Raw genomic sequence first — 115,343 nt, 5'->3', positions numbered from 1 at the left:
GAGTTGTATTTTTTGCAATTGCATCTAAGAGAAGAGGTAACCATTGTTGGTCGGATTTTGTAAAATTTCCTAAAACGTGCTGATGCACAAGTCCTTTTGAACCAGGGTGTCCAATACCTAAGCGAACACGACAATAGTCAGTGCCACAATGTGCATCAATAGATTTTATACCGTTATGTCCATTATGTCCTCCACCATGTTTTACACGCACTTTTCCAGCTGGTAAATCAAGTTCATCGTAAATAACAATGAAGTTTTTTGAATTTAATTTATAAAATCGCAAGGCCTCACCAATGGCTTGGCCAGACAGATTCATAAAAGTTTGAGGTTTGATAAGAAAAGTTTTTTCACCATTTATGAGACCATTAGAAATTTCCGCTTGAAATTTTTTTGACCATGGAGAAAAAGAAAAAAACTGATGAATGGCATCCACCGCCATAAAACCAATATTATGGCGGTTATTTTGGTATTGTACACCAGGATTGCCAAGACCAGCAATGAGCCACATATGCGCCTTTTATGTAAAATATGAGAGGGAATATACATATCCCATAATAAGGCGGGAAAAGTTCCCGCCTGCTTCAGTTTACGAAGTTTCGGTGTTTTCTTCATCTTCCTCTTGTTGAGGCGTTTCATCACTGACATCCATATCAGCAGGCGCTGCAATGGTTGCAATGGTAAAATCTCGATCTTGGATGACTGGAATAACATCTTTGGGTAATTGTACCGCTGAAATATGGATAGAATCCCCAATCGCATATTGGGAAAGATCAATTTCAATTGCTTCAGGGATAGCATTTGCAGGAGCTGTACATTCAATTTCGTGACGAACAATATTAAGAACGCCGCCCTTTTTAATTCCAGGGGCTATATCTTCATTGAGGAAGTGGACAGGAATATTCACTTCTACAACAGATTTTTCTGAAATACGTAAAAAATCTACATGCAAGGGAAAATCACGAACAGGATCCAATTGGTAATCTTTTGGAAGAACCATGATTTTTTGCTTGCCAATAGTAATTGTTGCAACAGTGGTACGAAAGCCACCCGCATGAATTTTATAGAAAATTTCTTTATAAGGAACAGTTATTGCCAAGGGGGGTTTTTTGTCACCATAAATGACAGCTGGAATAAGACCGTTACGGCGAAGTTCACGGGAGGACCCCTTACCAACCCGCTCGCGTATTTCGGCCTTAAGAGTGTAGCTTTTACTCATAATTTAAGTCCTTTTGCATAATTGGAGATTCATAAAAAACAACAACAGTTTTTGTATGAATATGAAGATACACGCTGATAAGCAGTGATTGCTCCATTCTGCGTTGCCTCCAAGGGTGTCTACGCAGAAGTCTGTTCTATAATTCAAACTCTTTATAGATGCAAGAGTTGTGGGAAAAATCGATGATTTCTACCGTTAAAAAAGAGGAAATGTTACAAGTATATGCGTATGGAGAATCAACCAATACTAGCCGATATGTTCAAAATCGAAGATTGGAGATGTTATGAAGGTTGAGATCGCCTTGGGTGAGATATTAGAAGGGCGTGCTTTGCATAAAGCAATGCCAGCAGTTGTTGATTTGGAAGAATTATTGGCAACACGTCTTCTCGTGCAAGGAAATTCTGGTTCAGGAAAATCACATCTTCTTCGCCGTCTTCTTGAGCAAAGTGCATCATGGGTGCAGCAATGTGTGATTGATCCAGAGGGTGATTTTGTTACTTTGGCCGATAAATTTGGACATGTCATTGTGGAGGCTCAACATAGTGAACAAGAACTTATACGGATTGCGCATCGAATTCGCCAACATCGGGTTTCTGTAATTTTTAATCTTGAAGGTTTAGATACTGAACAGCAGATGCGTGCCGTTGGCGCTTTTCTTGGTGCTCTGTTTGATATAGAGCGTGACTATTGGTATCCTATGCTTGTTGTTGTTGATGAAGCACAGTTATTTGCTCCAGCAGCTGCAGGAGAGGTTTCTGATGAAGCACGTAAAATTTCGCTTAGTGCTATGACCAATCTTATGTGTCGAGGGCGTAAACGTGGTCTTGCTGGTGTTATTGCTACACAGCGTTTAGCAAAGCTTGCAAAAAACGTTGCTGCTGAAGCTTCAAACTTTTTAATGGGACGGACTTTCTTAGATATTGATATGGTACGCGCTGCTGATCTTTTGGGAATGGAGCGTCGCCAAGCCGAAATGTTTAGAGATCTTGAACGAGGAAGTTTTATTGCTTTAGGTCCTGCTTTATCACGACGTTTTATACCTATTATGATTGGTCCTGTTGAAACATTGGCACGCTCTTCCAGCCCCAAATTAATGCCTCTTCCAACAGAGCGGGCTGATGTTAAAGAACTTGTTTTTACTGCTTCACCAGAAGAAATTTTAACACCATTAAAACAATCTCGAGAGCCTGTAAAAGAAAAGTCAATGCATGAAATACTAGAAGAGGCAGTACACAAAAAACAAAAATTGTTAGAGGAAGAAGCAAGCTTATTTCCAGAACTTTCTGATGTGAATCGTGATACACAGGCAGAACGTGTTATTCGTGAAATTATTGATGATCCAGAGGCATTTTATCGTTCAACAGCAGTGCTTTATCAAGATTTTTTGGTTCGTTGCCGTATTCATGGTATCGCACAAGCTCCTTTTAATCTTTCGCAATTTCGACGTAAGTTGGCTATTGCACAGGCTTCTATTGATGAAGAGGTTGCTGTTAGTGATAATTGGCAACATATTTTGCAGATATCAGAAAATTTAGAAGATGATGTGCAAGGTGTCTTTTTAAATATAGCACAGGCTGCAATCACCGGAAAACCGTGTCCATCGGATATTTTTTTGGCACGCCTTTATGGAACCCATTCTTTAAGTCGTGCACGTCGACTTCTCACTTACTTTGAAGAGCGTGGTCTTATTGTTATCCGTACACATTTTAGCGGTCAACGCATTATCGCTTTTCCTGATCTTGGTGTGGAAACAGCGCCAGGAGATCCTAAGGAAGCCATTTAACCAAATAAGCTGGAAACGGATTGTTCTGCTGCTGTTCTTGCAATCGCTTCTCCAATGAGGTCTGCAATGGGCAAAACGCGGATATTATGCGTGTTTTCAATGATTTTTGTTGGCATAATGGAATCTGTAATAACCAATTCTTTCATTTCTGAGTTGCTAATGCGTTCAATAGCATTTCCAGAAAGAACGCCATGTGTGATATAAGCTGTAACGCTATTTGCGCCATGTTTAAGCAGAGCACTTGCTGCATTGCATAATGTTCCACCTGAATCAACAATATCATCGAGCAAAAGACAATCTTTTCCAGAGACATCACCAATGATATTCATGACTTCTGATTCTCCTGGGCGTTCACGACGTTTATCAACAATAGCAAGTAAACTATTTAAGCGTTTAGCGAGTGAGCGTGCACGTACTACACCACCAACATCAGGTGAAACAACAATAACATTTTCAAGAGAATAATGCACCTTGACATCGCGAGAAATAACAGGCACTGCGTAGAGATTATCTGTAGGGATATCGAAAAAACCTTGGATTTGTCCTGCATGAAGGTCTAGCGTTAGAACGCGATGGGCTCCTGCTTCAGTAATCAGGTTGGCAACAAGTTTGGCAGAAATAGGAGTACGTGGACCTGGTTTGCGGTCTTGTCGGGCATAACCAAAATAAGGGATGACAGCTGTAATACGACGTGCTGAAGAACGTCGTAGGGCATCAATCATAATAAGTAATTCCATCAAATGGTCATTTGCTGGATAAGATGTGGATTGCAAAACAAATACATCTTGTCCGCGGACATTTTCACGTAATTCTACGAAAATTTCTTGATCAGCAAAGCGTTTCACTGTCGCTTTTCCTAAGGGAATATTTAAATAATTTGTAACATCTTCGGCAAGGCGTGGATTAGAATTGCCACAAAAAAGTTTCATAGGAGAACCTCTGAATAATTACGGTAAAACATGGTACGGTTTTAACTTTTTGTTGCGAGATTGCAAGAAAACAATGATAAGAGCATTATAATTTTATGTCTTATGATTAAAGAGCTATGTGTTTTATTTTTTCTTTTTCCAAAATTTTATTGCTTTTAGAGCAAAGCTTTTTGATCATGAAATAAAGAAATAACTATCTTGATTAAACTTTTTTCTTCCTCTCTAAAACAATGTGGATATGGTTGTTTGTATACAAGGAATGAAGTGGCGCTCATGTTAAAAAATTGTTTTAAATTTAGCCATTACAGGAAAATTTTGGAGATAAGAACAGTTAGCTCCTTTGTACTTTGTTTGTTTAAAAAATATTTTTTATAAAAAGCACGGTGTTTGCGTTTTTTGTTTCATCATGAGCAAAAATTTTCTTCTACAGCTTTACTATACTCTTTAGACGACAAAAGATTCATTTCGTCAACATAATAGCAGACAATTGTCGTCCATCATCCGGTTCATTTCGGAGTGTTGCACGTCGATAGGAGAAAAAACGCTGTTCATCTTTGTAGGTGCAAAGTTCCACACAAGAAGCACGAACTCCTGCTTCTTTGAGTTGATTGATAATGAATGCCCACAGGTTAAAGTGAAAGTGATTGACTTTATCTGTTTTTAAAAAATATTTTTGAAATTTGCTCTGGCAATCGATAAATTGATCATAAAATTCGTTTGTAACTTCATAGTGGCAAGGGCCAATACAAGGACCAAGAACTGCCGTTATTGATTGTCTTTTGGCGCCTTGCTCTTCCATAACAGTAATGGTTTTTTCTATAATTCCCTTTAAGCTTCCTTTCCAACCAGCATGAACAGCGGCGATGATACCAGCTTGTGGATCAGCCAATAAAACTGGTCCGCAATCTGCTGTAAGAATGCCTATGACAAGTCCTGGTGTGGTGGTAATGAGAGCATCAGCTTTGGGAATTTCATCAGTAAAAGCTTGATTTACTACGACAACTTCACAGGAGTGTATTTGCTTGACAGTGATTAAATTTTGGACCTCAACACTAAAGTAATCGGCGATCAAAAGGTAACTTTGTGTGATATGTGCAGATTGATCATTTGAACTTTGTCCAATATGAAGGCTTGGAAAGAGGCTTTTTGAAATACCGCATTGACGTGTGAAAAAACCATGTTTTATCCCGTGTATGTGTAAGGCAGAAAGCTCTTTTGCAAGGATGGGGGCAGAGATAGAGTTCATCAAAATTCCTCGTAAAGATGGTTGTTTCCAAAGAGAGAATGGTGTGTGAAATATGCATCTTTGTCAATATTTATGGGTATCAAAATCTGGGAGGTAGTGGTATATTTTGATCACTCACATGTAGAACTTTAAACAGTTTACCCATTTGATCTGGACTGGTTAGTCGTTCAACATCTTGGAAGATTTTGTTTTGTAGTTTAATATTTTTGTTTATTCTAAGCTGTTTTGCACGTTCTAGTAGCCCCATTTTAAAAAGGAAATCTCCCTGTTCAAAAATTTCGGCAAAACATCCTTCTTCAAGGGCTATTTTTTTTAAAAAGAAGAAACCAACATGGGATGTTAAATCATGTTTACCGGGAGCGTCAAATATATTGCGGAATTGATGTTTTGAGAGTGCTTGTAATGTATCGCCAAAGGCAAGATCTTGAGCACCATAATCAATAAGCAAAGCAGAACCTTTTACTTGGATTAAGTGGTTAGTAAGTTGTAGCATCAATTGATGTCGTGAAGGGGCATGTTCAAAAATTGTTCCGTCAGGGACTTTAGAAGCGTAGGATTGTAAGCACGAAGAGGGAAAATCATATGGAACAGCAATAAATGTGAGGTTGCCATTTTGATTGACTGTGATACGCCGTTCTCTCCATTCTCCATTGATTTTAATATATTGATTGATGGGCAGTGCATCAAAAAATTCATTGGCAATTAAAAAAAGAGGGCTGAAAGGGATATGATCTAAATTTTCAATATGATGGATTTGTTTTTGATAAGAAGAGAGCCGTTTTTGTTGTTCTGTGGCAAGAGTCTTGCTTATCTCAAGGAGAAAAATTTCAGCAGCGTTAAAGGCTTTTGTGGATAATCTTTGAATAGTACGCAAAATATCATCCATTAAAGTTCCCCGTCCTGGACCCATTTCAGCGAGAATAAACGGTGTAGGACAACCATGCGCTTCCCAGTTAATAAGCGTCCAAATACCAATCATTTCTCCAAATAATTGGCTTATTTCAGGTGCTGTAATAAAATCACCATGACGTCCAAAGGGGGTTTGGGTTTGGTAGTAGCCAAATTGGGAATCTGTGAGAGCTAATGTCATATATTGGCTAACAGTAATGGGGCCATTATTTGCAATAATCTTTTTAATTTTTTCTTTGAGAGTTGCCATTATTCTGTAGATTGGTGTTTGAAGGCTTGCAGAAGGAGATACCCCCCTACAAAAAGCATGGGAAGAGATAAAGCCATACCATAGGTAAATCCAGTGGAATGAAAAAGAGTAGAAAACCATTCAGGATCTTCTTGAGGAGCACGGTAAATCTCTGAAATGCTGCGCGCTATTGCATAGCCTATAATAAATGTTCCAGATACAATGCCAGAGCGTTTTAATGCTTTGAAAGCAAAAATAATAAGAGATAAGATAAAAAAGAGAAGAAATCCTTCCATAAATGCTTCGTAAAGTTGACTTGGATGGCGCGGGAGGTAGTGAGGATCTTTGAAAAAGCAAACAGCCCAAGGTACACTCGTAATATTTCCCCATAACTCTTGGTTAATAAAGTTGCATATTCTTACGATGCCGATACCAATAGGAGCACCTGCAGCAATGATATCAAACATTGCACGTATCTTGATGTTGTTTTTACGGGCAAAGCAGATCATTGCAATGATGATTCCAATGAGACCACCGTGAAAGGACATCCCTCCATCCCATACCGCAATGATATTGCTTGGATGGTTAAAATAATAAATAGGATCCCATACGAGAACTTGTCCTAAGCGGCCACCAACAACGACAGCAACAACAGACCAGATGACAAAATCTCCGATCTTTTCTTTATCCATAGGTGGGCAGTTTGCAGACCACAGAGATTGCTTTTGTAATAATTTTTGCGCATACCACCAAGCAAAAAGAATACCGACAACATAACCAAGCCCGTACCAATGAAGAGCTATGGGGCCTAAGCGTACAATGACAGGATCAAGAAAAGAGGGAAAAGCAATGGCTGGACAGACAAGATTGTTCATAAGTTACTTTTTACATTTATGCGATTATTTAATGGATTAGAAATGACAGATGAATACACAATGGTCAAGTTTGCAAAGTGGGATCAAGTTAAGAGAAGCTAAGTTTCCACTGCTAAAATAATGAGAGTATATGAAGTATAAAGAGGCTTCAGAAAATCTGTATGATTAGATTAAATCTATAGGGTAAAAGGAACAAATATAGTATTTAAGTGTTATGAAAATACGCTATAGTATGTACGTCATATAAAATTTAAGGAATAAGATTATGCGGAATGGATCAAATCGTATTTTTGATGAATTGGCAAAATTAGCAACTGATGCTGCAGATGTTGTGCAAGGTATACGACGTGAGGCTGGAACTGCTTTTCGTGTGCAAGCTGAAAAGATAGCCAATAAACTTGATCTTGTTTCACGTGATGAGTTTGAAACCTTTAAGGAAATGGTGCTAAAAGTGCATGCCGATAATGCTGATTTAAAAAAACGCCTTGATGATTTGGAGAAAAAGCAGACACAAAAAAAATAAAAGCGTTTTTATAAAAAATATCCCCAATTTTTCAATTTAGCGTATCAAATTGAAAAATGCTTAATATTGAGTCTGTTAGAATAGAGTGTTTGTTTTTTTTAGTGTTTTCTTGTAATAAAACACATTTTTTTGATGTAGGGGGGCTGGTGTTGCGAAATTCTATCAATACACTGAAAATATCTGTCGATTCGTTTTATGATGATCAGATGTATTCCCGTGAGAAACTATGATGAAGCTCAAGGGATTTGTGTATTATCAGTGTTTTTAATGTGTATTTGTTTGGTGTAAAGACTTTGATTGTAGCAAAAGTTGTTACAGTTAAGGTGCTTCGTGTTCTTTTGATGATGTTTTTAATGATTCTTGAGGGTTAATGATGAGAGTTGCATTTTGCACCGCAGAAAGAGAAGAGCATCCTGTCGATTTTATCGAACAGATTGCCTGTAAATATGATTGGACATTTGAACGAGATGCACAAGATGAAATTTGTGTGTGTGTGGAAGGAAAGTGGACAAACTATCGTCTTGCTTTTTCATGGATAGAAGAACAGGAAGCCCTTCATTTAGCTTGTGAATTTGATCTTGCTATCGAGAGTGCTCGAACAGCCGAAATGCATCGTTTATTATTGGCAATTAATGAAAAGCTATTGTTAGGGCATTTTGATTATTGGCAAGAGAATAATCTGGTTATTTACCGGCAAGGACTTTTGTTGGCTGGTGGAGTACATCCTTCTCATGTACAGGTTGAAGCATTGTTGATACATGCCCTTAAGGTCTGTGAAAGTTATTATGTTGCATTTCAAATGGTTGCGTGGTCTGGGCAAAGTGCTATCAAGGCGCTACAATATACTTTGTTTGAAACTGTAGGAAATGCTTAAATCATCAAATGTGTTGCATATTTTTCTAAAGGGAAATCTGTAAAATATTCCTTATAGGGAGGATATCGATAGTAGCATGTAGTCCTCCTCAAGGGCTATCATTTAATTGAGTGTTGCCCTATAGCTATGTGCGATATCTTCTACAATAGAAAGTCCAAGACCGGTTCTCCTTACATCTTGATTTCGTGTTTTATCAAGTCTACAAGACGGTTTAAAGATTTCTCTACGCATATCTTTATGAATGCTAGGTTCGTTATCATCTGTGGTCGTGAAAGATTCTTGTTGAGATTTAGCAGTGAGTTTAATGGTATTAGCATGACAAAATACATTTGATACAAGATTATTTACCAAACGGGTAAAAGTATGGGGACGCGCTTATATTTCTGTTGAATCTTCAACCGTGTAGTAAAATTGGCATTTGTGAAGATGGGTATCGGCTGCAAATTTTTTGAAGGTTTGATCATTGTTTGTCTATTCAATGAAAAATTTATAACTTATTTCTCGTGCGGTTTGCAGCCATATAGGGAGTGCTGGATTTTTTCAATTTCATGACGTAGATGGTTGATTTGTGCATCAATGGCACGTTCGCTTGTATTGTCTTCATTTCTTGCAAATTTATAGCGTGAAATAGTATCTTCCACATTTTTAGCAAAAAGAATCATCACTTTTTGTTCTTTATCGGTTCATTTAATAACGTCTCTTTCTTTTCTGAGTTCACATCGTGAAATTGAAAATATATAAGGCCCGAAAATAATCTGCTCGATTTTGGGTTGGTTTAGTGGAATATCATGTCGTCAAATGGCGTTGATGCGAAGGAGAAGTTCACGAAAATCAAATGGTTTTGCTACATAATTATCTGTACCCGCTTTCAGTTCATCAATGCGATGATTTGTTGCTGATAAGGTCCGTAAGCATAAGAATGGAACATCATTTGTTTGGCGGAATGAATGGGTGAGGGTGATGCCGCTTTCACTCAACATCGTAACATCTACTATTAAAAGATAATTTTGCAAGCTATCGTCTTGCTTGAGGGTATTGGATTTAACTGAAATATGAAATCCCTTGTTAAGGAAAAATTGAAATAAAAGATTGCGAATATGGGTGCCATCATCAATCACGAGAAGGTGAGGTGCATTGTCATAAAAAACTTGAATGTGATTGGTGATTTTTTAAAACCTTACCAAAAATTACATTTTTACAAAATTCAAATTTACATAAGTTGCATAAAGCTGTCGAGCAGGCTATCTTACTTCGTAAGTAAGAAAATGCTTCTTCTAAGCTGGGAAACATTTTACTTTGAAAAAAGGCTATCATGCGTAATTTTAGTACACATATTATTCCGGTGACACCGTTTCGACAAAACTGTACTTTGCTTTTTGATGATGAACAAAAAGTAGGTGTTTTGGTTGATCCGGGTGGTGATTGGCCTAAAATTCAAGACGTTATCCAGAAGATGGGGATTGTCATTGAAGCTATTTGGATAACACATGGGCATTTTGATCATGTAGGAGCTGCAATGCAGGCAAAAGAAGTCCTTGATGTTAAAATTATTGGTTCACATCGCGATGATAAACCTCTGATGGATGCAGCGCAAGAAAGTGCAAAAAATTACGGTATCACGGATGCACGCCCTTGTATTCCTGATCAATGGTTAAAAGATGGAGATAGTCTTCATTTTGCTGGACATGTTTTTAATGTTTTTCATACACCAGGACATTCTCCTGGCCATGTGATTTATTTTAATGAAAAACAACGGTTTGCTTTGTTAGGGGATGTTCTCTTTCGTGGTTCTATTGGACGTACGGACTTTCCTTTTTGTTCTCATGAGAAATTGATGAACTCACTTCGAGAAAAAGTACTGCCTTTAGGCGATGATGTTCGCTTTATCTGTGGGCATGGATTAGGAAGTTCTTTAGGATATGAGCGCCAGTGGAATCCTTTTCTTCAAGAAAGTAACAACTAACCGAAAAAACATTTCAAGATATTTTTTCGGTTAGTTAAAAGTTCTCTAGGAAGTATCATGACATCAGTTTAATGGAGCATAACAAAAGTGATTTAAGCCGTCATACCCTCTAAAAGTACCTGTTTTAGAGTTGAATGAGCGGTATTTTTTTTTGCAATATTGAAGCCAATCATGTGTCCATGGTTCATGGAGTGGTTGATATGTTGTTTTTGACTGCATCTCATAAATGACCTGCTTTTGTGGAACCTGTTGATACATAACTTGGCCTTGTGGCACAGCTTGATAAACAACTTGTGGTTGTTGTTTTGGCTGTTTAAAAATATTGCCCAAAATTGCACCTGCAGCAAGACCTATAATGCCGGCCGTTAAAGTATCTCCAAAGATGTTAGGCGTTATATACTCATGTATATGACGATGTGTTGTCTTTTTACGTTCTACATAACTATGTGTTTTACGTTCAATATGGTAATGCGTTTGTTCCCGTCTTGTATGTTCAACATGATGGTGAGGATGATGATGAGAAGTATGAATGCGGTGGTGATGCTTCTCCAAAGACGGATACGTGCTAAAAGTGCGAGGATGGAAGTTTGCATCCATTCTTTTTCTCATATCCTCTATTTGGCTGTCCATGTTCCTTCTCATTTCACGCATTCTTTTTGTAAGATTGTCACCATAACTGAATTGCATATCTGCAAACGCTGTTTCTAATGGTGTTAAAATGGTTGCTATCGATACTGCAGATAACACCGTTAACTTGATTACTTTTTTCATAGAGACGCTCCTTATGTAAATTCGCATTTTTTATACTTTACATGGGCTAAACTGAATGTAAGCTGAACAATCTTTTACTTTAGTTTAATAGAATGAATAAAAAGCCATTTTGTTGAGTATAAACTGTAAGAATTTAGAATAAAATTTTGTCAAAATTTTATTCTAAAAACTATACTCGGATTAAACAAAATTATAGCTTGTATTAAGATTTACCTATATTGAGTATAGTAATAAAATATTACATAAAATAAGTTTTTTATTGTTTACTTTCTTAATAATACTTAAAGTATAAGCTACACAAGTATGAACAAGGGAGATTAGGCTAGTAATCATGGGGTTCTACTCTTATAATATAAGTCTTATTTTTGTTAACTTGTTTCATAAGAATAGTGTTTTTGCTTCATTGGAGTCGTATTGATTATGAACATCTCCAATTTATGGAATGGTGCTTTTGTTGGTTATTTTGTGAAGATTTGTAGAGTAGCAAGATTTTTTTAATAGTTTAAAATTTTTGGGTTATTAAGGAGATGGAATTTTTTACTTTTTTGCTTTTCTGTTAGAAGCGTTTTTATGGGGACTTCTTTTACTTTTTTGCTTTTTCAAAATATTGGTTTCTGTGGTTAGATTTTTGTGATCAAGATTTGATTGTATCACGGATTCATAAACAGATTGTTTGGTAGGATTTGATAAGGGATCATTTGTAATCGTGAGTTCTATTTCTTGGAGTTTTTTTATTTCATCACGAAGGCGCGCTGCTTCTTCAAAATGGAGATCAGCTGCCGCTTCATGCATTGCTTTTTCGAGACATTGAATATGAGATGCTAAATTATGGCCACCTATATTATTTGTAGTAATAAAATCAGGAATATCTGTAGGTGTATAGTGGTTTTTATCTCCTGAATTAAGAATATCATCAATATTTTTTTTGATACTTTTGGGTGTAATCTTGTGTTCTTTATTATAAGTGATTTGTTTTTGTCGACGTCTTTGTGTTTCCTGTAGGGCGCGTTCTATGGAACCAGTAAGCGTATCAGCATAAAGAATAACGCGTCCATCTACGTTGCGTGCAGCACGTCCGATTGTTTGTATAAGTGAAGTTTCAGAGCGTAAAAAACCTTCTTTGTCAGCATCTAGAATAGCAACAAAACCGCATTCTGGAATATCTAAACCTTCTCGCAATAAATTGATACCGATGAGTACATCAAATACACCAAGTCTAAGATCGCGAAGAATTTCGATACGTTCTAATGTATCAATGTCAGAATGCATATAGCGTACGCGAATAGCCTGTTCGTGGAGATATTCTGTTAAATCTTCAGCCATACGCTTGGTTAGAACTGTCACCAATGTACGATATCCTTTTTGAATTGTTTTACGAATTTCATTTACAACGTCATCGACTTGTGCGCGCGCTGGACGAACTTCCGTTTCTGGATCCACAAGTCCTGTTGGCCGAATAATTTGTTCAGAAAAAATTCCATGAGATTGTTCTATTTCCCAACGACCAGGTGTTGCAGAAACAGCAATAGTTTGTGGACGCATAGCATCCCATTCTTCAAAGCGTAAAGGGCGATTATCCATGCAGGAGGGAAGGCGAAATCCATATTCAGCAAGGGTTGCTTTCCTTCGAAAATCGCCCCGATACATGCCACCAATTTGAGGAATAGTGACGTGGCTTTCATCTATAAAAACAAGAGCATTGTTGGGAATATATTCGAATAAGGTGGGCGGTGGTTCTCCAGGTTTTCGTCCTGTTAAATAGCGTGAATAATTTTCAATTCCGGCACATGAACCGGTTGTTTCTAACATTTCTAAATCAAAAATTGTACGTTGCTCTAAACGTTGTGCTTCTAAAAGACGTCCAGCTTTGTTTAATTCATCGAGACGTTGAACGAGTTCTCTTTTGATTGATTTTATTGCTTGATTTAATGTTGGTCGTGGAGTGACATAGTGTGAATTGGCATAAATTTTAATCGATGGAAGGGTATCGGTTTTTTGTCCTGTGAGAGGATCAAACTCTGTAATTGTTTCCACTTCATCGCCAAAGAGTGAAAGTCGCCAAGCGCGGTCTTCAAGATGAGCAGGGAAGATTTCAATTGTATCACCTCTAACACGAAAAGAACCACGAATGAAGTTAATATCTTGTCGATAATAGTGTTGAGAAACTAAATCCGCCAAGAATTTTCGTTGATTAAGTTTGTCTCCTTTTTTTATTTGTAAAGTCATGGCTGTATAGGTTTCTACAGATCCAATGCCATAGATGCAGGATACAGAGGCAACGATAATAACGTCATCACGTTCAAGTACAGCACGTGTTGCAGCGTGACGCATACGGTCTATTTGTTCATTAATAGAAGATTCTTTTTCAATATAAGTGTCAGAGCGTGCAACATAGGCTTCCGGTTGATAGTAGTCGTAATAAGAAACAAAATATTCGACGGCATTATGAGGAAAAAAATTTTTAAATTCTCCATAAAGCTGTGCTGCAAGCGTTTTATTTGGTGCTAGAATTAGAGCAGGACGCTGTGTTTGTTCAATGATTTTTGCCATTGTATAGGTTTTTCCTGAACCGGTAACACCTAAAAGAACTTGCGTCTGTTCATTCTTTTCAATTCCTTCAACGAGCGCTTTTATGGCTTTAGGTTGATCTCCTGCAGGCTCAAAGGATGTTTCAATTTGAAAAGGAATACCACCCTCAGACTTTTCAGGACGAATAGGACGATGTGGTGTCCATAATTCTCCATTTTTAAAAAGAGGATTCCCTGAAGCAATGAGTGCAGAAAGTGCTTCTACTGTTGCTGTGACACCATTTTTCATGATTGCATCCTTTGATAGAAAAGTACTTGTCGATTTTAAAGGAAACGCTATATTTTACAATCACATATGATAACGATTAAATGTTCTCAAGCTCTTTTATTTTAAATTACTGGGTTTGTATAAGCTTTAGCTATTACTTAAATTTTTTATATTTGCGTAACTTGTAAAAGTATTTTTTAAGTGTTGCACCTATAGTATTTATATTCATTATTTTGTTTATACTATGATATTCTTCAATAGGTATTTATTTTATTTTTGCAAAAAGCTATAATATTTATTACAACTATGGAAAATCATGACATATATTGTTATGTTTTATTGAAAGCAGAGTGTATGTACGATAAAGGTCATCTCCATCTTTAAATGAAAGGTAACGAGATGATACCCAGCCTATTTGGGCATTATATCTGATGTGACACCAGTTTCCTTCACAGTTTTTAACAAATACAAATTCTCCTGCGGGTATTAAACCACGAAGTGCGTATTGTGTGCTTGGCCCTGTTCTAAAATTAAGATTCCTTATAACAATGGCATCTGCGGCCTTTGATAGTGTTGTGGCGAGAAAGAGAGAGCCAAACACAAAAAAAAATACGATTTTTTTCATTTCTTCGCTGAAAATTCCTTATAGGAACTTTTTCTTCTTTCATATAAGTTTTCCTTTTAAGAGACTATGATAAAAGAGAAGAAAATACAATTGTTTCTTCCTTCTATTCTAAATAAAAGAGAAACAGCAAATAGAAATAAGTTTTCAATATTGCGGTGTTATCAACATAATTGGTGTATGTTTTGTGTCTTTTTGTATTTTTATATGGAAAACGAGAAGGCTGTACTATATAATAAAAAAGATTGTGGTTTTCGGATTCCAAAAGTAATTTTGGGAGCCGTTTTTTGTATTTTTATTAAACCTTCCGTGTAACAGAAAGGGACGGATTATGGAAAAAGTTCCGATGACTACAGCTGGTTTTGAAAGTCTAAAAGAAGAGTTGCGTTGGCGCCAACAAGAGGAACGTCCACGAATTATTGAAGCAATTTCTGAGGCGCGTGCGCATGGTGATTTATCAGAAAATGCTGAATATCATGCTGCTAAAGAGGCGCAAAGCCATAATGAGGGGCGTATCAATGAGCTTGAAGATTATATTGCACGGGCGGAGGTGATAAATGTTTCCCGTCTGTCAGGTGATAAAATTAAATTTGGAGCGACTATCAAATTATTAGATGAGGATACAGAAGAAAAAAAGATTTATCAAATTGTTGGTGATCAAGAAGCTGATGTAAAAGTTGGTAAAATTTCTATTTCTTCACCTATTGCACGTGCCCTTATTGGTAAACAAGAGGGCGATGTCATTGAAGTTAATGCACCAGGTGGTGCGCATAATTATGAAATTATTGAGGTTCAGTATATATAATGAGGTTCAATATATAAATTATTATGCGTATTTCTTTGCAAGAAACAGAGGTTATTGCTCCCCATTTTAAAAAGCGTTTATCAGGAGTAACATCGACAGTTATTCAACTCGTTCCATTACAACGCAAAAAGGGGATATATATCTCTACTTTTGGATTTGGATTACCAAAAAATTTACCGGTTCTTGCCTTTAAGGATCTTTTCGGGCTTTGGAAAAGCCCGAAAAATAGGCCTTTTCGTATTTGGCATGCGCGGCGTAATATTGAGATGCTTTTTGGTGTCTTTTTGCGTGATGTTTTGCGCATGAAGCTTAAACTTGTCTTTACATCGGCTTCTCGACGTCATCATAAGTCTTTTACAAAATGGTTAATTCGCCGTATGGACAGGGTCATTGCCACGAGTGTGTGTACAGGGACTTATCTAGAAGTGCCGCATAAGGTTATTATGCATGGGGTGGATGTAAATCGTTTTTCACCGCCTAAAACTTTGGATGATTGTTTTTCTTCGTCTGGATTACCGGGAAAATATGCAGTTGGATGTTTTGGACGGGTGCGTTACTTAAAGGGAACTGATTTATTTGTAGAGGCAATGATTGCATTATTGCCACGTTATCCTGAATGGACAGCACTTATTGCTGGGCGGACAACAGAACAACATTATAACTTTGAAAAAAAATTACGTCAAAAGATTGCTGAAGCTGGTTTAAAAGAGCGTATTATTTTTCTTGGTGAGTTACTCAATACACCTTTGTGGTATCGCCGTTTGTCGTTGTATGTAACACCTTCTCGTCTAGAAGGTTTTGGTTTAACTCCATTGGAGGCAATGGCATCAAAGACAGCTGTAGTTGCGAGTGATGTAGGTGTTTTTAAGGAATTGGTGATAGAGGGAACAGGAACGGTTGTTCAAGCAGGGGATGGAGAGGCTTTAGTGACAGCAATTGAACCTTATTTTGCTGATTTAGAAAAAACAATGGAAGCAGGAAAAAAAGCTTTAGATCATGTTCGCACTCACTTTCCTTTAGAAAAGGAGGCTACAGAAATTGGACGTGTTTACGAAGAAATATTTGCGGAAAAGTGCTTTAAATAGATCAGCATATTTCCTGATAAAATAAAAAGTTATAAAAGTTTTTGATAAAAAACTGAGGTTTTATATTTTGAGTGTAATACAACCTTAAAGGTAAGGGGGCATTTTTATTCAGTAATATTCCTGTTTTTATGCTACTTTATATTATCTTTATTTGATTATTATTTGAAGTTTCTTAAAAGTTTTCCATCATATATCTATGAATCGAAGATCAGGGCATATTTTTCATTTTTATAAAATAAAATGCACTATATTAAAATTCTTCACGCCAAAAAGCAGGGATAAAGAGCACGAATATTGTTATAATTTCAAGACGTCCTGCTAGCATGAGAAAACTCAGGACCCATAAAGCATTGTCATTGATTGTGGAAAAATTGCCAGAAGGACCAATAATATCGCCAAAACCTGGACCAACATTGGAAAGGGCGGTTAAGACACCTGTAAAGGCAGAAGTAAAATCAAGACCTGTTGAGAGCAAGAGTGCCGTTCCAAGAATAAGGCAAAACATATAAAGACAGACAAAAAACAAAACGGATTTAGCAATATCATTTGATATATTGGAATGGTCGTAATACGCTTTTACAACGACATTAGGAAAAAGAAGTTTTTCTATATTTGTTTGTGTAATACGCCAAAGGATAATGAGGCGATTAATTTTCATGCCACCAGAGGTAGAACCAGCACATCCACCTGTAAAGGAAATAATAAAAAAGATCCCAAGTGCTAAAGGTCCCCAAAGTTGATAATCTTCAGCGCTATAACCAGTGGTGCTAATGATCGATGAAAGGTGAAAAATGACATCGAGAAAAATTTCATAGAAGGCGCGATGGTCATGAAAATGTAACCACGCTGCTAAAGTAAAACTAAAGATGAAAACAATGTTGAGAAAAACAATGACTTGTGGATCAATAAATCGCTTAGATTGGCCGGGAAGAACTAATTTAACATAAAGCACGAAGGGCAGTGCGGAGAGCAGCATAAAGATTGTTGAAATAATTAAAATAGCTGGTTTATCAGAAAAATAACCAAAAGAGGCATCATGGGTTGAAAATCCAGCTGTTGCTATTGTACTCATTGCGTGGTTTATAGCATCAAATAAGGTCATACCAGAAGCAAAATAGGAGAGCATACAAGCAAGTGTTAATCCAACATATGCTATGATAATTCCATTAGCAATTTGATTAATACGGGGGAGTATTTTTTCAGATTTATCCGAGGATTCCATATGAAAAAGCCGGACTCCACCAACACGTAGTGACGGCAAAAGCAAGAGGGCCAAACCAATAAAGCCAATGCCTCCAATCCAGCATATGAGAGAGCGCCATAATAAGAGACTGCGTGATAAATGATCAAGGCCTGTGATGACTGTCGAGCCTGTGGTTGTAATTCCAGAAACAGATTCAAAAATTGCTCCTGCTAAAGAAATTGGGAGAGGAGACAGATAAAGAGGTAAGGCACCTACAATGCTTCCTGTAAGCCAAAGACAAACAGTGAGCATAAAACCCAATCGTGCTGAAAAGCGGCAAGTAGCACCTTTAGTTGCTAAAAGAATTAGCGTTGCTAATACAGTGGTTATGGCGCAAGAATAGAGAAAGCTTATCCAATTATGGTTGCTATCATGCAAATCCACAAAAATCGGCAAAAGCATCGCTCCTCCCATGATTAATGCAAAACGCGCACAGACATTGATAATAAATTGAAAAATGGCTGGTCCCTATCTCTATATATCGTTTTATTACAATTTTACGCTCATGAGAATTTACGCTTCTCTCTTTATGGGCTAGAGGTTAATTCCTATATTAAGCATGTTGTGATGAATTGGCTATTAAGCCTTTTCATAAAGTTTAAGAAAAAGTATGTATACACCATAATTTAGGCTGTTGAAAAATGTTTTTTTTAAGGCTGTATTTCATTATAACTTGTAAAATAATTAAAGAATAAAAAGTGAAGGGGATTTTATGGTACAATCGCATATTCGCTTGCTTATTATTGGCTCTGGTCCTGCTGGTTATACAGCGGCAATCTATGCATCCAGAGCAATGCTCAAGCCGGTTTTAGTTACTGGATTGCAGCAAGGCGGACAGTTAACGATTACAACTGATATTGAAAATTATCCAGGTTTTGTTGATCCTATTCAAGGACCGTGGTTGATGGAACAGATGGCAAAACAAGCGGAAAATATGGGCACAAAAATTGTCTATGATAGTATTATAAAAGCCGATTTATCCAAGCGTCCTTTTCTTTTACATGGGGATTCGGGAGAACAATATTTGTGTGACGCACTGATTATTGCAACGGGAGCACAGGCGCGATGGCTTGGTTTGGAAAGTGAACAGAAGTTTATGGGAGGTGGTGTTTCCGCTTGTGCTACGTGTGATGGATTCTTTTATCGTGATAAGGATGTGATTGTTGTGGGAGGAGGGAATACAGCCGTTGAAGAAGCCCTTTATTTATCACATTTGGCAAAGAGAGTGTATGTGGTTCATCGGCGAGGACATTTTCGAGCAGAAAAAATTTTGCAAGATAGATTACTTGCTTGCGATAATGTACATGTTATGTGGAATCATGTGGTGGAAGAAATTGTTGGGCTATCCGCACAGGATTCAAGAGGAGCTATAGTAACAGGAGCGCGTCTTAAAAATGTAAAAACCGATCAAGAAATTACAGTGGAGGCAGAAGGAATATTTATTGCTATTGGACATGATCCTGCAGTTTCCTTATTTGAAGGACAACTTAAGCAAAAACCAGGTGGTTATTTATGGACAGCTCCAGATTCAACGGCAACAAGTACTGCTGGTGTTTTTGCTGCAGGCGATGTAACAGATAATGCATTCCGCCAAGCTGTAACAGCAGCAGGAATGGGATGTATGGCGGCATTAGAGGCAGAACGGTTTTTGGATATGCATCTATAGATGTAAAAATAATACCCTATTTGAAAATATAAAGAAATGAGAGGTAAAATTTATTGTGACGTTACCGTTAGATTGGGATAAGTTAAGGGTGTTTCATGAAGCAGCAGAAGCGGGTTCTTTTACGCATGCTGCTCAAAGACTGCATTTATCTCAATCAGCAATTTCACGACAGGTTTCAGCTTTAGAGCAAGAGGTTGGTGTGTCTCTGTTCCAGCGTCATGCACGTGGTTTGATTTTAACAGAACAGGGAGAAATCCTTTATCGTACAACACATGATGTTTTGATGAAGCTTGAAAATGTACACTCGCAATTGCGTGAAAGTTGTGAAAAACCGACGGGACACTTGCGTGTTACGTCAACTTTTGGGATGGGCGCAGGATGGATTGCAGAGCGTATGCCAGAATTTTTAAGTCTTTATCCTGATATGCGAATTCAACTTTTGCTTTCTGATGAAGAACTGGATTTGACAATGCGTCATGCTGATTGTGCTGTTCGTCTCCACCAACCCCAGCAGCCTGACCTTATACAAAGAAAATTATTTACAATTCATATGCATGTTTATGCTTCTGAAAACTATATTGCAAATCATGGAAAACCAGAAAAATTATCTGAACTGGATGCGCATCGTATTATTTCATTTGGTGAGCCTGTTCCACATTATTTGTCTAGTCTAAATTGGTTAGAAAAAGCGGGTAGAAATAATGGTTCTTTACGCACTTCAGTATTACGAATAAACAATATTATTTCAATTAAGAATGCGTTGATGAGTGATCTTGGTATTGCTGTACTTCCTGATTATATTGTCAATAATGATGAGCGTCTTGTGCGCCTTTTTCCTGATATGGCGGACATTCCCTCTTTTGATACCTTTTTTTGTTATCCTTATGCTTTAAAAAATTTAGCAAAGCTTAATGCTTTTCGAGATTATATTTTTTTAAAAGCACGTCAGTGGTCTTTTTAATAAAGTGGTCTTTAAGAGCTATGTGTTATTGCATAGCTGATACGCATAAGTCTTTATTGTACTTCTTGTGATAACATGACATAAATTAGCTATCTCTTGATTATGTTGCCTCCCATTGCATTTTCTTGAGTGTTCCCTTACGAAGATTTGCCAGATTGATTTTATCTCTGGTAATTTTCCAAATTTGCCGGACATAAATTGTCCGGCTTTTTTTATTTTTTATAATCAAGATTTTGGGGGAAAATTAAGAAAAAATGGCAAAAACTTTCTGAAGAAATGTTTATCGATTTTATGTATGATCTGGAGTAGATTAAAAAATATGGAGAGTTTACTAGAATGATTGTAGCTATGGATGAAAGAAACAATATTTGCATGCGAGAATATTTGTATATGTACTAGATTTTTTAGAGTTCCAATTTAAATTTTTAAATTAAAATGGGATTTGGTACGTATATAGTAGCGGTTATGCTCATCATAGAATGTAAAGAAATTTAATAGGCTTGTCTTTTAATAGATATCTTTCAAGTGAAAAGAATTCTTTTTTAATTTTAGAGTACAAACAGCAAATACTCTAATTTTTAGTAATTGGAAAAGGGTAAAGATGTATTCTCTGCATATCTTATTATTTTCAAATAATAAGATATGTTTTTTTTTACGAACATTACAATTTTTCATTCCGTTTGTGGCATATATCTCTTGTGGTTTTGTTAAGATATATTTTCTGTAGAATTTATTTATTTCTCTGTTATTCAGTTTCTAAAAAATTCTAGATTTTATGATACTGGATTATAAAACTGTAGCAGAAAATGGTGGTTTAGAATTTTAAAGTAAATGATTACAAAAGCGTTGGATACGTAAGCAAGCTTCTTCTAATAGTTTTTCTGATGTTGCATAAGAAATACGGAAAGCTGGTCCGAGTCCAAAAGCAGAGCCATGCACTACAGCGATAGATTCTGCTTCCAACAGGGCTATTACGAAGTCTTCATCATTTTTGATGACTTGACCGCTCGGTGTTTTTTTTCCAATGAGTTCTGCACAGGAAGGATAAACATAAAAAGCACCTTCCGGTGTGGGACAATGAATTCCAGAAGCTTGGTTTAGCATGGAAATGACGAGATTACGACGCGTTTGAAAAATACGTTTATTTTGTGCGATAAAATCTTGTGGTCCATTAAGTGCTTCAACAGCAGCCCATTGTGAAATAGAACTTGTTCCAGATGTTTGTTGGCCTTGAATAACATCCATTGCTTTAATTAATTCTTGTGGCCCACCCGCATAGCCAATTCTCCAACCTGTCATGGCATAGGCTTTAGAAACACCGTTCATTGTGAGTGTACGATCGTAAAGTTTTGGCTCCACTTGTGCTGGAGTGACAAAAGTAAAACCTTCATATGTAAGATGTTCGTATATATCATCGGTAAGAATATAAACATGAGGATATTTTACTAAAACATCCGTTAGTTTTTTTAATTCATCATAGGTATAAGCAGCACCTGATGGATTTGAAGGAGAGTTAAAAATGAACCATTTTGTTTTTGGGGTAATGGCAGCTTCTAGATCTTGTGGTTGTAGTTTATAGGAAAATTCTGCTTTGGTTTCTACAAAGATGGGAACACCATCGTTGAGAGCAACCATTTCTGGATAACTGACCCAATAAGGAGATGGAATAATGACTTCATCTCCTTTATTCAAGGTTGCCATTAATGCATTAAAGAGAATTTGTTTACCACCAGTACCAACGATAATTTGCTCTGGTTGATAAGTAAGGTTATTGTCTCTTTTAAACTTTTCAGAAATTGCTTGACGTAATTCTGGAATACCAGATATAGGGGTATAGTTTGTTTCTCCACGTCGAATAGCTTCAATAGCAGCGTTTTTGATATTTTCTGGTGTATCAAAGTCTGGTTCTCCAGCGCTTAAAGCAATAACATCACGACCTAGTGCTTTTAGATTACGTGCTTTTTGGGAAACAGCAATTGTGGCAGAGGGTTTTATATGAGAAAGCTTGTCAGCAATAAACGCCATAATTTTTATCCTTATATGATATCAATATGTGACTGTTATTTTTAAAAGACATTCTAGATTATGTTGTATGCAATAAAAATTGCGGAGAAACTCTTAGGATATCTGTTTCAAATAAAGACACTATAGGTTACTTTTGCGTCTTTTACAAGAAAGCTGTTTGAAAAGCTTATGGAATCAGGGAAAGGTGAGAAAATTTTAAGATAAAAATATCTTGATAATGATGCCAATTGTAAAAGAGAGGACTTTCTTTTATAAAAATAACCTTATTATAAAGAACAAAAAAATCTTCACCATTTACCGATGAAGATTTTTTAAAGAGAATGTTGCAGAACTTAAAAGTTAAAGAGCTGCAAGATTGCTAGCGGCAAACTTTCCAGAACGACGATCTTGAAGAACATCGTAAGAAATTTTTTGCCCTTCGTTAAGATGACTTAAACCAGAACGCTCAACAGCGGAAATATGCACAAATACATCTGCACTTCCATCACTAGGTTGAATAAATCCGAAACCTTTTGTTGTATTAAACCACTTAACTGTTCCTGTAGACATAGGAAACTCCTTAAAATATATAAATAGTGTGTATTGAATCCAAGAGCACTCAATACGGCTTTGTTTTAAATCGAAATTAGGGGAGAAGTTTCGTTGAAAGTGCAGATTGCACAGGAAAGAAAGTCACATAACCGAAAATTCGATGTACTCTTTATAAAAGTTTTTAGGATAAAAAGCAAGTCTTAATCGCGCATTTTAGATTAAAGAAAAGATTGAGAAAATGTAAGAGAATATAAAAAAGTGCGTTTTGTGTCATAAAAATTTTAAGTGAAGTAGCTTTGCAGGGAGCGTACTTCAAGATTCTTTTTTTGGAGTGCTTCAATTGCTTCTGCTACAGATTGGGCTCCAGCTACTGTTGTATAATAGGGGACTTTTTGCATAAGTGCAGCATGGCGTAATGATTTTGAATCTGAGATAGCACTGGCCGTGCTGGTTGTATTGAAGATTAATTGAATTTGTCTATTACGAATAGCATCCTCAATGTGGGGATGTCCTTCTAAAACTTTATTGATTTTTTTTGCTTCAATATTCTGTTCCATAAGAAATTTTTGTGTTCCACTTGTCGCTAAAATAGAAAAACCAAGCGCACTTAAACGTTTTACAGGATTTAAGATGCGTTGCTTATCCTCATCTCTTACAGAGACAAATAAAGTTCCTTCTTTGGGCAACTTAACACCAGCACCAAGCTGAGATTTCGCAAAAGCAAGAGCAAATTCGTAATCAAGCCCCATTACTTCACCAGTTGAGCGCATTTCAGGACCAAGAAGTGTATCGACACCTGGAAAACGTTCAAAAGGGAAAACAGCCTCTTTGACAGCGACGCACTGTTTATGTGGATTAGAGGGTAATCCTCCATAAGCCTTAAGGGCACTGTTAAGCGTTTCTCCTGTCATAATACGTGTGGCTATTTTCGCAATAGGGCGGCCAATCGTTTTTGCAACAAATGGTACAGTTCGTGACGCACGCGGATTTACCTCTAAAACATAGATTGTGTCATCTTTAACAGCGTATTGTACGTTCATGAGGCCACGAACATGAAGGGCTTGTGCTAACGCTTTGGTTTGACGTTCTAATTCATGAACCAATATTTTTGATAATGTCCGTACTGGCAAAGAACATGCTGAATCACCAGAATGGATTCCGGCTTCTTCAATATGTTCCATAATGCCAACGACCAATGTTTCTTCTCCATCGCATAGGCAGTCAACATCAACTTCAATGGCTTCTGTAAGGTAAGTATCGAATAAAAGTGGATTTTTACCAAGTAATATATTGAGCTGGCTTGTTTTGTCGTTAGGATAACGGCTCTTGATGTCTTCTGATATTAGTTCAGGAACAGTTTCAAGTAAATAATTCTGTAAGCTGCGCTTATCACGTATAATTTGCATAGCACGTCCTCCTAAAACATATGAGGGGCGTACAACTAATGGGAAACCGAGTTCATCGGCGATGAGATGCGCTTGTTCAACCGAGTGGGCAATGCCGTTTTTGGGTTGTGTTAAGTTCAGTTTGAATAATAATTTCTGAAAGCGGTCTCTATCTTCTGCTAAGTCGATAGCATCTGGTGAAGTACCAAGAATGGGGATATGATGTTTTTCTAGTGCTTTTGCAAGTTTAAGCGGTGTCTGTCCGCCAAATTGGACAATTACTCCAACTAATTCGCCTTTTGTCTGTTCTGTTTCTAAGATAGCGATGACATCTTCAGCTGTTAAAGACTCAAAATAAAGACGATCAGAGGTATCATAGTCTGTTGAGACTGTTTCAGGGTTACAGTTAATCATAATAGCTTCAAAGCCTGCATCACGCAGTGCAAAAGCAGCATGGCAGCAGCAATAATCAAATTCAATGCCCTGTCCAATGCGGTTTGGTCCTCCGCCTAAAATTGCAACTTTTTTACGTGGAGAGACTTGGGCTTCGGAGTGTTCTACACCCGCAAAAGGAACCTCATATGTTGAATACATATATGCTGTAGGTGAAGAAAATTCAGCTGCACAAGTATCAATGCGTTTAAAAACATGCTTAACATTGAGGGATTTACGCAGAGCAGCAATATCATCCGGTTCTTGACCTGTAAGGGTGGCTAGCCGTGCATCTGAAAAGCCCATTGCTTTTAACATACGCAGATTGTCTGTATCTTGAGGCAATCCATGGATGCGGATACGCTCTTCCATTTCAATGATGGATGCTATTTGTTCTAAAAACCATGGATCAATTTTGCTGACTTGGTGAATTTCACTTAAAGATAAACCAGCGCGCATTGCTTGGGCAATATAACGCAGACGATCTGGGCTTGGTATGGCAATAGCAGAGCGTATCGAATTCTTTTCATCACCTTCTGCATGCTCAGGGATTATAATTTCATCAAAACCGGTAAGGCCTGTTTCAAGTCCACGGAGTGCTTTTTGTAGCGATTCTTGAAAAGTGCGTCCGATTGCCATAACCTCTCCTACAGATTTCATTGCTGTCGTTAAGACAGGTGATGAACCGGGAAATTTTTCAAAGGCAAAACGAGGGATTTTAGTAACAATATAATCAATCGAAGGCTCAAATGATGCTGGTGTTGCACCGCCTGTAATATCATTTTGTAATTCATCAAGTGTATAGCCAACTGCCAATTTAGCTGCAACTTTGGCAATGGGGAAGCCCGTGGCTTTTGAGGCAAGTGCTGAAGAGCGAGAAACGCGTGGATTCATTTCAATAACAATAAGGCGGCCATTTTCAGGATTAACAGCAAATTGTACATTGGAGCCCCCTGTTTCAACGCCAATTTCACGCAGGACAGCGATGGAAGCATTGCGCATACATTGATATTCTTTATCGGTTAAAGTAAGGGCAGGGGCTACAGTAATCGAATCACCGGTATGTATCCCCATCGGATCAATATTTTCAATGGAACAAACAATAATGCAGTTGTCGTTTTTATCACGAACAACCTCCATTTCATATTCTTTCCATCCCAAAACACTTTCTTCAATTAAAACTTCCGTTGTTGGGGAAGCTTCAAGACCTCGTTCAATAATTTCATAAAACTCAGAGCGATTATAAGCAATTCCACCACCAGTACCACCAAGTGTAAAAGAAGGACGAATGATCGCTGGAAGACCAACAATATCAAGAGCCTGAACTGCTTTTGCAGTAGCATGTGCAATATAATGTTGTTTGCGTTCAGATTCTGTATGACGCCAATTTTGTTCAAGTTCCTCCAAGGCCTGTTCAAGCGCTGTACCAGAAAGTTCTGCTTTAAGTGTGTCGCGCATTTTTGTGTGTCGTTGACGATTTTCCTCTTTAAGTTCAGTCGCATTGGCCAACATAGAACGTGGTGTTTCTAAACCAATTTTCGACATTGCCTTGCGAAATAAGGCACGATCCTCAGCTTTATCAATAGCATCGGCGTTTGCACCTATCATTTCAACGTGGTAGCGGTCTAAAATCCCCATACGCTTTAATGATAAGGCAGTATTAAGAGCTGTTTGACCTCCCATAGTTGGCAAAAGAGCATCAGGACGCTCATGTGCAATAATTTGTGCTACTATTTCAGGAGTAATAGGTTCAATGTAAGTAGCGTCAGCTAAATCTGGATCTGTCATAATGGTGGCCGGATTGGAGTTGACCAGAATAATTCGATATCCTTCTTCTCTTAATGCTTTACAGGCTTGTGTGCCTGAATAGTCAAATTCACATGCCTGACCAATGATAATCGGTCCTGCTCCAATGATAAGAATAGATTTTATATCTGTGCGTTTTGGCATGATTTTTCCTATGATAAATATCTGTACGTAGTTGTGGTAGACAGGCTATTTAAGTTTTAAGCTATTGTCATTTATAGGTTAAGTGACAAAGAAAGTAAGCACTAAAATACCTTTTCCATGCTTTTTTTATAAATTTAAGATAAAGATCTTCTTTGCATTTGTGCAATATTATAGAAATTTAAGAGTATGACTTTTGATAAAAAAATAATAATGCATGCTACAGTAAAGACACAATATGGTGAATTATCGTAGAGCATGAAATATAGAATATTTATTATGCTTCCATAAAACCTTAAAAGCCTGCAGAATAAAATGAGAAACTTATATGCAATAATAAATATAAGGCATTGATTATTTTTTATCTTCAATAAGGTGTTGAGCGTAATACATGAAGTGATAACTTTTATTAAAAGAGTGTGTACTAGTATAGTTGATATAAATTGGGATAGTTATCTTGATAGTTTTAGAATCTCTTTGAGAGGAGAGAGCCATAAATATATCATAACCTTATGCGGTTATGGAAGAGCTCTTAAAACAATAATTCCTGGTGTTTTTATAACATATTTCATGAAAGGAGAATCAACAACTTTTTCGTTTTCTTTTCGTGAAGAAGCATTTCGCAGCATTGGACCATTATCTGTCATAATAAAAAAACCTACGTGTGTTACATCCAATCCAGCAAGTTGTGTATAAATACCAATGAAATCACCAGACCGTAAATGGCTTATAACTTTTTCATTAATAAAGTTGCTTGGAATATATGTTAGAGTGCGCTTCACAACAGGTAGTCCGGGAAGGTAGTTGCTACCGTCAGCTTTTTGATTGAGATATTTTTCCGTTTTTACCGCATAAGGACTTATTTGTGCAGTAATATCTGTAGCAAGTTTATATTTGCTATAAGCCCAGTCAGTAAAAAAATGTTTTCGATTTAAAAAACTCACAATACCGTCAACATAACGTGTTTTTACAACGTTATTTATGAATTCTGTTTGGGATGTTGATTTCCGTAATGCTTCAACATAGTCTAGATAAGTAAAGCAATCTAAACCTCTAAAATCAATAATCAATTCTTCAGGTATATTTTTTGAGCCATGTAACATATTTGCCTGATAAGGTGTTCCTAAAAAAGCTGCAGAAAGCAAGTCAATTATTTCTTCGGTTTTACGGTCGTTAAATTTTGAGCGTTTTTCAAGAAGGGTGTTTAATTTATTTAAAGTATATGGATCTAGATTTATTTTTGTTGTCTGTTGGACTTTTATATTATTTTTTGCAATATCTTTGTGTGTGATAGAAGCCTGAGCTTCATGTTCTGTTATCAAGGTTATGATGAGAGTTAATAGAAATATTTTTCGCATTTGAGGGGCTATTTTGAATGAAATACGTACTGAAAAAATGCTATGGAAAGTAGTATTTTTTCATATTAATCAGATCGTTATAGCATTAATGATAACATATATGATAGGGTTCTATCAACAGATTTGATCACGTTTTTTATTGTGAGACAAAAGAGGGATGGTCTATCTTTTTTATAAGACTGTGAAATAAAAAACACTTTTTATAATATATTTCAATATTGAAAAAAATCATTATGAAAGAAACAATTTTATGCCTTTTGTATAAAAATTGTATTATAATTTAATATAGTGATTTAAGAGTAAAGTACTTTACTTCTTATAAAGAAGAATTGATCTTTTTAAGATAGAAATATGATAATTTTTTGTAAAACTGTTTATGCTTATATTTCTAGAGTATAAAGAATAAATTTATGATATTTTCCTGATATATAATATATTATTGATTATTATATTCATTTTTAAGTTTTTACTTTATTATTATTTTATATTACAATAATTTATGCTATGCGAAATTACAAGTGTAACCCAGAATTTGCTCAGCGTGAATGCATTTTAATTTTTATTATTTTATTGTTGGATATCATTGCTATTACAATTGTGATGCCTGTTTTACCTGAATATTTTTCTCAGTTAACTGGAAAAGATATAAGTGCGTCTTCTTTAGCAAGAGGAAGATTACTTGCGGTTTATTCAACAATGCAATTTTTGTTTGCTCCTATTATTGGTAATCTTTCTGATCGTTATGGGCGACGCCCTATTTTGCTTCTTTCTATTATATGTTTTGCTTTTGATAATTTCATATGTGCTATAGCATGGAACTATTCTATGTTGTTTATTGGGCATTCTTTATTGGGCATAATTGGTGTTAGCTTTGCAACCTGTATGGCATATCTTGCTGATATATCTAATCATAAGACCCGTACACGTAATTTTGGTTTGTTAGGACTTTCATCTGGATTGGGCGCTATTTTAGGTTCGCTTCTCGGCGGTTTTTTAGGTCAATTTGGTTCACGTGTTCCGTTTTATTTTGCTGTTGGTTTTTCATTGATTAATTTTATTTTTGCATGGATTATGCTTCCTGAAACTCTTTCTATATGTAATCGGCGCACTTTTGATATTAAGCGTGCAAATCCTTTAGGTGCTTTTTTACAACTGAAGCAATATCCAACAGTTCTTTGGGTATTGTTGGTTTTTTTTCTTTATTGGTTTGCAGAATCTGTATGGCTGAGTATTTGGGCATTCATTGCTAAAGAACGCTATGATTGGAATACATTCTCTATTGGTTTGTCCTATAGTATTTTCGGTATAGGACAAATTATTGTGGTTGCTCTTATTTTACCTTATTTTTCTAAGCGATGGAGTAACTGCCATATTGCGATGTTAGGTCTTTCATTTTCCCTACTTGCTATGCTTGGTTATACATTGGCTACACAAGGGTGGATGTTTTATTTGGTCTTTTTGTGTACAATGTTTGAATATCTTTTTCATGCACCTATGCGTGCTATCGCTTCAGCAAAAGTGCCTGTGGATGTACAAGGTGCATTACAAGGAGCAATGAACTCTGTTATTTCATTGAGTTTAATATTAGGACCTATTTTTTATACTTTTCTCTTTGAATGTTTTACACACAAAAATGCGGTTATGTATTTTTCTGGTGCTCCTTTTTTGGGAAGTTTTTTTGTTCTTGTTATTACAGCGGTAATTTTTTTCTTACGGATACGCTAAGCTTTTTATAGGCAGAAGAGGGGATATGAAGCGATTGAAGGGTATAAATTGCTTTTATGCATTTGTCTCTATATAAAAACAGCTGCAATATTAAGAATTAAAAGTATCATAACGATGTCCATTTATATATTTATCGTTAAAAGACAAAAAATTATAAATTTTAAAATTTTACTTTTTGTTCTCTTAAAGAGAAACATGACTGTGTGTAGAAAAAGCATAAAGTAAAAGAGAGAAATCTAAAAATAAAACACTTCCATTAAGCTATTTTTTTATAATCCATTATGAGATTGTAGAAATATTGAAAAAGATAGTGACTGTCTTGAGGGCCAGGAGAAGCTTCAGGGTGGTATTGAACAGAAAAAACTGGTTTTCCAATAATTCGAAGACCACAGTTTGAGCCATCAAAGAGAGAAATATGTGTTGCTTGAACATGCTTTGGTAAAGAGGCTGCATCTACCGCAAAACCATGATTCATGGAGACAATTTCGACTTTTCCAGTGTTAAGATCTTTAACAGGATGGTTGGCACCGTGATGCCCTTGGTGCATTTTTATTGTTTTTGCACCTACCGTGAGAGCAAGAAGTTGATGACCTAGGCATATACCAAAAAGGGGCAGATTATAATCAATCAATGCTTTGATTGTTGGAATAGCGTATTGTGCTGTTGCAGCTGGATCACCTGGTCCGTTGGAAAGAAAAATACCATCAGGGTTCATCGCTAGAATTTCTTCTGCACTTGTATGTGCAGGAACGACAGTAATACGTGCCCCTTGTGTTGCTAAAAGACGAAGAATATTACGCTTAATGCCATAGTCAATCGCAATAATATGAAGATTGTGCACATTATTTGTACTATATCCTTTATTCCATACCCATGGTTTTTCGTTCCATTGCCTTAATGATTGAGATGTCACGTTTTTTGTAAGGTCAAGATTAATAAGACCAGACCATTTTGCTGCACGCTGCTTTAAGGAAGGGATATCAAAATTTCCTTGAGGATCGTGCACGATGATAGCATTTTGTGCACCTTTTTCACGGATAAGAATGGTGAGTGCGCGTGTATCAACTCCACAAAGCGCAATAATTTTACGTGCTTTGAGCCATTGGTGAAGATTTTCATGGGCGCGGTAGTTAGAAGGATGGGTAATATCTGCTTTAAAAATAGCACCAACTGCACCATGACAATTGAGAGGCGTAAGATCTTCAATATCTTCGCTATTTGCGCCGACATTTCCTATATGAGGAAATGTAAAATTAATAATTTGTTGCGTATAGGATGGATCTGTGAGGATTTCTTCATAGCCTGTTATGGCAGTATTGAAACATATTTCAGCTTCAGCAATACCTGTGGCACCTGCTCCTTTTCCTTCAATAACTGTTCCATCAGCTAATACTAAAAGGGCTGTAGGTTTACTTACATTCCAAGGAGTGTGAGATGGGGGTATTTGTGTCATAGTGTGCACCCACAATTTATTATCTGAAAGCTATAATGATTCATGCTACATGCAAAGCACAACCACAACAAATGTTGTGTATATTGTTTTGAATATTTTGCTTAAGGTTGGAAGTATAGGTATATTCTCTTAAGAGGTAAAGTCCTGTTTCGGATTTTCTGAGGTTTGGGTGTTAATTATTTTTTTGTGCATTGCAAGATGTATAAAGATTAGGTAAAAATTAATTTTCCGTTTAAATAACATTGGATAAACTTATGTTGCGTGATCAGATTGATGTGGCACTTAAAACTGCTTTGAAAGCGCAGAATAATACACGTCTTACGACCCTTCGTTTAATGAATGCTGCGGTGATGGATCGTGATGCTCTTTATTATGATGAAGGAAAACAAGAAGCAGATGATCATCAAATACAGTCTGTTTTCATTAAAATGCTTCAGCAGCGTGAGGAGTTAACGCGCATTTATAAAGAATCTGGTCGTTTGGATTTAGCTGCAAAAGAACAAGCGGAAATGGACGTTATTCGTGAATTTCTTCCTCCTCAGCTTGATGAGATAGAAGTTGAAAAGGCACTTTGTGAGGCTTTGGAACAGACAAAGGCTAAAAAATTACGTGATATTGGTAAGGTAATGGCATGGCTTAAGGAGCGCTATGCAGGAAAAATGAATTTCTCTAAAGTGTGTACAAGTCTTCGTAAACAGTTAAAATAAATTTTATCCTGTTACACAGGGGATTAGAAGATATTTTTTGCTAATTGGTTGTGCATTAAGGACATAGTCCCACTGTGATAATAGTGTTGGTTACAAAGGCACGTATTGTAAAAGATTTTTTGCCTTTTACTCAAAAAAGTTTTTAGAAAAATATGCAGCGTAAACAAAAACTATTTTAACGCAAATTTTAAGTTTTTTCAAAATAGATTGCTACTTTCTTTAATTCTTTAAGTTCTTCCCATTATCAAGAAATGAAGTGAAGTATTGCTTCATACATGGCTATCGTATTATAGATCATTTAAAAGAAAATGCCATCTGTCAATATAACATCCACTTTTAAAGTTACAAAGATAAATTTTTCTTATATTTGCACGGTTATAATGCGTTGAAAGAGGTATTAAAATATTTCTTTTTTAGAAATATGTTAACGCTGAAATAGCTCAAAAATATCTTAAGAAGATATTTCTATTAAGATGCATTTTAAAACTTTTTCTTTCTTTAAAAATCTATATAAAACAATCGGTTGTGCACAGAAATAGAAATATATCTTCTCTTTAATTTATGTGGAGGATGTTGTATATAATGGTGAGGCTGCTAAAAACATTTCAGTTAGCAGCAATGGCTTGTTTGTTAGCCGTAAACGGGAACGGCGTGCCCACAATGTATCATGTTGTCCAATATGAATGTAATCGCGAGCCAAATCTTTATTGTTGAAGAGATATTGTCCTAGTGGTGCGGTGCCTAAATGCATAAGTGCTTGATGGTGTTCTGAGAGAGTTTCTTGGGGGATAACAGTACGTCCAAGGAGCCAAGGCTGATTATCTCCCATCAGTATTATTTCGCGGAGCCAATATCGTGCACTCTTAGGGAGGTGTTCTAATTCTTCTGTCAATTTATCTTGTGTGATAAAACATTCACGTTTTGGTTCGATATGTATGCAGGCACAGTACTTCTTCAAACGGAGTGTCATCGATCCTAGTTCCATGAGCCAATCGTGAATATCTTCTGGTACTGATGGATCTTTATTAGAAAGCCACTTAATAGGTGGGATAATGGAATCTTTAGAATCAGACATCATTTCTCTCCATATCTAAAACCGTATTCCGTATGTTAGACGAGATAAAAAATATGCTTCTTCATTGTAATGCGGAAATAGTAAGACAACAAGATTTTAAACACAGAGAAAATGAAAAATTTATTTATGTATGGAAATATTATTCAGGGAAAAATTGTACAAGTTGTAAGTGGTTTTTTTCATTCTTTAGAAAATAAGGGGGTGCTCAAATCATGTAAATTTAGATGTGAAAGCAATTTCATTGCTTATAATAAAAATATTAAAGCTGATGATCAAAATATGCTTTTATAACAAAAGAAAAGATATAATCACAATGAATTATGAGGACAGTATATAGAAAATTATCCGTTTACAAGACTATTAATGACAAATTATATGGTTACTTAATTTCTTTAAACATCAATATAAATCATGTTTTTTTGTATATGAAATTTGAAAATTGTTGTGTGAGGTAATAATTTTTTTGATGAAGTGCTCGTTTTTAAGGGTTTCGAGAAAAAGATCTTGGTAATTATTATGGGATAGTATAATAAATAGCCTGTATTTGTATTGGCCTTATAGTAAGAGAGGGGTATGTATTTCAATCTTTTTATATTGATATAATCTTCGAATTATATTGAAAAGCATAATTATAAAAAGAGACATTTCATGTGCATTAAAAGATATAGAGATCTTGATAGAGAAATAGATTATAGCCTATTATAATTGGCTTTAAATATCTCTTGCGATTTTAATAATACGATGATGGTGATGCAAAAATATAATTTAAGTATCTCACCATCACCCCCATTGATTACAATTTTTAAAGCTTTGGTAGGAATGGTTTGGTAAATTCCTTTTAGAAGTAAAAGGTTCTTCTAAAAAATAAATGCGTATTTTTAACAAACTTATCGAATTTTTCGTCCTATCCATATGAGAATACAGGCGCCTATAAAACCTGAAATAAGATAGCCCAGCCAACCTGCAAAATGGATGCCTAAAAGACTAAAAAGAAAGCTCGCTAATACAGCTCCAATAATTCCCAAGATAATGTTCAGAAATATACCTGTTTGACTTCTCATAAAATATTGTGCAGCATAACCTGCTAGTCCACCGACAATAATAGCTGCAATCCAACCGAAGTTTGCATTTTCCATTATACTCTCCTTTGCCTAAATATAAACTGTTAAATTCTAACTAGGGTAAGCTTTATCAAGGTCAAGACTTGTTTTTTGGGCCCTGTGAAGGGAAGGAGGGTATTATTGTTGGGAATTTCTTTGTAATTTTTACTTTACTGATATTTAAGAAATATCAAAATAGAAATATATATAATCTCCTTTATACTTTATTTTTTTTACATAAAAAGATAAAATTATATCAAGATACTTTAAAGACAAAAATAAAATATCTCTCTATGTAAATTTTTATAAAATATTATGTAGAGTGGAGTTATAAAATTTTAAAATAAGGAGCGTTATTTTAGGTATTATGCACCTTTTGTAACAGATTTTTTATCTTCCTAACAATATGTATTTTCTCTTCTAATATTTTAAAATTAAGAATTAGCTGTTTATTCCTTAGTAGGATTACGTAGGCGGGAGTTTTGGAGGAGGCCTTTGGCTTCTAAAATAGGGTAGGTCATTGAAGTTAAAAGGGAGTTGATTTGTTTCAGATCACGTACTGTGTCTAGATGGAGACTAGATGACTCTATATTTTTAAGATCACCTTCACGTAGGCGTTTAAAGTGTTTTAGACTCATCTCTTTTTCTAAATTTCGTAGTTGATCTTTTTTTTGTACCAATAAATGTGCGGTGTGTGTGTCACGCGAGACAAGAACGTTAAATGCAATATGCGCATTGGCTAAAACAATGGCGTGGAAACGAAGCAGGTCATTCCAGCCTTCTTTAGTGAATTGTAAAGCTTTTTGTTGTTTCTTTTTAACCAGCATGAGCATATTATGAATAATGATATCTCCTGCTTGATCTAACTTTATACAAGCACCTAGCAGCTCTTGTGTTTGAAGAGCTTCTCCATCGGATAGCTTTTGTCCAGCCAATCGTGCAAGATAAAGTTTGATTGCGGTATGCTTTTTGTCCAATATGGTATTGAGTTGATTGAGTTCACGAATGATATAGGCATCAGGTTTTTCATAAAGCCCCATGATTTTTTCTAGCATGATATCTACAAGGTCACAAATATGGATGACCTCACGCATGGCGTTGGAAAGTGCTAAGGTTGGACGCTCAAGAACACTCTCATCAAGAGCTGTTTGATTAGCTAAATTAAGTGTTTTATCGGTTTGTGTTCTTTTAATACTTTCGTGGACAAGATTCGTGGTTAGTTTTAAAACCCATTTTGAGAGTGGTATTCCGGCAAGAAGAATAAAAACATTAAAAATGATATGGGCGTTGATAACTTGTGTAGAAGCGTCATTGCCAAGCCATGTAATGGGGGGCTGAAAGGAAAGAAATAAGATTAAGATAAGAATTGATCCAGCTCCACGCATAAGCAAGTTACCTAATGGAACCAAGCGGGCCTTGGGGGAAGCATTGCGTGTTAAAAGTGGCGCTATAAGGGAAGAACCAAAGTTGACACCAAGAACCATTATAATACAAAGTTGGGCATGGATAAGATCATAGTTGGCAAAATTAACCAGTAAAATTATTCCTGCAATTGATGAATGCAAGAGATAAGTCAAAATGGCAGCCAATAAAAAAGTAGAAATAGGATCAGTTGAAAGATAACTTATAATGTTCGGCAAAATTGCACTATCGTGTAAAGGCTTTGTCGCTGTACTTACCATTTGTAAAGATAAAATCAAAAGGCCAATACCAATGACAATCCGTCCTATTTGGCGCCACTCACGTTTTTCTGTGGTCATAAAGATACAAGTACCGGTTAAAAGACAAAGTGGTACAACAATCGTGAGGTTATAGGAGAGAATTTTGACAACAAATGCTGATCCTAATTCTCCTCCTCGTACAGCCATAAGTCCTGCTAATCCAGAGACAAAACCAGATTCAACAAAAGAACCAACAAGGAGAGTTATTGCCGTAGAGCTTTGTAAAATCATGGCTGTAAAAAGCCCGAAACTAATAGCAAAAAATGGATTAGAAATGACGTGGCGCATTTTATACTTTAATCTTTCACCATAGGCGCGTTCAACTCCTGTGCGTATCATACGTGTTGCCCAAAGAAGTAAAGAAATAGCGCCTGCAAGATGAAGGAGTACCAATGAACCATTCATGATACTTGATCTTTCTTTAGTTGGTATAAAGAGAAGCAATTTCAAAATTGACGAATTGATGTGTATCGTCTTACTTTGCTTTTGTTTCTAATAAATGATTCAAATCATGGCCACTTGGATTTTGAAAAATCTTTAGACCAAAATTGGGAAGAATGGCATAAAGGTGATCAAAGATATCACATTGAATTTGTTCATATTCCAGCCAAACTGTTGTGTTGGTAAAGCAATAAATTTCTAAAGGTAAACCATTTTCTGTTGGCGGAAGCTGTCGTGCCATAAGCGTCATATTTTGTTCAATATTTTGATTTGTCTGGAGGTAGGCTACGACATAAGCACGAAAAGTTCCAATATTGGTTAAACGACGCGTATTGGCTAAGACATCATTATTTTTCTCTAATTGAGCATTCCACTGTGTAATTTCTGGTATTTTTTGCGTAAAATAATCCTCTAACAAATTAAAACGAGAAAGATATTTTTGTTCTTTTTCTGTATGAAAGCGGATGCTTGATTGATCAATAAAGAGAGAGCGTTTGATGCGTCGTCCACCTGCTTCTTGCATTCCACGCCAATTCTTAAATGGATCGGTAACAAGTTTACGGATAGGTACAGAGGTAATTGTGTTATCAAAATTTTGAACTTTAACAGTGTGTAGTGCGATTTCAATGACATCACCATCTGCACCAAGATTTGGAATTTCAATCCAATCGCCGACACGAACCATATCGGTAGATGAAATTTGAATGCCCGCAACCAGAGAAAGCAGTGTATCTTGGAAAATCAACATGAGAACAGCTGCCATTGCACCAAGACCAGAGAAAAGAATAAGAGGTGAGCGGTCAATCAAGGTGGCTACCATTAAAACAACTGCGACAGCAAAAAGTGCAATTTTCGCAATTTGAATATAACCTTTTATTGGTTTTAGCCGTGCTGCTGGTCGTTGTTCATAAAGCGTATTAATGACATTAAGAAGAGCAGAAATTGTAAGGACAACAAAGAAAATGATGAGAGCGTTAGCAACATTAGTGATGATGGTACTGAACTCTCTGGGCAATGTTGGTATAAAATTAACACCAATTGAAAGAATAAAAGCTGAAACAGTGTTCGCCATGAATTGAATGGCATTGTTAATATCATTTGTTGTCTTTTTGGGTAGAAAAGTACCAAGAGTTTTTACTCCATGAATGAGTAATTTTCGTGCTGAAAAATTAACGAGAAGGGCAATAATAATAAGAATAATTAGCCAAGAAATTGTCTCTAACCACGGATGTTGAATAAGAAATTCGGTCACTTTTTTACTCTCCTTTTCTAAAATTGTATGCTGCTCAGTTTTTAAAAATTTTCAACCTTTTAAAAGGAAGCCTTGGAATTATGCTCTAAAGTCGTTAAATATGCAAAAAAGATTTTTAAAACTCTGTGAGAGATAATGCGTTTTTCGCCTGATTTCCTTGATGAACTGCGTACTAGATTGCCAATTTCAACAGTTATTGGCCAGAGGGTAACATTTGATCCTCAAAAAAGTAAACCTTCGCGTGGAGATTTTTGGTGTTGTTGCCCATTTCATGGTGAAAAGACACCAAGTTTTCATTGTGATGATCGTAAAGGCCGCTATTATTGTTTTGGTTGTGGTGTAAGTGGTGATATTTTTACCTTTCTTTGTGAGCTTGATGGATTGCATTTTTCAGAAAGTGTAGAGCGTTTGGCTGACTTTGCCGGAATAAAACTTCCTATTTTTGATCCTAAAAGCCATAAACGCCAAATGGAAAAGCTTGACCTTTATGAAGTGATGAAGATCGCTACGGAGTTTTTTCAATATAGTTTACATGATAAAGCAGGGGTACAGGCGCGTCAGTATCTTGATGCACGTGGAGTAACACCAAAGCTTATAGAGCGCTTTCGAATTGGTTTTGCTCCGGTGAAAAATACAGCTTTGAAAGAAGCTTTGAGTGCACGTGGTATCTCAATAAAACAAATGGAAGAGTGTGGTCTTCTTCAATCGAATGAAAAAAATACAATTTCCTATGATAGATTTAGAAATCGTATTATGTTTCCTATTGAAGATTTACGCGGACGTGTAGTGGCTTTTGGAGGACGTGCTTTAGAGAAGGAAACACGCGCAAAATATCTCAATAGTCCTGAAACGGTTCTATTTCATAAAAGTAATATACTGTATAATGCAGCAGCTGCCCGTAAAAATAGCCGTTTTGTTGGTGATGATAAAGATCATTCGCTTCTTGTTGTTGAAGGCTATATGGATGTAATTGCATTGACGAAGGCTGGTTTTGAGGGGGTGGTTGCGCCTTTGGGAACAGCATTAACAGAGCCACAAATTGGGCTTTTATGGCAGATGGGTACTGATCCTATTTTGTGTTTTGATGGTGATGAGGCTGGTTTAAAAGCTGCTTTTCGCGTTGCTGATCGTGTTTTGCCTCTTTTAAAAGCAGGTGTATCTGTGCGCTTCATGTTGTTGCCCCAAGGTAAAGATCCAGATGAAATTATTTGTGCTGGTGGGGCTCAACTTTTTTCTTCTTTTTTGCAAAAAGCAATTCCCTTGATTGAGCTTTTATGGTGGCAAGCTACCCATGAAAAAAGTTTTGAAACTCCAGAAGCACGCGCAGCATTAGAAAAACAGCTCAAACAGAAAATTTTTACTATTAAGGATGCAGATGTACGCCGTTATTATTTGCAAGACATAAAGAAGCGGCTTTTTGATTTTTTTAGTCCATTTTTTTCGAAAAAAAAAGCAACAAAGCAATATGATCAGAGTTTACAAAATAAGATATTGAAAGAGCAATCCTTTTCTGTTTTGGAAAATTCTGATATCGTGCGCAATTCTTCGCAATCTATTCCTCTACGTGAAGCGGTGATTTTGCTAACTTTAACCTATTATCCTGAGTTATGGTATGAAAATTTTGAAGTTTTGGCTGTGTTAGAATTACAAAATATACAATTAGTGCGCTTTCATCAATCCATGTTGGAAGTGCTTGGAAGTCAACAACTTCATGAGCAAGAGACAATGGTTGCGTTTTTAGAAGAAAAAGGACAAAAAGCCTTGTTAGAGCGTATGAAGCATCTTGTACAAAATGTGGGGATGCGTGTTATTTTTTCTGGGGCGCCTATTGAAGATGCTCGTACTATATTAAAACAGGCTATCTACTTGCATCTTCAAGAACACCACCTACATAAGAGATTACAGGATGTTGAAGAGCAACTCATTGAAAATCCTACAAGTGAAGTTTTTGAACTTTTATGTGAGATAAAAAATGAGCTAGAGCAAATGCAAGCAACAGAAGCGTTAATTGAAGGATTTGGAAGCCATTTTGATGAAAAAATAGACGGAAATGAACAAGATACGATAAAATGATTCGCTTTTTTAGTGCGAATCAGTCACCTAGAGTTTAATATGAGAAGTTTATAGAGGGCTGCATTTATACAGAATGACAGCTAAATTTTAGGAAAAGCGGGAAATTGGTTCTTACTATATGGTGTAGAGAGTATCTCAGAAAAGCTGAGAGGTGTCGGGGAAACTTCTAGAGTTTTCCCGCGTTTTTGTGTGAATGAAGAGCGTATACAAAATGTATTTTTACTAATAGTAATCTCCTCTAAGAGGGAGTATATAGGAAAATTATTTATACGTTAAGTGAGAGCGCAAACAAGCTGGTCACAGGAAAACTGTGTGGTGATCAAGTGGAGTTACAGTATGGCAACAAAAGTTAAACAGAAAGATAATGTGGAAGTAACAAGCCAAGCAAATTTGGATAGTCCTCTTCTTGATTTTTCTGATGATGCCATCAAGAAAATGATAAAACTTGCCAAGAAAAATGGTTATGTGATGATGGATGAACTCAATGCTGTTCTTCCTTCTGATGAAGTGACCTCGGAACAAATTGAAGATATTTTGGCGATGTTCTCTGAGATGGGTATTAATGTTGTAGACGATGAAGATGAGATCGATTCTGAGCATTATGAAGAAGAAGTTACTGTAGAAGGCGGTGATTTAGTAGAGGCGTCTAGTCGTGCGATTGCAACAACAACAAAACGTGAGGTTGCTGATCGTACTGATGATCCAGTGCGTATGTATTTGCGTGAAATGGGAGCTGTTGAGCTCCTTTCGCGTGAGGGTGAAATTGCTATTGCTAAGCGTATCGAAGCAGGTCGTGAAACAATGATTGCGGGGCTATGTGAAAGTCCTTTGACTTTTCAGGCTCTTATTATTTGGCGTGAAGAATTGAAAGAACAACGTATTCTTCTTCGTGAAATTATTGATCTTGAAACGACTTATGCTGGCCCAGAAGCTAAGCAAGCTCCACTTGTTGAACGAAGTGAAGTGGATAAGGTAAAAGAGGAAAAGTCATCTTCTGTTATGCGTAATATGGAGGGATTTGCGGGAGAAAGAGGCATTGAGGAGGAGGATGAAGATGATGATGACGTTAATTTATCACTTGCTGCAATGGAAAATGAGCTTTGTCCTCAAGTTATGGAAACGTTGGATTTTATTGCTCAAACTTATATGAAGCTGCGGAAGTTACAAGATCAGCATGTTGAAAGTAGTTTAGCTGAACATAAAGAGGGAGCTCTTTCACCTTCTCAGAGAAAAAAATATATCCAATTAAAAAGCGAGTTGGTTCAAGCTGTAAAATCTCTTTCCTTGAACCAGAACCGTATCGAATCTTTGGTTGAGCAGCTTTATGATATTAATAAAAGATTGATTCACAATGAAGGTAAACTCAAACGAATTGCCAATAGCTATGGTATTGGGCATGAGGACTTTTTAAAAGAATATCAGGGGCGTGAATTGGATGCGGATTGGGTAGATTATATTGCAACTTTGTCTAGTCCTGGCTGGAAAGAGTTTTCAGTACGTGAAGAAAAAGAAATTCATAATTTGCGTAGCGCAATACAAAATCTTGCACAAGAAACAGCTATTTCGATTGGTGAATTTCGTCGTATCGTTACGCAGGTGCAGAAAGGTGAACGCGAATCGACAATTGCTAAAAAAGAAATGGTGGAAGCGAATTTGCGTCTTGTGATTTCAATCGCAAAAAAATATACCAATCGTGGCTTACAGTTTCTTGATCTTATTCAAGAAGGTAATATTGGTTTGATGAAGGCTGTCGATAAGTTTGAATATCGGCGTGGATATAAGTTTTCAACTTATGCTACGTGGTGGATTCGTCAAGCGATTACGCGTTCAATTGCTGATCAGGCACGCACTATTCGTATTCCTGTTCATATGATTGAAACAATTAATAAAATTGTTCGTACGTCGCGTCAAATTTTACATGAAATTGGGCGTGAACCCACTCCAGAAGAATTATCTAGCAAACTTTCTATGCCCTTAGAAAAGGTGAGAAAAGTTCTGAAAATTGCCAAGGAGCCTATTTCTCTTGAGACCCCCGTCGGGGACGAAGATGATTCTCACTTAGGGGATTTCATTGAAGATAGAAATGCATTATTACCGATTGATGCGGCTATTCAAGCAAATCTACGAGATACAACAACGCGCGTACTTGCTTCACTTACACCACGTGAAGAGCGTGTTTTACGAATGCGGTTTGGTATAGGGATGAATACTGACCATACATTAGAAGAAGTTGGTCAACAATTTTCCGTTACTCGGGAACGTATTCGACAAATTGAAGCAAAGGCATTGCGTAAATTGAAGCATCCCAGTCGTTCAAGAAAATTGCGTAGTTTTCTTGATTCATAAGGGGATCAATGAGTCTTTTAAAAAATGTATTTTTATGGATTCATGCAGATAAAATGTATGTCATTGGGGAAAAAGCTTTAGAGAAGATATTAAGAAGTTTATGTTCTTTTTAAGAAACATTAAATGTGGGACTTCAAGTGAGAAAATAAAAATACATGATCTTTCAAGTATTTTATTAGGAGAGAGATATTTAACTTTTCGGTGAGTAATCTTATGCTTTTCAAGATATTTTCTTATGTTCTGTATTTACATAAATAGTTTATGTCAAATAGGAAAAAAGTTTTAAAACTTTTACTTGGGTGATGTTGTATCTTTAGAGAAGAAGATATTTTTATCATGTATTCAAGATTATTCTATATTGATTTATAATAGATTTTTAAAGACGTTATTTTCTTCTTAAGAAAACTGTTTTTCATCTTGCACTGCATTGCATTATCTGCAAAGAGAGATGTGAATAAAATTATAGCTCTTTTAGTTTTAGTTGTTTTGCTTTTTATGGGCTTTCTTGTTTACAAAGGATATGTCCAAGCACATGAGTCAAGATATTCCTTTTTGGAAAGTAAAAAAATTAGAAGATATTTCACTCTCTGAGTGGGAGAGTCTTTGTGATGGCTGCGGGCTTTGTTGTCTGCATAAAGTAGAAGATGATGATACGGGGGATCTTTATGCAACCAGTGTTGCTTGTCGCCTTTTAGATGGTGAAACTTGTCGATGTCGAGATTATACGCATCGTAAATCAATTGTACCAGATTGTATATCATTAGATATTGCAACAATTAGAACGGCTCGTTGGCTGCCAGAAAGTTGTGCCTATCGTTTAATTGATGAGGGAAAAGATCTTCAGTGGTGGCATCCATTAGTTTCTGGAAATGATCAGACTGTTCATCAGGCGCAATATTCTGCACGTCAACAAATAGAGATTTATGATGATGAATTACCCTCTGGAGAAGCTTATCTTCCATACATCACCGAGCTTCTTTGTGAAGGCCGGTAATGTAATCATTCATGCTATGGTGAATAGTTTAGTCAATAGAAAATACCATTGTAACACTCACATTATAATTTAATTCACCTGCAGAAAAATTTGTATCTGTATAACTTGTATCTGCTGCCCTACTCATAAGACGTGGGGTTGGGTGATAATAATCACTGTTTTCGTTAATTTCAATAATTTTTCCTAATTTTACATCGGCTGCTTGTGCTATCGTTTTTGCTTTTTCAATAGCTTCGGCAATAGCTTTTTTACGCGCTTCTTGATAAAATGGCTTCGTATTTGCATTTGTAAAGGTAATGCCATTAACAGAATTTACTCCCAGCGCCATTGCTTGATCAAAAATTTTACCAGCATTGGTAAGTTCACGAATACGCACGGTTAAAGAATTTGAAACATGATAAAGTTTTTCATTATTTTTTTTGTCATCATGTTTGTTGGGATTAGATTGATAAATGGATAAGCCAGATGTTTGCAAATCATTTGCTTGGATACCGTTATTCTTAAAAGCGTTAATAATCTCATTAATAGATTTATTATTGGCTGCTAATGCTTTCTGAGCCGTTGTGTCATAGGTAACAACGGCGAGGTGAATAATCGCCATATCTGGTGCTGCTTGGCTTTCACCGGTTGCTGTGACTGTAATCGTTGAATTTCTCATGTTTCTTTCTTCCGCATGTACATTCAGTGAAGCAGCCAATAGCGTGAAGATTATCATAGAAATTTTAACAAGATAATTCTCTAGTGGTTGGAAATTTTTTTTGCTCATAATTCTTCCTTTTTATTTTTCAGTTTAGTACTTTCTCATTTTTAAGGGTTCTTGTAAAGAAATTAGGGTACAAAGAGAAAAAACCGATAAAAAAAGAAAAAAAATGTATGATAATTAAAGCAAGCTCTTGTATCTTAGAATGTTTTAGTTTAGAGAAGAGCAGCCTGTAGGGCCTGTAGCTCAATTGGTTAGAGCCAGCGGCTCATAACCGCTTGGTTGGGGGTTCGAGTCCCTCCGGGCCCACCATTTTAATAGTTATGTTAAAGGGTGTGGGTTTTATTTTTTTGTAATATGCCTAATCGGTCTTTTATTTGATTTTCTTGTACTTAATTTTGTTTTTTTGCAAATGTATATTAATTTTTAACAGGCCAAATTTGAACTACTCTCTTTATTCAAGAAAATATTTATTTTAATTTTTTTAAAAAATAAAGCATATCTTTCCTGAATCTTTAAGCTTATATCTTCATGCTTACTCTGTAATCTTATAATTTTTCATATCATAAGTTATGATTCTTTTTTAAAGATCATTTGTACTTTTCTCGAAGTTTGAGAAGTGGTGGGTGTTGCTTTATTCTTTTAATATTTTTTCAAGAGTATGTTTTATTGATTTTTTCTTTTTTCTAATGCTCATGCAAGTTGTATTTGGCCATCATTGGGGAGTGATCTAAGTATTGCCATTTTTGTTCATGATAGATCTCTTAGACAATATAAAAGGGTGCTTTCAGAGAAAGGAGTCTTCTTTTTAAGAGCACGCCACAGAGTTCTCAGTAGTGCTGCTGTTTATAAAAGCTATTGCATCGTTACATTCTTTTTTTACGATATCGTTTAAAAACTAAGTAGTGCTATGTAGAATAAAATTGTGATATATTTTTTCTTTCAAGTAAGTTTATTTACATTCTTTTGCGGAGTGTTCAGAAATATTTTCATAAATCTTTTTCAGATCGATTTGTTGTCGATTTGAATTGGAAGAGCTGAATAATATCATCAAAATTATTGATATAAGTGATGATGTTCATTTTCTCATAAAAAGGTCTAGACCGTGCGATGTTTTCTGTCTCACCATGGTACATAATCGGTAGAATATCATCTCATTTTATAAAAAAAACAATTTGTACAGAACTGCTTCTATACTTCCTATTGCAAATATTTTTTTTTAAGGTAAGGGATATCTTCGAACGCTTTAGCGTTAAATAGTTCTATGGAGTGCAATTTATGAAGAAGACCAAAAAAAAAGATACAACTTTATCTGATCTTATTGTGAAATGGGAAGCTTTATCGCCGGCTCAAAAGCGTGAGATATTGGAAATAGTAGAAAATTATCCCAATGCTAATCGGTTAAAAGAGTAGTTAAAGCTTCAATTTTCTTTTTATCTCTAGACGAAATTAAAGCTATGAGTTTTAAGTCTTCATCGGAGATATTAAAACCCGTTATTACATATATGGCGCTCGTATTTCCAAGTGTGTTAAGAATGGCCATAAGTTTATCAACAGAAGGTCTTTTTCCTCCATTTACCATTTGTTGTACGTAATTTTGCCCACAGCCTGCTGCTCTACTGATTTCAATCATTGTTCGCCCATCACTTTTTATTAAGTCAATTAAGCGTTGAAACCAATCTTTTTCAGTCTTTTTCATTTTTAGACCTTTACACATTTACGCTATAGCGTTAATATTACACTGCGAATCTAGGATACATGATATAAGGAGCGTGAAGATATACATGCGTAACTCTTCGCTTATAAAGCATACAGAGTTGTTTTTAACTAATAACAAAATGTCCCCATACACTTTCAGATTCGAATCAATAACAAATAGTTGCTTAGTTCCACGATTGTGACGGACTGGATGTGTATAACCAGAAACGGAAATACACATTCGTGTGTTCACGAAATGTTACTGCGATAGTATACGCAGCAGCATTATAAATCAAGATATACCCCAACATAGGTGTTTGTAAAAAGTTTCTGCATTTGGGTGAAATGCGGAAATAATGGGGATTTATAGCTTTAAGGAAAAGGAATTGTAGCTGTAGAAAAATATAAATTTATAGGCACAGAATGTAGGTTTTCTTTTTTTTGTAATAATTTAGGTCATCAATAGATGATATATTATAATGGTGGGTTAAGAACTTTTGGAAACAGCAAAGAGTGATGTTGTCTGTTTTTATTATGCTGTTTTGTATCATTTATTGTGTGTTTTTTAATAAAAATGTGGGTTGTGGTTTATCACACTCAGCACATCTAGTTTTGCATTTTTTTGTGGAGGGTAAAGCAGCACAAATCGGTTGAGATGACTGATTTTATGACAATTAAAGGAGATCAAAATGAGTGCAAACGAAATTTTATTGGGAGCAATGGTTGTTATTTTGCTTTTTAGTGGGGGGATGGTTCTTTTTGCTTTATATCATCGTAATAAGGTTAAAGCCTTAAAAGAAGAAGCAAGGAAGATGAGGCATAACTTCTTAAGGGATTCTATGAAGTTGACTGAAGAACGCGATAGGATAATGAGAGAAAAAAATATCGTGATTAAAAGACGTGATCAGGTGATTGAAAAACTAAAAAAACAAATTAAGCAGTACGAAGAGATTATACAGCAACATCAAGATATTATAAAATTCAAAGATGATGCAAAAGGGTAATTATATCATTATTTCTCATAAGAGATGGATTGGAAGTAGCAGGAAAATAATTGAGTAAATTAGAGAATACAAGAGATAAAACATTTGTTATGCAAGCGACTATTTTTGTGTAGGGTGAGGTTAACGGGATAGGTTACGTGCAATGCTTTTATGAGCTTTGATGCAAAGAGAGCTGTTGAAGATAATTTATAAATTTATGCTCATGCACCAATTTATAAATATGGGATCATTGTTGAGAATGTATCTGCATTAGTGTTTTGCTAGCGATATACAAAAAATGGTTGGCTGTACTTCTTTTTTCAAAGAGACATTGTATTGATCCTTACTTTTTAAGTTTAAAAAACGTGGTTTTATAAACAACGAGAGGGAGATTGCTGTTGCATCTTTTTTCTATGGAGATTTTTAAGACATTATCTTAAAATATAAGATAAACTTTTTTAAAATTATTTGTCTGTTATATCGTTTTGTATATTTATATTTTGCTTCGTTGAATAGTCTTGCTATTATTTCTCATAGTAAAATTCTGAAATTATATACTGTTTATGTATGTTTTTATAAGTATTAATAATATATTCTTGTGAGGCAATTCGATAAAAAACTTTGGTTATTTTTGTTTCTAAAGGAATATGTGAGGAGCAGAAGTTATTAAAAATTTGAAACTACGCTAAAAGCGTAGCAAGAAACGCTCCTCCAAAATACGGGAGGGGAGGGTAATTTCTTTTATTTTAAAAAGAGGAGGGGCTTTTGTAATAAGCTTTATGTTACGTTTTGTACTTTATTCAAAAAATATTTTCTATCTTCATATCGTAGATATGCTTATCACAAACTCTTCTTTCTATCTACTAAAATACAACATGGCATCTAAGCTTTATAGAGCAAATTTTGTTTTTCATGGCAAAGAACTTTAAATATTTAGCTCTTTAATAAAAGCTTTATGCGTGATTTCTTTCATCTGTTCAATACTGACTAGAGTATCTTGTTTTGTTGGATATCCCTTACTTGAAAAAGCAACTTTTTGTTCGTCTCTTGATATTAGACGCCAATACCATTGATTATGAACCCCTTGAAACACCTCAAAATACATGTTCCCTACCTCATAAAATAGCCGATAATTTGCAGGAGAATTATTCAACCAATTTGACTTACGGAAATTAAGATATGTCTCTACAGTAAGTAGTCAATATATTCCCCTTCATTTTTTGACTAAAATAACAGTCCTATGATAAATGTAGTTTGTAACAAGAAAAAATTTATTGTCAATAAGGTACAAAAAGTATTTTATTAAAAATATATTTTTTTAAGTTTAATAATATTTTTTTGTGTAAAATATAAAAAACTCTTTATTAATTGTAGAAAATAGATCTACGTACTCATGATAATAGCTCTTAATACAGCTTTATGACCATAAAAAATAGGAAAAGCTTTCTCCTTTCTATGCGGAGAAAGCTTGCATTTGTTATCCCTATTAATAGAAGCTTTTATTGATTAGCAATAATTTCTTTTTGCGATATGCTGCGAATGAGTAAATCAATAAATAAGCTAAGAGTATAAGAATTTGCCATTTTTGCTTTCATTTCTATTAAAGAGTTTACGGCTTTAGGGTTAATACTGCTAGATAACCCTTGCTTTGATAAATATTGCTGCAATTTTTCATAAGAGCGTTCAATTTTTTCTTGATTAAGACTTTCATCGTGACCATTGTTGGCAAGAGTTTTTTCAAGACCTTCAATTTTTTTTATAAAATAGTTCCAGTCAAAGTCACCTTTCGTATATTCAGTGTCAAACATTTTTCCTTGCCCTGTTAAGAGCCAATTAATATTGACACCATATAACGTGCGGTATGTTTGTAAAACACTTAAGTTAGGCTCTCTTTCTCCACGCTCGTAAAAAGCAATGGAGTTTTTTGTCATGCTAAAACTCTTAGCTAAGGTTTCACGTGATGGATCTCCTAAAGCGAGACGTACATAACGTAAACGTTTTCCAAAGATGGTTTTTGATTCAGTTTCAGGACGTGCCACGAATTATCTCCCTCATAAATCATCATGGTATAATTTGACCAATAAAGGCACACTATGTATTCATATCTCATGATGGAATGTCAATATTTATAGCTTTTATTTCTAAATTAGTGGATAGAAAATGTTTTTTAAAGTGTTGTGTTGCATATTATTTTATACTGTTTCTCATTTCCAATAGAATAATGAATTTATAGGATTTTTCTCTTGTTTTTTTTGAGAAAAACTCCATATAAAAACGCCGCATGGATTCTCTTTAATTTGTATTAATAAATGCAATCTTTAAGAGATGCAAGCTTTCGATTTACATTGCAGATGAATTAGAACATAAATTTTGAGGAATAGTCATGGCCCTTTTACGTTATTTTGGATGGGCTTTTTTTTTCACAATTGTTGGCGTCTTTATTGGAGGGGCTATTGGTTGGCTTGAAACGGGAAGTTTTACGGGTTTTTTTAAATATTTTTTCATTTGTTGTGTTTTAGGAATTTTAGAAATTTCGTTATCTTTTGATAATTCTATTATCAACGCACGTGTTCTTGAAAAAATGGATCCATTATGGCGCCGTCGTTTTCTCGTATGGGGTATTTTGGTTGCTGTGTTTGGAATGCGGATTGTTTTTCCATTGCTTATAGTGGCTATTGCCGTTGGTGTTAATCCTCTTGTGGCAGTAAAACTCGCAATATGGGAACCACATCGCTATGCTGCTATTTTAAAAGATGCTCACATGGGGATTGCCGCTTTTGGAGGAACTTTTCTTTTGATGGTTGCTTTAAAATATTTTTTTAATCCTGAAAAAGACGTTCATTGGCTTGCTTTTATAGAAAAACCCGCGCAAAAGCTTGGAAGGCTTTTGGGAATTGATGTTGCAATTATTTTGATATTAATTTTATTTTTTACAAGTCAGATTGTTACAGAAGATAAAATAACTTTTCTCTTTTCTGCTCTTTATGGACTTTTGGCATTTATAGCAGTTGAAGCTATCAGCTCACTTTTGGATACTCCAAAGACAACTTTCACTACAGCTGCTAAAGGAGGAGCAGGTGCATTTCTTTATCTAGAAATTCTTGATGCTAGTTTTTCTTTTGATGGTGTTGTGGGGGCTTTTGCCTTTTCACATAACCTTTTTATTATCGCAATAGGTCTTGGTATTGGTGCATTTTATGTTCGTTCTATGACGATTATGTTGGTCGAATCAGGGGTGTTATTGCATTATCGCTATTTAGAACATGGTGCTTTTTATGCAGTTTTGGTTCTTGCAGTGATTATGTATTTACAAACTTTTATATCAATTCCTGAAGTTATAACAGGACTTGTAGGAGTTTGTATCATTGGAATGGCATTTTATTCTTCTCTTCGTTTTAAGCGCTGTCATTTGAATAGACACGTTGATTCTTAAGTAAATTAAAGTTTTTATAGCGTTGTAAGAGTAGAACAAAATTAGATTGCTCTTAAGAGGCCATTAAGAGTTCTATGCCCACGTCATTCATAGTTTTAAGCATCGTGTTTAATGATCCATTTAGATCAATACCAGCACAGGCATTCAATGAGATACTCACTTTAAAACCACATTGTATGGCGTGAAGTGCGGAAAATCCGACGCAAAAATCTGTTGCTAAGCCGCACATAGTTAGCTTTGTAAAAGCACGTTCTTTAAGATAAACTTCTAAACCTGTTGGTGTTTTTTGATCATTTTCAAAAAAGGCGGAATAGCTATCAATTTTGGGATTATACCCTTTTCTAAGAATGAGTTGTGCTTTTTCAACTTTGAGAGATTTATGGAATTCGGCTCCTTGTGTTCCTTGTATACAATGATCAGGCCAAAGAATTTGGGGGCCATAGTTAAGATTAACAGTATCATAAGACGTTTTTTCTGGGTAAGAAGAAGCAAAACTGCAATGGTTTTTAGGATGCCAATCTTGTGTTAAAATCACATGATCAAAATGGTCTATGAGATTATTGACGGCTGGTAAAATGGTATCGCCTTGTGGTACTGCAAGTGCACCACCTGGTAAAAAATCATTTTGAACGTCAATAACGATTAAGGCTTTTTTTTCCATGAATATATTCCTCTCAGAGACTTATTTTTATGATACCTTTAAAAGATTATATTTCTTGTTGAAGTTTTGACATAATTCGTTCGATATCGATCTTACTTTTATCATTATCAAGCCAAAGGAGGGGAATAGATAAGTTTTTATAATTTGTTTTATAGTTTTTTACAAATTGCAACCATGTACCAATGGGTAGGGCACTATGTTCACTAACGGCTGTATGTTGGTATAAAGCTTTCATGATCATTGGGCTTGGAACGTCGGATCCCAAAAGGCGCCGGTCGTTTTGTAAACGCAATTTTAGCCATATCAAAGCAAGAGGAGAAGTCCAATGCTTTTCATAACATAAAATTGATGAAAAAAGGTGAGGATTTGCTACAGCATATTGTAAAGCCCATAATATAAAAAAAGAGGGAGCATAAAGAATTGTTTTTTTTTGCGCGACTATATTGCATTGATAAGTTGGCTTAATACGATAAAAACACAATGTTGTATTTGGTAAGGAGAAAAGAGGTGATGTTTGATAACTTGTTTCGGGGATAGCTAAAAAAAATTTTTTTTTGCTCTGTGAAGGGGCTTTTTTCGTATTAAGAATCATATTTGGGGCTTGTGAGATTAGAAAAAATGTATCAATATAAGGCTTGAAACTCTTGATGCGATGTAAAGGTTCCTCATCGCAACATTTAAAAAAATAAAAACAATCTTTTTAAAATTCTAACCTCTCATATCATATAATGTAAAGAGAAATTTATGGCACGTCAATTTATCTATCACATGGCTGGGCTTAATAAAGCATACGGTAATAAAAGAATTTTGGAAAATATTCATTTGTCTTTTTATCCTGATGCAAAAATCGGTATTTTAGGGCCAAATGGTGCTGGTAAATCGACCATTTTACGTATTATGGCTGGATTAGATAAGGAATATACTGGAGAAGCGTGGCTTTCTGATGGTGCACGTTGTGGTTATCTGCCACAAGAGCCTTTTTTGGACGCAAGCAAAGATGTGCGTGGCAATGTGATGGAAGGTGTTGCCGATAAGCAGAAAATTTTAGAACGTTATAATGAATTAATGATGAATTATAGCGAAGAAACAGCGGATGAAAGTGCACAGCTTCAGGATATTATAGATAGTCAAAACCTTTGGGATTTAGAAAATCAAGTGGAAATGGCTATGGCTGCTCTTGGTTGTCCGCCTTCAAATGAAAATGTAATAAAACTTTCAGGAGGAGAGAAGCGGCGTGTTGCTCTTTGCAAACTCCTTTTATCTAAACCTGATTTGTTGCTTTTGGATGAACCAACAAACCATCTGGATGCCGAAACAACTGCTTGGCTGGAAAGGCATCTGCGTGAATATCCTGGTGCGGTGCTGTTAATTACCCATGATCGTTATTTTCTCGATAACGTAACCAGTTGGATTTTAGAGTTAGATCGCGGTAAAGGTATTCCCTATGAAGGGAACTATTCTGCTTATTTAGAGGCTAAAGCTAAACGTATAGTTCAGGAAGGTCGTGAAGAGGCGGCACGTCAGCGTGCTTTGTCACGTGAGAAAGAATGGATAGCTTCCAGCCCAAAAGGCCGCCAAGCAAAGTCAAAAGCGCGGATTAAAGCCTATGATGCGTTGGTTCAAGCAGCACGTGAGCGTCGCCCTGGAGAAGCACAAATCATTATTCCTATTGGAGAAAGATTAGGACAAGTGGTCATAGAAGTGGATAATCTTTCTAAAGCTTATGGGGAGCGTATCTTGATTGATTCTCTTTCCTTTAAACTTCCTGCCGGTGGAATTGTGGGCGTTATTGGTGCAAATGGTATGGGAAAAACGACCTTGTTTAAAATGTTAACGGGGCAGGAGAAGCCTGATGTAGGACAAATTCGCATTGGGGAAACTGTGCAAATGAGTTACGTGGATCAGAGTCGCGATTCTTTAGAAGGTGATAAAACCGTGTGGGAGGAAATCTCTGGTGGAAATGATATCATTAAGCTCGGAAAATATGAGATGAATAGCCGTGCTTATTGTGGTGCGTTTAATTTTAAGGGGGCAGATCAACAGCAAAAAGTAGCTTCCTTATCAGGAGGACAACGCAATCGCGTACATTTAGCTAAACTGCTAAAAGCAGGAGGTAATGTCCTTCTTCTTGATGAACCTACAAATGATCTTGATACCGAAACTTTAGCTGCATTAGAAGACGCATTGGAAAATTTTGCTGGTTGTGCGGTTATCATATCACATGATCGTATGTTTCTTGATCGTTTAGCAACACATATTTTGGCTTTTGAAGGTGATGGGCATGTGGAATGGTTTGAAGGTAATTTTGCTGAATATGAAGCTGATAAGATTCGTCGTCTAGGGGTTGATTCTCTTAATCTCAAGCGTGTGAATTATAAACCACTGACACGTTCATAATATTGCTTTTTTAGGCGAATTTTATTTAAAAATTAAGAATTATATTAGGTACTGCCTTTATATTTTTATATGGAAAATCTTTTTTCGTAAAATGTAATAGAAGGCTGTCCATTTTCATCATTTGCTTTTATGCGCTATCATGTTGTTTTTTGCTGTTACATCGATGTGTTGATCCTCACAGGAAGGGGAGTGGAGGAAAGGTATGCATTCTGAGGTAAGAGCTTACTTTTTCATATTATCTCATAAAAAGTCGTCATTATGAAGATGAAACATACATCTTTTTCTTGACTTTTTCTCATATAAACAAATGTTTATATTTATTATTGAAGGAATTTTTATGAAAAAGAAAATCAACTTAGATGCAATGGTTGTGTTGTTGAAAGCGATGGCAGAAATCAATCGTTTGCGGATTCTTGCACTCTTGTGTCATGAGGATTTAATGATTTCTGATCTTACTTTTATTCTTGGACATTCGCAATCATATATTTCACGGCATTTACGTTTCTTGTACGAGGTGCAATTGATAGAGCGTTATCAGAGGGGGGATAAAATTTACTTTAAATTTTGCTATGATTGTTTGGGTAAAGATATTACGATAGCTGTTATTTCCGCTTTATCAAAGCATGATTTGATGTTGGAGCATGATAGGGCGTGTTTGGAGGATGTAAAAAAACAACGCCAAGAAGTGGAGAAGAAAGATTTCTTAAAAGAGAGAGTACAATGGGATGCATTGCGCTTATCCTCTATTACAGATCATGCTGTTGAAAACGCTTTACTTGAAGTGATTGGCGATAAACCCTTTGAGACAATGTTGGATATTGGTATCGGCACAGGCTCTGTCTTAAAATTGTTTTCAGGTCTTTATACGCATGCGATGGAAGTGACTCTTGAGAGTAATGTTTTGCATCTTTCTGTTGGAGAGATGACTTTTGATTTGGTTACTTTTTATTGGTCTTTGTATTTTTTAAAGAGTCCTGAGAAGGCTCTTCATGAAGTTGTACGTATTTTGCGTCCCCATGGACGCTTGCTTATTATAGATTTTGTTCGCCGTGAAGCAAAATCATCAGATTCTTATTCTACTCCTATGCAAATTGGATTTTTAGATTTAGAAATAGAACGATGGATTAAAAATGTGGGCCTTGTTCTAGAACAAACGGTTTGTCTTACTCCTATGCAAAATAAAGATGAGGAGGGGGCTATGGTAAAGCTTTGGCTTGCGCGTGATCCGCGTTTATTGATAGATGATATTAAAAATAAAAGCGTAGAATTTGTATAAATTATATTTATTAACCTGCTTTATTTTTTGTTTTTGCATAAAGATATAAAGATTTTTAAAAGAGAAAGTATCTCAAAGTACTTTTAGCAAGGTAATTTTATAATAGGAGACATTATTTAACGCATATTCATGAAATACATGTTTCATTGAGCAATATATTATATTCATTTATAATGACAATTTTTCATTTTGAATTTAAATAAAAATATCAAATATAACACTATTTTTATATTAGATCTTTTGATTAAGAATCAAAATAAGAGGATCATGCAGCGATACAAAAAATGCGTTTAAGAAAAGATTCAATATATCTTTGTAAGTCGTTGAATATAAAAAAGTGTACTCATTGGAAATTGAAAGATAGAGAATGTTGTTATATGGCGTTATGCGGCATAAATATGATGGGTATTCTAAGCTTTTCATTTTACTATTTTAAATGATGATTTTCAAAAATAGTCATGAAGATAAGGGCACTTTGGAATATACAATTATTTTTCTTTATCGTTTTTGAATAAAGCAGTTTTTCTTCATCTTTTTTGTTTTTTTGCTATAACCTTAAGAAGGTCTAAAAGATCTACGCTTTGCTTTTGAGAATGTGTGTTATTGAATAAATCGTGCTTGGCTTTGCTCTTCATAAATGGACAAGAATCGCTTGTTATTTAAAAAAAATTACACGCATGGAAGTATTTAGAGGAAAATTATCATAAATGTTACAATGATTATAGATTCTTATTTTTATAATTTAGAATAAAATTGCTTCAAATTGGATCATTTTGAATATTTTTTGCCTAAATTTTTCCACTTTTAAACAATTTATAATTTTTTTATGTCAAAGATGATAAGAATTTCTTGTTGTTTAAAGCATTTTATTCCATAGCAAGGATATTGCATCGGCTATCTTAGTGGTTGGTGTAAAAGGACAATCAGGGAACCTCCTCCCCCCCCCCCCGCGTGGATCCCTTAGATTGTCTGGCCTGACTGAGGAAATCCTCAGTCAGGCTTTTGTTAAATAGCAGAGAAAAGGTGTTGATAAAGGGGGCTAAAAAGCATGTCTGTGCAGTTTATTATATATAATATACGGTGCATGAAACTGGGTATTAAGAATTGGTTTAATAGGTTTTTCGATGTTTTAAAAATTTAGTCAATGCTGTGTGGGGATGGTTTAGATTATGATTTTTAAGGTAAAAAGTGATGGGATTTTGCTGGCGTCGTATTGTTCTTATTGCACTTATATTTTTAATTTTTGGTGCCAGTATGTTTGCTTCTCGAAGCGTCATACTTTATGATTTTCTTGTTAACAAATTTTCTTCTTCCTCTTCTGATCAGTTACATCTTACAGAAGATATGCTTCTAGAGAGGTTAGCGGTATCTCTTCCAGATGTTATCAAACGTCTTTCTCAAATGAATCCTCATCAACAAAAGCAGTTGATTGAAAAGGTGCGCAAAGATACGATCGCTGCTGCTGCTGAAAGCGGTCAAAGTGATGAAACAGCTCAAAAATTAGGTACAAAAGTTGCTACAGTTTTATCGAAAGTTATTTCTCGTCCTTCCATTGCAGATGCTTATTTTTAGTTATATTTTGGGAAATCATACTTGAGATTTATATAAAAGTATTTTTACACATTTTCATGTAAGGGTTGATTTTTCTCTCTGACTTGTTTGGTATAAGTTGCTTCAGCTGTTGGTCAACCAATGGAAAAGGATGAAGCGGATTTCTATTCGTATCCTGTAGTCATGAAGATAACTTTTAGCTTTTATTGCGATTACTATAATTGATCTCAAAGAGATTTTTTATCATTGTATATGCACAATAAAGGGGGCTTTTCAATATTGCTTTTATTTTCTCAAAGGTGCGTATCTTATAAATACTTTGGGAATTTATAGAATATATGCGTTATTTTTTATATTATAATTTTAGTTATAGTTTCTTGTATTTCTATTTGTTATAAGATAAAAAAATATATAATAAGTAAATTAAAAAATTTTCTTTTAATGCGACAGTTTATCTTAAAATTATCTTAATATTTCCATTTTCAAGCCGTTTTTTTGCTTTTTTACTTTGTATAATGGGCCTTGTAAGGTTTTTGCGGCTAAAATTTGAACATATCTTAATAAAGAGAAAGAAAATGCAATTTTTAAAAATTCTTTTAAGTACAGCGTTTGCTGTATTTTTTATGTTTGAGATAAGTTGGGCTCATACTGTATTAAATGTTGCAAGTTCAAGTGAAGATACAGTCATTGTTTCTTCTAGGACTTCTGTTCGTCCTTATGAGGCTCTCATTCGAAAACTTGCGAATAAGTATCATGTTCCTGTTAATTTGGTACATGCTGTTGTAAGCATTGAAAGTAATTATAAGGCACAGATTAAGGGTGCTGCTGGTGAAATAGGTTTGATGCAAATTAAGCCTTCTACTGCGCGAGGACTGGGTTTTAATGGTTCTGTGCAAGATCTTTATGATCCTGCAATCAACCTAGAGTATGGTATGCGTTATTTGGCGCAGGCATATAAATTAAGTGGTGGTAATACATGTGGAACAATTTTAAAATATAATGCAGGTCATGCAGCCAAAAAAATGAATTCTGTTTCTGCAAAATATTGTTCAAAAGTGAAAACGTATTTGGCTTCATTTAAATGAGAATACATCGTGGAGCTGGTGTGTTTTTCTTTTTAGGTAGATTTATAAAATCTCGTAAAAGTACTATTTTCACTTCATAAAAAATGTTTTATAAGCAATATGTCAGTCGGCTGGGCAGCCGCGCTTGTCCAATGCCTAAAGGCGGTAAGTGAGGAAAGTCCGGGCTCCACGGAAAAACGGTGCCGGGTAACGCCCGGCGGGGGCGACCCTAGGGAAAGTGCCACAGAAAGCAAACCGCCTATTTTAATAGGTAAGGGTGAAAGGGTGGAGTAAGAGCCCACCGCACATTCAGTAATGAGTGTGGCAAGGTAAACCCCACCGGGAGCAAGACCGAATAGAAATGACGCGCAAGGTTTAACTTGCAGCCGTTTTCCAGGCGAGTCATTCGGGTAGGTTGCACGAGGCGGATGGTAACATCCGTCCCAGATGAATGGTTGCCATGTAGAGTATAAGCTTTACTATACAGAACCCGGCTTATAGGCCGACTGATGTTTTTATAATTTCATGATAATGAATTCTGCATATAAGCTATGTTGTGAGGAATTTTCTATAAAACCATGTGTTTTTGAAATATATAATCACACAAAGAGTACTTAAAAAATTATAACATTTTTTTAAGTATAACACGTTAAGATATGCGTCAGGTTAACTTTAGCTTTATTTCTTTCATGGAAAGAGATGAGAGTTAGGGTTTTGGTCATTTTGATATCGGTTATCATTGATGGTCACTGATTGAAAAAGCATACATCAAGACGGATTATTTTGAAAAAGCAGGGCAGCAGAACTGAGCGCCATATTCCAGTGTTGTTACAGCCAGTTTTAACTGGTCTTATGCCATTGGCTGGGGCAAAAGTAATTGATGGCACCTTTGGTGCTGGTGGTTATACGCGTGCCTTGTTAAATGCAGGGGCAGAAGTTATTGCTCTAGATCGTGATCCTCATGCTATTTTTGAAGGGCAATCGCTTGTTGATGAATTTTCTCCACGACTTCGTTTGCTACAAATGAAGTTTTCACAATTGGATTGTGTTGTCGAAGAGAAGGTGGATGCCGTTATTTTGGATATTGGTGTTTCTTCCATGCAACTTGATGAAGCAGAAAGAGGATTTTCTTTTCAAAAAGATGGTCCTTTAGATATGCGTATGGCACAGACTGGTTTCACGGCTGCTGACGTTGTAAATCATTTTAAAATTGATGTGTTATCACGAATTTTTAGGATATTAGGGGAAGAACGCTATGCAGGCCGCATTGCACGGATGATTGAAAGACGCCGTTGTGTTCATCCTTTTTTGCGTACAGGTGATCTTGCTCAGGCTATTGAGATGGTGGTAGGCCGCAAAAGTGGAGATCATATTCATCCTGCAACGCGTGTTTTTCAGGCTCTTCGCATTTATGTCAATGATGAATTAGGTGAACTTGCGCGTGGATTATTTGCTGCTGAACGTGTTTTGAAAGAAGGCGGCCGTTTGGGGGTTGTGAGTTTTCATTCTCTTGAAGATCGTATGGTTAAAAGATTTTTTTCTGCTCGTTCAGGAAAGTGTACAAGATCACGCTATCTTCCTGAAGTAGAAACTGCTCCGGCAACATTTTTTCCTTTGTTTAAAGGTGGGATAACAGCAAGCAAAGAGGAATTACAGACCAATCCTCGATCCCGTTCTGCGAGATTACGTATTGGTGTGCGTACTAAAGCTGAGAGTCTTGTTGAAGATATGAAATTATTTGGTTTAGAAGAAATTGCCAGTTTTGAAGGTGGCACAAAATGACAGTTTTTCGTACATTTGATATGATGTTAGTCGTGATTATGATTTGTATGGCAGGTCTTACTTATAAGGTAAAATATGATGTTCAAAAACGCATGAGTGAAATTCGTCATCTTGAACATGAAATTGCTGCAGAAAAAAATATGGTGCATTTGCTTCGGACGGAATGGGCTGTTATGATAAAGCCATCCCGTATGCAAAAACTTGCAAAGCAGTATCAAAAAGAGCTTGGTTTAGAAATCATTCAACCTCGCCAAATCGTAGAATTTAAAGATATTCCTGTACGTTTCTATGATCAAATTGGAGAGATCATTAAACAAAATACTCTGAAGAACGGTCAAAATATTTTGGTAAATAATCGTACTTCTCAGGTGAATAGAGTTATTCAAAAAGGTGTACGGTGATGAAATCATTTTTTTTCTTTTCGCCGAAAAAAAAGCACTCCAATAACCAATTGGATATTTATAATTTTCCTGTTCGTCACTCGTACTCTAGTCGCCCACGCTTACTTTTTTCTTTATTTTGTTTTTTTATTTTATATGGCGTGATGGGGGCTTGTCTTATTTCTTATGGACTGAAAGGTGGACAGATTGAAGAAGCAAAAGGGCCAAGTATCCTTCCACTAACAGCGCGGCCTGATATTATTGATCGTCATGGTCGTCTGTTGGCAACCGATATTAAAACTTACTCACTTTTTGCTGAACCAAGACGCATTATTGATGTGGATGAGACTATAGAACTGCTTTCAACAGTTTTACCTGATCTCAATTGGCAAGAAACTTATCAACGTCTTAAAAGAAAGTCTAATTTTTCTTGGATTCAGCGTGGATTAACACCAACGCAAAAGGCGCAAATTATGGCGCTTGGAATTCCTGGGATTGGTTTTCGTACCGAGATTCGTCGTTTTTATCCAGATGGTTGTATAACTTCACATATTCTTGGTATGGTAAATGTTGATAATCAAGGCATAGCGGGAATGGAGAAATATATTGATGATACAGGTTTGAGTGCTTTGCGTTCTGTTGGTCTTGCAACGGAATCATCTTTAAAGCCAGTTCAGCTTTCAATTGATGTACGTATTCAGGCTATTGTACATGATGAACTTATGCAGGCAATGAAGCGTTATAAAGCAATTGCGGCAGGAGCTGTTATTTTAAATATACATACCGGTGAAGTTGTAGCTATGGCTTCTGTACCAGATTTTGACCCTGAGAATCCTGTTGATGCGTTGAAAAGTGATCGCTTAAATCGGATGACTGCTGGAGCTTTTGAAATGGGATCTATCATTAAAAGTTTTACAACCGCGATGGCTCTTGATTCAGGTATGTTTCATTTAAACAGTGTTATTGATGCTTCAAAACCACTTCATGCAAGTAGAGGATACACGATTCATGATTTTCACGGAAAAAATCGTCCTCTCACTTTATGGGAGGTATTTATATATTCTTCTAATATTGGTTCTGCCAAAGAGGCATTGGAGGTAGGAGTTGATAAACATCGTGATTTTTTGAAAAAACTTGGTTTACTGGATCGATTGACAATAGAATTGCCCGAAGTTGCGCATCCTATTGTGCCAAGTCATTGGAAAGATATTCATTCAATGACGATTTCTTTTGGGCATGGTATGGCAACAACACCCTTGCAAACAGCAGTTGCTACTGCTGCTTTGATGAATGGTGGGTGGTTGATTACACCTACGTTTTTAAAACGCACAAGAGAACAAACTTTCAAACATATGAAAAAAGTTTTACAGGCTAAAACAAGTCAAACTATGCGTTATCTCTATAAGTTGAATAGTGATATTGGTTCTGGGCGCCATGCAAAAGTGGAAGGGTATCGCGTTGGCGGTAAAACGGGAACCGCTGAGAAAGTTGAAAATGGAAAATATTCTAAAACAAAAAACTTCAATAGTTTTCTTGCTGCTTTTCCGATTGATGATCCTTCTTATGTCGTTTTAACAATTATTGATGAACCTAAACCTGAAGAGGGGTACAAATCAACAACAGCAGCATGGAATGCTGGGCCAATGCTTGCGAATATTATTCGCCGTTCAGCTAGTTTTCTTGGAATAAAGCCAGATTTTGAAAAAGAATATGAGCCTATTTTAAGTACTAAGAACAGTTCGAAATTAGTTACACAACAGTAAAATGAATATAAAGGTGCTATCATGTTGTTGGGAACAGTTTTTATAGAATGTCTTGAAGATGATTGTCTCTCTTCAATAGAAATAACAGGAATAAGTGCAGATTCTCGGCAAATCTTACCGGGTTATGTTTTTGTCGCTCTTAAAGGTAATCAAGGTGATGGAAGACAGTATATTAATGATGCTATAAGACGTGGTGCATGTGTTATCGTTACAGATTTTCACATTATTCTTGAAGATTTACCTGTTCCCATTTTGCGGGTTTGTAATGTTCGTCAAAGTTTAGCTAAAGCAGCAGCACGCTTTTATGGTTCTCAGCCTGAAACTGTTGTTGCGGTTACAGGCACCAGTGGTAAAACATCTGTTGTTTCTTTTCTTCGTCAAATTTGGACAGATGTTGGATTATCTGCTGCGAGTATAGGAACTCTAGGTGTTGTTTCTCCCCATCGGAACGATTCTATTGCTCTTACAACCCCTGATCCGATCGTTTTACAGCGTCTCCTTTATGAAGTTTCTAACGAAGATGTAACACATGTAGCTCTTGAAGCTTCTTCACATGGGATTGATCAAGGCCGACTTGATGGAGTTCATTTAACGGCAGCTGCTTTTACCAATTTAGGGCGCGATCATATGGATTATCATACATGTATAGAGGATTATTTGCGTGCTAAAATGCGGCTATTTGATACTCTTTTACCTCAAGATGCTCCTGCTCTCATTTTTGCGGATGATGTTTATTCGCAACAGGTTATTGATGTTGTTACGAAAGCAGGCCGCCGTGTCTTGACAGTTGGACGGAAAGGAAAATTTATAACGATTAATAGGATTGAACATCAACGCTCAAAACAGTGTGTTGAATGCCGTTTAGAAAACAACATTTACACATTTGATTTGCCTCTAGCTGGAGATTTTCAGGTGAGTAATGCCTTGATGGCGGCTGGATTGGCAATTGTAACAGGTGTTTCTGTAGATAAAGTTTTTCGTTCTTTAGAAATTTTGCAAGGAGCACCTGGTCGGTTAGAGTTGGTTGGAAAAACAAAAAATAAGGCGCCTGTTTATATAGATTATGCACATAAACCAGAAGCTTTAGAGCAGGTGTTGCTTTCTGTGCGCCCCTTTACGCAAGGGCGTTTAATCCTTGTTTTTGGTTGTGGAGGGGATCGCGATAAAGGAAAAAGACCTTTGATGGGGAAAATTGCAAAAAATAAGGCCGATATTGTTATTATAACTGATGATAATCCTCGCACAGAAATACCAGAAAAAATACGAAAAGATATTTTGCAAGTGGTGCCAACAGCAATAGAAATAGCTGATCGTGGTGAGGCTATTGCTTATGCGGTAGGGCTTTTACAAGCTGGTGATACATTAGTTATTGCTGGAAAAGGTCATGAGGATGGCCAAATCATAGGAGAGAAAACATACCCTTTTTCAGATCGTCTAAAAGCGATTGATGCTTTGCAGGAACAGAGTAGATGAAAACTTTATGGGATAAACAAGCACTTGTTGCAGCAATTGGTGGTTTTGTAGTAGGGGAGTTACCAGAAACTTTTTCTGGGATTTCTATTGATAGCCGTACGATTACAGAAGGGGATATTTTTTTCTGTATTAAAGGGCATCGTTTTGATGGTCATGATTTTGCTCTACAAGCTTATGCGTGTGGTGCGTCTGCTCTTATCGTTGCAGAAGATCGTTTAGCTGACATGGAAAAAATATCCGCTCCATTAATTGTGGTTTGTGATGTTTTACATGCCTTAGAAAAACTTGCGCAAGCTGCACGTCAGCGTTCAAAAGCCAAAATTATCGCAATCACGGGTTCTGTTGGAAAAACAACGACGAAAGAAGCTCTCAAACAAGCACTTGCAAATGTTGGAAAGGTGCATGCAAACTTTGCTTCTTTCAATAATTGTTGGGGGGTTCCACTTACTTTGGCTCGAATGCCGGCAGAAAGTGATTATGGTATCTTTGAAATTGGTATGAATCATAAAGATGAAATTCGGCCTTTGGTAAAGTTAGTGCAACCACATGTTGTTCTTATTACGCATATTTCTGCAGCGCATATGGGATACTTTAAAAATCTAGAGGAAATTGCAGAAGCAAAAGCTGAAATTTTTGAGGGGTTGGTTGAGGAAGGTATTGCTCTTTTAAACGCAGATAATGATTTTTTTGCTTATTTAGTCCAAAGAGCAAAGCAATGCGGTGTGAAAAAAATCGTAAGTTTTGGTGAAGCTAAAGGTTCTGATTATCAGGCAAAAGATATATGTCTTCTGCCAGATTGTTCTTCTATGACTGTTTGTATGGAGGAACAAGATAGAGTGATTAAAATTGGTGCTCCTGGACGGCATATTGTACAAAATAGTTTAGCTGTTTTTGCTGTCTGTGATGTTATAGGTATTGATGTGGAAGCAGTTTTACTATCTTTAAGTCACTTTTCTCTTCAAAAAGGACGGGGTGCTCATTATTGCTTATCGTTGCCAAGTGGGGAGGAATTTTATTTAATTGATGAAAGTTATAATGCGAATCCTGCATCAATGCGTGCAGCTCTTGATTTACTTGCAACAGGACCGATAGGTGTGGAAGGTAGAAGAATTGCTGTTTTGGGGGATATGCTTGAATTAGGCGCTTATAGTGAAAAGTTCCATCGTGATTTGGTAAAGCCGATCTGTCTTTCGGGTGCTCGTCTTGTTTTTTTATTTGGTGAAGCAATGAAGTTTCTAGTTACGGATTTGTCTGCCCACGTTAAAGTTTATTATGCGGAAAATGTTGAAAAAATTTTACCCCTTATTATTGCAGAAATTTCGGGTGGAGATCTTCTCATGATTAAATCATCTAACAGTCTTTATTCTTCCGATATTGTGAGGGCGTTGCTTGATCGCTATAAAGTGATTTCTCTTTCATTTTAAGAGGTTTTTTTATACTATGATGCTATTTTTATCTTTTCTGAGTGATTGGCTTCCAGGCGTTAATGTTTTTCGTTATATTACTTTTCGCACGATAGCTGCTATGCTGACGTCGGGATTAATTGTCTTTTTATTTGGTCCTAGCATCATTGCTTCTCTTAAATTACGACAGGGAAAAGGGCAGCCTATTCGTGCTGATGGACCCCAAACGCATTTTAAAAAGGCGGGGACACCTACGATGGGGGGATTGATGATTTTAACCGGCATTGTGGTATCCGCGCTTTTATGGTGTAATTTATCAAATATTTATTTTTGGATATCATTGGCTGTTATGCTTTCTTTTGGAGCTATCGGTTTTTATGATGATTATCTTAAAGTAACAAAACAAACGGAAAAAGGATTTTCCGGTAAAGCTCGGTTAAGTTTAGAGTTTTTGATTGCGGCAATTGCTGCTTTCGTTATCCTACAAATTAGTTCACCAGGATTAGCTTTACCCTTTATGAAAGATTATTTCATTAATTTAAGCTGGTTTTTTATTCCTTTTTCTACTCTTGTTGTTGTAGGAACGGGTAATGCAGTTAATCTGACCGATGGTCTTGATGGATTGGCTATCGTTCCTGTGATGGTTACAGCTTTATCATTTGCTCTGATTGCTTATTTGTCTGGCAATATTAATTTTGCTGATTATTTACAAATTCATTATATTTCAGGGACAGGGGAGCTGGCTGTTTTATTAGGAACTGTTGTTGGTGCTGGTCTTGGTTTTTTATGGTTTAATGCACCACCAGCAGCTATTTTTATGGGAGATACAGGTTCATTAGCGCTTGGAGGACTCTTAGGGATTGTCGCTGTAGCTACAAAGCATGAAATTGTTTTGGCACTTATTGGTGGACTTTTTACTCTGGAAGGATTTTCAGTTGTTATTCAGGTTGGTTATTTTAAATTAACAAAAAAGCGTGTGTTTCTCATGGCTCCAATACACCATCATTTCGAGAAAAAAGGCTGGACGGAAAGCCAAGTGGTGATACGCTTTTGGATTATTTCGATTGTTCTTGCCCTCATTGGTCTTTCAACATTAAAATTACGGTGAGATTTTGATTTCTGTTACGTATTATAAGGGGAAAAAAGTTGCTCTGTTTGGATTGGGAAAATCCGGATTATCAGCGGCGCAAGCATTAATGCGTGGTGGTGCAGAAGTCGTTACTTGGGATGATAATGCTGCTTGCGTGCAAGAAGCACTACGGCAAAATATTCCAACAAGAGATCTTCACTTTGAAAACTGGTCAGAATTTGTTGCACTAATTTTAGCACCGGGTGTTCCTTTAACATATCCTCAACCACATTGGGTTGTGAAGAAAGCACGTCAAAGTGGTATTGAAATTATTGGTGACATTGAGTTATTTGTGCGTGCGCGTAATCATTTTTTACAGCATTCTGGTTTGTGCGAGCAGGATGTACCATTCATTGCTATTACAGGTACGAATGGGAAATCAACAACAACAGCTTTGCTTGCACATTTGTTGAAAGAAATGGGCTGTGATGTGCAAATGGGAGGAAATATTGGAACGGCAATATTAACGCTTAAGCCATTTGTAAAAAAACGTATTTATGTGATTGAATGTTCATCTTTTCAGATTGATCTAACTCCTTCTCTTCAGCCAACCATTGGACTTTTGCTAAATTTGACACCAGATCATATTGATCGTCATGGTAGTTTTTCCCATTATGTGCAAACTAAAAGGCGGCTTGTTGCTGGGGCTTTTCATGCTTTTATTTCGGTGGATGATGCTACTTGTTTAGATTTGTATCAACAATTACGGGATGAAGGGCATTCTGTTACGGCAGTTTCTACGGAACATTTTGTTAAAAATGGTTTTTATGCGGATGGTGCAAAACTTTTTTCTGTCAATCAAGGACAGCGCCATGTCCTTGCAGATCTTACGTTTATGACTGCATTGCGCGGTCGTCATAATGCGCAAAATACTCTTATGGCATTGGCAACATTGCATGCTTTAAAAATAGCAGATTCGTCTATAGAAAAACATTTAGCAAGTTATCAAGGACTAGCGCATCGTATGCAACAGATACGTAAAATGGGGACAGTTTTGTTTATCAATGATAGCAAAGCAACTAATGCTGATGCAGCTGTTCCTGCTCTTTCTACTTTTCATGATATTTTTTGGATTGTTGGAGGGTTGCCAAAAGAAGGAGGCATTAAATCCCTTAGAGGATTTTTTCATAAAATTCGTAAGGCTTATTTAATTGGTACTGCTGCGGAAGAGTTTGCTAGTAGTATTGGAACTGCATTTCCTTTTACAATAAGCTTAACTTTGGAAAATGCGGTGCGTCAAGCGGCTTTTGATGCAATACATTACGAGGCAAAAGAGGTTGTGGTCCTTTTTTCACCGGCTTGTGCAAGTTATGATCAATTTAAGAATTATGAAGTGCGTGGGGAAGCATTTATTTCTTTTGTTATGCAATTAAAAGAAGCATGAACTTAAAAAAATACCTTTTTTGTTAATATTCCAGAATCTTTTCTCATGTAATGCAGTTTTTGAAATATTTGCTCAAATAAAAGGGAACCATATCACGTTGAGTAGAATTATGAAAAGAATAGGGTAGAGATGATGGTTACACGTGCAGATAGAGATCCAATTGCGAATTGGTGGTGGACGATTGATCGCTCTATCTTTGCAGTTTGTTTGATTCTAATGGGGATTGGTATTATGCTGTCTTTTGCTGCAAGTCCCACAATTGCAAAAAAGATCGGTATCGCTGATAGCTTTTATTTTGTTCGCTGGCATATCATTTATAGTATTTTAGCCTTTTTTACGATGGTAACGATTTCTTTTTTTTCGCTACGTAATATTCGTCGTTTATGCATTCTTTTGCTTATTGCAACACTTGCTCTTATGGTTGCAACTTTACTCTTTGGTCCAGAATTAAAAGGAGCACGGCGGTGGATACTTATATTCGGCTTTTCTGTACAAGCTTCAGAGTTTATGAAACCGGCTTTTGTGATTATGTCAGCTTGGCTTTTTTCAGAGCAGATACGGCGTAAAGGAATTCCAGGATATATTTTAGCCACAGTGCTTTATGCTGTTTGTTGCATACTTCTTATTCTACAGCCTGATATTGGCCAAACACTTTTGATAAGTGCAACATGGGGTGGTTTATTTTTCGTTGCTGGTGGGTCACTCACTATCATTTTTCTCTTCCTTATTTTAGGACTTGTAGGAATTGTTTTCGCCTATTTTTTTCTTTACCATGTGCGTGAACGTATCAATGGTTTTTTAACTGGTGAAGGGGATACCTTTCAGGTGGATGTTGGACGTGAGGCTATTTTGAATGGTGGTTGGTTTGGACAAGGTCCAGGAGAGGGAACGGTAAAACGTATTATTCCTGATAGCCACACAGATTTTGTGTTTTCTGTTGCTGCTGAAGAATATGGTATTATCCTTTGTTTAGTGATTGTGATGCTGTTCGGCTTTATTGTTATGCGTTCATTGTATGTCGCATTGAATGTTCGTGATTCATTTATACGTCTTGGTATTGCTGGTATGGCGATGATGATTGGCTTGCAAGCAGGGATTAATATGGCAGTAAATCTCCATTTGATCCCTCCAAAAGGCATGACATTACCATTTATTTCTTATGGTGGTTCTTCTATGATAGCGATTGCAATCTCAATGGGTATTTTACTGAGTTTAACACGTCGCTGGCCAGAATCCCGCCTTTCTATTTTTTCTTCTCCCGTTGTTTTGGATACTACACATGACTCATAAAAAAGTTATTGTTTTAGTGGCTGGTGGTACAGGGGGACATCTTTTTCCTGCTGAAGCACTTGCTGTTGAATTAAGGCAGCGTGGATATGATGTTCATTTAGCAACGGATAAAAGAGCTAAATGTTTTGTACGTTGCTTTGATGAAGAGCACATACACATCATTTCATCGGCAACATTTACACGACGTCATCCTTTTGCATTGATAAAAACATTTTGGGCTTTGTTAAAGGGAATGGGGCAATCTTTAGCGCTTTTTTATAAACTGCGTCCTGTTCTTGTTGGTGGTTTTGGAGGTTATCCGAGTTTTCCTCCTATTATTATTGCAGCCTTAATGAGACGAATAACATTTATTCATGAACAAAATGCTATTATGGGACGTGCTAATCGGATGTTAGCGATTTTTGTGCATGTAATTGCAGGTGGTTTGTTATTGCAAAATAATACTTACGCGCATAAAATACTTTTAACTGGAAATCCTGTGCGTGAGGCTGTTCTCAAAGCAGCAAAAATTCCTTATCATCCTTCTTTAGACAAAGAGCCATTTCATTTTTTAATTTTTGGCGGTAGTCAAGGTGCTTCTTTTTTTTCACAAATTGTTCCTGAAGCGATTGCTTTGTTGAATGATGAGATACGTAAACGTTTAAGAATTGTTCAGCAAGTTCGAGGTGATGCTGAAGAATTGATAAAAACTTATCATAAGATGGGGGTACAAGCAGAAATTGCCTCTTTTTTTAATGATATGGCTGAACGTATGGCGCACTCTCATTTTATTTTATCACGTGCTGGTGCTTCATCAATTTGTGAAATAGCAGTTATTGGTAGGCCCGCTTTGCTTATTCCTTATCCTCATGCTTTAGATCATGATCAGGCCGCAAATGCAGCATTGCTTGCTGGTGTGGGAGGGGCCAAAATTGTACGAGAAAAAGATTTAAATGCACAAAGACTTGCTAGCTTCTTAATAGAAGCTTGTTGTTTCCCGCAGTTATTGAAAAAACAAGCGCTTGCTGCAAAACAAGTGGGACAACCCCATGCAACTCGTCGTCTTGCTGATATGGTTGAAGGATTGATTGCAGGGCGGTCAGTATCAGATATAAAAGAGGAGTTTTTTGATGAAAATGCCGCTTAATATAGGCGTTATCCATTTTGTTGGAATCGGTGGTATTGGTATGAGTGGAATTGCAGAGGTTTTTCATAATTTCGGCTATAAAGTTCAAGGGTCCGACCAAGTTAATAGTGTTAATGTTGAACGTTTAAGAGAAAAAGGAATTACTATTCATATAGGTCATCATCCTGCAAATTTAGGAAATGCAGAGGTTGTTGTTTTTTCTACTGCCATTAAAAAAACAAATCCTGAATATATTGCTGCAAGAGAAAGACATTTACCGCTTGTAAGGCGTGCTGAAATGTTAGCGGAGCTTATGCGATTTCGTCGTGCGATTGCTGTTGGTGGTACGCATGGGAAAACAACAACTACGTCAATGGTTGCAGCACTTCTGGATGCTGGTCATTTTGATCCTGTGGTAATTAATGGCGGTATTATTAATGCTTATGGCACGAATGCTCGTATAGGGGAGGGAGATTGGATGATTGTTGAAGCTGATGAAAGTGATGGTACGTTTTTAAAATTGCCTGCTGATATCGCTGTGGTGACCAATATCGATTGTGAGCATTTGGATCACTACGGGAGTTTTGGTGCTGTGCGGGAGGCTTTTCAGCAGTTCGTAGAGAATGTTCCTTTTTATGGCTTTGCAGTTTTGTGTCTTGATCATCCAGAGGTTCAGTCATTGGCTAGTCGTATTGATGATCGTTGGATTATTACTTATGGTACAAATCCACAAGCGGATGTTCGCTTTTTAAATCTTTCAATGGATGGCCAAAAAACGTATTTTGATGTTCTTATTCGTTCACGAAAAACTGGAAAAAAGACTGAGTTAAGAAAATTGGTTTTGCCAATGTCTGGCAAGCATAATGTGTCTAATGCAACTGCGGCGATTGCCATTGCTCATGAATTGGGTGTTTCAGATGACACTATAAAAAAAGGTTTGGCAGAGTTTGGAGGAGTAAAAAGGCGCTTTACGCAAACGGGAAGTTGGCGTGGCGTTGAGATATTTGATGATTATGGACATCATCCTGTAGAAATAAAGGCTGTTTTGTGTGCTGCACGTGAAAGTGCAAAAGGGCGTGTGATTGCGATTGCACAACCTCATCGTTATTCACGTTTGTATCATTTATTCGATGATTTTGCTGCGTGTTTTAATGATGCAGATACAGTGTTGATTGCACCGGTTTATGCTGCTGGTGAGGAGCCTATTGCTGGGTTTGGTGCTAAAGAATTGGTAGAACGTATCCAAATGGCTGGTCATCGTGATGTGCGCTTGATTCATTGTTTGGAAGATGTTGTTGCTGTTGTTTCTACATTAGCTCAGTCAGGGGATTATGTTGTTTTTCTCGGTGCTGGTAATATCACGCAATGGGCTTGTGGGTTACCTCATCAGCTAGCGGTGCTTGATAGTCATGATAAATTTTCAACACATTGATGGTGAAGCGCTGTTGGCGCGGTTGCAACCACTTTTGGGAGAAATCAGAGGAAAACTTACGCCTAATGTCCATATGCGTAAGGTAACGTGGTTTCGCACAGGTGGGCTAGCAGAGCTTTTTTATCAGCCTGCTGATGAAGCAGATTTAGTTCTTTTTCTTCAAAATCTTCCTGAATTTGTACCTGTTAGTGTTGTGGGTATTGGTTCTAATCTTTTGGTGCGTGATGGAGGGGTGCCTGGTGTTGTTATTCGTCTTTCAGGAAAAGGATTTGGACAAATACAGCAAATTTCTCCAAAGAGCTTTTTCGTTGGTGCTGCTACGGCTGATAAACACTTAGCAACGGCAGCTTTAAAGGCTGAAATTGCTGGTTTTCATTTTTATCATGGTATTCCTGGTAGTCTTGGAGGAGCACTTAAAATGAATGCAGGTGCTAATGGTGTTGAGACAGCAGCACGTGTTGTTGAGATCTATGCACTTGATCGTAATGGACAGCGTCATACTTTGAAATTGAAAGATATGCATTATTCTTATCGTCATTGTAAAATTCCTAAAGGTTTAATTTTTACGGCTGCTTTATTGGAAGGTGAACTAGGAAAGTATGACAAGATTCGTGCTGCTATGGATGAAGTTGCGCTTCATAGAGAAATGGTACAGCCTATTCGTGAAAAGACAGGTGGGTCAACTTTTCGAAATCCTGAAGGGACATCTGCTTGGCGTGTGATTGATGAAGCAGGATGTCGTGGTTTGCAGATTGGTGGGGCTCAAATGAGTGAAATGCACTGTAATTTTATGATCAATATAGGGCAAGCAACAGGCTATGATCTTGAAGCTTTGGGGGAAACAGTGCGTGCTCGTGTTTTTGCACATTCAGCCCATCTCTTAGAGTGGGAAATAGAACGTATCGGTCAATTCGAACAAGATCGTATTGTTCCCTTCTTTGACCCATTTTATTGATTTTTTAAACACAATAAAAAGACACAATAAAAAATTGAGTCATTTCAAAGAGATAATAAAAAAATCTATTAAGAATCAATAAATTAACAAAGAACCTCTTGCGTCATGCCTCTCAGTCTGATTCATTAGACAAAATGCTAGGCTATTGATTCGCAAGGATAAATTCTGTTTTTTTCCTGTATATGGTACTAGCAATTTCTATGTGGGCTATATGTAGTATATAAAGGAGGATAGACTGTTATGAAAGATAAGCATATAGCTGTTTTAATGGGAGGATTTTCCTCTGAGCGGTCTGTAAGTTTATCTTCAGGTCATGTTTGTGCTAATGTTCTTGAGGCACAAGGATACCGTGTAAGCCGTATAGATGTTGATAGTCATATTGCTTCTGTTCTTGATAATTTGCAGCCTGATATTGCTTTTAATGCATTACATGGACCATTTGGTGAGGATGGTCGTATTCAGGGTATTCTTGAATATTTGAAAATTCCCTACACTCATTCTGGAGTTATGGCGTCCGCATTGGCAATGGATAAGGGGCGGGCAAAAATTATTGCTGCAAGCGCTGGTGTTTCAGTGGCCCCTTCATGTATTATAAACCGCTTTACTGTTGAAAAAGCGCATTCCATGAAACCTCCTTACGTGATTAAGCCTGTCTGTGAAGGCTCAAGTTTTGGTGTTTTAATTGTAAAAGAAGAGGAATCGGTAGCGCTGCATGATCTTGTAAAAACTGAATGGGTTTATTCAGATGAGTTGATGATAGAAAAATATATTCCTGGTCGTGAACTTACTTGTGCTGTTTTGGGAAATGAAGTGCTGGATGTTTGTGAAATTATCCCTGATCCGCATTTTCAATTCTATAATTATGATGCAAAATATAAATCTGGTGGTTCTCTTCACATTTGTCCTGCACAACTTTCATCAAATATTTACCAAAAGGTGCAAAGAATGTCTTTAGCAGCACATCAGGCGATAGGATGTCGAGGTGTTAGCCGTTCTGATTTTCGTTTTGATGAGGAGACAGAAGAATTGGTTTGGCTTGAAATTAATACGCAGCCCGGCATGACTTTAACGTCTCTTGTTCCTGATATTGCAAAAGTAGCTGGTCGTACTTATAGCGATCTTGTTCAGTGGATGGTGGAGGACGCGTCGTGTATGCGTTAAATGTTAACAAAATAAATATTCCGATGGAGGTGCTGTTCGTGCCAGTTTTGCCACGTCTTTATCGTCGCTTTCTCCGGTTTATATTTGAATTTGTGTTGACAAATCTCCATGTCCCGCGTCATTTCGGATCTTTTGCAGTTTTATTATTTTTCTTTACGACAGTGCTTTACGGCGTTTCATCAAGTGGTCATATGGGGATGATCGTGAAGGCTGTAATTTCAGATATTGGTTTTGTTATCACGGATGTTGATATAAGTGGTAATAAGCGCTTGGTAAAACAAGATGTTTTGAAGATTTTAGGACTTGATGTTTCTCCCTTTATCTTTAGTTTTGATGTTGATAAAGCACGTTTGCTTTTGGAACAGCAGGCTTGGGTTCAGTCTGCTAATGTGCAGAAGATTTATCCCAATCGTGTGCATATTTCAGTTGTAGAGCGTAAACCATATGCAATCTGGCAGCATGATGGTATGATGGATATTGTTGATAATACAGGTCGCGTTATTGTTCCCTTTCATGCGGAAGGAGGTCATGCTTTGCCTTTGGTTGTTGGGAAGGGTGCACAAAATGCTGCCAAAATGTTTATTCAAGCTCTTTTGAAGTATCCGAAAATCTATAATCGTGTTCGTGCTTTTGTGCGTATAGGTGATCGGCGTTGGGATCTTGTTTTGGATAATGGAATGCGCGTGATGTTGCCTGAAAATGGTGCAGTTGAAAGACTTGTTTCTTTTGTTGAATCAGGAGAAGCACAAGATCTTTTTGCGCGTGATGTTGTGTGTATCGATTTGCGTCTTTCTGATCGTATTACAGTTTCTTTATCTGATGAGGCATTAGAACATCGTCGTGCTGCTGTAGAAGAAGAGAAACGTCTTTTAAAAGCACGAAAGGTAGGGAACTTATGATGTTGCTTAGATCACATCATGTGGGGAAGCGCAAAACACGTTTTTTGACGATTCTCGATATCGGATCGAGTAAGATTGTGTGTTTTATTGCTTGTTTACGTCCTTTAAAACATATGCATTATTTACATGGTCGTACGCATTCTATTGAAATTCTAGGTTTTGGTGTGCAGCGTTCATGTGGGATTAAATCCGGTGTTGTAATGGATATGTTTGCTGCAGAGCAGTCAATACGGCTTGCTGTTGATGCGGCTGAAAAAATGGCTGGTTTGGTAGTGGATTCAGTGATTGTGAATTTTTCATCAAGCCGATTACAAAGCGCTTTTATTAATGGTATGGTACGTTTAAATGGTCGTGAAGTTGCAAAGCGAGATATTCGTGTAGCACTTGCAGATGTTTCACGTAAAGCTTTTGAGGCTGAACGTCATGTCATACATTCTGTTCCGGTTTCTTATGTATTGGATGAAGATAAAGGAATTTTTGATCCTGTTGGAATGACAGGGGAAACATTTGGTGTTGATGTGCATGTTGTAACAGCAGAAACGGCTTCTTTGCGTAATTTAGAAACTTGTATTAATCGTGCACATTTAAGTGTTGAGGCAATGGTTGCTACCCCCTTTGCAAGTGGTCTTGCTGTTTTGATGAATGATGAGGCGCATTTGGGAGCTGCTTGTATTGATTTTGGTGGTGGAACAACAACATTTTCAGTGTTTTTTGAAGGCAAGTTTGTTCACGCAGGTGCACTTGCTGTTGGGGGACATCATGTAACTCTTGATGTTGCGCGGGGGTTTTCAATGTCACTTACAGAAGCTGAGCGTTTAAAAGTTGTCTATGGCTCAGCACTTCCTACAAGTGCTGATGAGCGGCATATGATTAATGTGGCAGAGATTGGGAGTGAACAGCGCGAAACACAATATCCTCGTGCTGTTCTTGGTCGTATTATTCGTGCACGTGTTGAGGAGATTTTAGAGATGGTACGTGATTGTTTAAATCGTTCTGGTTTTGGTCACATTATTGGAAAGCGTGTCATTTTGACTGGGGGAGCAAGTCAATTGACAGGATTGCCAGAAATGGCACGTGCTATATTGGGAAGAAATGTTCGTATAGGGCGGCCTTTAGGTATTTCAAGGCTTCCTTCTCTTGCAAAAGGGGCGGCGTTTACATCTGCTGTTGGCTTGTTGATTTATCCACAATTGGTAGGGTTTGAAGAAAAAACAATGCAAACGGCAGTGAATCATTTATCGACAGGCACGCGAGGGTATTTTCAGCGTGTAGGTCAGTGGTTGCGTGAGAGTTTTTAGTTAAGTCTGTTTGGGTATGTTAAATTTCATCGCTTGGGCTTGCGGTGTCTTATGAGAAGGAAAAGGAAATGACGATTAATCTGCATCGGCCAGATATCGCGGAATTGAAGCCACGCATTACCGTTTTTGGTGTTGGCGGAGGTGGCGGGAATGCCGTGAATAATATGATTAATGCTGGTCTTCAAGGAGTTGACTTTGTTGTGGCTAATACGGATGCACAGGCTTTGGCTATGTCAAAGGCAGAGCGTGTGATCCAGCTTGGTGCAGCAGTTACGGAAGGTTTAGGGGCTGGTGCTTTACCAGAAGTTGGGCAAGCAGCAGCAGAGGAATGTATTGATGAAATTATTGATCATCTGGCAGATTCTCATATGGTTTTCATTACTGCTGGTATGGGGGGAGGAACTGGGACAGGGGCTGCTCCTGTTGTTGCTCGTGCAGCGCGTGAAAAAGGTATTTTAACTGTTGGCGTTGTAACAAAGCCTTTTCAGTTTGAAGGTGCTCGTCGCATGAAAACAGCAGAGACTGGCATTGAAGAGCTGCAAAAGTCTGTTGATACATTGATTGTTATTCCCAATCAAAATCTTTTCCGTATTGCCGATGATAAAACAACATTTGCAGATGCTTTTGCTATGGCTGATCAGGTGCTTTATTCTGGTGTTGCTTCTATTACAGATCTCATGATTAAAGAGGGACTCATTAACCTTGATTTTGCTGATGTTCGTTCGGTTATGCATGAAATGGGGCGTGCGATGATGGGAACAGGTGAAGCATCTGGTGATGGGCGTGCCTTGAATGCTGCTGAAGCTGCTATTGCAAATCCACTCTTGGATGATACTTCTATGCGTGGTGCTCGTGGTTTGCTTATTTCCATTACTGGTGGTCGTGATATGACGCTCTTTGAAGTTGATGAAGCAGCTAATCGTATTCGCGAAGAAGTGGATGCTGATGCAAATGTTATTTTTGGCGCCATTGATGATGAATCATTGGAAGGCGTTATTCGTGTTTCTGTAGTTGCAACCGGTATTGATCGTGAGGTGAATGATGTGGTTCAGTCTCCGCATTCTCAACTTCAAAAACCTGCATCTTCTGCTCGTAAAAGTGATCCTGGAACACCACAAACTTCTTTTCATCTTCAATCGCCTCCTTTGCGTTCTGAATCAATGGTAGAGGTCATAGAAGCACTTGAAGTGGAAAAAGGAAAACCGAAAGGAGAACAGTTTCGCCCTAAAAGTCAAATTTTTGCACAGTCTGCAGATACCGTTGCTACACGAAGTCCGAATACGGCTTCTTATGGATCAAATGCTGTGCATGGGCAGATGACAAATGTACCACGTATGCAAGTTAATCGTGGTTCTCAGCAGCCTATGACGGCACCTGTGAGCATGGGCGCGACAGCTCAAGCTTTAGATGAGATGACAGGTGTTGTGAAGCAAAATGAAAAGCAGGTTCAACAAAAAAAAGCTCAGCATATGCAAGCGCGTTCACCGATGCGTATGCCTGAATTGAAGGATTTTCCTTCTGTTGCTCACGGACAAAGTCAAAGCGCGTCTTCTTCCGATCAAGGACCGCGTAATCTTTGGCAGCGTTTAAAACAGAGTTTAACACATCGTGAAGAAGAAGAGCTAGAGGCTCGGTTGGAGCCTGCTGTGAAATCTCCGCAGCAGAAAGAATCCCATACTTATAATAAAAGTACTCAAACACTTTCTCAAGATGCTTCTGTTTATGTACCACGCCGTTCTGGTGAATTGCATCCCCATGTAACGCAAGAACAGCGTAATTTTATTAGTGAAGAAGATCAGTTGGAAATACCTGCTTTTTTGCGTCGTCAAGCACATTGATTTGGTAAAAAAGAGAAAGAGGAAAGTTGAGAAGCTTTTTTTATGATTGATAAAAAGTTTGAATAAAAGTGTGCTTTTAAGGCAAGATAATTCTGTTTTTATAAACCCGCTTCTTATAAAGCGGGTTTATAATTTTCTATGGAGATTATTTTTATAAATTTTTAATGTATATTTTAAAGTTCGTAAAATAACTCTATGGAGAGATAGGATGAAATTAATGCAAAAATATCAGTCTACTCTTAAAAAAGCTGTGACATTGAAGGGAGTTGGAGTGCACAGTGGATGTGTATCTGTGGTGAAGATTTCTCCCGCTGATGTAGGGAATGGTATTGTTTTCAAACGTTGTGGTGTAGATGGAAAAGAACAAATATTTAAAGCACATGCATCGCAAACAGGAACGACTGAATTATCAACAGTTCTTGGAGATGGAGAGTACAGAATTGAAACAATTGAGCATTTAATGGCAGCAATTTCTGCTTATAATTTAGATAATCTTATTATTGAAGTATCGAGTCATGAAATCCCGATTTTAGATGGTTCTTCATGGCCATATTGTCAAGCTTTTGAGGAGGTTGGCTTTGTGCAACAAGATGCATTACGGTCTTATTTTATTATACAGAAACCGTTGTGTGTTAAAGCAGCCGGCGGTATGGCAGAATTTTTACCGTTTGATGGGTGCCGTTTTGATGTAACGCTCTCTTTTTCTTCTTCCGCTATTGGTGAACAACATTTAAGCTTTGATTTGACTACACAAGGATTTCGTGATGATTTGTCACGTGCACGTACTTTTGGTTTTGTCAAAGATGTAGAAAAATTATGGGCTTCTGAGAAGGGGATAGGTGCTTCTTTGGAAAATTCCCTTATTATTGATCTTAATGACGAAGTTATGAATTTAGAGGGAACTTATTGGACAAATGAGTATGTTCGGCATAAAACGCTTGATGCAATTGGAGATACTGCTTTACTTGGAGCACCTTTTATTGGACTATTTCGTTCCTATTGTAGTGGGCATAGCATTAATTCACAATTGGTGAAGGCAATTTTAGCAGACAAATCATGTTATGAAGAAAGCTATTTATAGAAAGAGTAAAGAAAAATGTTGTAGTTTGTTTGTTTTTTAAGGGGATGATTGACCAAAAGCACTAAATTTGGTTAGTGAATTTTTAAAGTAATATGCTATAAGAATTTTATATAAACCATTTTTGCTACAAGTGGATATTCTCTGGAGGCCGGAATAACTATGACAAAATATTATGTGTGTGCTGGAAATATGGCATATAGGAAATCAAACATTGTAAGCAAAGTATTGGGCGTTGCTCTTTTAGGGGGAAGTTTTGTGTTAGCAGGTTGTTTATTTAAAGAAAAAAATACCCTCGATCCATCTGCCTATGTTTTAAATATTGATCCACCAGATGTTTTATATAATCAGGCACTTGCTAGCCTTAATAGTGGAAAGCTTGGAGATGCAGCAAAAAAGTTTTTAGCAATTGAAAAGCAGTATGCTTATACAGATTGGGGGCGTAAGGCTTTAGTCATGGGGGCTTTTACGCATTATCAGCTTGGTAAATATGATGATTCAATTAGCATGGCTCAACGCTATATTACTCTTTATCCAGAGGCAAGTGATTCCGCTTATGCTTATTATATTATTGGTCTTTCTTCTTTTCGTCGAATTCCTGACGTTACACGGGATCAACGTGATACCAAACGAGCGATTGCTGCTATGCAGCTTCTTATAGAGCGCTATCCGCATTCTGAGTATGTTAAGGATGCTAAAGTAAAAATACGTTTTGGGCGAGAACAGCTTGCTGGTAAGGAAATGCAGATTGGACGTTATTATGAAGAAGGGCGGCGTTATCTTGCTGCAAGTAGAAGATTTCGTACAGTGGTAGAGGAATATTCCGATACCAATCAAATTGAAGAAGCTCTCTTTCGTTTAACAGAGGTTAATCTTGCTCTTGGTTTAACGGCAGAAGCGCAAACGGCTGCGGCCATTTTAGGACGTAATTATCCCAAAAGTGAGTGGTATAAATTTGCTTATAATTTATTGCAAAAGAATAAAATATCACCACATGAGCATAAATCCTCGTGGATTTCACATGCTTTAAGTAGTGACAAACATAAGGTGCGTTGATTTTATATGCTGATACAGCTTTCGATTCATAATATTGTTTTGATCGAAATGCTCGATATTCATTTTACAGCGGGCTTATCTGTTTTAACCGGAGAAACAGGTGCTGGAAAGTCTATTTTACTGGATGCTTTGTCGCTTGCTCTTGGAGCGCGGGGTGATGCATCACTTGTGCGTCAAGGTGCTGCTCACGGGCAGGTGACGGCTGTTTTTGATGTACCTGTTTCACATCCTGTTCGTCAGCTTATTCGTCAGAATGGTTTTGATGATGAAGGCGATATTATTCTACGGCGTGTGCAATCAAATGATGGACGGAGCCGTGTTTTTATTAATGATCAGGTTGCTAGTGTTACATTGATGCGCAATGTTGGGCGTTTACTGGTTGAAATTCATGGACAGCATGATGATCGTGCACTTATTGATGTTGCCACACATCGTCAATTATTAGATGCTTTTGGAAGGTTGGAGTGTGAAACAGAAGATTTGCGTCAATCTTATCAGATATGGTGTGAATGTGAGGAGCGTTTGCAGCAACAGCGTCTTAAAGTAGAAAATGCAATACGTGAGGCTGATTATCTGCGTGCTTGTGTAGAGGAACTTGAAAAATTTGATTTTCAAGCGGGTGAAGAAGAGATGTTATCTTTTCGTCGTGCTGATATGCTTAAATTAGAAAAAATAGCAACGGATATTAAAGAAGCTGATGATCTTTTAAGTGGACAAAAATCACCAATTCCGCTGTTGTCTAATTTGGTGAGGCGCTTGGAGAGAAAAATTCCTGAAGCACAAGAGATTATTACACCTGTGGTAACATCTATTGATGAGGCATTGCATGCGCTTTCAACAGCACAAGATGGCATTGAAGCAGCAATGCAGGCCTTGAATTTTGAACCTGATGAATTGGAACGTATAGAAGAACGCCTTTTTGCTCTTCGCGGATTTGCGCGTAAATATAAGGTTTCTGCAGATGAATTGGTCCATTTGCGTGATAAAATGAACGCTGAATTGATGAATTTTGAGGAAGCTCAGATCACATTAACACGCTTTGAAGAGGAAACGCGTAAAGCACAGAAAAATTATGATACGTTAGCGCAAGCGTTGTCAATAAAGCGTCGAGATGCAGCAAAGCACCTGTCTGAAAAGGTTATGGCTGAGTTGCCAGCGTTAAAATTAGAAAAGGCAGAATTTATTGTTGAAATACAAAGTGAGGCTGAAAAACGAAGTGCGGAGGGGATAGATCGTGTTGAATATTGGGTTCGGACTAATCCAGGAACACGCGCTGGTCCCATGTTGAGTGTTGCTTCTGGTGGTGAGTTGTCTCGTTTTTTATTGGCATTAAAGGTTGTCTTATCCGATTGTGGGTCAGCTCCTACACTGATTTTTGATGAAATTGATACTGGTGTTGGTGGGGCTGTTGCTGCTGCTATTGGGCAACGGCTTCAGCGTTTATCAGATAAAATTCAGGTTTTTGCTATTACACATGCGCCACAGGTTGCATCGAAAGCGCACAGTCATTTTCTTATTTCAAAGGTAGAAAGTGATGATAAAGGCTGCTTCGTTACGGGGATTCATAAAATGGAAGAACATGAACGTGCAGAAGAAATTGCCCGTATGTTGGCAGGAGAACAGATTACTGAAGAGGCGCGTGCAGCAGCTCAAAAGCTTCTTGCATAAAGATTAAGTAATTAAGTGATAAAGACTTGCTTATCAAGAATTGCACGAAAGAGCATGTGTTTATGCGGCTTCTGTTTGTGATAAAGCATTAATATTTTTATGGTTGTTAGCCTATCATTTGGAATAGATTATTATGAATAAAAAGGCGATTGAGAATCTGACTATTCTTGAAGCAGAGAGAGAATTGGAGTGGTTAGCAAAAGAAATTGCACATCATGATGTTTTGTACAATAGTGATGATCAGCCTGAAATTTCTGATGCAGAATATGATGCTCTTCGTCAGCGTAATGCAAAAATTGAAGCTCTCTTTCCTGAACTTATTCGTACTGATTCTCCTTCACATAAAGTTGGTGCACCGGTTTCTGAAAAGTTTGAAAAAGCTATTCATGCGCAGCCGATGCTTTCACTTGATAATGCATTTACTCCTGAAGATGTCAGTGATTTTATTGAACGTATTCGTCGTTTTTTACGCTTTCAAAAAACACAAGTCTTAGAAATAACAGCAGAGCCAAAAATTGATGGCTTGTCTTTATCTTTACGCTATGAAAAGGGGCGGCTTGTGTGCGCTGCAACACGTGGTGATGGATATATTGGAGAAAATGTCACCGTGAATGCACGGACAATTTCTGATATCCCACAAGTTTTGCAAGGAAAATGTCCTGATATTCTGGAGGTTCGTGGGGAAGTTTATATGGCACGGGAGGATTTTCAAGCGCTTAATATGAGTCAACAAGAACAGGGAAAGTTAACTTTTGCTAACCCTAGAAATGCAGCTGCTGGTTCGCTACGTCAGCTTGATTCACGAATAACTTCTAGCAGGAAGTTGCAATTTTTTGCTTATGCTTGTGGTGAAGTGAGTGAGATGTTTGCAAAAAGTCAAATGGAGATGATGGAAAAGCTAAAAGAATATGGCTTTGTTATCAATCCATTTACAAAAGTTTTTCAGACAGTAGAAGAGATCATTTCCTATTATCATGATATTGAAGAACGCCGACATTCTTTAAGCTATGATATTGATGGGATTGTTTATAAAGTTAACGATTTAATTCTCCAAACGCGCTTAGGGTTTGTTTCTCGTTCACCACGTTGGGCTATTGCGCATAAATTTCCAGCAGAAAAAGCTATGACCCTTTTGGAAGACATTGATATCCAAGTTGGTCGTACAGGAGCATTAACGCCTGTTGCACGCCTTAGCCCTATTACCATTGGTGGTGTGGTGGTTACCAATGCAAGTTTACATAATGAGGATTATATTAAGGGAATTGGTCATAAAGGAGAGCCCATTCGTGAAGGACGTGATATCCGTGTAGGTGATACAGTGATTGTACAACGTGCTGGTGATGTAATTCCTCAAGTTGTTGATATCATTTCTGAAAAGCGCCAAAACGATTCTTCAGCTTTTATTTTTCCTCGTCTGTGTCCTGCTTGTGGAAGCCATGCTGTACGTGAAATAGGAGAGGCTGTACGGCGGTGTACAGGCGGGCTTATTTGTCCTGCACAGGCAATTGAGCGTATTCGCCATTTTGTTGCACGCAATGCTTTTGATATTGAAGGACTTGGAAAAAAACAGGTAGAATTTTTCTTTCATGTTCAAGACGAGACACTTCGTATTCATACACCAGCTGATATCTTTACGTTACAACGTCGTCAGGAAAATGCTCTGGTACGTTTAGAAAATATGGAGGGCTTTGGTGCTGTTTCAGTGCGTAAACTTTATGATGCTATTAATGCACGTAGAAAAATTTCCTTAAGTCGTTTTTTATTTTCACTAGGAATTCGTCATGTTGGAGAAGTTAATGCACGCCGTCTTGCTCGCGCTTATCAAAATTATAAAGCTTTTGAAGATGCGGTGATAGCAGCGGTTATGCCGTGTAAAACAGAGAATAAAGAAGGTAATGAAGCTTGGATTGAGCTTACCAATATTGAAGGTATTGGACCGCAGGTAGGGGGTGCAATTGTTGATTTTTATCAAGAATCCCATAATCGTGATATTTTATCTGCTTTGCTTAAAGAAGTTATGCCTCTTGATGAGGAACCTGTTATGACATCATCTTCGCCTGTAGCTGGAAAAATCATTGTTTTTACAGGAACTTTAATACATATGTCACGCGATGAAGCAAAAGCATTAGCAGAGAGAGCAGGAGCAAAGACTTCCAATTCACTTTCTAAAAAAACCGATTTTCTTGTTGCTGGAGATGGAGCTGGATCGAAATTGGCTAAAGCAGAAGCGTTAGGTGTTCAAGTTATCAATGAAGAAGCTTGGCTACAGCTGATTGAAGCACATTATGTTTAGATGGCTTTTTAAAGCATAATAAATAGGATCGTTGCAAATGATTTCCTTTTATTGAAAAAAATTTCGCAATAATTTTTTTCAATATATGAATTGAGTAAAGGCTTTCAAAAGTATTTTTATATTTTTACTAAAAATAAATCATATTAAAAAAAGAAAGGCTCTATGATGTTTTGTAAGGCAGTTAGAAGATATAGGTTCTATTGCACTTAAAGAGGCATGGTTGCTTCTTTTATCCATTTTTTATCTTCTTCATTTAAGTAAGGCATATTCATTTGATAAACACGCGCGTGATAATCATTGAGCCATTGTCGCTCTTCTTGTGTTAAAAGCTCTGGAAGGATAAGTCTGCGGTCAATGGGGCAGTGTGTGAGTGTTTCAAACGAAAGCATTTCTTTATCTTCACCATTCATTTTTTGTGCTGGTTTTACAATGAGTAAATTTTCAATACGAATACCAAAAGCACCTTCACGATAATATCCAGGTTCATTAGAAACAATCATTCCAGGAAGTAATTCTTGGTTTCCTTTGCGCGAAATATTTTGTGGTCCTTCATGAACAGAGAGATAAGAGCCAACTCCATGACCCGTACCATGAGCATAATCAAAACCAGCTTTCCATAATGCAATACGTGCTAGAACATCAATATCTTGTCCTCGTGTACCTTTTGGAAAGCGCGCCGTTGAAAGAGCAATCATGCCTTTAAGAACTAGAGTAAAACAGCGTTTTTCTTCTTCTGCAATATTTCCAATGGCTACTGTACGTGTAACATCTGTGGTACCATCACGATATTGTCCACCGGAATCAACAAGATAAAGTTCCCCAGCTTTGAGTTTTTTGTTGGTTTCAGTTGTTACACGGTAATGAACAATGGCACCATTTGCACCTGCTGCTGAAATTGTATCAAAAGAGAGATCTTCAAGTTTTTCTCCCATTTCGTTTGCTGTATTTATACGTAATTCTTCTAATTTTTGAGCCGCAGAAATTTCATTTATTGTTTCTGGTATTTGCTTATCTAACCAAGAGAAAAAACGTGTTAGAGCAACGCCATCACGCAAGTGTGCTTTTCGTGCACCGTTTAATTCTACGTTATTTTTAACAGCACGCGGTAGAGAAGCAGGATCGGTGAGGGGAATAAAAGAATATCCTTCTTCTTTGATAATAGTACGCAGTTTTTCACATGTTAGCTGCGGATCTAAGGCAAAAACCGTTCCTTTTTGAACATGATTTTTTATTTTTGAAATGAGTTGGTTTGGTTCATATAATGTTGCATAACGTTCCAGATACTGTTTCTGTTCTCTTTCCAATTTTTTGCCTTCAATAAATAATGCGGGTGTATCTTTGACTGTAATGAGGGAAAAACAAAGAGTAAAAGGTGTATTAGAAACATCATTACCACGTATGTTAAATATCCATGCAATAGAAGAAGGATCTGTAAAAATAAAAGCGTCTGCCTTAGCTTTCTGGATCTCTTTACGAATTAAGGATAGCTTTTCTTCACTATCGCATCCTGCATATTGAAGAGAGTGAATTGATAAAGCAGATTGTGGCGATTGTGGCCGGTCATGCCAGATCAGATCAATAGGATTGGACTGAACTGCAACAAGTTTTCCACCTGCTTTACATTCTAATGCTTTTTTAAGGGCTTTTGTAGCAGAAATAGTATGAAGCCATGGGTCAAAACCAATGGAAAGTTTTTGTCCATTTTCTTCAAGCCATTGTGAAGGGGAAAAAGTTATAAGATCTTCATATTCAAAAATAAGAGGATCAGTTTGTTGGCGAACTTGGAGTTTATAGCGTCCATCGGTAAAGAGTATCGCTTTATTTTTTAAAATGAGTGCAATACCTGATGATCCTGTAAAACCAGTAAGCCAGCTAAGACGTTGCGCATGTGGTGGGACATATTCTCCTTGATGTTCATCTGATCGCGGGACAAGAAAGCCATCTAATCCGAGATGATCGAGTTCTTCACGAAGAGAGGCAATGCGTTCTTTAGCATGAGCTGGATTTGTTGTTGCTTCAAAAGACTGGTACATAGCAACGTCCTTTTCTTTTATTTCAGATGTATCGTAACCCATCCTTGTCGATTGTTTGTTTCAATATGTCTTAGACCTTGTTGTACATAGGCTTCCAAAACATGAGCGTGTTGCTCTTCTAAAATTCCAGAGAGTATGATTGATCCACCTTTTTGGAGTGCTTTTACCATCTCTTGCGCAAGTTCAATAAGAGGATTGGCAAGGATATTGGCAACAATGAGATCAAAAGGTGCACGCGATAAAATTTGATCGTGATTAAAATTTGTTGCTGTGATAGCTGTAATATATTCTTTTACACCATTGATATTAATATTATGCTGTGCAACTTGAATAGCAATTGGATCAATATCGGATGCAAGTATAGAAATGGGTTTGAGCATTGCAATACCAATAGCAAGAACTCCACTGCCTGTACCAAGATCAAGGGCATTTTGTGGATTTTCATTCTGCATTACTTTGGCAATCATTTCTAAACAACCAGTTGTTGTTGCGTGATGTCCGGTACCAAAGGCTTGATTGGCTTCAATTTCAATAGGTAAAACATTTGCTGGAATATCATTTTTATTATGGCTTCCATAAAGGAAAAAGGGACCAGTGTGCACAGGCTTTAGCCCTTCTAAACTTTTCTGTACCCAATCAATATCGGGTAAAACCTCCATCTTGACTTTATCAAGATCAATAGAAAGGATGTTCGCAAATTTCTTACAAGCGGTTTCTTGATTATTTTTGTTTACATAAAGCGACAATTCATAGATAGAATTTTCCTCATCTATTTCTACAAGAGCGAGAGGATAGCCTTCTTCCTCAAAGGTTGTTTCCATAAGAGCATAAGACTGTTCTGCTTCGCTTTTAGAAGCAGTATGATATAAACGAATTTGATGGGGCATCCTATCCTTTGTCTTAAAATTAGCTTTTTAATTTAGTTTGAAACAAGTTTTTTAAGTCGTTTAATGGCAATCTCATCATGTAATTCACTGTCACTTTCTTGAGGTTTATAGGGAATAATACCAGCAAGCTTTCCACCTTTTTTGAGAAGGAAAATTGCTGCTGTGTGATTATAGGTATAGTTCCCATCTGTCCCAGGTACTTTTTCGGCAACAATATTAAAAGAATCCACCATTTTATGCACTTTTTCAGGATTTCCACTGATCCCTACAATTTTGTTTGTAAAGTTATTCAGATAATCATGAAGAACTTTTGGTGTATCGCGTTCAGGATCAACGGTGACAAACCATACCCCTAATTTATGAGCATCTGGTCCAAGTTCTGTAAGCCATCTATCAAGATTAAGCAGTGTTGTTGGGCAAGTCTCAGGACACATAGTAAAGCCAAAGAAGATAATGGAAGGAGTACTTCGAATGTCAGCTTCGGTAATGGTTTTTCCATTTGAATCAATTAATGTAAATTGATCACCTAAAGGTTTATTTATAAATGCATCATAAGTAAAAATACCAGCAATAAATATAACTGTTAACCCTAAGATGCGTATGACATTTTTCATAATTTAACTCTCTTAAAAAGGTAGGAAAAACTCTAGCATTAGTGAATTTGTTTTGCAATCTTTGTTTCATGATTGATTTTGTTTATATGATCAGTATGTTTTCTTATATTTTTAAAAAAAACCGGTAAAAATGGATATTCAGAAAGATCTTCGATTTCGTGCATATGAACCACGAATTAACACAACGGCACGGTTATGTGGCTGTAAATTGGGGCGTTATGTGGAAATCAATGAACGTGTGATTTTGCGTGATGTAACTGTTGGAGATTTTTCTTATTTTGAGCGTAACAGTGAAGCTATTTATAGCGATATTGGGCGTTTTTGTTCTATTGCATCCCATGTTCGTCTCAATGCCTTAGAACACCCTATGGAACGCCTTTCAACGCATAAAATAACATATCGCCCTAATGAGTATTTTCGTTATATACCGCTGGACCAATCTTTTCGTGAAAGACGTTGTGCAAAACGTGTTATGATTGGGCATGATGTTTGGATTGGACATGGTGCAGTTATTATGCCTGGAGTGACAGTCGGACATGGCGCAGTGATTGGTGCAAATGCTGTTGTAACAAAAGATGTCCTTCCTTATATGATTGTTGGTGGTGTTCCTGCAAAGCTGTTACGAATGCGCTTTTTGGATGATGTCATTAAAGGTCTCTTAGATATGGCTTGGTGGAATTGGCCACTTGATAAAATCCATAGTGCCTTGCCTGATATGCAAAACTTATCTATTCAAGCTTTTATTGATAAATGGAAGTAATATTCGTAATGTAATAAAAAATAACGGTGTTTGTTCTTACTAAGTTTTGCTTACAAAGTTATCGAGTACGCGCTTCTCTCCAGCTTTTTCAAAGAGAATAGTTAACTTATGCCCATCTATCGCTGAAATATGACCGTACCCAAATTTTATGTGAAAAACACGATCATGAATTGAAAAATCTGATGGTGTATCAGCAATGGATTGGCTGATAACTTTTCCTTCAATATTTTTTTGTGCACGATCCTGTCTTCGTGTAGGATGGGTATTATAAAAGGAATTGTATTGTTGAAAATTTGATTTGCTATAACCGCCAAAAGATGTTTCCATTTTTACAATTTCTATATGCTCTTTTGGTAATTCATCAAGAAAACGGGAAGGAAGTGTGGATTGCCAAAGTCCATGAATTCTCCGATTAGAAACAAACCATATATGCAGATATTTTTTTGCTCTTGTGATTCCTACATAAGCTAGGCGCCGTTCTTCTTCCAATCCTGTCTGTCCACCTTCATCCAATGAACGTTGATGGGGAAAGAGTCCTTCTTCCCAACCCGGAAGAAAAACAGTTTCAAATTCAAGCCCTTTGGCTGAATGAAGAGTCATGATGTTGATAGCATCCATATTTTCATTGTTTTCAGAATCCATAACCAATGCAACATGTTCTAAAAAGCTTTGGAGACTTTCAAATTGTTCCATAGAGCGGATCATTTCTTTTAGATTCTCTAATCTTGTTGGTGCTTCTGGTGAGCGATCTTCTAACCACATAGTGGTATAACCTGAATCATCAAGGATTGTTTCAGCAAGCTCTTTATGAGGCATATCTTGTAACATATTTTGCCAGCGACGAAAGTCTTCAACAATGTTTCGTAAAGTGCTACGTGCTTTAGGTTTTAGTTCATCCGTTTCAATGATTTCAGTTGCCGCAAAAAAGAGAGGGATAGCACGTGCTCGTGCCCTTTGATAAAGCGTACGTAGGGTCGCATCTCCTAAACCGCGTTTAGGGGTATTAATAATGCGTTCAAAAGCTAAATCATCTGCGGGTTGTACAACAACACGAAAATAGGCCATAGCATCACGTATTTCCCTGCGTTCATAAAAACGCGGGCCGCCAATAACACGGTAGTTAAGACCAAGAGTTACAAAACGATCTTCAAATTCACGCATTTGGAAGGAAGCACGTACCAATATCGCCATATGATTTAGTGCATGACCGGCTTGTTGGGCGCGTTCAATTTCTTCACCAATTGCACGCGCTTCCTCTTCAGAATCCCATGCTGCATGAATTTTTACTTTTTCTTCTTCACTTTTTCTTTGATCAGAAAAAAGTGTTTTTCCAAGTCTTTCTTTATTATAAGAAATTAAATGAGAAGCGGCTTTAAGGATATGTGATGTTGAACGATAATTACGTTCTAAGCGAATAATTTTTGCAGGAGGAAAATCTTGCGCAAAACGTAATATATTATCAACTTTTGCACCACGCCATCCGTAAATAGACTGGTCATCATCACCAACACAGCAAAGATTGACGTGCTGCCCTTTAGGTTGTTGTGCTAAAAGGCGAAGCCAAAGATATTGTGCTGTATTCGTATCTTGATATTCATCTACAAGGATATAGCGGAATTGGGAATGATATTCGCGAAGAATGTCTGGATTGTGTTGAAAGATAGAAATAGTATGAAGAAGAAGATCACCGAAATCACAAGCATTAAGTGTCTTTAATCGATGCTGATAGCTACGGTAGAGTTTACGTCCCATACCATTGCCAAAGGAATGGTTATCACTTTCTGAAATATGTTCTGGTGAAAGTCCTTGATTTTTCCAAGAATCAATCATCATCGCAAAGTTTTTTGCTGGCCACCGTTTATCGTCTAACCCTTCAGCTTGAATAAGTTGTTTTAAAAGTCGAATAACATCATCGCTATCAAGAATTGTAAAATTGCTCTTTAAATCGATAAGTTCTGCGTGACGGCGCAAAATTTTTGCCCCAGTAGAATGAAAAGTTCCAAGCCAAGGCATCCCTTCAACTATTTTACCAATAAGCATACCGATGCGTATTTGCATTTCGCGTGCTGCTTTGTTGGTAAAGGTCACAGCAAGTATTTGCTGAGGTGAGGCAAGTCCAGAGCGTAAAATATGAGCAATACGGGTTGTCAGAACACGCGTTTTTCCAGTACCAGCACCTGCAAGAACTAAAAGAGGCCCTTCTGTTGTCATAACAGATTGTTGTTGTTCGGGATTGAGCTGTTCTAAATAGTCGGCATTACAGTGTGCTTTTTCTCTTACATCATAAGCTGTATCTCCAGAGCTTTTTTCATGATGAGGAGGAGATTCATCTTCTTTAAAGAATGGGATATGATTGGAAAATTTTTTCATTATACCTTATGTGTAATCTTTTTTAGGTTTGAGTTCTAGATCTAAAAAGTTTTTTCTTAAGAAAGCACAACATCTTTTGTTAAATAAAAAAGATTATACAATAGAAATGAGGCTTAAAGCTGTTGGGTAAGAACACTCTGAAGTGTATAAATCCGTAATGCGGATGAAAGATTTACTTTTTGTGGTCTTTTGCTATCAATATCAGTAATGATAGAGGCTAATGATTGCCCTTTTTTGCGCGCTATAGCTTTGAGGGCGTCTAAAAAGGGTTTTTCTAAAGATACACTGGTTGCATGTCCATCAATTCGAACAGATACTTTTTGCAAAACCACTTCTGACCAATCAATCAAATTATTTACATGCATTGTTCTACTCTTCTTCACCATTTAATAAACGGTTTCGATCAAGAAATTTTTGCACTTTTAAGGATTCTTTTTTCTCAAAAAGCTTCTCAGCTTTTGTTCGTCCGAAACGATAACGATTTTCTTCTGCATGTGTTGTTTTTGCTAAACGCTTTTTTTGTTTGCGGAATTGGCGAAGATTGATAAGTTCACTCATGAGAAGATATATTTATTTTTTCCGAAAAGAATCCAAAGAAACAACATCAGCACTTGGTTTTGTATCATTGTTTGAAGATTCCTTATTTGTGGTAAGATTTTGTTCTTTTGGATGCATATTTTCTTTTTGGGGTTTGTTCGACAGAACGATAGGTGGATTTGAGGTGTTTTCTAAATTTTCATTTTCACGAGAGGTACGATTAGAGGGAAGATCGAACGCAGCTTCAAACGCTGCAATAGGGTCATAAAATACTTGAATAGAACTAAAAGGAATCACTAACTTTTCTGTAACTTCTCTAAAAGAAAGCGTAACTTCGAAGGCTGTTTCCGATACGCTTAAATCTCTAAACTGATGTTGTAAAACGATTGTCATTTGCTCTGGATAGCGACTTTTCAATCGAGGAGAGATTTTTACGCCGGGCGCATTTGTTAAAAAAGTAATAAAGAAATGGTGATTTCCTGGGAGACCCGCTTTAGAAACTTCCGACAAAACTTTACGGACAACTCCACGAAGCGCATCCTGAACAAGAATATCATAACGGATTTTATCTTGAACCATCTAAATTTATTCCTTTTATTTTACGTAAGCAGACAAGCATGAGTAACATTATGCAATGGAATATTTTTTAAAGCTAACAATATTTTGTCTATGATGCACCTAAATTAATTGAAAAAGAATACAAAATTTATGACAAATAATACTTAAAAGATCAATCAATAACATTAAAAAAGTGAAGGCTTCTGTTGCCAGGTGCCTTCGAACCCCGCTTAAACCTGCGATGGTTTAAGACTTAATTTGAAGCATACATATCGCCTAAGCGGCGAGACGCGCTTCCGCATAGTTGTCATTTGCAACTACTCATTTAGCCCGATAACGGTGGTACAATGCCGAGTAAAAGAGCGATCTTTACGCCTTTGTCGATCCTGTTTCGCCCCCACCAAAATATAATCGATAAGAATTATATTTTGGTGGAGGCGCCGGGTACCGCCCCCGGGTCCAATAGGTTTATTTCACCGTCTATTTATTACCATAGTTGGTAAACCAACCCCTTAAATATAGGTGAAGAATAGTCTTTCGGAAAGGGGGGGTTGTTAATATTTTTAATCCTCTAAATTATTAGAAGTTATAGAGTGTGGTTGTAAAATACAGCTACTTATTTTTGGAGAGGAGAGGGTGCAGAATGACAAATGATCTAGCAGATATTAAACTATATGATTCAAATCCTGATGAAATAGCAATAGAACGGCTTAGCCGTCGTTTAGCGTTGGTGATGAAAAAACAGGATGCATCGTTGGTTGCTACATCGGATCCAAAAGAACTAGAACGTGTTGAAAAATGGGTTCAAGATGTATTAGGGGTTGATGAGCAAAGTGCTAAAATAGCTGTTTCAAAAGTTGCAAGTATGATGTCTGGGGATCGTAGAAAAAGTCGTGTGACTTTTTATTATCTGGTAGCGAAGCAATTAAATGCACTTCATAAAGTTTAAACAATATAAAACTGTGTATTTATGGAATAATTATAAAAAAGCCCAATTTACTTGGGCTTTTTCATTAAATATGAAAAATTTAATATAATTAATTGTCTTGAAGATATCCGCCTTTACGCATATCCGGTACAAAGAGAAGCGCAATAAATGCAATGATCATTACAATGGTTATGTAAAAATAAAAGAAGGGTTCATGTCCCGCCTTTTTAAATTCAAGTGCTACATATTCAGCAGAACCACCAAAAAATGCATTGCCAATAGCATGAGATAAGCTCACTCCTAACGCGCGTATTGAAGAAGGAAACATTGCTGATTTTACAACACCAGAGATGGCTGTATACATGCTCATAATACAGAGCAGTCCAATAATGACTGAGAAGGCAACCCATGTACTGTGTGTGTTACCGATGAGGCTTAGTCCAGGAAATGTAAAAATAGCAGAGAGCACACTCCAAATGATAAGTAAAGTTTTTGTTCCAATTTTATCTGCTAGCATACCAGCTAGAGGTTGGAAGAGTATAAAAATAAAAAGTGCACCAGTCATGATTGTTGTGGCTGTATGTTTATCAAAGCCGGTAGTTGTAATCAGATATTTTTGCATATAAGTGGTGCAGGTATAAAATGTGAGAGAACCTCCAGATGCAAAACAAGCAATTACAACAAAAGCTTTTCTATGTTTTGTGAGAAGTTCTTTAAGACTACCAGTTCGTACTTGAGAGCGGCTTTCTTTAGTGGTGGTTTCATGGAGAGAACGGCGTAGATAAAGCGCGATTATTGCTCCAAAGCCGCCAATAACAAAAGGAATACGCCAGCCCCAAGTTTTTAACTGATCTTCAGTGAGATAAAGTGCTAAAATAAAGATAATAAAGCTAGCAAAAAGTTGGCCCGTGATAAGCGTAGCAGATTGGAAAGAAGCAAGAAGACCACGGTGTTTTTTAAGAGCAACTTCGCTCATATAAGTCGCAGCTGTACCGTATTCACCACCCGCTGAAAGACCTTGCATCATTCGGGCTAAAAGGAGAAGGATTGCTGCTGTTATTCCAATCGTTTCGTAGGTAGGAAGTATGGCGATGAAGAAAGAGCCACCACACATCATAAAAATAGAAATAAGCATTGAACGTTTACGTCCATAACGATCACCAATAAAGCCGAAGAACCACGCTCCAATTGGGCGCATAAGGAAGCCAATAAAAAAGACGCCTGCGGCTTTTAAGAGTTGTGTAACAACATCTCCATTTGAAGGAAAAAATTGTGATGCAAAATAAACTGATGTAAATGAGTAAACATAAAAATCATACCATTCTACGAGATTACCTGATGCACTGGATATGATAGCAAAAATACGTTTTCTTGTATCATGCGGTGTTAAAGTGGTATTGCTTTCCATGAAATGCCCCCCTTTTAGATTTATTATTTATTAAAGTTATTTTGTGATTTGTATCATAAAAATTCAATTTTATAATAATGATTTTATACAGGCTTATTGGGGGAGGATATTTTATTAGAGAGTAATATTTTGCGACATTAGCGCTAAAAGCGTAGAGAGAGGTTTAAAGAAATAAGTTCATAATGCATGCACTATCGGTAAAAAGGGCATTGAAAATGGCTGTTTGGAAATTTGAGGATAGGGTATTGAGAGGGAAAAGAAAAATTGTGTAACTTGTTATTATTTTTGTCGTTAATTAATGCAGATATTTGAGAAAATCTAAACAATATAGATTGTTATAGATGTGTCCTTCACCTTTTAAAAAAGGCAAAACATTTTTTTATAAGATGAATGACGAGAAGAAATATTGCATGTGATTTTCTTCTTTTACTGGGTTTTTGTAAATTTCTTATAAAAAAAGCTCAAATAATTGAGCTTTTTGTTATGTGTAGAAAATTTAATGGGCTTCATCGTCCTTAAGATATCCTCCTTTATCTATATCAGGCATTAAGAGAATTGAGATGAGTGCAATAATCATCATACCAATGATGTAAAAAAAGAAGACAGTTTCATGTCCCGCCTTTTTAAATCCAAGTGCTACATATTCAGCAGAACCACCAAAAAGCGCATTACCAATAGCAAAAGCAAACCCAACTCCAATGGCCCGGATTGAAGCAGGAAAAAGTTCTGCTTTTATGATACCAGCGATGGATGTATAAAAACTCATAATACAGAGCATGCCAATAATGACAAAGAAAGCAATCCATGTATTGTGGGTATTACCAATCATTTTAAGCACAGGAATTGTGCAGATAATGGAGAGGATGCTCCAACTGATCAGTGAAGCTCTTGCTCCAATTCTATCAGCTAGAGAACCAAAGAAAGGTTGGAGTAACACGAAAATAAAAAGTGCTGCAGTCATGATTGTTGTTGCTGTTTGTTTATCAAAACCGCTGGTTGTTATCAGATATTTCTGCATATAAGTGGTGTAGGTATAAAATGTGAGAGAACCTCCTGCTGTAAAGCCAACAACCAAAAAGAAAGCTTTTTTGTGGTTACGAAAGAGTTCTTTAAGACTACCAGCATGTTTTTGAGAGCGGCTTTTTTGAGTGGTTGTTTCATGAAGTAAGCTGCGTAGATAAAGTGCAATTATTGCTCCTAATCCACCAATGACAAAAGGAATACGCCAGCCCCATGCTTTTAACTGATCTTCAGTGAGGTAAAGTGATAAAAGAAAGATGACAAAACTAGCAAGAAGTTGTCCCGTAATGAGTGTGGTATATTGGAAGGAAGCAAAAAAGCCACGATGATTTCTAGGAGCAATTTCACTCATATAAGTTGCTGCTGTACCGTATTCACCCCCCGCAGAAAGTCCTTGTAACATTCGAACTAAAAGAAGAAGAACTGCGGCTGCTGTACCAATTGTTTCATAGGTAGGGAGTATGGCGATAAGGAATGTTCCACCACACATCATAAAGACAGAAACGAGCATTGAGCGTTTGCGTCCATAACGATCAGCAATAAATCCAAAGAGCCATGCGCCGATAGGGCGCATAAGAAATCCCATAAAAAAGACCGCTGCAGCTTTTAACAGTTGCGTAATGATATCGCCATTTGAAGGAAAAAATTGCGATGCAAAATAGATTGATGTAAATGAGTAAACATAAAAATCATACCATTCTACAAGATTTCCTGATGCACTCGAGATGACAGAAAAAATACGTTTTCTTGCATCATGTGGTGCGAGAGTTGTTTCGCTTTTCATTAAATATCCCCTTTTAAAGTTATGTTTCATTTTTTATTAAAATGGTTTACGATTTATATTACTAAAATTCAATTGTATAATATGAATTTCTTATAAAATTTCTTTAGGGTTGTATTCGTAAATCGTTTGAAGTCTTTAATTTTGTAGCCTTAAGAAAAAGACTTTTCGTATTTATTAAAAGGGATATTTTGATTTTTAAAAAAGAACAAAGTTAATATGGTTAAAAGAATAAAAATAGTTTTGAATATAAAAAAATTATAAAAGAGCAGTTTGTTTTTTATTTGAAGTATATGGAATTATGTATAGAACGCAAAAGCATTTTTTGTAAAATGAAGATAAATTCATGTATTATAATGTATATTGCAAAGAGGAGGGGTTTGTCTTATATTATTGTGGAAAAATAAAAGTTTATAAGTATTACACTCCATATATTATAGAAACAAAAAGCCCTAAATGCTGGGCTTTTTGTTTAATATAAACAAGTTAATGAATATTATCTTCTTGTAGGTATCCTTTTTTTCGAGCATCTGGCATAATAAAAATGGTAATGAATGCAATACTCATTACTCCCATTATATACAAAGCGTAGACAGATTCATAACCAATCTTTTTTAATCCGAATGCTATGTATTCAGCTGAACCACCAAATATTGCATTTGCAATAGCATAAGAAAGTCCAACACCCATTGCACGTATAGAGGCAGGGAACATTTCTGCTTTTACAATACTAGAGACGGAAGTATAAAGGCTTAAAATGCAGAACATTCCAATAATGGAACATAATGCAATCCATTTATTATCAGTGCTCCCAATTATTTTCAGTATAGGAATTGTGTAGACGATAGATAAGATGCTCCAAATAAGCAATAAAGTTCTTGTACCAATTTTATCGGACAGAAAACCAAAGAGAGGTTGGAACAACATAAAAATAAAGAGTGCGGCAGTTATGATTGTTGTCGCAGTGTGTTTATCAAAACCGGTTGTTGTAATCAGGTATTTATGCATATACGTTGTGCAGGTATAAAATGTGAGTGATCCTCCAGCTGTAAAACCAATCACTAAAAGAAAAGCTTTTCTGTGATTACAGAGAAGTTCTTTAAGACTTCCGGCTTGTTTTTTAGAGCGGTTTTCTTCAGTGCTTGTTTCGTGAAGTAAATGACGAAGATAAAGCGCAACAGTTGCTCCTAATCCACCTATGGCAAAAGGGATACGCCACCCCCACGCTTTTAATTGATCTTCAGTGAGATAGAATGCAAGAATAGACATAATTAAAGTAGCAAGTAATTGACCACCGATAAGTGTTGCAGATTGAAAAGAGCTAAAGAAACCACGACGATTTTTAAGTGCAACTTCGCTCATATAAGTTGCTGTTGTACCATATTCCCCCCCAACTGAAAGTCCTTGAAGCATATGTAGTATAATAAGCAGAACTGTTGCTGTGGCTCCAATTGTTTCATAGGTAGGAAGGAGAGCAATAAAAAATGAACTACCGCACATTATACAAACAGAAATAAGAAGAGCGCGTTTGCGTCCATAACGATCGGCAATAAATCCGAATAGCCAACCACCAATGGGACGCATAAGGAAGCCAATAAAAAGGACAATGGAAGATTTTAAAAGTTCAGTAACAACATCTTCATTAGAGGGAAAGAATTGCGATGCAAAATAAATAGATGTAAATGAATAAACATAAAAACTATACCATTCTACGAGATTACTTGATGCACTGGATATAATAGAAAGAACATGTTTTTTTGTATCATGCGGTTCTAACGTTGCGTCGTTTTTTTCCATGAGGCTACCCCTTTTATGTCTCATGCATGTTTTAACCCCTTATGTTTATTTTATTTCTGGAGTATTGGCAGTGTTTTATCTGTTGCGTCATTAAAATTTAATCGTATCATTATAATTTCTTGTGTAAGATGTTTGCTAAAAGAGATTTAAAGTATAATTTTATAATATTTATATCTATATATATTTTTTGTAATTACGAGAATTGGTCATAATGCTTATATGAAAACGTATCTTAGTCTTTTATCTCATGTGTTAAATAAAGGTATTGATCGTCCAGATCGAACGGGGGTGGGAACGCGATCGGTTTTTGGATATCAAATGCGGTTTAATTTGCAGGATGGTTTTCCCTTGTTAACAACAAAAAAACTACATTTACGCTCAATTATTTATGAGCTTTTGTGGTTTTTGAGAGGTGATACGAATATTGCATGGTTGAAGGAACATGGTGTATCAATTTGGGATGAATGGGCAGATGAAAAAGGCAATCTTGGCCCTATTTATGGCTACCAGTGGCGTTCTTGGCCTACTCCTGATGGGAGGCATATTGATCAAATTCGTGATCTTTTGACCATGATTAAGAAGATACCTTATTCTCGTCGTTTAATTGTATCTGCGTGGAATCCGGCGTTGATAGAAGAGATGGCTTTGCCCCCTTGTCATTGTTTTTTTCAATTTTACATTGCGGATGGTAAATTGTCTTGTCAGCTTTATCAACGTTCAGCAGATATTTTCTTAGGTGTTCCTTTTAATATTGCTTCCTATGCCTTATTAACGATGATGATTGCACAAGTGAGTGGTTTAAAAGTAGGTGATTTTGTTCATACCCTTGGTGATGCTCATCTTTATTCTAATCATTTTGAACAGGCTGAATATCAATTGTCTCGTGTCCCAAAGTCTTTACCGTTAATGCGTATAAATTCAGCGGTGACAGATCTTTTTTCTTATAAATTTGAGGATTTTGAATTGCTTAATTATGAAGCACATCCACATATAAAGGCTCCGGTGGCAATATGACTCTTCCTATTTGTTTAATTGCAGCTGTTGCACAAAATGGTGTTATCGGTCATGAAGGTGCAATGCCTTGGCATTTATCAACAGATTTACAACGCTTTAAGGCTTTAACTTTCGGTAGCCCTATTATTATGGGACGAAAGACTTGGGATTCTATCGGACGTCCTTTACCAGGGCGTACAAACATTGTTATTACGCGTAATGATACATTTACAGCTGAAGGTGCTGTTATTGCTCACTCTTTATCTCAAGCCTGTGCTATCGCAAAAAAAGTAGCTTCTCAAAATGGTGCAGATGCCATTTTCATTATTGGTGGTGGTGAAATTTTTCAACAAGGGTTTCATCTTGCAGATAAAATATTCCTTACAGAAGTTTTAGCGTCCATTCAAGGGGATAGTTTTTTTCCTGTTATAGATAAAGATAAGTGGACTCTTGTCCAAACACAAGATATTCCTCAAGGAGATAAAGATAGTCACTCGACACGTTTTGTAGTCTATGAGCGAAAATAATTTTTGTAATTAAGTGGAAAGAGTTTGTCAGTTGCATTGTAATTAGAGAAGAGGCACCCTATAAGATGACAATGAGTGATGAGCATTTGATTCAATGAGTCAGTTAAAGAGGTGATAATGCCCTGGACAAATCAAAATGGTGGTGGACCGTGGAACGGCGATAAAAATAAACTTGGTGGTGAGAAAAAAACATCGGCTAAGAATATCTTTGGCTCTGGTGGTCACAACGGTGGTGACAATAGCCCCAATCTTGATGATATTTTGCGTAAAGGGCAAGATCAGTTTAAACAATTTGGTGGCGGGGGCATTTTTTTTCTGTTTCTTTTGTTTATTGTGTTTTTTTGGTTGTACCAATCCCTTTATATTGTGCAGCAAAATGAACAAGCAGTGGAGTTGCGTTTTGGTGTACCTAAAGCAGAAATTATTAGCGATGGTTTGCATTTCCACTTTTGGCCAATTGAGACTTATATGAAAGTGCCTTTAACGGAAAAAACAATCTCTATTGGTGGTCAGCCTGGTCAAAGACAACAAAGTGAAGGTTTAATGCTCTCGAGTGATCAAAATATCGTTAATGTCAATTTCTCTGTTTACTATCGGATTGTGCGTCCTGGACAATTTTTATTTAATGTCAATGATCAAGAAGGGACTGTTCGTCAAGTTGCGGAAAGTGCAATGCGTGAGGTAATTGGTTCTAGGCCGGTGGATGATGTTTTACGTGATAAAAAAGAAGAAGTTGCAAGTGATGTTAGAAAAATTATTCAGTTGACTGTAGATAAATATCAACTTGGTGTGGAAATAAGTCGTGTGTCGATCAGTGAAGCTGCTCCCCCTACGAAGGTTGCGGCTGCATTTAATTCTGTCCAGCAGGCAGAACAAGAACGTGGGCGAATGATTGAGGAGGGAAATCGTGTGCGTTTTACAAAAATTGGTTTAGCAAATGGTGAAGCATCACGCACACGGGAAATCGCAAAAGGTGAAAAAGCGCAAATGATTGAGGAAGCAACAGGGCGTGCTGAGCGCTTTCAGGCTATAGCTCGTGAGGCTGCAATAGCACCAGAGGCTACACGCTATCGCATTTATATGGAAACAATGGGGCGTATTTTTTCTTCACCCAACAAATTGCTTCTTGATCAGGTGAATTCTCCGGTAGTCCCTTATCTCCCTCTCAATGATTTGCTGCGTAAAAATTCATCAAAACCAGAAAAAGAAACATCACTACGTTCTGTACCGTTCGTAGATTCTCGCACTTCTGGAGGATATTAATGATGCAGAAATCGCGCTTTGTATTTGTATTAAGTATTGTTGTGCTTCTTTTGATTGTCTTGTGGATGTCCATTTTTATTGTTTATCCTCGTCAGCAAGTTGCAATTAAGCGCTTTGGGCAAATTGTTAAAGTAGAGTCTAAACCTGGAATCTATGTAAAAATGCCTTTCGTGGATAAGATGGTTGTCGTTGATAATAGGTTGCTGCGTTATGATGTTCCTACACAATCTGTACAGGTTCGTGGGGGTGCTTATTATGAAGTAGATGCATTCTTTATTTATCGTATTACAGATCCTAAATTATTTTTACAGCGCATTGCTTCAGGGCGTCCGCAAATTGCAGCGCGTGAAAATCTTGCACCGCGTTTTATTGATGCTTTACGGGCTGTCTATGGTAAGAGAGAATTTAAAGCAGCTTTATCAGATGAGCGGGGGGCGATGATGGCTGAAGTTCAGCAGCAATTTTCTGTTGATGCAGGTTCTTTGGGTATTACAATTGTGGATGTGCGTATTCGAAAAACCGATTTGACCGATGCTGTTTCAGAAGATGTCTATCGGCAAATGGCGGCTGAGCGTGAGGCGGCTGCGGAAAATATTCGTGCTCGTGGTCAGCAGGAGAGAGATCGTATTGTAGCAGAAGCTAACCGTGAATATGAAGAAATTGTAGCAGCTGCAAAGCGTGATGCGGAAATTACACGTGGTGAAGGTCAGGCGGAAAGTATTCGCATTTTATTGAATGCTAGGAAAGTTAATCCATCCTTTTATGATTTTTGGTTAGCGATGGAACAATATAAGAATTTAGAGAAGGTTCCAATGGTTTTTTCACCAAATGAAGATTTCTTTTTCTACTTCCGTAATCCACGGCAAGAAAATAGAAAATTTCCATCAACAATAAGTCGTGATTTAGGAAAAATAGATTTAAAGTCTGGGGGAGAATAAATGAAACAATGGATTGTGGATACAACCTTTTGCATAAGAGGTATGTTCGTGGTCATTTTTTATGGTGAAAATGATGAGTGTTAAGCGATACTGATTTAATAAATTGGTTGAGGCTTTTGTAGCATTTGATTAAAGGCATGTCATGGGTAAAAATACGTCTTTGCGGTGTTTTGCCACAAGAGTTGTTGTTTGTGTGGTTTTATTTTTATTAGGACCAGTACATTTGTCTTGGGGAGAAGAGAATAATATACCACTTTCTGTTCCTGATTTAGCTGCTGAACTTTTAGAGACAGTTGTGAATATTTCTACAGCACAGACAGTTGAGGGAACTGAACAGGATGACAATACTTCACTACCCGTTATTCCAAAAGATTCATTGTTAGAAGAATATTTCACAGATTTTTTTACGCCTCAAGATGGTAAAAAAGATAGTCAGTTTCAAAAAGTTCGTTCTTTAGGATCTGGTTTTGTGATTGATGCAGAAAGAGGACTTATCGTTACAAATTATCATGTTATTGTGGATGCTGATGATATTGAAGTTAATTTTACTGATGGAGTAAAATTGAAAGCAAAATTACTTGGAAAGGATAGCAAGACTGATTTGGCATTGCTTCAAGTAGATGCAGGAAATAGAAAATTAAAAGCTGTAAGATTTGGTGATTCAGAAAAAGCACGCATCGGTGATTGGGTTATGGCTATTGGTAATCCCTATGGTTTTGGGGGAAGTGTGACGGTTGGTATTATTTCAGCACGTAATCGTGATCTCAATGCTGGTCCTTATGATGATTTTATTCAGACCGATGCAGCGATTAATCGAGGTAATTCTGGGGGGCCGTTATTTGATAGAAATGGTAAGGTGATTGGAATTAATACCGCAATTATTTCGCCATCGGGAGGATCTATTGGTATTGGTTTTGCTATACCATCAGATATGGCTCTTTCTGTTATAAATCAGTTACGTGATTTTGGAGAAATAAGACGTGGTTGGTTGGCTATTCGTATTCAACCAGTGACAGAGGATATTGCAAAAAGTTGGAAGCTACAAAATACTGAAGGGGCATTGGTTGCTGGCAAAATAGAGCAAACGGATGTTGATAATAGCCAGTTGCAGACGGGAGATATTATTCTGTCTTTTGGGAATAGTAAAATTAAACATGCCCGTGATTTGCCTCGCTTAGTAGCAGAAAGTTCGGAAGGAAACATCGTAGATGTGACTGTTTTGCGAGGTGGAGAGAAAAAAACAGTAAAAGTTAAGCTTGGACGTTTGATTGAAACAGATATAAATGAAGATACAGAAAAAGAATCTCATGATGAAAACAGCAATGCTGTCTCGAAACATGTAACGATGCAATTTGCAGGAATGACATTATCTGAATTGACAGAAGATTTGCGCCATCATTATTTAATTACCGACAAGCTTCAAGGATTGGTTGTAACATCTGTTGCACAAAATAGTGCAGCAGATAAAAAACGTATTCACATTGGTGAAGTTATTGTTGATATTAATCAAAGTTCTATCACAACAATTGATGATGCTAAAAAACGTATCCATAAATTACGTGAGGCTGGACGAAAAAATGCCTTACTCGTTATTGCTCATCCCGATGGGGAGTTACGAGTTGTAACGATTCCAATAGATTAATATGAGAGTATCATATTGGAGGGGTTGATTTGTCAAAAGATGTATTCAATGATTTATATTTTTGTGATTGTTTTAAAAGCAGTTGGCAAATAAGAATTTTCTTCGTTTTGTTTTTACAAGGGGTATGATGTAAAAAAGGAATAACAACTATAGTTCTTTTTAGAGATCTTATTTTCATGCTTCATGATTGATAAAAACGAAAAACTTGAAAAAATAACTTCTTAAGCTTTTATCAGAAATTAGAGTTTCTTATAATTCCCGTGTATTTTTATTATCATAAAGCTTAAAATTATTTCTTGTGAAATAAGATGCATATCATTTTTGTATATGATTATTATGAATATATTTATTCCTAAAAGAACATTATAGCTGCGTTTTCTCTTAAATAATGAAAGAAAGAAGATGTTTTGAGGCTTTTTAGGATTTTTTATTTATTATGTTTTTCTAAATGTTTGAGGCCTTTTTATCGTTATTTTTTTATTAAGCGTAGAGGTTTTATTTGTATTTTTTTTGAAAAATATGCATTCTAATCTTATAACGGAAAACACAGGATTGTGGGAAAATGCATGTTGTAATTGGTTGTTGAATGACCGATATGGGAACTTTTACTCATGGTACAAAGAACAATTACATTAATAGCGGGTCCCACTGCGAGTGGGAAGTCAGCACTTGCCTTAAAAATGGCACAAGAAAGGAACGCCTTTATCATTAACACTGATTCAATGCAAGTTTATGATGTTTTAGATATTTTAACAGCACGGCCAACAGAAGCGGATACTAAAATTGTTCCGCACTATCTTTATGGTTATATAAGTCCTACTGTTCATTATTCGGTAGGGCAGTGGGCTTATGATGTTGGTAAAATTTTAAAAGCAGTCACATCGAAATCAATTATTTTTGTTGGTGGAACAGGGCTATATTTCCGTGCGCTTTTGGAGGGAATTTCAGAAATTCCTCATATTCCAGATATTGTGCGGCAAAAATGGCGTTTTTTGCTTGATGAAGAAGGTGCTGAAAGCCTTTATCGTAAATTATTGCAAATTGATGCTGTTTTGGCTGAGAAAATTTCTTCGCAAGATGGGCAGCGTATTGTACGTGCTTTGGAAGTTTATGATGCAACTGGTAAAAAGCTTAGTTGGTGGCAAAAGCAAAAAACAGTTCCTTTGATTTCATCCAATAGTTCAGAAAAAATTCTTCTTATGCCCCCACGCCAACTGCTTTATGAACGTATTCATAAACGCTTGAACTCTATGATTGAAAGAGGTGCTTTAGAAGAAGTTATGGCAATGAAAAAGCTTATGCTTTCTCCTTTATTACCAGCGATGAAGGCTATAGGTGTAGCTGAATTTCTTGCTCATTTGGAAGGATATAGAAGTTTTGAGAATGCGCTTGAAATGGTGAAAACACATACAAGGAGATACGCAAAAAGGCAGATGACATGGTTCCGTCATCAATTTAATGACGAATGGATGATTCTTACTTAATAAAAGAGCTAAGACTTTAAAAAAGCAATTGAAAAGAAGATACTTTTTAATTGACGAATAGTATTGATAGAATTAAAATACATGCCCTAAAGAAAAGATTTTCCGTGAGGGTTATAGCTTAAAACTCAAGGGGGGCATACAATATATGCTTTTTGCGTGTAATGGGCTCTTTTGGAGCTCTTTAAAATGAGTTCTTCCTTATTTTATAAGCTCCTGCGGGAGCTTTTTTATTGTACTAAAGTGAGTGAGTGGGAAAATGACAGATCATCCAAGACAGCAAGAAAGTGCGGACGGAAAAAGAATGTCGGGTGCTGATATAGTGCTTCAAGCCCTTATTGATCAGGGTGTTAAGCATATTTTTGGTTATCCTGGAGGAGCTGTTCTTCCTATTTTTGATGTTCTTTATCAACAAAATTTACTTCAGCATATTTTGGTACGTCATGAACAAGCAGCAGGTCATGCTGCTGAAGGTTATGCACGTAGTACAGGAAAAGTAGGTGTTATGCTTGTAACTTCTGGTCCAGGAGCAACAAATGCTGTGACTCCTTTACAAGATGCATTCATGGATTCTATTCCTCTTGTTTGTTTTTCTGGTCAGGTACCGACAACCGTGATTGGAACAAATGGTTTTCAAGAGGCAGATACAGTTGGTATTACAAAGCCTTGTACGAAACGTAATTGGCTGGTTGAAGATGTGAATGATCTTGCAGAAATTATTCATGAAGCTTTTTTCATTGCTCAATCAGGACGTCCAGGGCCGGTTTTGATTGATATTCCTAAGGATGTTCAATTTTCTTTGGGTGTTTATAAAGCACCGAAAATGTTCGCATCTCTTCATCCTTCTCCACAATTGAAAGAAAAATCTGTGGCTATTGAACGTGCTGTTTCTCTTTTAGCAGAAGCTGAACGTCCTATTATTTATTCTGGTGGTGGTGTTATTTCATCGGGTCTTGAAGCTGTAAGGCTTTTGCGTGATTTGGTTCAATTGGGAGATTTTCCAATTACTTCAACATTGATGGGGCTTGGTGCTTATCCTGCTTCTGGAAAAAACTGGCTTGGAATGCTTGGGATGCATGGGACTTATGAGGCTAATATGGCTATGCATGATTGTGATGTTATGTTAGCTATTGGCGCCCGGTTTGATGATCGTATTACTGGACGGCTTGATGCATTTGCACCTCATGCACGCATTATTCATATTGATATTGATCCTTCTTCTATCAATAAAATCGTAAAAGTAGAGGTTCCACTTGTTGGTGATGTTGCTTCTCTTTTAGAGGATATAATGCAATATTTGCGTGCCTATCAAACAGTAAAGAGCGAGAAGCGTGACATATGGTGGCGGCAAATTAATCGCTGGAAAGCACGTAATTCATTGGCATATGCGAAGAAAACAGATGTCATTATGCCTCAATATGCTCTTGAACGGCTTTATACACTTACAAAAGATAGCAATGCTTATGTTACAACGGATGTTGGGCAGCATCAGATGTGGGCTGCACAATATTACCGCTTTGATGAACCAAAACATTGGATGACTTCTGGAGGGCTTGGAACTATGGGGTATGGTCTTCCTGCTGCAATCGGTGTTCAAATAGCACATCCTGATGCACTTGTTTTATGTATTTCTGGTGATGCTTCCATTCAGATGAATATTCAGGAACTGGCAACAGCAATTCAGCATGATACACCGGTTAAAATTTTTATTTTAAATAATCAATATATGGGCATGGTCCGTCAGTGGCAACAATTATTGCACGGCAATCGTCTTTCTCATTCTTATACGGAATCAATGCCTGATTTTATGAAATTAGCACAAGCTTATGGAGCAATTGGTATTTTTTGTTCAAAACCAGATGAACTTGATGATAAAATTCAGCAAATGATTAACTGTAGTAAGCCCGTTCTTTTTAATTGTCATGTTCATAATTTAGAAAATTGTTTCCCTATGATTCCATCTGGATGCGCGCATAATGATATGCTTTTACCTGATGAGGCGCATGATGAAGCTATCGCAAATGCTATTTCCGATGAGGGAAGAATTCTTGTATGAGGAGTTTACAATGACTCTTTCATAAATTTTCTAAAGGGGGGAGAAAATATGGCTTATGCAACCAATAAAGCAGATATTGATGATGCGATTTATGCTCTTCGTTTACGTCTTAAAATACTTGATCTCATTAAAAAAGCAAAATCTGGTCACACGGCTGGGAGCCTTTCCTGTATTGATTTTATTTATATCTTATACAAACATATTCTTCAAATAAATCCAAAGTATATCCATGATCCAAATCGCGATCGATATATCCAAAGTAAGGGACACGCGGTTGAAGCGTTGTATATTGTATTATCAGAAATGGGGTATTTTGCCCCTCAACTTCTTGATACTTATTTAGGCTTTGGTTCGGATTTTATTGGTCATGTCACTAAAAAAGTTCCTGGCATAGAACAAAGTACAGGTTCTCTTGGACATGGCTTATCTCTTGGCGCAGGAATGGCTCTTTCTGGACAACTTAATTCTCAATTTTATCGTGTTTTTGTGCTTCTTGGCGATGGTGAAATGGCAGAGGGCTCTGTTTGGGAAGCAGCACTTTTTTCAGCACATTATAAACTCAGCAATCTCATCGCCATTGTTGATAGAAATCGGTTGCAAATTACAGATACAACGGATGTCTTAATGAAAACAGAGCCCTTAGCAGATAAATTTACAAGTTTTGGTTGGCATGTTGTAGAAATTGATGGTCACGATATGACCCAACTGAAAACATCATTAAGATCACCTCCATTTCATCAGGATAAGCCAACAGCAATCATTATGAACACAATAAAAGGTAGTGGAATTTCTATCATGGAAAATGACATAATCTGGCACCATAAAATTCCAACAGATGAGGAATATAATCTTGCTGTCGAGGAAATTGAGACAAAAATTCAATTAATGGGAATATGAGTGTGGATCATCTTCATCAAAAAACACAAAATGCCGTGAAATTTTTAAACCTCGATATTTTAAATAAGACTCTTATAAGAATAGCAAAATTTGATAAAGATATTGTTGTTTTAACAGCTGATTCACGCTTATCTGGAAAGATTGATCAATTTGCAAAGCTTTATCCAGAGCGTATTATAGAAGTTGGAATTGCTGAACAAAATTTAGTAGGTGTTGCTGCTGGTCTTGCTTCATGTGGCAAAAAGCCTTTTGTTGTTTCGCAGGCTTGTTTTTTGACAACGCGTGCCCTTGAACAAATAAAGATAGATGTCGCGTATTGTGAAAATCCTGTTCGATTAATTGGTATTAGTGCTGGTATTAGCTATGGGCCACTTGGGGCTACACATCATGCTATTTCTGATTTTGCTTCACTTCGTGCCATTCCCAACATACACATTATGGCTCCTGCCGATAATAAAGAAACAGAAGCTGCAATTCTCTCGACGTTAAGCAGTCCTATGCCTGCTTATATACGTTTAGGAAAGCGTGCTCTTACAAATATTCATAAAGATGCTGCAAAAATTGATATCAATAAAGCTTCTGTTGTAAAAAAAGGAAAAGATATTCTCTTACTTGCCACTGGTGAAGCGGTGCAGATTTGTCTTGAAGCGGCTGAAGAACTCAAAAAATATGAAATTATACCAACAGTTGTCAGTGTACCAACAATTCGCCCTTTAGATAACGCATCTGTATTAGAATTTTGTAAATCCCACCGTTCTGTCATTGTTTGTGAAGAGCATAGCATTAACGGGGGGCTTGGAGATGCCATTGCAAGATTACTTATGGAATATGCTATTACATGTAGATTTGTATCGTTAGGAATACCCGATGAACCAATTTGTAATGGAAGCCAATTAGATATTTTAGCACATTATGGAATAAGTCGAGAAGGTATAACGAAAGTTATCTTGGCAATGAAATAAGATACAAAAAGTATTTAATTTACATGTAACAGGAAAAATAAGAGGTTTATAATATAATTCATTATTTTTTGATGGAATGAAAGCTTTGAATCTAGGAAATTTCTCTTCCTTAAAATTCTTTTGTAAAAATTAAAAATTGCATTTATCTATCATAAACGGAATTCATCTGTAGAGAAAAGCTCTTTAAAGAGTAATATATCTTTTACCAAATTATCTCAATGCAGAAGCAGTCTCTATCGCAAATTGAAAAATATGATAAAGGTTCTGGATTGTATCTTCAATGTGATATTTAATGCAAATGTGAATGATTCAACGATGAAATATGATCTAGGGGTAATAGACGTCTTTTGATTCATAAGAATTGTCAAGATTCTATGGGGGAGCAGCGAAAATGCTATTTTTTTTAGCTTAACCGAATATTCAATACCACCGTATGGATCATAAATAATATGGTTTAAAGCCTCCCAAAGATTGTCTCTTTCGATATTGCTCAACTCAAAAGTATTTTCATTTATCATTATAGTTTCCTCCCCAATTATATTCCCCTACTTTTTTATTAAGAAAAGTGAAAAAACAATCATTAAAATTAAAATCGACCATGTTAGTAAATAAGTGTCTGTAAAATCTTGGATTAAACCAAATAAGGGTGGAGCGGTCATAATTGCGATTTGATTGACAGACATTGCTAAACCCAGAGAAAAGCCAACGCTTTCTTTCGGCGAAGAGTCTACAATATAAGCAATCCAAGGGCCATACCATCCTAATCCAAAAAAACCTAACCAAGCAGATAAAAGAGTTAAATAAATTATGGACCCACTCATGCCCAAAATTAATATTAAAAATCCAAAAACGACTGCAATCATGCAAAACAAGACAGGAAAAAATCGTCCTTTTTTACAATGATCACTCCACGCTGCTAAAATAATTCTTCCCAAAGCTCCAGAAGCCTGTGAAATAAAAAACAAATAAGCACTTTTATCTAGAGATAGGTGATAGGTTCTATAAAAATAAATCGTTATAAAAATGGTTAAAACATATTGAACGATCACAAGTGAAACGCCTGAAAAAATAATATTCTTCATATGCGGTGCAGCCAACATCGCAAGACGAGACCTTACATTTGCATAGAACGAAACTCTTGCCTTGCTTTCTGGAACGATAGCGACAACTTTTGCTGGTCCGTGATAAAAAATAATAAAGATACATCCACCTAAAAAAGAAACGATGGCACCAACCAAAAACGCACCTTTTATGCCATAGACAAGTGCACTAGCAGGAAGAATTATTCCAGCTAATGCCCCACCTAATGGTAGCCCCGCTTGCCTTATTCCCATTGCAAATCCACGCTGCGATTGTGGAAACCATAAAGCAACAGATTTAGCGCCGCCGGGTTGAGCAGAACTATAAAATCCCCCGACAATGAGCAAACAAACCAAAAGGGAAATATAGTTATCTGCGATTGCTCCCAACAAAAGAGCAACAGAAACACCGACCGCGCCAACGCCAACAATATAGCGCTCGTTAAATTTGTCTAGTAATTCGCCAGCTATAAGTAACCCAATAACAGGTAGAAGCTGCGCTGCTGAAGACAGCAAACCTATTTGAGAGTCACTAAGCGAGAAATCCTTCTTAAAAAATTCAGCTAAAGGACCAATCCCTTGAACAAAGAAGCAGGCTGATGCTTGAGCGATAGTGGCAACAAGCAATACAATCCATCTATAATAATTTTTTTCTATAAATTGATGATTGCTCATTATGCCCCCCTCCCATGGGAGTGTATTCGTAGCCTTTTTTTAATAATGATTGCAACAATAAATGAGGTATTTTATGCGGATGACATAAAAATTTGTCAATATAATTGGTATGAATATGAAAGCTAAGGAATATGCTTAATTAAAGAAAATAAGCTATTTTGTGTCGTGCAAATTTGATACGCTAGCGATATAAGATAAATATTTACAAATATTGACTCAGCCGGCATTAAACGCTCTTCATAAAAGACGCTCTATTTTGGCAAGCTTTTTCAATATAATTCTCAAAGTTTTCTCCAGTCACATAGCAAAGATGCGGTGTGTAAAGAACTTTCTCTAATTGCAATAATTTGCTCTCATATACTGGGTTGCTGTCATAAACATTCCGTGCAAAGTAAGTTGAATTTCCCAAACTTAGTCTTTTTTCTATCGCCCCTTTTTCAACCAAAGTTGAACGCACTATATTGACAAAAAGAGCATGAAGTTTCATGCGCAATCAATCATCTCATTAAATGATTTCTCTTAATTGCTCTCCTTATTTTTTAGTTTCTTTTAAGTATGTATAATTATTTATTGGATTATTGTAAGGGGGTGCGCACTGCCATATTTCTCTGATTTGCGTGTCATACATACTTGAAATATGCATATGTTGAGAGTTGTGATGCGAGGGAGAGTGCTAGAAGATTTTTGCTGTCTTTGATAGGGTTAAGCAACTGTTGTTGAGATTTTTTTATTTCCGGTTCTCTTTTTTTCAAAAAGCTTTGACAGCTTTATTGATCATGTTCAATTTCTTTTCATTGGATATGCGATGCGTGTTTTGTTTTGATGGGAAAGGGGACTGATTTATGGCGAAAAGTATGGAAGATAGTTCATGAGATTATACTCTTCATACCTTGTATAAGGGAATGTTTTGTTATGAAGAATTTGCAATTCCATATATTGAAAGTTTTTCTTTAGCTATTCTCTTTAATTCTCCATATGAGGCAGCAGAAATGTATATGCTGTTTTCGTTTATTGCTTATATTTAATGCATTTGTTTATGTATCTACTGGAGGAAAGAATATTTTACTTCACGGGTATGTGGTAGAAGGTTAGTATAATTTTTTTGGGATATCAATTTAGATTATTGAAGTGTTTGAAAGACAAACCATTGCTACAATGATTGTTCTGTGAAAGGAATGAGATGGCTTGGTATAAAAATGTTTATATGATAAAGATTTTTCTTGAAAGTGGTTTTTCTGCCAAAATACTTGCTCTTTTTATACGAATCTTATTTTTATAAATTATGCAATTTTCACGAGAACAGGATAATGCATTAAAAGCTGTTGCTGCATGGTTGAAAGAAGGGCGTTCTCCACTTTTTCGCCTTTTTGGCTATGCGGGGACAGGGAAGACGACGCTTGCGCGTCATTTTGCTGAAACAGTTGATGGTTCTGTCCAATTTGCTGCGTTTACGGGTAAAGCTGCACAGGTTTTACGCTCTAAAGGAGCAAGCAATGCTTGTACTATTCACTCACTGATTTACTGTCCTCGCGGAGAAGAAGAAGTTTCCGATGAAGTAACAGGAAAGAAATCTATTGCACCAACATTTGCATTGAATCGAAGAAGTTTGGCGGCACAAGCTAAGCTTATTATTGTTGATGAATGCTCGATGGTAGATGAGCAGTTGGCACGTGATTTAATGAGTTTTCAAACGCCTATTCTTGTTCTTGGGGATCCAGGTCAATTGCCTCCTATATCAGGAGGTGGTTTTTTCTCCAATGCTAAGCCAGATTTTCTGCTCTCAGAAATTCATCGGCAAGCCCGGGATAATCCGATTGTTCGTCTGGCTATGGATGTGCGTGAAGGACGTGATATCGCTTATGGTGATTATGGAGCAGCGCGCGTTATTACACGTAAAGAGGTAGATCAACAATTGGTCTTGAGGGCTGATCAGATTTTGGTAGGAGTTAATCGAACACGACATCTATATAATAGACGTTTGCGTGCATTAAAGGGATTTACAGCAGATTATCCTCAAGCAGGAGATAAGCTTGTGTGTTTGCGTAATGATCCTGTTAAAGGTTTATTGAATGGTTCTTTATGGAAAGTGATGACTTCACAGAAAGAAACTGTTAAACTAGCTATTAACCTTCTCGTTAAACCTGAAGAAAACGAGCGTGGAGTAACAAAAATTAAGCTTTTAAAAGCAATGTTTGAGAATCCTGATAATGAGATTTCATGGGCATTAAAAAAAAGATATGATGATTTTGATTATGGGTATGCACTCACCGTCCATAAAGCACAAGGTTCCCAATGGAATAATGTGGTTTTATTTGATGAAAGTTTTGCGTTTCGTGATATGTCTACACGTTGGCTTTATACAGGAATTACGCGTGCTGCAGAGCAGCTTATAATTGTTCGATAAAGAAAAAGAGAAATAATATAGGGTGAATATATTTTTAAAACTATATACTAAAAATGGGAATATGCATGGCAGTAAAACTTTCAGTAAATCTTAATGCTATTGCTGTTTTGCGCAATCGGCGTAATCTTCCGTGGCCAAATATTCGTAAAATTGGGCATATAGCCCTTTCAGCAGGTGCAGCAGGTTTAACGGTTCATCCACGACCTGATGAGCGACATATTCGTTTTGCTGATTTACCAGATATACATTGTTTAATTCACAGCAGCTTTCCTAGTGCTGAATTTAATATTGAAGGTTATCCAAGCGATAAATTTTTAGATATAGCAGAAAAATATGCTGATCAAATTACGCTTGTTCCTGATGATCCAGCGCAATCAACTTCTGATCATGGTTGGGATTTTGCTCTTAATGCAAAATTTTTAGAGCCCATTATTCAGCGTTTAAAAGAAAAAAAAATTCGTGTATCACTTTTTGCTGATCCTATCGTTAATGGTCTTGATATTGCTAAAGCAATAGGTGCTGACCGTGTGGAATTTTATACAGGACCTTATGGGGCTGCGTTTGAAGATAAGATAAAACAAGATAGAGAATTAAAAAAACTTGTTTTAGCAGCAACAAAAGCTAAAGAATTGCAGTTAGGTATTAATGCAGGTCATGATCTGACAATTACTAATCTTTCTGCTCTTATTAACAGTATTCCTTGGCTTGATGAGGTTTCTATTGGCCATGGGCTTATTGCTGATGCGTTAGAGTATGGAATGTATGAAACTGTTCAGCGTTTTATGCGGTTATTTGTATGATTTTTTTGTCTGTATAGCTGAGAAGTGCATTTCTATGAGGCTTTGTTCGTTTTATCTTAAGAGTTTTTTCTATATTGCAATCAATAATAGCACTTGTATAAAAAACTTTGGTTACTAAGAGATATGCTTTTTTGTGGTAGATAAAATATTTTATTCTTTTTATAAGATAAAAATATGCAAAGCTGTATGTGTAGGACAACTCTCAGAGAAGATTTTCTTGTAGAAGAAAAATGAGTCTTTAAGTAAAATATTTATTGCATATATAATGAGGGCTTCAAATCTAGGAATGTCCTGAATGAGTTTTTTATTGTGAGATAAGGGAAAATTAAGTTTTTACATTGGAATATAAAAGTCCTTATGCCCATAATAATTTGTCTTGCTATCTATTTTGATTTAGTTCATGTTTAAGCACGCATGCTGTATTTCAATTTGAAAAATACAGAAGTATTATTATCCATAATAAGAATAAAGTTTAGCTCTATAATTTTTTTCAGAATTCTTATTTTGTATAATATATTATTTTTTGTTGCGTAACAAATAGAAACTATAGGGAAAGCCAAATAGTTTTTTAGAAGGTTGGGGGCTTGATGTGTTTTGGTATGTAGTGTGTAAAACTGAAAAGATTACTCGATTGCTCTGTTTGTGTACGTAATAATTTTATTATTTATAGTATTTGAAGCACTCAAGATAGATTTTTACTCATTTATGAAATAACAATAATCTGAAATTCATCAGTTTAAAGAAGAAGGAAGTATTTTTATGCGTGTTTATTATGATCGTGATGCAGATATTAATTTAATTAAAGGAAAAAAAGTAGCCATTGTTGGTTATGGTTCACAAGGGCGTGCACATGCTTTGAATCTCAAAGATTCTGGTGTTCAAAATGTACAGATTGCTTTACGCTCTGGATCGCAAACAGCTAAAAAAGCTATCGCAGATGGTTTTGAGGTTGTTAGTGTTGCTGAAGCGGCAAAATGGGCAGATCTTATTATGATGGCAACACCTGATGAGTTACAAGCTGATATTTATCAAGAGCATATTCATGACCATTTGCGTGATGGAGCAACTCTTGCTTTTGCTCATGGTTTAAATATTCATTTTGGCTTAATTGAACCTAAAAAAACAATTGATATTGTGATGGTTGCCCCTAAAGGTCCTGGTCATACAGTGCGCAATGAATACCAACGAAATTGCGGTGTTCCTTGTCTTATTGCCGTCGCACAAGATGCTTCAGGACATGCTCATGATGTTGCATTATCTTATGCTTGTGGTCTTGGTGGTGGGCGTGCTGGAGTGATTGAAACAACATTTAAAGAAGAGTGTGAAACGGACCTTTTTGGCGAACAAGCTGTTCTTTGTGGTGGCCTTGTCGAGCTTATTCGTGCAGGCTACGAAACACTTACAGAAGCAGGTTATGCGCCCGAGATGGCTTATTTTGAGTGCTTACATGAAGTTAAATTAATTGTTGATCTCATTTATGAAGGTGGCATTGCAAATATGAATTATTCGATTTCCAATACAGCAGAATGGGGTGAATATATGTCTGGTCCACGTGTGATTACTGATGAAACAAAAGCGGAAATGAAGCGTATTTTAAAGGATATTCAAACGGGGAAATTTACGTCAAATTGGATTCAAGAATATAAAGCGGGTGCAGCACATTTTAAAGGTATGCGACGCTTGAATGATAGACATCCTATTGAAGAAGTTGGAAAAAAACTTCGTTCTATGATGCCTTGGATAAAGTCTAACGCTTTGGTTGATAAAGAGCGTAATTAAAATGTATATAAAGTATATGTAAGTAGAATTCGTGCTTTATTTATAAAAAGGGTAACTAAAGTTACCCTTTTTTTGTGTGTATTGTATATAAATCTTATTTTTCAATCTTTTGCGTTTGCCAACTTTTTCTTCCAAAAAGGAAATATACAATTCCTAAAAATACAAACCACAAGGGGGTATATTTTAAAGCGATAGCAGTATCTTCTTCTAATGACAATAAAAAGATAATGAATGCAAAGAAAAGCAGAAGAATACAACACATAAAAACTCCTCCTGGCATTTTATATGTTGATACAGCGTGCTGAAGAGGACGTTTATAGCGGTAGACAATATAGCTTATTAAGATTATAGACCAGACAAATATAAATAGGATTGATGCAATTGTGGTAACAATTGTAAAAGCGCTTATGAGGGTTGGAGATATTGAGACAGCTGCATATGTTAATAAGATACATAAACATGAGAAGAGTAGTGCGTTGGCTGGAACGTGTTTACTAGACAACTTTCCTAAAAATTTAGGAGCACCTTTTTGAGCTGCGAGCCCGTATATCATGCGGCTTGTAGAAAAAATCCCACTATTTGCTGATGATGCTGCTGCTGTGAGAATAACAAAATTCATCAAACCAGCAGCAATAGGAATACCAACAAGTGAATACATGGTCACAAAAGGGCTTTTTTCTGGACTGATTTGATTCCAAGGAGTGACTGACATAATCACAATAAGAGAGAATATATAAAAGAATATAATGCGGATTGGTATTGAATTTATTGCTTGTGGCAAAGCTTTTTGCGGTTCTTTTACTTCAGCAGCAGCTGTTCCAGCAAGTTCAATACCTACAAACGCAAAAATAACAATTTGGAATCCAGCAAAGAATCCTGTTATTCCTCGAGGGAAAATATTTCCGCCATTCCATATATTTCCCAAGGAGGTAACCGTACCGTTTGGAGAAGTAAAACCGGTGAAGATCATATAAAATCCCACAACGATTAATGCTAAAATTGCTATAATTTTGATAAAACTAAACCAAAATTCAAGTTCACCAAAGAGTTTTACAGCTACAAGATTAAATATTAAAAAGGATAGAATACTTAATAATACCGGAATCCAAGCATTAAGCTCAGGCCACCAAAAGTGTGTATAACTGACGATAGCAATAATCTCAGCACTTCCTGTTACAATCCAACATAACCAATATGTCCAACCGATAAAGAATCCGAAACCAGGTCCAAGCAGATCAGCTGAAAAGTCAATAAAGGATCGATAGTGTGTATTAGAAAGCAATAATTCTCCCATGGCACGCATCACACAATATACAGCACAACCAATGATGGCATAAACCAGTATGACTGAAGGTCCTGCTACGCTGATGGTTTTTCCTGATCCCATAAACAGGCCTGTTCCAATCGCTCCACCAATGGCTATAAGTTGTACATGGCGATTATCTAGACCACGTAGCAATTTCTTCTTAGTCTTTTTTTCTAGATTTTGTTTATTCATTTTTGGGAAGTTCCCCTTCATTATTTTAAGATAAAATTACCTAAAAAAAGGTAATCATTTGTATCCAAGCATGATATGCCTAAGGAGTAAAGAATTTTTTTTAAAAATTACTTCATCTAGATAAAGAAAAAACATATGAAATTAATAAAATATATGATTTTATATTCCTAATAATAGCATAGAAATATAAATAGGAGTGTAGAATGGGGGAGATATAATTAAGAACTGCTTTCTATTATATTGAGAGAGTTATTTCTTAAAAAAATCTATTTGATTGTCTATACAATAACTATCCCCAACAGTTGCGTATAACAGTAGAATAATTTCTTTGAATAGGCTTGGTGCTCTTGAAGGTATATATGCTGAACAATAAGAAATTCGCTATAGATAAATATGCAATATAATCAATAATTTTAGTGATTTATTTTATTTAAATCCCTTATAA

The 115,343-nt window shown here is 36.6% G+C and carries 90 protein-coding genes, 1 tRNA gene, 2 other RNA genes and 3 pseudogenes (1 of these 96 running past the window's edge); 55 read left to right on the top strand and 41 right to left on the bottom strand.

Annotation, left to right across the window (positions count from 1 at the left end; translation table 11 throughout):
- Positions 1 to 508, bottom strand: partial view of an aminoacyl-tRNA hydrolase gene (gene pth, locus K3248_RS00475; protein WP_220716418.1) — the 5' portion only. Its footprint begins 71 nt before the window's first position; only the first 508 of its 579 coding nucleotides appear in the window; it begins with the start codon at positions 506 to 508; its stop codon lies off the left edge, out of view.
- Positions 509 to 586: 78 nt separating this feature from the next.
- Positions 587 to 1,216, bottom strand: a complete 630-nt coding sequence (locus K3248_RS00470) for a 50S ribosomal protein L25/general stress protein Ctc (protein WP_220716417.1) — start codon at positions 1,214 to 1,216, stop codon at positions 587 to 589.
- A 283-nt stretch (positions 1,217 to 1,499) separates the two neighbouring features.
- Between K3248_RS00470 and K3248_RS00465 the strand changes: the two genes are divergently transcribed.
- Entirely contained in the window at positions 1,500 to 2,999 is a 1,500-nt protein-coding gene (locus tag K3248_RS00465; RefSeq protein ID WP_220716416.1) for a helicase HerA domain-containing protein, read from the top strand.
- On the opposite strand, the gene K3248_RS00460 is transcribed toward K3248_RS00465, so the two are convergent.
- The 4 genes and pseudogenes from K3248_RS00460 to lgt form a co-directional block, all read right to left on the bottom strand.
- Positions 2,996 to 3,928, bottom strand: coding sequence for a ribose-phosphate pyrophosphokinase (locus K3248_RS00460; protein ID WP_220716415.1), 933 nt, complete (start codon positions 3,926 to 3,928; stop codon positions 2,996 to 2,998). The two genes, K3248_RS00465 and K3248_RS00460, sit on opposite strands and share 4 nt — an antisense overlap.
- Positions 3,929 to 4,388: 460 nt before the next feature.
- Positions 4,389 to 5,174 (bottom strand): peptidoglycan editing factor PgeF, encoded by a 786-nt coding sequence (pgeF, locus tag K3248_RS00455; RefSeq protein WP_220716414.1) that lies wholly within the window; start codon positions 5,172 to 5,174, stop codon positions 4,389 to 4,391.
- 79 nt (positions 5,175 to 5,253) lie between these two features.
- Positions 5,254 to 6,333, bottom strand: a complete 1,080-nt coding sequence (locus tag K3248_RS00450; protein WP_220716413.1) for a class I SAM-dependent methyltransferase — start codon at positions 6,331 to 6,333, stop codon at positions 5,254 to 5,256.
- Positions 6,308 to 7,187: pseudogene (lgt, locus tag K3248_RS00445) on the bottom strand (prolipoprotein diacylglyceryl transferase). Before lgt ends, K3248_RS00450 begins: the two are co-directional and overlap by 26 nt.
- 265 nt (positions 7,188 to 7,452) lie before the next feature.
- Here lgt and K3248_RS00440 point away from each other — a divergent pair.
- Both K3248_RS00440 and K3248_RS00435 read left to right on the top strand, forming a co-directional pair.
- Entirely contained in the window at positions 7,453 to 7,710 is a 258-nt protein-coding gene (locus tag K3248_RS00440) for an accessory factor UbiK family protein (RefSeq protein ID WP_220716411.1), read from the top strand.
- Positions 7,711 to 8,083: 373 nt separating this feature from the next.
- A complete protein-coding gene (locus K3248_RS00435; RefSeq protein WP_220716410.1) occupies positions 8,084 to 8,584 on the top strand; it encodes a type III secretion system chaperone family protein in 501 nt (166 codons plus the stop codon).
- 88 nt (positions 8,585 to 8,672) lie between these two features.
- On the opposite strand, the pseudogene K3248_RS00430 reads toward K3248_RS00435, so the two are convergent.
- Both K3248_RS00430 and K3248_RS00425 read right to left on the bottom strand, forming a co-directional pair.
- Positions 8,673 to 9,046: pseudogene (locus K3248_RS00430) on the bottom strand (ATP-binding protein); the annotation flags it as partial.
- A gap of 9 nt (positions 9,047 to 9,055) precedes the next feature.
- Positions 9,056 to 9,750, bottom strand: a pseudogene (locus tag K3248_RS00425) (response regulator).
- Between the two features lie 146 nt (positions 9,751 to 9,896).
- Between K3248_RS00425 and K3248_RS00420 the strand changes: the two are divergent.
- Positions 9,897 to 10,547, top strand: coding sequence for an MBL fold metallo-hydrolase (locus tag K3248_RS00420; protein ID WP_220716409.1), 651 nt, complete (start codon positions 9,897 to 9,899; stop codon positions 10,545 to 10,547).
- A 63-nt stretch (positions 10,548 to 10,610) separates the two neighbouring features.
- Here K3248_RS00420 and K3248_RS00415 read toward each other — a convergent pair whose 3' ends face one another.
- The 3 genes from K3248_RS00415 to K3248_RS00405 all read right to left on the bottom strand — a co-directional run bounded on the left by K3248_RS00415 (position 10,611) and on the right by K3248_RS00405 (position 14,739).
- Positions 10,611 to 11,318, bottom strand: coding sequence for a BA14K family protein (locus K3248_RS00415; RefSeq protein ID WP_220716408.1), 708 nt, complete (start codon positions 11,316 to 11,318; stop codon positions 10,611 to 10,613).
- A gap of 537 nt (positions 11,319 to 11,855) precedes the next feature.
- Entirely contained in the window at positions 11,856 to 14,135 is a 2,280-nt protein-coding gene (gene uvrB / locus K3248_RS00410) for an excinuclease ABC subunit UvrB (RefSeq protein ID WP_220716407.1), read from the bottom strand.
- Between the two features lie 283 nt (positions 14,136 to 14,418).
- Positions 14,419 to 14,739 (bottom strand): SH3 domain-containing protein, encoded by a 321-nt coding sequence (locus K3248_RS00405; protein WP_220716406.1) that lies wholly within the window; start codon positions 14,737 to 14,739, stop codon positions 14,419 to 14,421.
- Between the two features lie 328 nt (positions 14,740 to 15,067).
- On the opposite strand from K3248_RS00405, the gene greA reads away from it, so the two are divergent.
- A complete protein-coding gene (gene greA / locus K3248_RS00400) occupies positions 15,068 to 15,541 on the top strand; it encodes a transcription elongation factor GreA (RefSeq protein ID WP_220716405.1) in 474 nt (157 codons plus the stop codon).
- 23 nt (positions 15,542 to 15,564) lie between these two features.
- The gene (locus K3248_RS00395) at positions 15,565 to 16,626 is read left to right on the top strand and encodes a glycosyltransferase family 4 protein (RefSeq protein ID WP_220716404.1); all 1,062 of its coding nucleotides are present in this window, start codon (positions 15,565 to 15,567) and stop codon (positions 16,624 to 16,626) included.
- Between the two features lie 250 nt (positions 16,627 to 16,876).
- Here the strand turns inward: K3248_RS00395 and K3248_RS00390 are convergent, their stop codons facing one another.
- A complete protein-coding gene (locus K3248_RS00390; RefSeq protein WP_220716403.1) occupies positions 16,877 to 18,271 on the bottom strand; it encodes a TrkH family potassium uptake protein in 1,395 nt (464 codons plus the stop codon).
- 310 nt (positions 18,272 to 18,581) lie between these two features.
- Between K3248_RS00390 and trxB the strand changes: the two genes are divergently transcribed.
- Both trxB and K3248_RS00380 read left to right on the top strand, forming a co-directional pair.
- The gene (gene trxB / locus K3248_RS00385; protein ID WP_220716402.1) at positions 18,582 to 19,535 is read left to right on the top strand and encodes a thioredoxin-disulfide reductase; all 954 of its coding nucleotides are present in this window, start codon (positions 18,582 to 18,584) and stop codon (positions 19,533 to 19,535) included.
- Positions 19,536 to 19,590: 55 nt separating this feature from the next.
- On the top strand, positions 19,591 to 20,496 hold the full coding sequence (locus K3248_RS00380; RefSeq protein WP_220716401.1) for a LysR family transcriptional regulator: 906 nt from the start codon (positions 19,591 to 19,593) through the stop codon (positions 20,494 to 20,496).
- An 822-nt stretch (positions 20,497 to 21,318) separates the two neighbouring features.
- Here the strand turns inward: K3248_RS00380 and K3248_RS00375 are convergent.
- From K3248_RS00375 to K3248_RS00360, 4 genes are all read right to left on the bottom strand, one after another.
- Positions 21,319 to 22,521: a pyridoxal phosphate-dependent aminotransferase gene (locus tag K3248_RS00375; protein WP_220716400.1), complete on the bottom strand. Its 1,203-nt coding sequence runs from the start codon at positions 22,519 to 22,521 to the stop codon at positions 21,319 to 21,321.
- A gap of 339 nt (positions 22,522 to 22,860) precedes the next feature.
- The gene (locus K3248_RS00370; RefSeq protein WP_220716399.1) at positions 22,861 to 23,070 is read right to left on the bottom strand and encodes a cold-shock protein; all 210 of its coding nucleotides are present in this window, start codon (positions 23,068 to 23,070) and stop codon (positions 22,861 to 22,863) included.
- Positions 23,071 to 23,333: 263 nt separating this feature from the next.
- Positions 23,334 to 26,819 carry a carbamoyl-phosphate synthase large subunit gene (carB, locus tag K3248_RS00365; RefSeq protein ID WP_220716398.1) on the bottom strand — a complete coding sequence of 1,162 codons (3,486 nt, stop codon included), beginning with the start codon at positions 26,817 to 26,819 and terminating at the stop codon, positions 23,334 to 23,336.
- A gap of 515 nt (positions 26,820 to 27,334) precedes the next feature.
- On the bottom strand, positions 27,335 to 28,174 hold the full coding sequence (locus K3248_RS00360; protein ID WP_220716397.1) for a DUF1460 domain-containing protein: 840 nt from the start codon (positions 28,172 to 28,174) through the stop codon (positions 27,335 to 27,337).
- Positions 28,175 to 28,678: 504 nt separating this feature from the next.
- Between K3248_RS00360 and K3248_RS00355 the strand changes: the two genes are divergently transcribed.
- Entirely contained in the window at positions 28,679 to 29,899 is a 1,221-nt protein-coding gene (locus K3248_RS00355) for an MFS transporter (protein ID WP_220716396.1), read from the top strand.
- Positions 29,900 to 30,155: 256 nt separating this feature from the next.
- On the opposite strand, the gene carA is transcribed toward K3248_RS00355, so the two are convergent.
- Positions 30,156 to 31,352, bottom strand: a complete 1,197-nt coding sequence (gene carA, locus K3248_RS00350; protein WP_220716395.1) for a glutamine-hydrolyzing carbamoyl-phosphate synthase small subunit — start codon at positions 31,350 to 31,352, stop codon at positions 30,156 to 30,158.
- Between the two features lie 254 nt (positions 31,353 to 31,606).
- Here carA and K3248_RS00345 point away from each other — a divergent pair, with 254 nt between their 5' ends.
- Entirely contained in the window at positions 31,607 to 32,059 is a 453-nt protein-coding gene (locus K3248_RS00345) for a GatB/YqeY domain-containing protein (protein ID WP_220716394.1), read from the top strand.
- A gap of 559 nt (positions 32,060 to 32,618) precedes the next feature.
- On the opposite strand, the gene ubiC is transcribed toward K3248_RS00345, so the two are convergent.
- The 4 genes from ubiC to K3248_RS00325 all read right to left on the bottom strand — a co-directional run bounded on the left by ubiC (position 32,619) and on the right by K3248_RS00325 (position 37,648).
- Positions 32,619 to 33,137, bottom strand: coding sequence for a chorismate lyase (gene ubiC, locus K3248_RS00340; RefSeq protein WP_220716393.1), 519 nt, complete (start codon positions 33,135 to 33,137; stop codon positions 32,619 to 32,621).
- An 884-nt stretch (positions 33,138 to 34,021) separates the two neighbouring features.
- Complete coding sequence (locus K3248_RS00335) at positions 34,022 to 34,270, bottom strand: GlsB/YeaQ/YmgE family stress response membrane protein (RefSeq protein WP_220716392.1); 249 nt, start codon at positions 34,268 to 34,270, stop codon at positions 34,022 to 34,024.
- Positions 34,271 to 34,683: 413 nt separating this feature from the next.
- Entirely contained in the window at positions 34,684 to 36,360 is a 1,677-nt protein-coding gene (locus tag K3248_RS00330) for a Na/Pi cotransporter family protein (protein ID WP_220716391.1), read from the bottom strand.
- Positions 36,361 to 36,430: 70 nt separating this feature from the next.
- Positions 36,431 to 37,648 carry a mechanosensitive ion channel family protein gene (locus tag K3248_RS00325; RefSeq protein WP_220716390.1) on the bottom strand — a complete coding sequence of 406 codons (1,218 nt, stop codon included), beginning with the start codon at positions 37,646 to 37,648 and terminating at the stop codon, positions 36,431 to 36,433.
- 135 nt (positions 37,649 to 37,783) lie between these two features.
- Between K3248_RS00325 and dnaG the strand changes: the two genes are divergently transcribed.
- The 3 genes from dnaG (at position 37,784) to K3248_RS00310 (ending at position 43,061) form a co-directional block, all read left to right on the top strand.
- On the top strand, positions 37,784 to 39,721 hold the full coding sequence (gene dnaG, locus K3248_RS00320) for a DNA primase (protein ID WP_220716389.1): 1,938 nt from the start codon (positions 37,784 to 37,786) through the stop codon (positions 39,719 to 39,721).
- Positions 39,722 to 40,057: 336 nt separating this feature from the next.
- The gene (gene rpoD / locus K3248_RS00315; protein WP_220716388.1) at positions 40,058 to 42,067 is read left to right on the top strand and encodes an RNA polymerase sigma factor RpoD; all 2,010 of its coding nucleotides are present in this window, start codon (positions 40,058 to 40,060) and stop codon (positions 42,065 to 42,067) included.
- 532 nt (positions 42,068 to 42,599) lie between these two features.
- Positions 42,600 to 43,061: a YcgN family cysteine cluster protein gene (locus K3248_RS00310; RefSeq protein WP_220716387.1), complete on the top strand. Its 462-nt coding sequence runs from the start codon at positions 42,600 to 42,602 to the stop codon at positions 43,059 to 43,061.
- A gap of 28 nt (positions 43,062 to 43,089) precedes the next feature.
- On the opposite strand, the gene K3248_RS00305 is transcribed toward K3248_RS00310, so the two are convergent.
- Positions 43,090 to 43,827 carry an SIMPL domain-containing protein gene (locus tag K3248_RS00305; protein WP_220716386.1) on the bottom strand — a complete coding sequence of 246 codons (738 nt, stop codon included), beginning with the start codon at positions 43,825 to 43,827 and terminating at the stop codon, positions 43,090 to 43,092.
- 169 nt (positions 43,828 to 43,996) lie between these two features.
- On the opposite strand from K3248_RS00305, the gene K3248_RS00300 reads away from it, so the two are divergent.
- Together K3248_RS00300 and K3248_RS08930 are read left to right on the top strand one after the other, a co-directional pair.
- Positions 43,997 to 44,073: transfer RNA gene (locus tag K3248_RS00300), tRNA-Ile, on the top strand.
- A 966-nt stretch (positions 44,074 to 45,039) separates the two neighbouring features.
- The gene (locus tag K3248_RS08930) at positions 45,040 to 45,174 is read left to right on the top strand and encodes a hypothetical protein (protein WP_281421927.1); all 135 of its coding nucleotides are present in this window, start codon (positions 45,040 to 45,042) and stop codon (positions 45,172 to 45,174) included.
- On the opposite strand, the gene K3248_RS00295 is transcribed toward K3248_RS08930, so the two are convergent.
- The gene (locus tag K3248_RS00295; protein WP_220716385.1) at positions 45,155 to 45,460 is read right to left on the bottom strand and encodes a helix-turn-helix domain-containing protein; all 306 of its coding nucleotides are present in this window, start codon (positions 45,458 to 45,460) and stop codon (positions 45,155 to 45,157) included. The two genes, K3248_RS08930 and K3248_RS00295, sit on opposite strands and share 20 nt — an antisense overlap.
- 688 nt (positions 45,461 to 46,148) lie before the next feature.
- Between K3248_RS00295 and K3248_RS00290 the strand changes: the two genes are divergently transcribed.
- Positions 46,149 to 46,463 carry a hypothetical protein gene (locus tag K3248_RS00290; RefSeq protein ID WP_220716384.1) on the top strand — a complete coding sequence of 105 codons (315 nt, stop codon included), beginning with the start codon at positions 46,149 to 46,151 and terminating at the stop codon, positions 46,461 to 46,463.
- A gap of 904 nt (positions 46,464 to 47,367) precedes the next feature.
- Here K3248_RS00290 and K3248_RS00285 read toward each other — a convergent pair.
- Positions 47,368 to 47,547, bottom strand: a complete 180-nt coding sequence (locus K3248_RS00285) for a YegP family protein (protein ID WP_220716383.1) — start codon at positions 47,545 to 47,547, stop codon at positions 47,368 to 47,370.
- Between the two features lie 394 nt (positions 47,548 to 47,941).
- On the bottom strand, positions 47,942 to 48,481 hold the full coding sequence (locus K3248_RS00280) for a helix-turn-helix domain-containing protein (RefSeq protein WP_220716382.1): 540 nt from the start codon (positions 48,479 to 48,481) through the stop codon (positions 47,942 to 47,944).
- Between the two features lie 344 nt (positions 48,482 to 48,825).
- On the opposite strand from K3248_RS00280, the gene K3248_RS00275 reads away from it, so the two are divergent.
- Positions 48,826 to 49,875: a DUF475 domain-containing protein gene (locus tag K3248_RS00275; protein ID WP_220716381.1), complete on the top strand. Its 1,050-nt coding sequence runs from the start codon at positions 48,826 to 48,828 to the stop codon at positions 49,873 to 49,875.
- A 52-nt stretch (positions 49,876 to 49,927) separates the two neighbouring features.
- On the opposite strand, the gene pncA is transcribed toward K3248_RS00275, so the two are convergent.
- Together pncA and K3248_RS00265 are read right to left on the bottom strand one after the other, a co-directional pair.
- A complete protein-coding gene (gene pncA / locus K3248_RS00270; RefSeq protein ID WP_220716380.1) occupies positions 49,928 to 50,536 on the bottom strand; it encodes a bifunctional nicotinamidase/pyrazinamidase in 609 nt (202 codons plus the stop codon).
- Positions 50,537 to 50,582: 46 nt separating this feature from the next.
- Positions 50,583 to 51,128, bottom strand: a complete 546-nt coding sequence (locus K3248_RS00265) for a hypothetical protein (RefSeq protein WP_220716379.1) — start codon at positions 51,126 to 51,128, stop codon at positions 50,583 to 50,585.
- Between the two features lie 152 nt (positions 51,129 to 51,280).
- Between K3248_RS00265 and ettA the strand changes: the two genes are divergently transcribed.
- The 24 genes from ettA (at position 51,281) to ligA (ending at position 82,211) form a co-directional block, all read left to right on the top strand.
- Entirely contained in the window at positions 51,281 to 52,933 is a 1,653-nt protein-coding gene (gene ettA, locus K3248_RS00260) for an energy-dependent translational throttle protein EttA (RefSeq protein WP_220716378.1), read from the top strand.
- A 337-nt stretch (positions 52,934 to 53,270) separates the two neighbouring features.
- Positions 53,271 to 54,209, top strand: coding sequence for an ArsR/SmtB family transcription factor (locus tag K3248_RS00255; protein ID WP_220716377.1), 939 nt, complete (start codon positions 53,271 to 53,273; stop codon positions 54,207 to 54,209).
- Positions 54,210 to 55,400: 1,191 nt separating this feature from the next.
- Positions 55,401 to 55,781: a hypothetical protein gene (locus K3248_RS00250; RefSeq protein WP_220716376.1), complete on the top strand. Its 381-nt coding sequence runs from the start codon at positions 55,401 to 55,403 to the stop codon at positions 55,779 to 55,781.
- 554 nt (positions 55,782 to 56,335) lie between these two features.
- Positions 56,336 to 56,845, top strand: coding sequence for a lytic transglycosylase domain-containing protein (locus tag K3248_RS00245; protein ID WP_220716375.1), 510 nt, complete (start codon positions 56,336 to 56,338; stop codon positions 56,843 to 56,845).
- Positions 56,846 to 56,947: 102 nt separating this feature from the next.
- An RNA gene (rnpB, locus tag K3248_RS00240) (RNase P RNA component class A) lies at positions 56,948 to 57,338 on the top strand.
- Between the two features lie 269 nt (positions 57,339 to 57,607).
- The gene (gene rsmH / locus K3248_RS00235; RefSeq protein WP_220716579.1) at positions 57,608 to 58,606 is read left to right on the top strand and encodes a 16S rRNA (cytosine(1402)-N(4))-methyltransferase RsmH; all 999 of its coding nucleotides are present in this window, start codon (positions 57,608 to 57,610) and stop codon (positions 58,604 to 58,606) included.
- Positions 58,603 to 59,007: a cell division protein FtsL gene (ftsL, locus tag K3248_RS00230; protein WP_220716374.1), complete on the top strand. Its 405-nt coding sequence runs from the start codon at positions 58,603 to 58,605 to the stop codon at positions 59,005 to 59,007. Before rsmH ends, ftsL begins: the two co-directional genes overlap by 4 nt.
- Entirely contained in the window at positions 59,007 to 60,749 is a 1,743-nt protein-coding gene (locus tag K3248_RS00225; protein WP_220716373.1) for a peptidoglycan D,D-transpeptidase FtsI family protein, read from the top strand. The genes ftsL and K3248_RS00225 overlap by 1 nt, the downstream gene beginning before the upstream one ends.
- A gap of 21 nt (positions 60,750 to 60,770) precedes the next feature.
- Positions 60,771 to 62,222, top strand: coding sequence for a UDP-N-acetylmuramoyl-L-alanyl-D-glutamate--2,6-diaminopimelate ligase (locus K3248_RS00220; RefSeq protein ID WP_220716372.1), 1,452 nt, complete (start codon positions 60,771 to 60,773; stop codon positions 62,220 to 62,222).
- Positions 62,219 to 63,646, top strand: coding sequence for a UDP-N-acetylmuramoyl-tripeptide--D-alanyl-D-alanine ligase (locus K3248_RS00215; RefSeq protein ID WP_220716371.1), 1,428 nt, complete (start codon positions 62,219 to 62,221; stop codon positions 63,644 to 63,646). The genes K3248_RS00220 and K3248_RS00215 overlap by 4 nt, the downstream gene beginning before the upstream one ends.
- 16 nt (positions 63,647 to 63,662) lie before the next feature.
- The gene (gene mraY / locus K3248_RS00210; protein ID WP_220716370.1) at positions 63,663 to 64,733 is read left to right on the top strand and encodes a phospho-N-acetylmuramoyl-pentapeptide-transferase; all 1,071 of its coding nucleotides are present in this window, start codon (positions 63,663 to 63,665) and stop codon (positions 64,731 to 64,733) included.
- 4 nt (positions 64,734 to 64,737) lie between these two features.
- On the top strand, positions 64,738 to 66,138 hold the full coding sequence (gene murD / locus K3248_RS00205; protein WP_220716369.1) for a UDP-N-acetylmuramoyl-L-alanine--D-glutamate ligase: 1,401 nt from the start codon (positions 64,738 to 64,740) through the stop codon (positions 66,136 to 66,138).
- A 132-nt stretch (positions 66,139 to 66,270) separates the two neighbouring features.
- The gene (locus K3248_RS00200; RefSeq protein WP_220716578.1) at positions 66,271 to 67,428 is read left to right on the top strand and encodes an FtsW/RodA/SpoVE family cell cycle protein; all 1,158 of its coding nucleotides are present in this window, start codon (positions 66,271 to 66,273) and stop codon (positions 67,426 to 67,428) included.
- Positions 67,418 to 68,554 carry an undecaprenyldiphospho-muramoylpentapeptide beta-N-acetylglucosaminyltransferase gene (murG, locus tag K3248_RS00195; RefSeq protein WP_220716368.1) on the top strand — a complete coding sequence of 379 codons (1,137 nt, stop codon included), beginning with the start codon at positions 67,418 to 67,420 and terminating at the stop codon, positions 68,552 to 68,554. The genes K3248_RS00200 and murG overlap by 11 nt, the downstream gene beginning before the upstream one ends.
- On the top strand, positions 68,538 to 69,965 hold the full coding sequence (murC, locus tag K3248_RS00190) for a UDP-N-acetylmuramate--L-alanine ligase (protein ID WP_220716367.1): 1,428 nt from the start codon (positions 68,538 to 68,540) through the stop codon (positions 69,963 to 69,965). Before murG ends, murC begins: the two co-directional genes overlap by 17 nt.
- Positions 69,943 to 70,920 (top strand): UDP-N-acetylmuramate dehydrogenase, encoded by a 978-nt coding sequence (gene murB / locus K3248_RS00185; protein ID WP_220716366.1) that lies wholly within the window; start codon positions 69,943 to 69,945, stop codon positions 70,918 to 70,920. The genes murC and murB overlap by 23 nt, the downstream gene beginning before the upstream one ends.
- Before the next feature lie 240 nt (positions 70,921 to 71,160).
- Positions 71,161 to 72,081, top strand: coding sequence for a D-alanine--D-alanine ligase (locus tag K3248_RS00180; RefSeq protein ID WP_220716365.1), 921 nt, complete (start codon positions 71,161 to 71,163; stop codon positions 72,079 to 72,081).
- The gene (locus K3248_RS00175) at positions 72,069 to 72,980 is read left to right on the top strand and encodes a cell division protein FtsQ/DivIB (RefSeq protein WP_220716364.1); all 912 of its coding nucleotides are present in this window, start codon (positions 72,069 to 72,071) and stop codon (positions 72,978 to 72,980) included. The genes K3248_RS00180 and K3248_RS00175 overlap by 13 nt, the downstream gene beginning before the upstream one ends.
- Positions 72,977 to 74,278, top strand: a complete 1,302-nt coding sequence (ftsA, locus tag K3248_RS00170) for a cell division protein FtsA (RefSeq protein ID WP_220716363.1) — start codon at positions 72,977 to 72,979, stop codon at positions 74,276 to 74,278. The genes K3248_RS00175 and ftsA overlap by 4 nt, the downstream gene beginning before the upstream one ends.
- A gap of 68 nt (positions 74,279 to 74,346) precedes the next feature.
- A complete protein-coding gene (ftsZ, locus tag K3248_RS00165) occupies positions 74,347 to 76,116 on the top strand; it encodes a cell division protein FtsZ (protein ID WP_220716362.1) in 1,770 nt (589 codons plus the stop codon).
- A gap of 208 nt (positions 76,117 to 76,324) precedes the next feature.
- Positions 76,325 to 77,197, top strand: a complete 873-nt coding sequence (lpxC, locus tag K3248_RS00160; protein ID WP_220716361.1) for a UDP-3-O-acyl-N-acetylglucosamine deacetylase — start codon at positions 76,325 to 76,327, stop codon at positions 77,195 to 77,197.
- A 159-nt stretch (positions 77,198 to 77,356) separates the two neighbouring features.
- The gene (locus K3248_RS00155) at positions 77,357 to 78,250 is read left to right on the top strand and encodes an outer membrane protein assembly factor BamD (protein WP_220716360.1); all 894 of its coding nucleotides are present in this window, start codon (positions 77,357 to 77,359) and stop codon (positions 78,248 to 78,250) included.
- Positions 78,251 to 78,256: 6 nt separating this feature from the next.
- Positions 78,257 to 79,918: a DNA repair protein RecN gene (gene recN / locus K3248_RS00150; RefSeq protein WP_220716359.1), complete on the top strand. Its 1,662-nt coding sequence runs from the start codon at positions 78,257 to 78,259 to the stop codon at positions 79,916 to 79,918.
- A 133-nt stretch (positions 79,919 to 80,051) separates the two neighbouring features.
- Positions 80,052 to 82,211 carry an NAD-dependent DNA ligase LigA gene (ligA, locus tag K3248_RS00145; protein WP_220716358.1) on the top strand — a complete coding sequence of 720 codons (2,160 nt, stop codon included), beginning with the start codon at positions 80,052 to 80,054 and terminating at the stop codon, positions 82,209 to 82,211.
- 206 nt (positions 82,212 to 82,417) lie between these two features.
- Here ligA and K3248_RS00140 read toward each other — a convergent pair whose 3' ends face one another.
- The 3 genes from K3248_RS00140 to K3248_RS00130 are packed head-to-tail and all read right to left on the bottom strand — an operon-like array spanning position 82,418 to position 85,745.
- Entirely contained in the window at positions 82,418 to 84,244 is a 1,827-nt protein-coding gene (locus K3248_RS00140; RefSeq protein ID WP_220716357.1) for an aminopeptidase P family protein, read from the bottom strand.
- 17 nt (positions 84,245 to 84,261) lie between these two features.
- Entirely contained in the window at positions 84,262 to 85,131 is an 870-nt protein-coding gene (locus K3248_RS00135) for a 50S ribosomal protein L11 methyltransferase (protein ID WP_220716356.1), read from the bottom strand.
- 32 nt (positions 85,132 to 85,163) lie between these two features.
- Positions 85,164 to 85,745 (bottom strand): SCO family protein, encoded by a 582-nt coding sequence (locus K3248_RS00130; RefSeq protein WP_220716355.1) that lies wholly within the window; start codon positions 85,743 to 85,745, stop codon positions 85,164 to 85,166.
- Between the two features lie 130 nt (positions 85,746 to 85,875).
- Between K3248_RS00130 and K3248_RS00125 the strand changes: the two genes are divergently transcribed.
- Positions 85,876 to 86,505, top strand: coding sequence for a DapH/DapD/GlmU-related protein (locus K3248_RS00125; protein ID WP_220716354.1), 630 nt, complete (start codon positions 85,876 to 85,878; stop codon positions 86,503 to 86,505).
- A 39-nt stretch (positions 86,506 to 86,544) separates the two neighbouring features.
- Here the strand turns inward: K3248_RS00125 and K3248_RS00120 are convergent, their stop codons facing one another.
- The 5 genes from K3248_RS00120 to ssrA all read right to left on the bottom strand — a co-directional run bounded on the left by K3248_RS00120 (position 86,545) and on the right by ssrA (position 90,518).
- The gene (locus K3248_RS00120; RefSeq protein ID WP_220716353.1) at positions 86,545 to 88,875 is read right to left on the bottom strand and encodes an ATP-dependent helicase; all 2,331 of its coding nucleotides are present in this window, start codon (positions 88,873 to 88,875) and stop codon (positions 86,545 to 86,547) included.
- Positions 88,876 to 88,988: 113 nt separating this feature from the next.
- A complete protein-coding gene (locus K3248_RS00115; protein WP_220716352.1) occupies positions 88,989 to 89,240 on the bottom strand; it encodes a ribbon-helix-helix domain-containing protein in 252 nt (83 codons plus the stop codon).
- Positions 89,241 to 89,244: 4 nt separating this feature from the next.
- Positions 89,245 to 89,433 carry a DUF4169 family protein gene (locus K3248_RS00110; protein ID WP_220716351.1) on the bottom strand — a complete coding sequence of 63 codons (189 nt, stop codon included), beginning with the start codon at positions 89,431 to 89,433 and terminating at the stop codon, positions 89,245 to 89,247.
- Between the two features lie 12 nt (positions 89,434 to 89,445).
- Positions 89,446 to 89,991 carry an SspB family protein gene (locus K3248_RS00105; RefSeq protein WP_220716350.1) on the bottom strand — a complete coding sequence of 182 codons (546 nt, stop codon included), beginning with the start codon at positions 89,989 to 89,991 and terminating at the stop codon, positions 89,446 to 89,448.
- A 171-nt stretch (positions 89,992 to 90,162) separates the two neighbouring features.
- Positions 90,163 to 90,518, bottom strand: a transfer-messenger RNA (tmRNA) gene (ssrA, locus tag K3248_RS00100).
- Positions 90,519 to 90,613: 95 nt separating this feature from the next.
- On the opposite strand from ssrA, the gene K3248_RS00095 reads away from it, so the two are divergent.
- The gene (locus tag K3248_RS00095; protein WP_220716349.1) at positions 90,614 to 90,919 is read left to right on the top strand and encodes a DUF2853 family protein; all 306 of its coding nucleotides are present in this window, start codon (positions 90,614 to 90,616) and stop codon (positions 90,917 to 90,919) included.
- An 88-nt stretch (positions 90,920 to 91,007) separates the two neighbouring features.
- On the opposite strand, the gene K3248_RS00090 is transcribed toward K3248_RS00095, so the two are convergent.
- The 3 genes from K3248_RS00090 to K3248_RS00080 all read right to left on the bottom strand — a co-directional run bounded on the left by K3248_RS00090 (position 91,008) and on the right by K3248_RS00080 (position 95,904).
- Complete coding sequence (locus K3248_RS00090; protein ID WP_220716348.1) at positions 91,008 to 92,306, bottom strand: MFS transporter; 1,299 nt, start codon at positions 92,304 to 92,306, stop codon at positions 91,008 to 91,010.
- Between the two features lie 496 nt (positions 92,307 to 92,802).
- Complete coding sequence (locus K3248_RS00085; RefSeq protein ID WP_220716347.1) at positions 92,803 to 94,110, bottom strand: MFS family transporter; 1,308 nt, start codon at positions 94,108 to 94,110, stop codon at positions 92,803 to 92,805.
- A 483-nt stretch (positions 94,111 to 94,593) separates the two neighbouring features.
- Positions 94,594 to 95,904 (bottom strand): MFS family transporter, encoded by a 1,311-nt coding sequence (locus K3248_RS00080; RefSeq protein WP_220716346.1) that lies wholly within the window; start codon positions 95,902 to 95,904, stop codon positions 94,594 to 94,596.
- A gap of 219 nt (positions 95,905 to 96,123) precedes the next feature.
- On the opposite strand from K3248_RS00080, the gene K3248_RS00075 reads away from it, so the two are divergent.
- The 9 genes from K3248_RS00075 (at position 96,124) to K3248_RS00035 (ending at position 106,663) form a co-directional block, all read left to right on the top strand.
- On the top strand, positions 96,124 to 96,918 hold the full coding sequence (locus K3248_RS00075; RefSeq protein WP_220716345.1) for a thymidylate synthase: 795 nt from the start codon (positions 96,124 to 96,126) through the stop codon (positions 96,916 to 96,918).
- Positions 96,915 to 97,424, top strand: coding sequence for a dihydrofolate reductase (locus K3248_RS00070; protein WP_220716344.1), 510 nt, complete (start codon positions 96,915 to 96,917; stop codon positions 97,422 to 97,424). The genes K3248_RS00075 and K3248_RS00070 overlap by 4 nt, the downstream gene beginning before the upstream one ends.
- Positions 97,425 to 97,541: 117 nt before the next feature.
- A complete protein-coding gene (gene hflK, locus K3248_RS00065; protein WP_220716343.1) occupies positions 97,542 to 98,687 on the top strand; it encodes an FtsH protease activity modulator HflK in 1,146 nt (381 codons plus the stop codon).
- Positions 98,688 to 98,689: 2 nt separating this feature from the next.
- The gene (hflC, locus tag K3248_RS00060; protein WP_220716577.1) at positions 98,690 to 99,625 is read left to right on the top strand and encodes a protease modulator HflC; all 936 of its coding nucleotides are present in this window, start codon (positions 98,690 to 98,692) and stop codon (positions 99,623 to 99,625) included.
- 142 nt (positions 99,626 to 99,767) lie between these two features.
- Positions 99,768 to 101,267, top strand: a complete 1,500-nt coding sequence (locus K3248_RS00055) for a Do family serine endopeptidase (protein WP_220716342.1) — start codon at positions 99,768 to 99,770, stop codon at positions 101,265 to 101,267.
- Between the two features lie 611 nt (positions 101,268 to 101,878).
- Positions 101,879 to 102,751, top strand: coding sequence for a tRNA (adenosine(37)-N6)-dimethylallyltransferase MiaA (miaA, locus tag K3248_RS00050; RefSeq protein WP_220716341.1), 873 nt, complete (start codon positions 101,879 to 101,881; stop codon positions 102,749 to 102,751).
- Between the two features lie 256 nt (positions 102,752 to 103,007).
- The gene (locus tag K3248_RS00045; RefSeq protein WP_220716340.1) at positions 103,008 to 104,804 is read left to right on the top strand and encodes an acetolactate synthase 3 large subunit; all 1,797 of its coding nucleotides are present in this window, start codon (positions 103,008 to 103,010) and stop codon (positions 104,802 to 104,804) included.
- Between the two features lie 48 nt (positions 104,805 to 104,852).
- A complete protein-coding gene (locus tag K3248_RS00040) occupies positions 104,853 to 105,701 on the top strand; it encodes a transketolase (protein ID WP_220716339.1) in 849 nt (282 codons plus the stop codon).
- Positions 105,698 to 106,663, top strand: a complete 966-nt coding sequence (locus tag K3248_RS00035; protein WP_220716338.1) for a transketolase family protein — start codon at positions 105,698 to 105,700, stop codon at positions 106,661 to 106,663. Before K3248_RS00040 ends, K3248_RS00035 begins: the two co-directional genes overlap by 4 nt.
- A gap of 545 nt (positions 106,664 to 107,208) precedes the next feature.
- On the opposite strand, the gene K3248_RS00030 is transcribed toward K3248_RS00035, so the two are convergent.
- Together K3248_RS00030 and K3248_RS00025 are read right to left on the bottom strand one after the other, a co-directional pair.
- Entirely contained in the window at positions 107,209 to 108,417 is a 1,209-nt protein-coding gene (locus tag K3248_RS00030; protein ID WP_220716337.1) for an MFS transporter, read from the bottom strand.
- Positions 108,418 to 108,643: 226 nt separating this feature from the next.
- Positions 108,644 to 108,904 carry an NAD(P)-dependent oxidoreductase gene (locus K3248_RS00025; RefSeq protein WP_220716336.1) on the bottom strand — a complete coding sequence of 87 codons (261 nt, stop codon included), beginning with the start codon at positions 108,902 to 108,904 and terminating at the stop codon, positions 108,644 to 108,646.
- A gap of 795 nt (positions 108,905 to 109,699) precedes the next feature.
- Here K3248_RS00025 and K3248_RS00020 point away from each other — a divergent pair.
- The 3 genes from K3248_RS00020 (at position 109,700) to ilvC (ending at position 113,400) form a co-directional block, all read left to right on the top strand.
- Positions 109,700 to 110,821, top strand: a complete 1,122-nt coding sequence (locus K3248_RS00020; protein ID WP_220716335.1) for an ATP-dependent DNA helicase — start codon at positions 109,700 to 109,702, stop codon at positions 110,819 to 110,821.
- Between the two features lie 65 nt (positions 110,822 to 110,886).
- A complete protein-coding gene (locus tag K3248_RS00015; RefSeq protein ID WP_220716334.1) occupies positions 110,887 to 111,621 on the top strand; it encodes a pyridoxine 5'-phosphate synthase in 735 nt (244 codons plus the stop codon).
- 759 nt (positions 111,622 to 112,380) lie between these two features.
- The gene (gene ilvC / locus K3248_RS00010) at positions 112,381 to 113,400 is read left to right on the top strand and encodes a ketol-acid reductoisomerase (RefSeq protein WP_220716333.1); all 1,020 of its coding nucleotides are present in this window, start codon (positions 112,381 to 112,383) and stop codon (positions 113,398 to 113,400) included.
- A gap of 94 nt (positions 113,401 to 113,494) precedes the next feature.
- Here the strand turns inward: ilvC and K3248_RS00005 are convergent, their stop codons facing one another.
- The gene (locus K3248_RS00005) at positions 113,495 to 114,898 is read right to left on the bottom strand and encodes an amino acid permease (RefSeq protein ID WP_220716332.1); all 1,404 of its coding nucleotides are present in this window, start codon (positions 114,896 to 114,898) and stop codon (positions 113,495 to 113,497) included.
- Positions 114,899 to 115,343 lie beyond the last annotated feature (445 nt).

The organism is Bartonella raoultii (genome assembly GCF_019659805.1).
Classification (GTDB): Bacteria; Pseudomonadota; Alphaproteobacteria; order Rhizobiales; family Rhizobiaceae; genus Bartonella; species Bartonella raoultii.
This window is presented reverse-complemented; position numbering and strand designations above follow the sequence as displayed.

Bases quoted from the DNA above. Each gene is read 5' to 3' on its own strand.
- rpoD (WP_220716388.1), top strand. From the start codon at position 40,058: ATGGCAACAAAAGTTAAACAGAAAGATAATGTGGAAGTAACAAGCCAA.
- K3248_RS00125 (WP_220716354.1), top strand. From the start codon at position 85,876: ATGGATATTCAGAAAGATCTTCGATTTCGTGCATATGAACCACGAATT.
- K3248_RS00075 (WP_220716345.1), top strand. From the start codon at position 96,124: ATGAAAACGTATCTTAGTCTTTTATCTCATGTGTTAAATAAAGGTATT.
- K3248_RS00115 (WP_220716352.1), bottom strand. From the start codon at position 89,240: ATGCATGTAAATAATTTGATTGATTGGTCAGAAGTGGTTTTGCAAAAA.
- K3248_RS00015 (WP_220716334.1), top strand. From the start codon at position 110,887: ATGGCAGTAAAACTTTCAGTAAATCTTAATGCTATTGCTGTTTTGCGC.
- hflK (WP_220716343.1), top strand. From the start codon at position 97,542: ATGCCCTGGACAAATCAAAATGGTGGTGGACCGTGGAACGGCGATAAA.
- K3248_RS00450 (WP_220716413.1), bottom strand. From the start codon at position 6,333: ATGGCAACTCTCAAAGAAAAAATTAAAAAGATTATTGCAAATAATGGC.
- K3248_RS00335 (WP_220716392.1), bottom strand. From the start codon at position 34,270: ATGGAAAATGCAAACTTCGGTTGGATTGCAGCTATTATTGTCGGTGGA.
- K3248_RS00055 (WP_220716342.1), top strand. From the start codon at position 99,768: ATGGGTAAAAATACGTCTTTGCGGTGTTTTGCCACAAGAGTTGTTGTT.
- K3248_RS00265 (WP_220716379.1), bottom strand. From the start codon at position 51,128: ATGATTCTTAATACGAAAAAAGCCCCTTCACAGAGCAAAAAAAAATTT.
- ftsZ (WP_220716362.1), top strand. From the start codon at position 74,347: ATGACGATTAATCTGCATCGGCCAGATATCGCGGAATTGAAGCCACGC.
- pgeF (WP_220716414.1), bottom strand. From the start codon at position 5,174: ATGAACTCTATCTCTGCCCCCATCCTTGCAAAAGAGCTTTCTGCCTTA.
- K3248_RS00045 (WP_220716340.1), top strand. From the start codon at position 103,008: ATGACAGATCATCCAAGACAGCAAGAAAGTGCGGACGGAAAAAGAATG.
- K3248_RS00295 (WP_220716385.1), bottom strand. From the start codon at position 45,460: ATGAAAAAGACTGAAAAAGATTGGTTTCAACGCTTAATTGACTTAATA.
- pncA (WP_220716380.1), bottom strand. From the start codon at position 50,536: ATGGAAAAAAAAGCCTTAATCGTTATTGACGTTCAAAATGATTTTTTA.
- K3248_RS00140 (WP_220716357.1), bottom strand. From the start codon at position 84,244: ATGTACCAGTCTTTTGAAGCAACAACAAATCCAGCTCATGCTAAAGAA.
- murC (WP_220716367.1), top strand. From the start codon at position 68,538: ATGAAAATGCCGCTTAATATAGGCGTTATCCATTTTGTTGGAATCGGT.
- K3248_RS00105 (WP_220716350.1), bottom strand. From the start codon at position 89,991: ATGGTTCAAGATAAAATCCGTTATGATATTCTTGTTCAGGATGCGCTT.
- K3248_RS00345 (WP_220716394.1), top strand. From the start codon at position 31,607: ATGTTGCGTGATCAGATTGATGTGGCACTTAAAACTGCTTTGAAAGCG.
- K3248_RS00390 (WP_220716403.1), bottom strand. From the start codon at position 18,271: ATGCTTTTGCCGATTTTTGTGGATTTGCATGATAGCAACCATAATTGG.
- K3248_RS00470 (WP_220716417.1), bottom strand. From the start codon at position 1,216: ATGAGTAAAAGCTACACTCTTAAGGCCGAAATACGCGAGCGGGTTGGT.
- K3248_RS00110 (WP_220716351.1), bottom strand. From the start codon at position 89,433: ATGAGTGAACTTATCAATCTTCGCCAATTCCGCAAACAAAAAAAGCGT.
- carB (WP_220716398.1), bottom strand. From the start codon at position 26,819: ATGCCAAAACGCACAGATATAAAATCTATTCTTATCATTGGAGCAGGA.
- K3248_RS00310 (WP_220716387.1), top strand. From the start codon at position 42,600: ATGAGTCAAGATATTCCTTTTTGGAAAGTAAAAAAATTAGAAGATATT.
- K3248_RS00135 (WP_220716356.1), bottom strand. From the start codon at position 85,131: ATGCCCCATCAAATTCGTTTATATCATACTGCTTCTAAAAGCGAAGCA.
- K3248_RS00305 (WP_220716386.1), bottom strand. From the start codon at position 43,827: ATGAGCAAAAAAAATTTCCAACCACTAGAGAATTATCTTGTTAAAATT.
- K3248_RS00120 (WP_220716353.1), bottom strand. From the start codon at position 88,875: ATGAAAAAATTTTCCAATCATATCCCATTCTTTAAAGAAGATGAATCT.
- K3248_RS00255 (WP_220716377.1), top strand. From the start codon at position 53,271: ATGAAAAAGAAAATCAACTTAGATGCAATGGTTGTGTTGTTGAAAGCG.
- miaA (WP_220716341.1), top strand. From the start codon at position 101,879: ATGGTACAAAGAACAATTACATTAATAGCGGGTCCCACTGCGAGTGGG.
- K3248_RS00250 (WP_220716376.1), top strand. From the start codon at position 55,401: ATGGGATTTTGCTGGCGTCGTATTGTTCTTATTGCACTTATATTTTTA.
- K3248_RS00285 (WP_220716383.1), bottom strand. From the start codon at position 47,547: ATGTATTTTGAGGTGTTTCAAGGGGTTCATAATCAATGGTATTGGCGT.
- K3248_RS00225 (WP_220716373.1), top strand. From the start codon at position 59,007: ATGAAATCATTTTTTTTCTTTTCGCCGAAAAAAAAGCACTCCAATAAC.
- ftsL (WP_220716374.1), top strand. From the start codon at position 58,603: ATGACAGTTTTTCGTACATTTGATATGATGTTAGTCGTGATTATGATT.
- K3248_RS00155 (WP_220716360.1), top strand. From the start codon at position 77,357: ATGACAAAATATTATGTGTGTGCTGGAAATATGGCATATAGGAAATCA.
- K3248_RS00080 (WP_220716346.1), bottom strand. From the start codon at position 95,904: ATGGAAAAAAACGACGCAACGTTAGAACCGCATGATACAAAAAAACAT.
- K3248_RS00415 (WP_220716408.1), bottom strand. From the start codon at position 11,318: ATGAAAAAAGTAATCAAGTTAACGGTGTTATCTGCAGTATCGATAGCA.
- K3248_RS00130 (WP_220716355.1), bottom strand. From the start codon at position 85,745: ATGAAAAATGTCATACGCATCTTAGGGTTAACAGTTATATTTATTGCT.
- K3248_RS00090 (WP_220716348.1), bottom strand. From the start codon at position 92,306: ATGGAAAGCAATACCACTTTAACACCGCATGATACAAGAAAACGTATT.
- ettA (WP_220716378.1), top strand. From the start codon at position 51,281: ATGGCACGTCAATTTATCTATCACATGGCTGGGCTTAATAAAGCATAC.
- lpxC (WP_220716361.1), top strand. From the start codon at position 76,325: ATGAAATTAATGCAAAAATATCAGTCTACTCTTAAAAAAGCTGTGACA.
- mraY (WP_220716370.1), top strand. From the start codon at position 63,663: ATGATGCTATTTTTATCTTTTCTGAGTGATTGGCTTCCAGGCGTTAAT.
- ilvC (WP_220716333.1), top strand. From the start codon at position 112,381: ATGCGTGTTTATTATGATCGTGATGCAGATATTAATTTAATTAAAGGA.
- K3248_RS00290 (WP_220716384.1), top strand. From the start codon at position 46,149: ATGAGTGCAAACGAAATTTTATTGGGAGCAATGGTTGTTATTTTGCTT.
- K3248_RS00330 (WP_220716391.1), bottom strand. From the start codon at position 36,360: ATGAATGGTTCATTGGTACTCCTTCATCTTGCAGGCGCTATTTCTTTA.
- K3248_RS00375 (WP_220716400.1), bottom strand. From the start codon at position 22,521: ATGGCGTTTATTGCTGACAAGCTTTCTCATATAAAACCCTCTGCCACA.
- K3248_RS00025 (WP_220716336.1), bottom strand. From the start codon at position 108,904: ATGAAACTTCATGCTCTTTTTGTCAATATAGTGCGTTCAACTTTGGTT.
- K3248_RS00030 (WP_220716337.1), bottom strand. From the start codon at position 108,417: ATGAGCAATCATCAATTTATAGAAAAAAATTATTATAGATGGATTGTA.
- K3248_RS00355 (WP_220716396.1), top strand. From the start codon at position 28,679: ATGCGAAATTACAAGTGTAACCCAGAATTTGCTCAGCGTGAATGCATT.
- K3248_RS00440 (WP_220716411.1), top strand. From the start codon at position 7,453: ATGCGGAATGGATCAAATCGTATTTTTGATGAATTGGCAAAATTAGCA.
- K3248_RS00275 (WP_220716381.1), top strand. From the start codon at position 48,826: ATGGCCCTTTTACGTTATTTTGGATGGGCTTTTTTTTTCACAATTGTT.
- carA (WP_220716395.1), bottom strand. From the start codon at position 31,352: ATGACACAAATACCCCCATCTCACACTCCTTGGAATGTAAGTAAACCT.
- hflC (WP_220716577.1), top strand. From the start codon at position 98,690: ATGCAGAAATCGCGCTTTGTATTTGTATTAAGTATTGTTGTGCTTCTT.
- K3248_RS00435 (WP_220716410.1), top strand. From the start codon at position 8,084: ATGAGAGTTGCATTTTGCACCGCAGAAAGAGAAGAGCATCCTGTCGAT.
- K3248_RS08930 (WP_281421927.1), top strand. From the start codon at position 45,040: ATGAAGAAGACCAAAAAAAAAGATACAACTTTATCTGATCTTATTGTG.
- K3248_RS00220 (WP_220716372.1), top strand. From the start codon at position 60,771: ATGTTGTTGGGAACAGTTTTTATAGAATGTCTTGAAGATGATTGTCTC.
- K3248_RS00465 (WP_220716416.1), top strand. From the start codon at position 1,500: ATGAAGGTTGAGATCGCCTTGGGTGAGATATTAGAAGGGCGTGCTTTG.
- K3248_RS00095 (WP_220716349.1), top strand. From the start codon at position 90,614: ATGACAAATGATCTAGCAGATATTAAACTATATGATTCAAATCCTGAT.
- K3248_RS00070 (WP_220716344.1), top strand. From the start codon at position 96,915: ATGACTCTTCCTATTTGTTTAATTGCAGCTGTTGCACAAAATGGTGTT.
- K3248_RS00360 (WP_220716397.1), bottom strand. From the start codon at position 28,174: ATGCGAAAAATATTTCTATTAACTCTCATCATAACCTTGATAACAGAA.
- K3248_RS00085 (WP_220716347.1), bottom strand. From the start codon at position 94,110: ATGAAAAGCGAAACAACTCTCGCACCACATGATGCAAGAAAACGTATT.
- ftsA (WP_220716363.1), top strand. From the start codon at position 72,977: ATGATGTTGCTTAGATCACATCATGTGGGGAAGCGCAAAACACGTTTT.
- murG (WP_220716368.1), top strand. From the start codon at position 67,418: ATGACTCATAAAAAAGTTATTGTTTTAGTGGCTGGTGGTACAGGGGGA.
- K3248_RS00200 (WP_220716578.1), top strand. From the start codon at position 66,271: ATGGTTACACGTGCAGATAGAGATCCAATTGCGAATTGGTGGTGGACG.
- K3248_RS00370 (WP_220716399.1), bottom strand. From the start codon at position 23,070: ATGTCTACAGGAACAGTTAAGTGGTTTAATACAACAAAAGGTTTCGGA.
- trxB (WP_220716402.1), top strand. From the start codon at position 18,582: ATGGTACAATCGCATATTCGCTTGCTTATTATTGGCTCTGGTCCTGCT.
- K3248_RS00460 (WP_220716415.1), bottom strand. From the start codon at position 3,928: ATGAAACTTTTTTGTGGCAATTCTAATCCACGCCTTGCCGAAGATGTT.
- K3248_RS00180 (WP_220716365.1), top strand. From the start codon at position 71,161: ATGAAAGATAAGCATATAGCTGTTTTAATGGGAGGATTTTCCTCTGAG.
- K3248_RS00020 (WP_220716335.1), top strand. From the start codon at position 109,700: ATGCAATTTTCACGAGAACAGGATAATGCATTAAAAGCTGTTGCTGCA.
- K3248_RS00420 (WP_220716409.1), top strand. From the start codon at position 9,897: ATGCGTAATTTTAGTACACATATTATTCCGGTGACACCGTTTCGACAA.
- K3248_RS00035 (WP_220716338.1), top strand. From the start codon at position 105,698: ATGAGTGTGGATCATCTTCATCAAAAAACACAAAATGCCGTGAAATTT.
- greA (WP_220716405.1), top strand. From the start codon at position 15,068: ATGGAAAAAGTTCCGATGACTACAGCTGGTTTTGAAAGTCTAAAAGAA.
- uvrB (WP_220716407.1), bottom strand. From the start codon at position 14,135: ATGAAAAATGGTGTCACAGCAACAGTAGAAGCACTTTCTGCACTCATT.
- ligA (WP_220716358.1), top strand. From the start codon at position 80,052: ATGAATAAAAAGGCGATTGAGAATCTGACTATTCTTGAAGCAGAGAGA.
- K3248_RS00245 (WP_220716375.1), top strand. From the start codon at position 56,336: ATGCAATTTTTAAAAATTCTTTTAAGTACAGCGTTTGCTGTATTTTTT.
- recN (WP_220716359.1), top strand. From the start codon at position 78,257: ATGCTGATACAGCTTTCGATTCATAATATTGTTTTGATCGAAATGCTC.
- dnaG (WP_220716389.1), top strand. From the start codon at position 37,784: ATGCGTTTTTCGCCTGATTTCCTTGATGAACTGCGTACTAGATTGCCA.
- K3248_RS00005 (WP_220716332.1), bottom strand. From the start codon at position 114,898: ATGAATAAACAAAATCTAGAAAAAAAGACTAAGAAGAAATTGCTACGT.
- murB (WP_220716366.1), top strand. From the start codon at position 69,943: ATGATAAATTTTCAACACATTGATGGTGAAGCGCTGTTGGCGCGGTTG.
- K3248_RS00215 (WP_220716371.1), top strand. From the start codon at position 62,219: ATGAAAACTTTATGGGATAAACAAGCACTTGTTGCAGCAATTGGTGGT.
- ubiC (WP_220716393.1), bottom strand. From the start codon at position 33,137: ATGATGTCTGATTCTAAAGATTCCATTATCCCACCTATTAAGTGGCTT.
- K3248_RS00405 (WP_220716406.1), bottom strand. From the start codon at position 14,739: ATGAAAAAAATCGTATTTTTTTTTGTGTTTGGCTCTCTCTTTCTCGCC.
- K3248_RS00040 (WP_220716339.1), top strand. From the start codon at position 104,853: ATGGCTTATGCAACCAATAAAGCAGATATTGATGATGCGATTTATGCT.
- K3248_RS00395 (WP_220716404.1), top strand. From the start codon at position 15,565: ATGCGTATTTCTTTGCAAGAAACAGAGGTTATTGCTCCCCATTTTAAA.